This is a genomic window from Roseburia sp. OM04-10BH, from assembly GCF_003462605.1.
Taxonomy (GTDB): domain Bacteria; phylum Bacillota; class Clostridia; order Lachnospirales; family Lachnospiraceae; genus Roseburia_C; species Roseburia_C amylophila.
This window is the reverse complement of sequence record NZ_QTZI01000009.1, coordinates 1-115343: the sequence shown is the minus strand read 5'-3', so window position 1 is coordinate 115343 and position 115343 is coordinate 1. Positions and strand designations below refer to the sequence as shown.

The window sequence follows — 115343 nt, the reverse complement described above, 5'->3', positions numbered from 1 at the left end:
TGCCCTGGATACGCCGCCACCGATTACGAATACCTGTGGATTAACGACACAGGCAATATTAGATAACGCCATACCAAGTGTCTCGCCTAAGATTTCTACCGCCTCTAATGCCAGAGCATCTCCTTTTTTTGCCTCATCAAAGATATCCTTTGCTGTCAGCGGTTCAAATCCGCGTAAGGAAGACTCATCATCTTTCTCAACCAGAAGTTTCTTCGCCATGCGAACGATTCCGGTAGCTGATGCGTACTGCTCTAAGCAGCCATGTCTGCCACATCCGCAGGTATCTTTTTCCTCTGTATTGACGGTAATATGTCCAATTTCGCCGCCCGCTCCGTTTGCGCCCGGAATAATTTTGCCATTTTGAATGATTCCGCCGCCAACACCGGTTCCAAGCGTAACCATAACGACTCCGGTGTAACCTTTTCCACCGCCCTGCCACATCTCGCCAAGGGCTGCTACATTCGCATCATTTCCTACTTTAACCGGAAGACCTGTCTTACTGCTTAATTCATCGGCAACCTGAACCTGTCCCCATCCGAGGTTTACACATACGGAAACAGAGCCATCTTCTAATACAGGGCCAGGAACACCTACGCCGATTCCTTCCACATCTTCTTTTGCAATGGATGCTGATTTCATTTTCTCGTCAATGGATGCTGCCACATCATCTAAAATATGTCCGCCATTATCTGCCTTGTTGGTTGGGATTTCCCACTTATCCAGCATTTTTCCGCTGGTCTCAAATAATCCGATCTTACAGGTGGTTCCACCAATGTCTACGCCAAAACCGTACTTCTTCATCTTTATCTCCTTTATTATGTTAAATTTTCTTCTCTCCGACTTTCTTATGAAGAACCCTTATCTTTATTATATTATATTTTTTAATTTTATGCATTAAAAACCGAGCATCCTGTTTTGAATTCTCGTTGCAAACGTTACCTGAACAGCCAACTCAGTCCAGGCGACCTTACGGCACACAGGAGCTTCCGCTTAGGGCTGCTTCATTCCTGACCTGACCCGGTTCACAGATTCCTGTTGCGTAAGACCCAGACATCAACGCCACTTATTCAGGGCTGCTTTACAATTTCAAACCCGAGACAGGATATCACCCCAGCTATAGCGGATTGCTGGTACAGGGCACCGCTGCCACCCCGGCTGCTCGGAATCTAAATTATAGCCTATTTTATGCCGGATTGTCAAGGTTTTGCCTTCATTTTCTGCTGTTTCTTCTTCTCACGCAACCGTCTGAAAAATTCCGACAGCATGTCCGAACATTCTTCCTCTAATACACCCCGTTCTATCTCTACCTGATGATTAAATGCTGCCACCTGCAAAAGATTCATCACTGAACCGGCGCATCCAGCCTTGGGATTCATAGTTCCGATTACCACCTTTTTCATACGGGACTGCACAATGGCTCCCGCGCACATCTGGCATGGTTCTAAGGTCACATACATCACGCAGTCCTCAAGCCTCCAGTCCCCGGTCTTCTTTGATGCCTTTTTAATGGCAGTCAGTTCCGCATGGGAAAGTGTATTTTTATCGGTATTGCGCCGGTTATAGCCCCGGGCAATAATTTTATCATTCTGCACAATCACGCAGCCAATCGGAACTTCCTCTAATTTTTCTGCTTTCCTTGCCTCCCGCAGGGCGGCTTTCATATATTTTATCTCCGGTTCCATGTTTACTCCTGACTTTTACTCTTTTCTCTGTTATAATAATAGCATATTTTGAGCGTAACAAAAAGGTATTCTTATACCAGCTGCAGGAGTTAATAACATGAAATTTATCTATGAAACAGACCGCTTAATCCTGAAATTGTTAGGGGAAGATGATGCCCCTGCAGTTCTTCAGTTTTATAAGCAGAACCGGAATGTCTTTGAGCCATATGAAACCATACACCCGGAGCAGTTCTATACGGTGGCCTACCAGCAGACCCTGATGAACTGTGAGCTGAGTCTCACCTTAAAGCACAGCCTCATCCGCTTCTATATATTCCGCAGGGAAAATCCCGACGAAATCATAGGCACCATCTGCTTCCGCAATATCAACCGTTCTACTTACTATTCCTGTGAGACCGGCTATCGCTTTTCCCCTGCATACTGGCACAGAGGATACGCCCGCGAAGCCCTTGCTTTTGGTATTCAGCTTATGTTTGAAGAATTTCATCTGCACCGGATAGAAGCTGCCGTCATGCCGGAAAATACCGCTTCCATCCGTCTGCTAGAATCCCTTGATTTCCAACAGGAAGGTGTCGCCAGGGAATATGCCCTGATACAGGGAAAATGGGAAGACCATATCCGGTTCGCCCTTATTCGTCCATCCGGCGATACCAGTAGCCAAAACTCCCCTCTAACTGCCGGCACGGCTTTTCCGTCCGGAACTGTGGAAAACCAAAAATAGCCGCCATTACTTTTTCCGGCTTCTGATAAACCCCCGGCACCGCCAAGAACAGCTCTCGTCCTTCCGGCGTCACCTGTTCTCCGAAGAAAAGATACCGGTAATTAAAGAAACCATGCAGAAGAAAGCTGTTATTCCCAAGACACCAGTATTTCTGTGGCAGCTCCCGTAAATCCTGCAGTTCCATATGAACGCAGGTTATATTCTCTCCTTCAAAAGGATGCAGGATCGTCATTTTCTGCTTCAGATTCTCCCAGTGCTCCCAGATGGAGGCCTCTTTTTCCCCAGTGCCTTTTTCCTGCGTGCTTCTTTCCTGGATTCCTTTTTCCATGCTTATCTGTTCCGGGAAAATATGGTGCATCGGCACTTCCTCAGTCTGAAGAGACGGCTCTTCTGCAGCTTGCATTTCTATTTCTTCCTTATGTATCTCCCCATTGTCCCACTGGCTGCCATAAAAATTACCATCTGCCGGCTGAATCAGAATTCCACAGACATCCTGTATATGACAGGTTTCATCGCCCAGCTCACCATCAGAAATCCTTCCACTATAATCTGAGCTTTGGGACATCAGCCGCATATTACCCACCGGAAAAGCCAGAATTTTTCCTTCCCTACGGATAAAAAGGCTTACCTTTCCTTCCTGCCCCGCATATTCTGTTCCTTTTAAATGTATCTCTAATCTGCAGATGTCTCCGCGCATTTCTACTCTGGCAAATCCGGCAAGATATTCCTTTGTATCATTTTCATAATAATAAAGATATGCAACGAACCGTTTAAACTGCGGCATAACCTTTCCTTCCTATATCTTTTTGTTCCTTATATCATATTCCATCTTCTAAGATTCCATGCAGATTTTTAGCCTATACTTCCCATACATGCAGATTTTTACTTTACACTTCTCCTTGACAAAGTTCCTTTTAAGAATTATATTGAAATCAATAACGATTATTATTATTTGTTAAGGAGAATATATGATTAAATTTAGCCGACAACGGGAAAGTATTAAGAATAACCTGATGGGACGTACCGACCATCCGACTGCCGAAACAGTTTATTCCGATATCCGGCAGGAATATCCCAACATCAGTCTGGGAACGGTATACCGCAATCTCTCTCTCCTGGCTGATTTAGGCGAGATTCAAAAGATTTCAACGGAAAATGGGCCGGACCGCTTTGATGGTAATCCGAAACCTCATTACCACTTCTTCTGTACAAACTGTAATTCCGTCCTCGATTTAAAAATGAAAAACATTGATCTGATTAACGTTATTGCTGCAGAGGAATTTGCCGGTTTGATTGAGGGACATATTACCAGATTCTACGGACTTTGTCCGGAATGTAAAAAGTTATTGGATAAATCCGGTTCTCTGCCGGATAAATCAACCAATTTTGCAGAAAATAAAAAAGAAAAACGAAATCAGAAAATCTCAAAAAAAACAGTTGACATTTAAAAATAATTATGCTAATTTAATATCAGTAACAATTACTATTATTGATATATAAATACATTTATAAAAAGAAAAGGAGATTTTAAAATGAAAAAATTTGTTTGTACAGTATGTGGTTATGTTTATGAAGGTGAAAGTGCTCCGGAGTTCTGCCCGGTATGTAAGGCTCCGGCTGAGAAATTCAAAGAACAGACAGGTGATAAGACATGGGCTGCTGAGCATGTAGTTGGTGTAGCACAGGGTGCTCCAGAAGATATCATTGCTGATTTAAGGGCAAACTTCGAAGGAGAATGTTCTGAGGTTGGAATGTACCTTGCAATGGCAAGAGTTGCACATAGAGAAGGATATCCGGAAATCGGACTTTACTGGGAGAAAGCAGCTTTTGAAGAGGCTGAACATGCAGCAAAATTCGCAGAACTGCTTGGTGAAGTTGTAACCGACAGCACAAAGAAGAACCTGGAAATGCGTGTAGATGCAGAAAATGGTGCTACTGCTGGTAAATTTGACCTTGCAAAACGTGCCAAAGCTGCTAACCTCGACGCAATCCATGATACAGTTCATGAGATGGCTAGAGACGAGGCAAGACACGGAAAAGCTTTTGAGGGTCTGTTAAAGAGATACTTTGGTTAATCTTAAAACCGTATAGAATAAGCATTTTAAGGATAGATGGTTCATGAACTGTCTATCCTTTTTGTATTCCATAACATGCGAATAAAAATACGAATATAAAAAATATAAAGTGATTGCATAATTGCATGATTGTTGTATAACACTTGGCTTGCAAACGCCGGAATCAGATTATAATGTATTGTTCAAAAGCCCTATTTTACTACGTTTCAGCCATTTTATCATAGACTGTCATACCATTAGCTTCTCCGGATATTTTTTTCTACATCGACACACAATGGACTTCATTTCCATGCGCCCGGATGATACGGAGTAAATCCTCTGTCTTCATCCATATAGTAGCAGTATTCTCGTTGGGATGTACTCCAATCAATGCATCATTTTCCAGAAAATAAGCATCCACAAATACCTTCACGCTGCAGGTTTCATCGTTGAGTACTCCAAGCGGCGTTACCGAACCCGCCTGCAGTCCCATTTTCTCAGTTAAATCTTCTTCCGAGGCAAAACTTAACGGACGCGTTCCATTTGCCTTTCGAAATGCCTTTAAATCTACCCTCTGGTTCCCTCGCACTGTAATCAGATAATAATTCTGCTTCTTATTATCACGTACAAAAAGATTCTTGGCATCTGCCTGTGGATAAGGAATTTCCACATCTGATAAATCTTCCATATTATAAACAGCTTTATGCTCTGTCACTTCGTACCAGATATGCTGTTGACTCAGGTATTCATAAATTTCCTGCTTATTCATTGTATTTCCTCGCATTCTTCCCGCTTGCGTTCATTATATCATGTGCAAAACCAGCCCATGATCAATATTCGCCGTTCGCCAAAAGTGAGCAGGCTCCCTATGGCTCGCTTGCGCTCACTATATCATAAACTTTTTATAAAATTTTTTCCAGTTCACTTTACATTTTTTCCTTCCGGTGCTAGTATACCATCAAAATAATTATTTCATTTTTGAACTATTTCATTTTGAAGTATTTTCATCAGGAGGACTCTTACATGAATACAGGTATTGCATTTGCAAGAAAAATGTCTGCTGCCTACACTGCCGTATGTAAGCCTTTGTGCCAGTCACTGCATCTGCCGCAGACTGCTTTTGATATTTTGATGTTTTTAGGAAATAATCCGGAATATTCAACTGCCAGAGATATTGTTGAAGTGCGCCAGATTAAGGCAAATCTGGTCTCCGTCAATGTAGACCGGCTGGTGAAAGACGGTTATCTCAGCCGCAAAGAGGTTGCCGGCGACCGCCGGAAGACACAGCTTCTATGTACGAAAAAAGCTGCCCCTGTTATAAAAAAGGGACAGACTCTGCAGCAGGATTTTGCCGACCGGCTGATTGCCGATCTGGATGATGCCACGAAAGATGCCTTTTTTAAAGGAATTGCACAGATGGAGACAACGCTGGATATGATTTTAAAGGAGGTATCCTAAAATGGATTTATTAACTACGATTTTTGTTACATTTTTTGCGGGCATGGGTGCCGGACTTGGAACCGGTTTTGCCGGCATGAGTGCCGCTGCTGTCATCAGTCCGCTGCTTATTCATTTTCTAGGCATTGACCCATATATGGCAGTCGGCATTGCGCTTTCTTCCGATGTTTTGGCAAGTGCCATTTCTGCCTATACATATGGAAAGCATAAGAACCTCGATATTAAAAACGGTCTGATTATGATGGTCAGCGTATTGCTTTTCACCGTAGTAGGAAGCTATGTTTCAAGCCTTGTTCCTTCTGCCACAATGGGTAACTTTTCCGTTTTCATGACCTTCCTGTTAGGAATCAAATTTATCGTAAAACCGGTTATGACCACGAAAGAATCCATGTCCGCCGTTTCTGCAAAGAAACGTGCCGTCCAGTCCGTAATCTGCGGTGTGCTGATTGGTTTTATCTGTGGCTTTGTTGGTGCCGGAGGCGGCATGATGATGCTTTTAATCCTGACCTCTGTACTTGGATATGAACTGAAAACTGCTGTTGGAACCAGTGTATTTATTATGACCTTTACCGCACTTACCGGTGCCTTTTCCCATTTTGCCATCGGCGGACTGCCGGATGTCACCGTCTGGGTTCTGTGCATTGTATTTACCTTAATCTGGGCAAGAATTGCCGCTGTCTTTGCCAATAAGGCTACCCCAAAGACACTGAACCGGGTTACCGGTGTCATCCTGGTAATTCTTGGAATTGTGGTAATGATTTTTTAAGCTCCCCAGACCTCTTCTGCGATTTCCTTAACAAGCTTCAGTTTCGCCCACTGTTCTTCTTCCGTAAGCTTGTTACCGATTTCGCAGGAGGCAAATCCACACTGTGGACTTAAATAGAGATTTTCCAACGGAACATATTTGGACGCTTCTTTTATTCTTGCAATGACTGACTGCTTGTCTTCAAGCTTCGGTGTCTTGGTGGTAACAAGTCCTAATACCACCTTCTTATTGCCGGTTATTTTTGCCAGCGGTGCGAAACCACCGGAACGCTCATCATCATATTCCAGATAATAAGCATTGACATTCTCCTCTCCGAATAACAAATCTGCTACTCCGTCATATGCGCCGGAGCTGAAGAAAGTAGAATGATAATTTCCACGGCATACATGGGTGTTGATGGTCAGGTCAGCCGGTGCCTCTTCTACTACCTTATTATTTAATGCAAGAATAACCTTCTTATATTCTTCCAATGCTTCGCCTCTTCTTCCGGTCAGTGCAACGGCAAGCTTCGGATTTACCAGTCCACCCCATACACAGTCATCGAACTGAAGATTTCTGCAGCCTGCTGCATAGATTTCCTCAATAAATTCTCCATATGCCCTGATGACATCCTCTGCAAAAGCTTCTTCTGTTCCATAAATTTCAAGGGTTGTATCCAAAAGCTCTGCGCCGGTGAAATAAGCATAGAACTGGGCTGGAGATGGAACGGTCTGCTTTGCTATGGTATTCTCATCTTCCAGTGCTTTTACAAATTTGAAATGCTCAACGAATGGATGATTCTTTATGGAAATCTTTCCCACCATGAAAGTGTCATCTATCATTGCTGCTTCGCCGTCAAAGGTTGTATTTCCATCTACAGTCTTCTTATGCTCGATTCCATCGAATCCCCACATAAAGTCCAGATGCCAGGTGGCTCTGCGAAACTCCCCATCGGTAATCACATGGTATCCAAGCTCCTTTATCTTTGCGACCAGTTCTAAAATACAGACATCCTCTACCTCTTTTAACTGCTCTCTGGTAATTTTCCCTGCTTCAAAGTCAGCACGGGCTTTCTTTAATTTTTCCGGACGTAAAAAACTTCCTACATAATCGTATCGGAACGGTGTTGTTAAATTCTTCATTCTGATTTTCTCCATTTCCTGTGAATTGATTTCCCTCATTATAATTGGAGTTCCTCATTCTGAAAAATACATAAAAATAAATGTTGTCCATAGTTTTAACCTATGACCAGTCCATTTTTTGATTGGAAAATTACTTTTCTATTCCCCGTACATGCTTTCTTACTTTCTCTTTTATCCCATAAATATCCTGTCCGTCACTGCCGCATTCATTATAGCGTCCTCTTGATTCCAGAATTCTCTTCGGATACTGCATTTTCTCTTCTCCCTGCAGGTTTTTCCAGACAAATCTGCCCCGGTCATAAATCATATAGCTATGCCAGCTTTCTTCTTTGGGAATGGAAACAGAACCGGGATTCATATAGATAAAATCTTCATGTTCCGTGCATTTTGGGACATGGGTATGTCCGCATAACAGGATATCTCCCTTATGAAGCGGCGGCAGATTCTCTTCATTATAATGGTGGCCGTGGGTTGCATAAATCAGCCTTTCCTCATCCGCCACCACGCAATAATCAGAAAGTATCGGAAATTCCAATACCATCTGGTCTACCTCCGTATCGCAGTTTCCACGCACACAGAGAATATCCTGCTTATGCTCATTTAATAATGCAATTACTTTCTTCGGCGCATATTCTTTTGGCAGGTCATTTCTTGGTCCATGATATAAAATATCTCCCAGCAACAGCAGCCGGTCTGCCTTTTCCCTCTTATATGCCATAAGTAACTCGTTACAATAATATGCCGAGCCGTGAATATCCGATGCTATCATCCATTTCATACGCTTTGTTCTCCTGTAATATATTTCTTTAATGCCTCAAGGTAGGTTTCCCCTAACCGGCTTATCATTCCCTTCCGGTGGGTCACATATCCGATTCTCATATCACCTTCATCTGCCAGCGGCACTGCGATAATATCTTCGCCATTTAATTTCTGGTCAATGATTCCGCTGCACACCGTATAACCATTTAAACCAATCAGAAGATTAAATAAGGTTGCCCGGTCACTGACGCGGATATTTTTCTTCCGCTCAAAAGAGGAGAAAATTTCTTCCGAGAAATAAAAGGAATTGTGTTCCCCCTGCTCATAGGAAAGATACGGATAATCTGCCAGTTCTTCATTGGTTATGATTTTCTTCTTTGCCAGCGGATGATGCCTGCTGATGAAAACATGGGGTTCTGCCACAAATAACAGACGAAATTCCAAATCGGAGGATTTCAATATTTTCATAATCACTTTTTCATTGAAATCATTTAAGAAAAGGATTCCGATTTCACTTCTCATTTGCGCTACATCTTCGATTAACTTATAGGTCTGGGTCTCCCGCAGGCTGAAATCATATTCCTCCTGCCCGTATTTTTTTACCAGATCTACAAAGGCATTTACCGCAAAAGAGTAATGCTGGGTTGATACGCAAAACTGCTTTTTTCCGCCACCGTTTTTCTTATATTTATCCTCTAAGATGATGGTCTGCTCCAATACCTGCCTTGCATATCCTAAGAATTCTTCCCCTTCCCTGGAAATAAAGATTCCCTTATTCGTCCGATTAAAAATGGTAATGTCCATCTCCTTTTCCAGCTCATGGATGGCGTTGGTAAGGCTGGGCTGGGAAATGTATAATTTCTTCGCCGCCTCCGTGATGGTTCCGGTATCTGCCACGGTTGTAATATAGCGTAACTGCTGAAGTGTCATATGCTCACCTGCTTTCTAAAATGACTTTTCTTAACTGACGCGCCGCCTCATTTAAAGGATGCTGACTGTCGTATACCATACAGATATTTCTTTTTGGAATCGTCTCCGAAAGAGAAATCTGTACGATTTCATGTTTTTCGATGGCCTCTCTTGCCATCGGTTCCGGGATGAAAGCCAGACCAAGCTCACTCTTTACCAGTGGCAGTATCTGATCTGTGGTTGCTGTCTCTGTATCCGGCTCCAGTGCCAGCCCATAAGACAAAAACAGCTTATTATAAAACTGAAATGTCATGGTTTCTTTTCCCAGACAGATTAACGGATAATCTTTTAAATCCTTTAGGGAAAGCTCCTGACTGCCCAGTGCGGTAAATGTTGTTCCACCCACCAGTACCTCCCGGAATGTCCGCAGATTAACTTTTTTTAGTGGCTGCTCTACTTCTGCCGGTGCAGACACTACTGCAAAATCTATCTGTCCGCTCTTTACTGCCTCAATTGCCTGAGGTGTTGAATGATTATAAATTTTCAACCGGATTCCCGGATATTTCATATGGAAATCTTTCAGCTTATCCAAAAGAAATATGTTAAGGGCAGTCTCGCTGGCTCCAATGGAAATGCTTCCATGGGCAAGACCGCTGCTGTCTGCCAGTTCCTCTTCTGCCGCCCAAAGATGCGACATGGCTGCCGACACATGGGTATACAGCTTCTCCCCTTCCGGTGTCAGCTGTACCCCACGGTTCGTCCTGACAAAAAGCGTACAGTGAAGCTGCTGCTCCAGTCCGTTCATTGCCCTTGTGATATTAGGCTGACTGTTGCCAAGGGCATTGGCAGCCCTGGTAAAATTACTGTATTTTGCCACATAATAAAAAATCTTATAATATTCAAAATTTATATCCATACATTTTCACCATATCAATTTATTATTTCTGCTATATCAATTATAGCTTTTACTTATTCCCAATGCAATAGTATAATCAAGCCGAAATTAAGGGAAACAACCCCTTTACATTTCTCCACCCAAACCCTACAAAGAGCTGCCACCGGCAGCTCTTTACGAATGCTATAAAGCAGAAAGGAAGCGCATATTTTCTATGAAAAATTCAACATTTTTCCCTCGTGAAGAAAGAGCAGACGTTTTATTTGAAAAGATTTTGCATGACCCATGGGCCTGCGAAAAGCTTCAGGAAACTTTTTGCAATTATTTATTCTGTAATGATGAATTTGATTCTTCTCTTTCTTCACAGGATTTTTCAGAAGCTCTTTTTGATGCTTATCAAAATAAAGATTTATCGGCATTTCTTATGGCTATCTGCCAGAATACCCTATTCGATTTACTGAGGAATTCCTATTTGATTCCCTACCGTTTCAACGCAGATGGAAAAGAAAATCCGATAATTATGACCGATGATACCGGCAGACTTCTGCCAAAGTATTGTGGCGATATTCACAATAAGGATTATCAGCATTTTCTTGAGAGCTACCGCGATTTAGGGGAACCAAAGAATATGTATTTTGCCCAGGCATACCGGTACAGCCACGCTTATACCGGTGAAGATACCATTGGACAGCTTGTCTTAGAACGCAGCCATGGGGTGCTTCTCATCCGGGAGCTTCCGGATACCATAAAGCAGAAGGAGACTGAAGCGGAAGCCTACTCTGCAATCTTCGACCTTGTACTGAAATTAGAGAAAGAGCTTCCAATGGCATTTGTCTTCTACGGACAGGATTCTCTTATGGAACATGATGAAAAATATGATGAAATCGGCATTTTCCTTCCAAATTCCATTTTTTTAAAGAATCTGGAACGGCATATTGCCAAAGCTGAGGCGATTATTTATGAATAAGAGTGCATCTTCCACTACTTCATATATTGATATTATGGAAAAAAATCATATGGAAATACCCTGGCATGATTATGCCAGTGATGACAGCAACGTACTAATTGCCCAGGCGGGACTGATTGAAAAAGCCTCGGTCATCGGACGTGTGGGATTAATCATGTTATCCTGTGGAACCGGAGCCTGGCGTGTCCGTACTTCCATGAATAAGCTGTCAAAGGAACTGGGAGTTACCTGTACGGTAGATGTAGGTCTTATGTCCATCGAATTTAACTGCTTTGATGGAAAGGACTGTGTCTCCCAGTCCTTAAGCATCGCCAATACCGGCGTCAACACCTCCAAACTTTACCGCATGGAACAATTCGTAGAAAGCTTTCCAAAGGAAGAAGCCCATTTAACCGGCGAGGAAATCCATAAGCGGCTGGATGAAATCGAAAAAATCCACGCCCTTTATTCTCCCGCCAAACTGGGACTTGCGGCAGCCTTAGCCTGCTGCGCATTTACTTTTCTTCTGGGTGGAGGCCCTGTGGAAATGATTCTGGCATTTATTGCAGCCGGTATCGGAAATGTCATCCGAACCAAATTAATCAAACATCATTTTACGCTGTTTTTAAATATTGCGGTCTCTATTTCCGCCGCCTGCCTTATGTATGCCATCTGCTTAAAGGCTGCCGAAATTTTTTTCCATGTTCCGGCAGTCCATGAAGCCGGATACATCTGCTCCATGTTGTTTATTATCCCGGGCTTTCCATTTATCACAAGCGGCATTGACCTTGCGAAACTGGATCTTCGTTCCGGACTGGAGCGGCTGACCTATTCCATCATCATTGTTCTTGTGGCTACCATGTTTGCCTGGATTATGGCAATGCTGCTTAGACTTCAGCCTCAGGACTTTACCTCTGTAAATCTCAGTGATGTTTCACGGCTGGTTCTGCGGTTAATTGCAAGCTTCTGCGGCGTATTTGGATTCTCTATTATGTTTAACAGTTCCATTCCCATGGCAGCTACTGCTGCACTGATTGGCTCCGTTGCCAATACCTTACGTCTGGAACTGGTTGACTTTACCGGAATTCCAGCCGTTGCTGCTGCCTTTATCGGTTCACTGACCGCCGGTCTGCTGGCATCCTTTATTAAGAAAAACAATGGATATCCGCGAATCTCTTTAACCGTACCTTCCATTGTAATTATGGTTCCGGGACTATATCTTTACCGCGCCTTCTATAACTTTGGCATTATGTCCTTAACGGAAGCGGTTTCCTGGTTCTCCATTGCCATAATGATTATTATCGCCCTGCCGCTGGGACTTATTTTTGCAAGAATACTTACCGACCGGACTTTCCGGTACTGCACCTGATAAATTTTATACGCTTAAAATTTTTTATTTTATACATGATTACAGAAAGGAAGAATCGATATGCTTACAGCCGTAACAGGAATTAACTGGGGAGACGAAGGAAAAGGACGTGTCATTGATCTGCTTGCAGAACATGCAGATGTCGTTGTCCGTTATCAGGGTGGCAACAATGCCGGTCATACCGTTGTAACCAAACAGGAAAAATTTGTCTTAAATCTTCTGCCGTCCGGCATTCTGCATCCCAATGTGGTATGCGTACTGGGGGATGGAATGGTCATTGATTTAGAGCACCTCACCCATGAAATTGAAGATATCGAAAGCCGCGGTATTTCTATTACCCCGGAACATTTAAAACTTTCCAAACGCGCCACCATCTCCATGCCATGGCACAGGATTCAGGATGAACTGGAAGAAACACGTCTTGAGAAATCCGGTGCTGCCTTCGGCTCCACCCGCCGCGGCATTGCTTACGCATACAGCGATAAATACCGGAAGAAAACACTGCGTCTTGGTGATTTGCTTCATTTAAAAGAAGAAAATGTCCAGGTTCGGATAAAAACCATGTTGGAATCCAAAAATCTGGAACTGGCAGGCAGTTATCATCAGGAGCCGATGTCTTATCCGGCATTGCTGTCCTGGTGTGAAAAACAGGCTTCCCTTTTTGCACCTTATATCTGCGATACCGGAAGCTTCTTGGAAAATGCTCTTGCCAGCCATAAAAAGGTGGTTTTGGAAGCCCAGCTTGGAGCCATGCGTGATATCGATTATGGTATTTTCCCTTACACTTCAAGTTCCTCCACCATTTCCGCCTATGGTCCGATTGGAGCCGGTATCCCGGGTGAATCCCTAGACCATGTTGTGGGTGTCCTAAAAGCATATTCCACCTGTGTGGGAGCCGGACCTTTCGTAGCAGAAAGAGCCATGTCCGAAGACTGGTGCAACATCCTTCGTAAATTTGGAAATGAATACGGTGCTGCCACCGGCCGTCCACGTAGAGTCGGACCTTTTGATGCCGTTGCCAGCCGTTATGGATTGAAATGCCAGCATGCAGATAAAATTGCCTTAACGAAGCTTGATGTTTTAAGCTCCCTGACAGAAATCCCTGTCATTACTGCTTATGAAAGAAATCATAAGACCACAACCGCCTTCGACCCTACCGAAAATATCGATAGCTTCTCTCCGGTTGTAACAATGCTTCCGGGCTGGAAACAGGATATTTCTGCCTGCCGCAAATATGAAGATTTACCGGAAAATGCCAGATTATACATTGAAACATTAGAACGCCTTTTAGACTGCGATATCCAGTTTATTTCCACTGGTGCAGAACGAAATGAATACATGATAAAGGGGGAATGGCTTTGAGACACCTAATCAGTCCACTGGACCTTACGGAAGAAGAAACAACCCGTATTCTGGATCTTGCAGACCGGATTGGTACCCACAAAGAGGCTTATGCCCACCTTGCAGAAGGGAAACAGCTTGCTACACTCTTTTATGAGCCAAGCACCAGAACCCGACTGTCCTTTGAATCCGCCATGTTAAGTCTTGGTGGTCAGACACTGGGATTTGCCGGTGCGGAACAGTCCAGTGCTACCAAAGGAGAAACCGTTGCCGATACCGTCCGGGTAGTAAGCTGCTACGCAGATATTATTGCCATGCGTCATCCAAAAGAAGGTGCACCGCTCTGCGCCTCTATGTATGCAACCATTCCGGTCATTAATGCCGGTGACGGCGGACACTATCACCCAACCCAGACCCTGATTGACTTATTAACCATACGCCAGCGCAAGGGACGGCTTGACCACCTGACAGTAGGCTTCTGTGGTGATTTAAAATTCGGAAGAACCGTTCATTCCCTGGTAAACAGTCTGGTACGCTATCCGGGTAACGAATTCTATTTCATTTCTCCGGAAGAACTCCGCATTCCGGACTATATGATTGAAAGAACCTTAAAGACTTCCCACAGCACCTATCGGGAAGTCTCTAACTTAGAGGAAACACTTCCAAAGCTGGATGTTCTCTATATGACCCGTGTCCAAAAAGAGCGTTTCTTCAACGAGGAAGACTATATCCGGTTAAAAGATACCTACATTTTAAATAAAGAAAAATTAGAACTGGCTCCTTCCGATATGCCGGTTTTACATCCGCTTCCACGAGTCGATGAAATCTCTGTTGATGTGGATTCCGACCCGCGCGCCGCTTATTTCCAACAGGTACAGAACGGAAAATATGTCCGTATGGCACTGATTTTAGCCCTGTTAGAAATCACGGACCCGCTAACCGGAGAAAAGGTTCTCTAATGTTCCAGTAATTTAATCCGTTTTCTCTATTTTCATTCCGAAACGTTTTAAATCTACTTTTCCGTCCACTACTTCTATACCGTCTGCCATCAGGCGGCGTGCCTGTTCATTCTCGCCGCCAAAGGCAAAGGATCCGGAAAGCTCTCCTTTTGCATTTACCACCCGGTAACATGGTATGTTTTCCGGGTCTTTATTCTTATGCAGGGCATTTCCCACAGCTCTTGACATCCGCTTGTTTCCGGCAAGCTCCGCCACCTGTCCATAGGTTGCCACCTGTCCTCTCGGAATTTTCTTTACTGCTTCATAAATCCGTCTGGTAGGGCTGTCCGTTACTAAATCATAGCTTTCTGCTATCATGCGGCAGATATCTTTATCCGGGATTGTGCCATCCACGATTATGGTATTCCAGTGTTCCTTATTCTGATGATACCCCGGAATGACCGCAGGATAGGCACTCCGCCAGAAATCTCTCCACTGAGGGTCTGCTTTTACGTTCAGATTGAGAAATCCATCCCGCATATAAGTCCAGAGAAATGCCTTTTTGCTTGCCCCTATGCGCACCAGCTGCCAGTTCCGGTCATGGAACGGTGCCTCCTGATAGGTGTCCGGGAAAGACAGTCCGTATGCTAATATTTCTTCTCTTGTTTTCATGCTCCACTCTATGCTTTTGTCCATATACAATCCCTTGTAATCTCTGCCAGGCTGTGTACGCCACACATTTTCATGGTATCTTCTAATTCGGTTCCTATCCTGGCAACATAAGACGCTACGCCTTCCCTGCCGCCACCGTAAACCGCTGTCACAAACGGTCTTGCGATAATTACCGCATCTGCACCTAAGGCAATTGCCTTAAATACATCCGTTCCACAGCGGATTCCGCCGTCTACGAGAATTTTCATGGAGCCTTTCACTGCATCCGCAATCCCGCCTAAGACTTCTGCTGTTGCCGGGCACTGGTCTAATACCCTGCCACCGTGGTTCGATACCACAATTCCGGCAGCCCCGGCTTCTTTTGCCTTTAAAGCTCCTTTTACAGTCATAATTCCTTTTACAATAAACGGAACTCCGACAAACTCTGCCACTTCCCGCAGTTCTTCCACGGTCTTGCTGCCTGCCGGCGGCTCCAAATTCTTAAGAAATGGCAAGCCTGCTGCATCTACATCCATGGCTACCGCAAAGGCTTTCGCTTCGTGCACCAGTGCCATTTTTTCTTTGATGATTTCAAGATTCCATGGCTTTACCGTCGGAATTCCAAGTCCCTGTTCTTTGGCAATTGCCTTTGTAGCTGCCACCATGACATTACTGTCTGTACCATCCCCGGTAAAGGCTGCAATTCCGCATTCCGCACAGGACGATACCAGAATATCATTATAGGAAATGTCATTGAGACAGTCTCCGTAATGCAGATTCACCGCTCCTACCGGGCCTGCAAAGAACGGATATTTAAACTCTTTTCCAAATAATTTCAGCGAAGTATCCACCGGAGCATTTTCTGCAATAGTGTCCATCTGCACACGAATCTCTTTCCATTTATCATAATTACGCATGGCAGTATCGCCGATTCCCTTTGCACCGGGTCCCGGCATCTGATTCCGGCAGGCGCGTCCATTGCATTCTACACACGCCTTGCAATAATTTCCAATTCTTCCTCTTGCCTGTTCGATACATTCTGCATAATTCAATCTTCTTTCCTTCTTTCCACTCTTTTTCTTCTCTGACGTTTCCTTATCCACATATCTATCTGCTGCCAAGCACAATCTGTATCAGATTCTTATCCAGCATTATGGTACGGTTCCACGGATTTAAAATGACTCCTTCGATTCCCTCTGCCTGCAATGCTCCTTGAAAAAGCTTTTCTATATCAGCTAAGAATGTGGATTTCACACTTCCGCCGCCTTTTAATTCTTCTTCAAAGCTGCTGAAGGCTGCCCACCAGGTCTTACCATCTGTCTCAATCGCCTGTAGCAGCATCTGGCTTCCACCCTTCGGTGGTTCCACTGCCACAATCACCTGACCGCCTTCCTGCATCCGCCGGCGGATTACCGTCAGTGTATGGGCTAACTGCTCCGGTGTTGCCTCCTGCTGCAAGCCGGCAATCGCCTGTTCGATTTTTTCATTTCCTATCAGTCCCTCATCTATCTTTTCCTTTGCCATATGTGTATTCCTTTCTGCCGGGGCTATTTTTTACTGCTTAGCACATTTCCAGCAGTGCCCTCTCGAAAATCAAAGATTTTCCCTGACTGGCACTGCTCATTATAACACACTTTTGCTGGAAATAGTGGCATCTTAAAGCTATCTGTATTATAATAGCATGGTATTTCATTTTAGGATTAGGAGATTAGACAACATGACACCAGCTAAAACCAGAAGTTCCAACATTGAATTATTGCGTATTCTGGCTATGTTTATGATTATTATTTTTCATATTTCTGACCACTGCGTGAAGGTACAGTTAACAGACACTGCTTCCATGCTGCGTATGAATAACGGACTGTTCTGTGAACCTGTTTTTTATAAGAAGCTCCTGCTTCTTTCCACCTTTGCTCCAATGGGAAAAATCGGAAATGTTATTTTCATTACGATTTCCGGATACTTTATGGTTTCAAAGGGAAATGGAATTAATCTTGCCAAAATTTCCAAGAAATTGCTGTTACAGCTTGGTTTTGCCGCAGTTTCCCTGACACTGGTATCTTCCTTCTGGTACCGTATGACTGACGGTGTCTTTTTAAAACTGGTCAACATCAATAAATTTAACAGTATGTCCTGGTTTGTGGGCTACTATTTCTTCATTATGGTAATCGCTTACCTCTTTTTAAACAAGTTTCTGGCAAAACTGGACAAGCAGAAATATTTTACCTTTCTGATTGTCTTATTTGCATTTATCCAGTTCCGCTGGACCGGAAGTATGGCAAATTCCCTGGCTAACGGACTCCGGACACTGCTGACCGGTATTTTCTTATATGCCTTGGGCGGTTTTATCCACCTTTACAATCCATTTGGAAAAATCAGAACTTATTGCCTCTATCTGATTATTGCAGTTTCCTTCCTGTTTATTTACATTTCTGCTTATAATGTAACACAGACCAATATTCAGACTTACTTTTTAAATGAAAGCAAAGACATTTTTATCCAGAAGATTCCTTCCTTTTCAGACTATAGCATTATTCCGATTCTTGTGGGACTTTCTCTGTTTGAAATCTTCCGGCGCATCCATATTCCATGCAGCCGCATGATTAATTTTGTGGGAGCTTCCACTTTTATGGTTTATCTTTTACATGATAATGCCTTCGCTTACAGTCTCTGGAATACACAGGACTGGATTACCCTGCTCTATGAGCATCCATATATTTACCTGTTTAAGCATCTGCGCTGGGCAGCTGCCACTTTCCTCATCGGCATCCTTTTCTATATTATTTACCTGTGTCTCGGAAAAGCCCTCAGTAAATGCAGATGGCTGGTGATGAAAGAATAATCTTCCTTATATCTGTTGCATAATTCTTCCTCTTATGCCATGATAGAATTGGTTTAAAAAAATACACGGGAGAAAAAAGAAAATGGAAGAATTTAAAAAGGATTTATTGAAAGTCTGTGGGAAAAACACCGCTGCACTGATTATTTTCTTTGTATTAGGTGGCGTTTTCCTTGCCTTCGGTCTTCTGATGTGGATTACTGCTTATGATCCGTTTGACGCACAGACCGATGGTTACGCAACAATGGAAGTTACTTATGTAATGGGGCCATTTGCGGAGCTTACTTCTGATGGAAAAGATCACACAGAATTCTATATTGCAGAGGATTCTGAAGGTTACTGGAGTATCATTGCTACCAAGGGAGAAACTTCCCTTCCGGTCTATGGTGTAGACGTAGATGACACTGTTCTCGACAGCTTACCTGCTCACACGATCCGGGGAAAAAGCACCAGCATGCCTCCTCAGGCAGCTCATTATCTGGTGGATTATCTTTCTGATACCGGACTGGACATTACTACTTACAACTATGACGAGTACTTTGGTGACCATTATCTGGATACCACACACACAGCCGTTGAAAACAGCATTGTACTCTATGTGATTGCTGCCGTATTTACAGTTCTTGGTATTATTATTTTTTCAGCAGGCGGCAACAAGAAAAAGGCCGTTAAGAAAAAGATTGCTCTCTTAGAACAGAATGGCGGTCTGCAGCGGATTTACTCTGATTTTGCCAACAGCCCACGCATTTTTTCACCAAAGCTTGGCGTTGCTGTTTCCAATCATTTCATATTGGATTACAACAATACAAAGGAAGGCTTCTATGTCACTCCTTTAGACGATATTACGAACGTTTTCAAATGTAACATGTTAAATGGTGACCCGACAACAACCAGCTATATTGCACTGGAAACTGCAGATGGTAAACGTACTCTGGTTGCCGCTCACAGTGGAAAAAGCAAAGATTTTGATCAGGTTCTTAATCAGTTAAAAGCAAATATTCATCAGGGAGGTGTTATGACATGGTAATTATCTACGGTACAAGAACAGTTTTTAAACGGGAAGGCCCGGTTGGCACTTCTGTCTGCCCAAACTGCCGGCATAATGTCATGCATACCCTTTGCAGACAGTTAAATCAGGCAACCCTTTTCTATATTCCGATTTTCGGCCACCAGAAACAGCGTGGCATTATGTGCGAAAGCTGCGGTATGATTACACCGGTCAGTGCACAGGAATACCGGGAACGGAAACAGGTTGCAAAGATGTATTATTAAACAATGTCTTATTGATATAACGTCAGCTCTTGCGGACATCTGGCAACACAAAACCGCCACATACACAGGCAATACGCACATCTGATGATGGCTTTGTCTTATGTATGTGGCGGTATTTTAATACTTACTTCTTCTTAGAATACTACGACTAAAAGCATTTTAAACTGCTCTTTTCCATATACGGCATGTGAATGTCCTGCCGGCATTACGATGGACTGTCCTTCCGTCAATTGGAATTTTTCACCATCAATGGTTACTTCTCCAACTCCATCCAGACAGGTTACAAAGGCATCTCCGCCGGAAGCGTGTGTGCTGATTTCCTCGCCCTTTGCAAAGGAAAATAAGGTTATGCTTACTGCATCATTCTGTGCCAGTGTCTTACTTACAATCTGTCCATCCTGATATGCTACTTCTTCTTTTAAATTTAAAACTTCTTTCTTGGAAATATTTTTTAATAAATCTGCCATTTTTGTGCTCCTTATCTTTTCTTTATCTGATTTGTATAAACCTTTTCGGTGGGTTTATCCATATTGTAGCAGATAACGGAGTGACTGACTGTTGGATTTCCAACATTTATGCAAAGAATTTATTTCAATAGGAAATCTCTTATTTTTTATAGTACATTCTTGCTTCATACGGACGAAGCACGGAAGAATCCTCTGTCTCTTTATAGTTGGAAATAAGAAGCTCCATATCCTCTGTCTCTTCCGTCAAAGGCATTTTCACGGTATTGCCGTAGAAATTGCAGACAACAAGCAGTGTCTCATCCGCATTTTTACGCTCATATGCAAAGATATTTTCATCCTCTGCTAACAGTAATTTGAAGCTGCCGTCCACCAAAACAGGATACTCTTTTCTAAAGCTTACCAGCTTCCGGTAGCAGTTGAAAATGGAATCCGGGTCATCTACCTGGCTCTTGGCATTGATGGTTTTATAGTTGTCATTTACTTTTATCCAAGGTGTGCCTGTTGTAAATCCGGCATTTTCCGTATCATCCCACTGCATTGGTGTTCTGGCATTATCACGTCCCTTGGCATAAATGGAATTCATAACATCTTCCTTATCATAGCCTGCTGCGATACGCTCCTTGTATACATTCTGGATTTCAACATCCCGGTAATCTTCAATATTGTAGCGGACATTTGTCATACCAAGCTCTTCGCCCTCAAAAATGTATGGAGTTCCCTGCATTCCATGTAATAAAATTGCCAGCATTTTTGCAGACTCTACCCGGTACTCCTTATCATTCCCCCAGCGGGAAACGATACGCGGCAAATCGTGATTATCCCAGAAAAGGCTGTTCCAGCCACAGTTATAAAGCTCTGTCTGCCAGAGGTTCATAATCTGTTTTAATTTCAAGAATGGCAGCGGTGCCAGATCCCATTTATCCTTGCCTTCCTGCTGATCCAGCCCGATATGTTCAAACTGGAATACCATGGAAAATTCACTTCCATCCGGATTGCTGTAAAGCTTTGCCCGCTCCGGGTCTGCGCCCCAGGCTTCTCCTACAGTAATCAAATCTCCCTTCTGGAAAGTTTCTTTGCTCATTTCACGGAAATATTCATGAAGTCTTGGGCCGTTGATGGTAATTTTCTTATCCGGCTCTTTTGCAATCTGGTCGATTACGTCCAGTCGGAAGCCGCCAACACCTTTTTCCATCCACCATAAAATCATGTCATATATTTCTTTTCGCACCTGCGGATTTTCCCAGTTCAAATCCGGCTGTTCCGGCAAAAACTGATGGAAATAATACTGCTTTATTTCCGGTACCCATTCCCATGCACTTCCACCGAAAACGGCTTTCATATCGTTTGGCTCTACGCCTTCTTCCCCATCTCTCCACACATAGTAATCATGATATGGGTTGTCCTTACTCTTCTTTGCTTCCTCAAACCATCTGTGTTTATTGGAGGTATGATTTAAAACCAGATCCATAATGATGCGGATGTTGTATTTCTTTGCTTCTTTAATTAAAGCTTCCATATCTTCCACACTGCCGAACATCGGGTCAATATCCTGATAATCAGAAATGTCATAGCCATTGTCCGCCTGCGGGGATTTGCAGACCGGTGATAACCAGATTGCGTCAATTCCAAGCTTTCCAAGGTACTCCAGCCGCTCCATAATTCCTCTTAAATCACCGACTCCGTCTCCATTACTATCCTGAAAACTTTTTGGGTAAATCTGATATACTACTGCACTTTGCCACCATTTCTTTTCTGTTACGTTATTACTCATTTTGTCCTCCTAAACTTTCTTTACTTATTTTATCTGCTTGCTGCTTCCCTAATGCGGGCAACTAAAAACACCAAGGAGAAAACAACCCTGTGCGATTGCATTTCAGCCATTGTTTATGCATTATAAATACTCTTCTAAAATTTCCGTATTCATTACTTCAAATTTATTTTCTTTCCATTGCATTTTTATCTTAACTGCTGCAGTCTGTCTGTCTAAAAACGCTTCATATAAAAATATATCATCTCCATCCACTGCTATTTTCCATGCTTTTGAAGAACTCAATATCCTTTCTCCAACTTTTAAGTCTTTATAACAACTATCAAATTCTTCTCTTTGATTTTCAGGTAGAACATATTCCTCTTCCAATCCCAATTCAGGACAGGTAACAAGAATTGTATTTTCCTGCTCCGCCTTTTCAATATAAATATCATATCCTGCAGAATATCGCATTCTGGTTTGCTTTCCCGGCAGATTCATTCTTGTGTACTCACTGCCATCTTTTCTCCAGATTGCAATTTCACTTCCACTCTGTATCCATGTATTTCCTGTATGCTCTCCACAAAAGACGATCTCATTTTTCCCGTCTCCGGTAATATCCGCTCCCCATACTTCAAGACCGAGAAATGTATCATCAAATGCTCCCAATTCAAGGTGGTCACCATTTCCAAAGCAAATCGTATATACTTTCTTATTATCATTTCTGAAATACTGGAAAATACGATCTGTTTTTCCATCTCCATCGTAATCCTGATTTTTATAGCCTTCCTCAAATAATTTTACATTATCAAGATACCCTTCATACTCAGAAAGTGCTTCATCATAGCCGATATTTATTTTTTCATCTTTTGTATTGGCAATTTTTCTGTCAATTAACGAGTCATACTCCGTACTTATTTCATTCTTTTCCGAATCATCCAGTTCATCATCATAAGGAAACTTATCATTTTTACATGCAGTCAACATGATACACATCACTAAAAATATACCAATATTTTTCTTCATAGCAGCCCCAATTTTTCAAATGCATCATACAATCCATTCTGATCCACATCCCCGGTGACATAATCTGCCATAGCCTTTATCTCGTCTCCACCGCTTCCCATGGCAACACCATAGCCACAGTATTCTAACATAGGAATATCCACTTTGGCATCCCCAAAAGCTATGGTATCTGCCACATCTGCATGAAGATATTCTAACAGATGCGCAATGGCATTGCCCTTGGTGATATTTTTTACACCCAAATCTCCAAATAATGCAATTTCGCCGGCTCCGCCCCAGGTTCCAGCCTGCAAATCCGAAAATTCGGTCACGGCATCTTTATAATCCTGATACTGATTTAAGATAAAGCTTACTTTATTTACATCATCCCGGTACAGCTCTCCATCAAAAATCATTTCCGGAAATGCATCCCGTACCTTTATTTTATCTGCGCCCTCTTTGCCTTTCCGCCTGGAATATTCCTGAATCACAGGTTCTCCAGCCTCTTCAAATCCGGCACTTGCAAACAGTCCTGCATTACTTTCCAGATAAAATTCCAGTCCGCGCTCCTTTAACCAGTCCACAATATGGCGGCACTGCTCCGGCGTAATCATCTGGTGCATAACCACATGTCCATGATCTTCCACATAACTTCCGTTTCCGCCTATCATTCCATCCAGTCCGATTTTCCAGATATTCTCATAGACTTCTGCTTTACTTCTTCCTGTGCAGATATACACTCTGTGTCCGTTTTCTCTTGCCTTCCGCACCGCAAGAACTGCTGATTCCGGCAAATGATTTTCATAATCCACCAAGGTTCCGTCAACATCCAGAAAAATGATTTTTCCCATACTGCCCGTCCTCCTACTCCTTTTCTTCTATCCTACCTGTATTTTTTGAAGAAATCAACATTTTCTTCTAATGTATTTAAATCAATTGGTCGATAAAGTTATTACATGGATGGCATTTTATTTCAAGGGATTGATTGAGATAAAGTGTCTTTATTTTTTTCTGATGATTGCAAAAATGTATGGATTGTAAATTTATCAGGATTTCGAAGTGCATATTACTTTATCTGATGTAAAATGCCAGCAGTTCTTAGATGCATGTTTTTCTTGCTGTCAGACTGTCTTTCCGTTGCTTTGACACAATCGCAGGACTGTTCGTCGGGTACGGATGCGGATAAAGCCTGCAAGGGGCACTAAGAATTTCGGCAGGATAATCTTTCATCTGGCAACCGGCGCAAATTCACATCCGTGTTCATATGCGCCTCGCCGGCACGTCCCTGTGCCGGCGTTGCCTGTTGTCAGACGAAATTCCAAGTGCCCCTAACAGTCCTTAAGATGCATCCGCACTTCGACGAACAGTCCTGTGATTTGTCAAACATTGGAAAGACCGGCTTAATAAACAAAAGAAAAACATGCATCTTAGAACTACGGTATTTTATAGCGAAAGCAATATGCACTTCGAATATCCTGATTATTTTTACAAATATGCTTTTGCAATCACCAGACAACAACTTCTGAAAGGAGCTCTTATGGCAATTAACTCAATATGGAACAACAACTCCCCAATGGACTACCTCGGTTTTCTGTCCACTGACCCGGATAACAATACTGAGGATAACGAATGGCTGACTCATTTTCAACAGCTTGTGCAGGAAAAGCTTTCTGAAATGAATGAGGATAAGGATTCTGCAGCTACGGTAAATCCGGCTGAAGAAATTGCAAAATGGAAAGAAAATATTTATAACAAAATGAAAAATGGTGAAACCGAAGAGAGCTTTCAAATCGGTGGTCAGTCTTTCAGCATGAAGGAATGGGACAAGCTGTTAGACTCCTTTGATAAAGCGGAAGAAGCTTTACAGGAAGCTATTGAAGAGGAAGAAGAAGTTAAGGATAAGGAAATGGCAGAGACAGCAAAGAAAAGCATTGTAAATGATACACCAGCCCAGCCTCTTATCGATATGCTTTTATCCGATACCCTTAAGGTTACGTTTCCGACAGATGCCACAAATGAATCTGATGAAGATGCAGAAGATGTATTTTATATGGTTGCCATGGATGAAAAAGGTATCCGCTGCATCAAAAATGGGTCTGATACTTACGAATGGGAAATTGAATTTGAAGACGATTCCCAGTATGAGGCTGCCCGTGATTTCTTAGGCTGGGCTTCTCCACGAATGGACAATCTTTTATTTGCAGCCCATGACAATTTCTGGATGGATTATCTGAACGGTGACCTTGATGTAGATGCTTTTAAAGACTTCTTAGTGGGCACCAATAACGGCATTCCAAACTATGGCATTGGTGATGAGGAAAATATGTACATTGACGAGGCGAAGATTCAGTGGACAAAATATATGAATCCTCTGGGTGCCCACTTTGGTACCCCGGAAGAATTATTTCCAATCCCGGAATTATAGATTAAATACAATAAAACAGGCACTTTTTTCTGTCAAAACGGGCATGTCCAAAGGAAAATGAAATTGGTAAAATAAAATCGTAAACCTTGATTTTGTCGGTTTGAATCTTACTAAAAATCATTAAAGGGAAAGGACGAATTATGGGAAAAAGAAAAAAGTTACTAGGTTTGGTTTTGGTAGTCTGTATGTTGTTTACACTGACACCGATAACTTCCCGGGCAGATGTTACAACAGAGAAATGGACAGATTTTACGGCAGCTGACTTTGCTGGCGGCAGCGGTACAAAGGATGATCCATATCAGATTGCTACGGCAGGACAGCTTGCAAAGCTGGCATCAGAAGTAAATTCTGGAGTACCTGAGCAAACACATTTGGGGGAATATTTTAAGTTGACCGCTCCAATTGATTTGAGCGGAAAGAGATGGATTCCTATCGGTTATGGAAATGCAAGTTCCAAAGCTTTTTCAGAATATTTCGATGGAAATAATCAGGTCATTACAGGCTTATATGTGGATGAACGGGGAAATAACGTCTGTGCCGGCTTGTTTGGTGTCGTAGTAGCTGTATCTGATGAAACAGTACTGAAAAATTTCTGTATTAAAAATGCTACCATCTATGCCGGAAATTCCACGGATGCAAATGCCAGTCCGGATATTTACGGTGCCGGAGTGCTGGTAGGTTCGCTTACAACGATGGGTGGTTCCAGAGCTACCTTTGTTGGAGTAGAAAACTGTCAGGGAACCGGACAGGTAGACTCCAAGATGTATGCCGGAGGGCTGATTGGTGATGCAAGCCGTGCCCATGTTTCGGATTGTTCCGCGGATGTTACTGTGACAGGAAGGTGTATCAGTGGTGGATTCATCGGAAATGTTTTCCAGGGCTCCTACAAAAACTGTACCGCCAAAGGCAGCGTATCCGGAGGATGGTCAACCGGCGGGTTTGCCGGATGTGTATTTAAGTCCGACGCCAGTGTGGAAATAGAGCATTGTGCATCTTATGGCAATGTTGAGGCAAATAACTGGGATACCGGTGGTTTTGTCGGATACCTGGAAAAAGGAAAGATTCGTAACAGTGTTTCCTATGGTAATGTAAAGAGTACGGTGGCAGGCTGGGAGCCGAAAACCGGTGGCTTTTCCGGTACAAATACCGAAGGAAATATTCAGAACTGTAATGCTGCAGGTACTGTAACAGGTTCTCATCCAACAATTGCACCGGGTGGATTCATTGGATATGATAATAATGGCACCACTGCTGGCTGTGCTTTTGATAAAAAGAAGAACCCTTCACTCAATGATGTAGGTGCGGATAGTGGAACACCTGGTTCCAACCAGATTAAGGCAGCAGACACAACCTCCCTGCTCTCAAATATCTGCGGCAGTTATCTTGGCGGACATACACTGTCTAAGGTTGGCAGAAAAGAAGCAACCCATCTGACAGAGGGAAATATACAATATTGGGTCTGTGCAAATTGCGGTGGTTATTTCAGTGATGCAAGTGGAGCAAATATGATTACTTCTTTGGATGTTGTAATCGCAAAATCAGCAGAGCATACAGCAGACCGTACCGGATGGCATTCCGATGCGGATAATCATTGGAATACCTGTGAATGTGGTGAAAAAATAAATCAATCCGGACATAGCTTTACCTGGGTAATCGACAAGGAAGCTACGTCTACGGAAAAAGGTTCTAAGCATGAGCAGTGTACAGTTTGTAATTATGCTAAAACTGCAGTCGAAATTCCGCCGGTAAAAACCGGAACTGAAGAAACCAAAACTTCTTATAAAATTATAGAAGGAACTGAAAGCAGCTATGTCCTGCAGAGTGGCAACAGCCTTACCATCCGGGTGGATGCAGAGTTCTCTAAATTTGCCGGAATCAAAGTAGATGGTGTTCAGATTGGAAAAGATAATTATGATGTGAAGTCCGGTTCAACCATTGTTACTTTGAAATCCTCTTACCTGAATACACTGACTGCCGGAACACATAACCTGGAAATGTTGTGGACAGATGGTTCTGCAAGTACTACGTTTACCATCCAGGCAAGCGTAAACCAGAATCCAGACAATAAAAATCAGGAAACGGCTACAGCCTCAAATACCCAGCCTGCAACTCAAACTAATACAAAGCAGACTACGGATAAGTCTCCGAAAACAGGGGATTATAATAATCCTTTGGTATGGGCGGCATGGCTGATTGTTTCAGAAATTATTATTGCTGGTACCGTTTATTATCGTAAAAAGAAACATTTGTAAATAAATATTACCCCATAAAAATGCTCTCTATGTAACAAACTGTATCATTTTACAGGAAACGTTATATAGAGAGCATCTTTCATTCCGTCAAAAATGCTCCAATATGGAACCATTGTATTACCAGAAAATGATGGTCATGTTATCAAAAAAGGAGTACCGGGATTGTAGTGTTCATGATTGTGGTGTCAGGAAGAAAAAATGTGCTATATGCCCCACTTGTGATATACTTAAATATATCTGGAATCATTAAAGCAATCAAAAATTGGGATAGGAAAATTTTTCATTGAAAGGAACGGGGATACGATGATATTATCGGACAGAGCCGTACTTCCTTTAACCGGAAGCACATTTGAGCCAGGAAACGCTGAAAAAGTAATTAAAGAAATGGAAGATAAAGAATCAGCACAGATTGCATTAGCAGAATATTATTACTTTTCTGCCAATGCAGAACTGTGTGCAGCGACTGTGAAACCATATTTGTCACAAGAAGATATCATGCTTCGTTTATCTGCAGATATGCTCTATACCTTTGCCAATCTGACAATTGGAGATTCCAGAGCGGCACAACAGGCCAGAGAGGATATACAGCGATGCATGGTTCAGGTGGTACAGGAAAATGCAACGATGGAGCAAAAGGCGTCCTGTCTGTTTGCCTATTATGTAACTAATATTTTTCTTCATATTACGCCAGAAAAAAAGGTGCCGCCGTTTCTTGCAGTATATCCCATATCTTCCGACCGGACAGAGATTGTTTGCAATCAGCCTTCTGGCACATGAAACTTATTTAAGGCAGGAATATGCCCGGGCAAAGGGGCTTGTCCAGGGAGCTTTTTTGATGGCAGATACGACATATCCCATCCCCATAATATATCTGAAGTGTGTACAGGCAATGTGTCAGATTAATCTGAAAGAACAAAAAGAAGCCATACACTCAGTAAATTCTGCATGGGAAATGGCCAGACCGGATAGATTTTGGGAGCCATTTATTGAGTATCATGGGCTGTTACAGGGATTATTGGAGGTCTGTGTCCGAAAAAAAGAACCAGAGATTTATAAGCAGTTGGCAGGCGGGATAATCTCATTTAGTCGTAGCTGGATGAAAATCCACAATCCTAAGATGCAAAAAACAGTGACGGATCTCCTGTCTCCATTGGAGTTTTCCATTGCAATGCTGGCATGCCGGAACTGGACCAATCAGGAAATTGCAGAATATTTAGGATTTTCAATGAACACAGTTAAGCATTATATATCAGGAATTCTGGAAAAGTTAGGTATCGATAAACGGGATAAAATAAAAAATTTTGTAAATCAATGATATACGAAGGAGAAGGTTTATATAAATCCACAGACCGGTGTGAAAACCGTGGTATTTTCCATGCCGGAAAATAACGGTGCGACCTATGAACTGTTTTCCCTTGACGATATTTATAATCAGTATAACTACGGGGATATGTATCAGATTGACAAGACGGTTCTCTTAGGATTTGGTCTGGGACGACAGATTAACGGCTCTTATACCATTGACATCAACGGTCTGAACCCTTCCCATATACAGCCTTTGAACCCCCTTCTTAAGAAAATGTTTTCACGGGTATAAAAACTGCGAGGGACACGTAAATCGTGTCCCTCTTTTTTTGTTTATTTCTGGTTTGCCGGTTCCATATTGACGGCTTTCCCCTTTATTTTCGCATGCTTCATGGCATTTAAGACTTCTTTGCCATATTCTCCTGGTACTTCCACAAAGGTATATTTATCAAACATATCAATGGCTCCCACCAGTCTTCCCGGCATACCGGACTCTCCGGCGATGGCGCCAAGAATATCTCCCGGCTTAATCTTGTCTTTCTTTCCAATGTTGATAAACAGTCTTACCATTCCCTCTTCTGCACCGGTATTGGCAAAGTCGTATTCTTCTTTTTCAGAAGAACTCTCCCCTGCACCCATTGCCTGATAGAGGAAAGCTGCTGCAATATCCATGGCAGTATAATCAGCTTCATTTACCTGCTTCTCAATCAGCTCTATCATATCAGAAAGATTCTCTTCCTCAATGATAGTTCCAATCTGTTCCATGATATTTTCAGCTTTTATCTGTGCCACATCATCAGTGGATGGAATCGGCTGTGCTAAAATCTTTGTCTTGCAGTAACGCTGGATATCTTTTAATTTATAGACTTCCTTGCCTTTCACAAAAGAAAATGCCTTACCACAACGGCCTGCACGTCCGGTTCTTCCGATTCGATGTACATAATATTCATCATCCTGCGGCAGGTCATAATTAAATACCGCTTCTACATCATCTACGTCAATTCCTCTTGCTGCCACATCCGTTGCAATAAGAATATCCGTCTTTCCTTTCCGGAAATTATTCATGACCCGGTCTCTCTGGGACTGCTTCATATCTCCATGAAGTCCCTCTGCACTATAGCCTCTGCCGGATAATTCCGTTGCCAGCTCATCTACCATTTTCTTGGTATTACAGAATACCAATGAAAGCTTCGGATTATAATAATCCAAAAGTCTCGTAAGGACATCCACTTTATCCTTGCGCTTTACATCATAGTAGTACTGGTCAATGTTGGCTACGGTGAGTTCCTTTTTTACAACCTTGATATTGACTGCATCATGCTGGTATTTTCTTGTAATGTCAAGAATCGGCTTTGGCATGGTTGCAGAAAACAGTACGGTCTGATGCTCTCCCGGAATATATTCTAATACAGTTTCTATGTCCTCACGGAATCCCATATTTAACATTTCATCCGCTTCATCCAAGACGATGGTATGGACAAAATCCGGGCGGATGGTCTTTCTGCGAAGATGGTCCATCAAGCGTCCCGGTGTTCCGATAATAATCTGTACGCCACCCTTTAGGGCTTTAATCTGGCGGGAAATGTCCTGTCCACCATACACTGGCAGCACTTTTACACCGTGCATATATTTTGCCAGCTTACGGATTTCGTCTGCCACCTGAATGGCGAGCTCTCTGGTGGGAGATAAAATCAAAACCTGCGTTTTCCGTAAAGACGGGTCTACTTTCTGTAAAATCGGAATTCCAAAAGCTGCTGTCTTGCCGGTTCCGGTCTGAGCCTGTCCGATAACGTCCACACCTGATAAAACCACCGGGATTGCCTGGCTCTGAATCGGTGTTGCCTCTTCAAATCCCATGTCCGCAATTCCTCTTAAAATCTGCGGATTTAAATCTAATTCATCAAATCTGATTGTATTCATTCTTTTCCTTCCTGTTGCGGGAACTTTTTCCCATCTGTCAGTAACCTGTTCTCCAGTCACTTTATAAAAAGCCACCGCGGCTAATCATAACAGACTGTTTTTTGCTTGTCAATTTACTGCAACAGATTTTTCTTCGACAAAATCAGCGCATCCTTCTGCTTTCTGGTCAGCTTTTTATAGGCTGCTTCCTTCTGCATGGCCTCCTCCTTCGTCCCGGATTCCTCTAAATACCGCAGCTCCACCGGTCCCCGGTTTCTGGTATACTTTGCTCCTTTTCCACTGTTATGTGCTTCAATCCGCTTGTCGATATCAGTCGTCCAGCCGGTATAGAGGCTCCCATCCCGGCAGAGCACCATATAAGTGTAATTATGTTTCTCTTTCATGTAATCCTTCCTATGTAGACCGGGCACCGCCCAGTCTTATCTCTATATAAAGCAATCGACCAAAAAAGTATCTTACTCATATTCCATAAACTGGTAAAAAAGTATCGATTGCGGATTTTTGGCCGTTACATTTTATCTTATGCAGTTTTCTTATGTATGTTCCATTTACCGACAGCTTCCAATACAGATTCCTCCCCGGTTTTCTTCCTTTACCTGATAGAGTAAATCATCGGCTTTCTGCAAAAAGTTCTTCATCGTTCTGTCCTCATCCGGTATATCATAACAGACCCCCTGGGAAATGGATACATAATGCTGTGCCTCTGAAAAAGCGTGCTCCATATCAAGGTCACGGATACTACGTTTTAATTTTTCTGTAAGAATGACTACGGCTTCTCTGGAATATCCCTCATAAATTAAAATGAATTCATCCCCTCCATACCGTGCACAGAAAATATCATCCTTTTCCGCTAACTTTTGAATTTCCTTTGCTACACGGCAGATACATAAATCACCCTTCTGATGCCCATAGTTATCATTATATTGTTTAAAATAATCGATATCCAGTATTTCCACTGCCACTGGAATTTTCTCTGCTATGGCATGTTCGAATACCTTCTGCGCATGCTGTTCTAACCGATAGCGATTTGGGATTCCGGTCAGTGCATCGGTCTGGGACTGCTCTAAGAGAATCCTGTTTTCTTTTTCCATCTTCTTTCTGCTGTGGTTCGTCTCTTCCAATGCATAACGCATATCTAAGATGCAGGTCATGATATATTTATTCTCTTTTTCCAGTATCTCGGACAATTCAAAAAACAAACCGCATGCCTGCAGATATTCACGATTCTTTTCCTGCCGCTTATAATAACGGATTTTTAAAGTCAGAATCCGCTTCTGCATATAAATAATCTTAGCTTCCCTTGCCATCTTCTCTAAAAGTTCTACTAATTTCCAGAATTCCTCTTCCTTTCTGGTATCTAACAGCATCTCACAATAAGCATAAAGATCATCAAAAATATCAAGAATCGGCATTCTGGTATCTGATACCTTCTGCACAATTGCTATATTCCGGTCACATTCTTCTTTCTTTCCCATGGCATTACAGAGTCTTGCTTCAAAGCAGGCAAAGGCAATCTGCTCTAACTCTTCCAGATGTCCACTGCACACCTCTTTTGCCCGCAGTGCATATTCCTGTGCCTGCATATACTCTTCCTGATAAAAGCAGCTGTTTCCCAGTCCTATATAGATATTCAGAAGATAACTGTAATATTCCGGTATTTCCTTATTCTTCTGTAATAAATCATATGCCTGCCCTAAATATTTTTCTGCCTGTCGGTATTCCCCAAAATTATTGTAAAGCATACCGATATTAATATTGATAATAATACCAATATCATATAATTTATATTTTTCACAATACATTCTGGCATTCAGATAATAATCCATGGCAAAAGGAGCATTTCCACGATTCATGGACGTAATGGCAAGAATATTATAGGCTCTTGCCAATAAACCATGCTGTCTGGAATGCTCCAGGTATGGCAGGGAACAGGAAAGATTGCGAAACAGTTTATCCACATCATTCAGAAGATAATATGTCTCGCCACTGTAATAATAGGCATAGCCTAACAGTTTCTCATCATCCTGCTCTCTGGCATAATCTCTTATATTTTTACATAGCATCAATGTTTTTTCGGCATCTGTTCCCCGATTCTTCCGGACACCCTCTAACCATTCCAATACTTCGCTGCTGTAAGCATTAAAATCCATCTTTTTGCGCACCCTTTTTCGTATTTTTTAATGTCTTTTATTATATAGGTATGCGGCTCTTTTTTCAAGTATGGCTCTTTTACTCAAAGAAGCTTACCGGGTCTACCGGTTCGCCATCTTTCTGCAAGGCAAAATAAAGATTACTTCCTTCCACGGAATAATATTTCGTCGGTTCTGCAATATAACCTACCAGTTTTCCTTTGCCGACAATGTCGCCCACTTCATACGGCACTTCCTTAAGCTGCCCGTAAATAGCACTATAACCATCTCCTAAATCCATAGTCACGGTACATCCTGTGACAGCACTGTTGGAAATATCCGTTATCTTTCCTTCTGCGGCTGCGGATACCCTGTCATTTACTTCTCCGGCAATAATCACTGCCGGATTATATTTATACTGATCCAGCGTTGCAAAATACACGGTCTGATCCATGCTGTAATTTAAGACTACATTACCCTGTAATGGCCAGTTTAATCCATCCTCTTCCGCAAAATGCAGTGTTTTTGTGGTGGCTGCTGCCGCCTTTGTCTCTGGCTCATTTTCTGCCTCAGCCGCTGCATTTGTTACATTTTCTTCTTCCGTCTGCCCGCTGTCGGACTGTGCCTGTCCATCCGAATCCTTTGAAGCAACTGCGTTATCAGAAGGTTTTATGATACTGTCTGCTTCTGCCAGTTTCTCCGATGCTTCTTCCTCTGTCTTTGGAAGCGTTGCCACAAAATCATCCGAAGCTCCATCTTCTTTCTTATTGCCTTTGTCTTTTCCTGCATCCTTATCTGCAACATTTTCCTGCTGCTTTTTTTCTTCCTTCTGGGAATAATTATATACTGCTGTCATTGCTCCTGCTGCCAGTACCATGACAGCCAGGGCAATCATCCATGATCTTCTTCCTTTCATTTTCTCACCATCCATATCTTATTTTTTATAAGTATGAACAGTTTTTTCATATATTATTCTTTTTTATATATTATTCTTTTTTATATATTATTCTTTTTTATATTTCATTTTTTTGTAATTTCAATTCCGGAATAATAATAACTTAAAATTTCCTGATAAGTTTTTCCCTCTTTTGCCATCTCATTTGCTCCATATATGCTAAGTCCATAACCGTGTCCTAAACCTTTGGTCACAATACGTACCCTGCCATTGATTTCCCTGATATAAAAACAGGCGGAATTCAGGGAAAATGCCTTGCGGAATTCCTCCCCGCTGACACTACTGTTCCCAACCTGTATGGTTTTTACATATCCGCTTTCTTCCCGCTCTGTCACCACCAGCGTATTCACCCAGTCCTCCGCTGTAAGTCCTGCTTCCGGAAATGCCTGATTGCAGGTATCCACCAGTTCTCCTGCATCATAGAATTCCACCTTAAGAAAATCCTCTGATGTAATGTCCCATATGGATTCCACACTTTTGAGATAAGGAAGCTCTGTCCCTCTCGTTTTCTCTGCACTGACTGCAAAATAGGGAGCCTCAATTTCCTGTCCCTGATATGTTAAGACTTCCCCCTCGGTATCTATCAGGCAATTTTCTAATTTCTGATAATATCGATTATAATTTTCATTTCCAAACAATTTGGTCTGCTCTGCAACACTCAGTCCCGTCTCCGGTGCTTTTCCCTGCGACAGGGCATATTCATAATTGGTCCGCACAATAACTGCCTGCGCACGAATCGCTTCTTCTTCATAGGTAACCGGGATATCCCGTGCCAGAATAGACACAAGAGCAGCCATCTTCTCTTCTTCATCGGGATGACTGCTCTTATGTTGTATTTCATTGCTGTCTGTATCCAATAATATCTCATCTCCCTGGAACACCAGGGTCATAAGTATCGGTAATCCTGCAATAATCAGACACAGACACAGTATCATTTTTATTTTTTCTTTCATATCCTGTCCACTCCTGTTCTACATATATATGTAACAGAAATGGATGTATACCAGTAAAATATTACTGTTTCATACGCTGTCCTATCTCATTGGAAAGTTCCGCAAACTGCTCTAAGGACAGTGCCTCTCCACGAATGTTCTCCGGAACTCCAAGGCTTACGATACTTTCCTGTATTACCTCTTTCGGCAAATGTATCTCCGGGGAATTATTCAGTCCGTTTGCCAGTGTCTTTCTGCGCTGGTTAAAGGATGCCCGGATAATGCGGAACATCAGCTTCTCATCTTCCACTTCTACCGGCGGCTTCTCATGACGGGTCAACCGGATAACCGCACTGCCCACATTCGGTCTTGGCATAAAACAATTTGGTGGTACGTTTGCCACGATTTCCGGTCTGGCATAATACTGTACTGCAAGGGAAAGTGCTCCATATTCCTTGCTTCCCGGTCCCTCCTGCATACGTTCTGCCACTTCCTTCTGCACCATAATCGTAATGCTGTCGATTGGCACATGGCTCTCAAACAGTCCCATAATAATCGGTGTGGTAATATAATAAGGCAGATTCGCCACTACCTTGATTGGCTTTCCCTGGTTCTTCTCTTCTGCCAGCTTACAGATATCAAGCTTTAAAATATCTTCATTAATTACTGTTACATTGGAATAATTCTTCAGTGTGTCCGACAAAATCGGAATCAGATTCTTATCTATCTCCACCGCAACCACTTCTCTTGCCCTCTCGCAAAGATACTGTGTCATAGTTCCGATTCCCGGACCAATCTCCAATACAAAATCATCCTCCGTCACTCCGGATGCATCGATAATCTTATCCAGCACATGAGTATCTATCAAAAAATTCTGTCCGAATTTCTTCTGAAAATTAAACCGGTACTTCTGCAGTACCTCTATTGTATTCTGTGGATTTCCTAATTCTGCCATGCCTGCTCCTTTATTCAACCGCTCTTTCTATCTTTTTCGAATAAATGTTCGTTTTTTGTTGCCAACTGCATTTTTCTGTGTTACAATCATTTTAGAACAAATGTTCTGATTTGTCCAGTCCTTTTTATGATAACAGAGGAAAATAGTTCTACGCAACTATTATTGGGGATTTTCATAAAACTTACAATGGAAGATGGATGGCTGGAAGCCTGTCTTGTCTTTTTCTTATGGAAAAGCGGCACTGTTCATCGAAGGACAGATGCCTGATAAGGGCTGCTAGGGGCACTTGGAATTTCATCTGAAAGCAGGCAACGCTGGTACAAGGATGTACCAGCGAGGCACATATGAACAGGGATGTGAATTTGTGCCGGTTGCCGGATAAAACTACATACTACAAAGAAATTCCTAGTGCCCTTTGCAGGCATTATGCGGCATCTGACGTTTGATGAACAAGGCTGCTCTTATCTGATAAATCATTAAAACAGGACAGGCTTCCACCACTACTTCCTTTGCAAGTGCTTCTATATATTTGATAGAAAAAGAAAAGGTGATTGCTTTGAATATAACAGAAAACATGTCTTTATTGGAAAAACTGACCATCCTTTCGGATGCCGCCAAATATGATGTTGCCTGTACCTCCAGCGGTGTAGACCGCAAGGGAAACGGCCATGGCTTGGGTAATTCCATTTCTCCCGGAATCTGCCATACCTTCTCTGCCGATGGACGCTGTATTTCCCTGCTTAAGATTCTTTTTACCAATGAATGCATTTTCCGCTGTGCCTACTGCCAGAATAACTGCAACAATGATGTGCCGAGGGCTTCCTTTACACCGGACGAAGTCTGTACCCTTACCATGGAATTTTACCGCAGAAATTATATTGAAGGTCTTTTCTTAAGCTCCGGTATTCTCATCAGCCCGAATTATACTATGGAACTGATTTATCAGACACTTTACCAGCTCCGTGTCCGCCATCATTTTAACGGATATATTCATGTAAAAGCTATTCCCGGTGCCGACCCGGTTCTCATTGAAAAAGTAGGCTTTCTTGCTGACCGTATGAGCATTAATCTGGAGCTTCCGACCGCAGACGGACTGAAGGCTCTTGCACCAAATAAGTCCCGCAAAACCATCTTAAAGCCCATGCGTCTGATTCAAAATGGCATTATGGAAAATCAGAATGAGCTGATGGTTTACCATAAGACCCCGAAATTTGTACCGGCAGGCCAAAGCACCCAGATGATTATCGGTGCCACCCCGGAAAACGATTATCAGATTATGAAGGTAGCAGAAGGCTTATACCAGAATTTCCAGTTGAAACGAGTCTTCTACTCAGCCTTTGTCAATGTAAATCATAATTCCAATCTGCCAACCCTTCCCGGTGGTCCACCCCTTCTGCGGGAGCACCGCCTGTATCAGGCAGACTGGCTGCTTCGCTTCTATGGTTTTTCTGCCGGAGAGCTATTAAGCGAAGACCGTCCGGATTTTAATATCTTCTTAGACCCGAAATGCGATTGGGCACTCCGCCACTTAGAAGCCTTTCCGGTAGAGATTAACCGGGCAGATTACAACACCTTACTACGTGTTCCGGGCATTGGTGTGAAATCTGCCAACCGTATTGTAAAAGCCCGCCGTCACAGCCGCCTTGATTTTTCCGATTTAAAGAAAATCGGAGTTGTCTTAAAACGGGCTGCCTACTTTATTACCTGCTCCGGTCGTATGATGTATTCCATTCCACAAAATGAAGATTATATCTGCAGCTGTCTGATGCAGGATATAACTCAGATTCCGAAGGAAATACGGGATTTCAGTTATAAGCAGATTTCCTTCTTCGATGAAGATGCTTTAAGTGATTTTAAACTGACCACCAACGATTTATGCGTCGGATAAACTGCTATAACCATGATTTTTCAGTAAACAGGAAAGGACTTTTTCTTATGCATATATTTCTCTGTGAAGATTCCATCGATGGCATCTTTACCGGCATCTATGATGCCTGGGCCAGCAGATATGGGCACAAAAATATAAAGCTTTGTATCAATGATACGATAACTTACGAACTCTTTTCTGAATATATTACGGTAGCACCGGATTCCGAAAAGAGCGAAAAGGTCGGACGCACCATTATTGCCCGTCTTGGCATGGAGGTCTATCAGGATATTCTTCAGGCGGTTCTTGCCCATGATGATAAGAAAAAAAATGAGCACCCGGACAAAGCCGACTGCATTTACCGTACACTCTTATATGGATTTTCTTTAGCGGATGGTCATCGGATTTTACAGGCTCTTGGCAATCCTTATATTGCAAGAGTCTTTGAACTAAGTCGTTCCACCGGAAATGAAGCCCACCATCTGCTTGGTTTTTTACGTTTTCAGGAACTGGAAAACGGAGTCCTGTTTTCTACCATCCACCCTAAGAATCAGGTGATTTCCGTTCTGGCAGAACATTTTACTGACCGCCTTCCACAGGAACATTTTATGATTTATGACGCAACACACCAGATTGCCGCCATTCACAAAGCCGGCAGTGGATACTTCTTTACGGATGCATCCAATTTAAATCCGGACGTTATCACACGGCTTTCCCCTGCCGAGAAGGAATACCAGAAGCTCTGGTGCGGTTTCTTTGACAGCATTGCCATTGAAGCAAGAAAGAATCCGAAGCTGCAAAGTCAGAATATTCCAAAACGATTCTGGAAAGACACGGTGGAACTGGCATCCGGTAAATAAATGTTTCTATTGTTTTCTGTCAGACTTTACCTGGCAGTCTCTACCCGGCAGACATTACCCGGCAGCAGAGTACATGCAGATGAAACCATAAACTGGATAATGTCTACTTTGCGTCATATCCTGGAAAAGATTTGTGTCCTGCCGGTATGACAGAAGAAGAACGTACCGATTATGCACTGTTTGAGCTGAATAAATTATTGAAATATGTTGTCTATCCGGAAGATGTTGCCTGCATTTATATGGAACCGGTTATGGGTGAAGGCGGCTATGTCGTTCCTTCCAGGAAATTCGTACAGAGTGTCCGTGAAATTTGTGATAAACATGGTATTCTCCTGATTTTCGACGAAATCCAGTGTGGCTACGGACGTACCGGCAAAATGTGGGCAAGCCAGAACTTCGACGTTGTACCTGATATTATGACAGTTGGTAAAGCCATTGCAGGCGGTCCTCCAATGAGTGCCGTGATTTCCACCCCGGAAATTATGGATAAATGGCCGGTTGGTACCCATGGAACCACTTTTGGCGGAAATCCTTGCATCTCCGATGTCCGTGGTATCGGTCTTATGGTTGCCATTGAATTTTCCCATAAGGATGGCACCCCGGCACCAGACATCTGGGCAAAAGTAAAGAAAGGCTGCTTAGAACGCCATATGCTTACCTTAAACTGTGGCGTAAATGGAAATGGTATGCGGTTTGCCACTCCATTAAATGTCAAAAAAGAAGAAATCGATGAGGGACTGTCTGCCTTCCGAGCGTGTTCTTGCAACACAATATGGAGTCAGCCGTAATGTCATCCGGGAAGCCATCAAGATTCTTACCGAGAAAAAACTGGTTACGAATGTAATCGGCAAAGGCAATTATGTTACGCTTCCAAATGAAACGGATCTTGTAGATATGGTTGAATCTGCCCTGAACACTTCCGCTTCGTGTCTTCTATATGACACTGAATAACCTGATCAGTAAATCGATTTATTATGGTGAAGGGAATACCTCTTATGGAAGAATTACTGCACAGCAGGAGCATGAACAAATTTTATTATCCCTTAAGAACCGGGATATGGATGCTTATAAAATGGCTATCCACTTACACTTAGAATTAATCAGGCAGCTACTCCAGTAGGAGTGCTGCCCCTTTTTATTTACTTATTGCTGATATTTTTCCAATATAAGTTTCGCCTGCTCTTCATCTATCTGCAGTTCTTCCTGCAATAATGACAGAATTTCCGTATCTTCTTTTCCTAGTTTACGGCTGAGTTTTATAATGCCTTCTTCCAGTCCAGCTTTTCTTCCTTCTTCTTCGCCCTGTCTTCGAATCCTCTCTTCTCTCTCAAAACTCTTCATATATGCAAGACCTACCTCTCCATCCCGCTTGACTGCTGTTACCATCCGGTGTAACTTTTTCAGACTCTCGGTGGAAGCATTCTCTATGGATGAATGCTCCATGTAATGTAGTAGCTGTTTTAATTCCTCCGGCGGGTTTCCTTCCCTTCCTCTTGTATACAGGAATATGGTCTGTGCGCCATCCTCATACTCTAATTCCGGCACTTCGATACAACCATTCTTGATTGTATACACCATACGATTCAGTCCAAAGGGGTCATAAGTTGTAATAAAAATTACGATGACATTCCGAAGACTCCCATATGTATCACCTGCATTCAGATTGCTTGCATCAATCTTCGCATGGTAAAACCGGACTCTCCGTGGTAATGATATGATTTCTTCTTTTCCACCATTCTGGTCTGGTTCTATATCAAAGATTTCTCCGTTCTCCTCATCCAGATATACATCCAGCCGAATGCCGTGGGTTTCCAAATTTTCTCCGCAGAAGAAACGCTGCGGCACTACCGTAAGCTTTCCTATCTGCCGGTGTAGAATACACTCCAAAATATACCTCGCCGACTGTTCCCCATAAATTTTGTGACTGGTCAGGCTATTTACCAGAAAGTCATCCACCAGATTCAGCTCTTCTAAAGTTTTCATATTTCCTCCTTTTCCCATAATGCAAGGAAAAGCAGGATTACATATCCTGTTCCGATTCTGAAATTCCGCTTATTCAATGCACTATGCGTTCGTAAATTGTAATTAGAATTTAAAAGCATAGAATTCATTGAATTGATACTAGAAATTTAGATTGGCTTTTTCCACTCGAAAATCAGAATATATGCTTTGTGTTGATTGTAACAAATGCATATTTATAATACAAGTAAAATATTTATTGACAGTAAAATATTTATAAAATCCGATTCCCTTCTGACAGGAAGGCTACTTCACTTTTCCAAATAATTTTCTGGCATTTTCCCAGGTAACTGTTTCCACTTCTTCCGGTGTTGTTCCGGTCAGTTCGGCAATGGTTTTTACTACATAAATAAGATTCCTTGAATCGTTCCGGGTGCCACGATGCGGTTCCGGTGCCATATAGGGACAGTCAGTTTCCAATACAATGTGAGGCAGTCCGATTTCTGCCACGGTCTCCTTTAACTTCTTTGCATTTTTGAAGGTAACTACACCGCCGACACCAATATAATATCCCATTTTCACATATTCTTTCGCCATTTCCTTGGAATAAGAATAACAATGAATGACACCCGGAATGTCATCCTTATGGGCCTGCTGCATAATTTTCATGGTATCCTCTGCGGCATCTCTGGAATGAATGATAACCGGAAGACTCATTTCTTTTGCCAGTGCAAGCTGGCGGCAGAATATTTCCCGCTGTGCCTGCTGCACTGTTGGCTCCTTATCCCAATAATAATCAAGCCCGATTTCTCCGATGGCAACGGTTTTCTCCCAGGAAGCCTTTCCCTTTATCCATGCTAAATTTTCTTCCGTTGCATCTTCGATATTGCTTGGATGAATTCCGATTGCTGCATAAATATAATCGTATTTCTCTGCCAGTGCTACGCTATCCACGCAGCCGGCAAAGTCTGCGCCTACGTTAATTACCCGCTTTATGTTCTGCTCCGGAAGAGAAGAAACAAGCTGTTCTCTGTCCTCTTTGAATTTCTCATCATCATAATGTGCATGTGTCTCAAAAATCATAAAAATCCTCTTTCTATTTTACAAATGCTGGTAATAAAATACCGCCAGCTGCGTCCGGTCTCTTAGGGACAGCTTTTCTAATATGCTGCTGATATAGTTGCGGACAGTTCCTTCACTTAAGAATAATGCTTCCGCGATTTCCTTGTTGCTGCATCCAAGTGCCACCTGGTGAATGATTTCCTGCTCTTTTTCACTGATATCATAGCTGGCATAGTCAAAGCTTTCCTTATTCTGCATCAGAACCGGAAGCTTATTCACAATTTCCCCACCAAAAACGCTCTGTCCGCTCATGACTGCATTTAACGATGGAACAATTGCTGCAAAATCCTGCTTCAGGCAATAGCCTTTCGCACCGATTCGTAACGCCTCCACAATATATTCATCATCGGAAAATGTGGTCAGAAACAGCACCCTTGCCGTCTTGTCTTCTGCAAGAATCTGCTCTGCCGCATCCAGACCATTCATTGGCTTCATCTGGATATCCATTAATAAAATGTCCGGCTGAAGCTCTTCATATAATTTTACCGCTTCACTTCCATCGGTGCCTGTTCCAACTACCTCCACTCCCTTGGCGCAGAGAATGGTCTGCAGGGAAAATACCACATCTTCGTCATCATCTATTATCAGGACTCTCATACTGCCTCCTCTTTCTTTCGAATTGATATAAATATTTTAAAACCTTTTTCGCAGTTTACATGAATGCTTCCGCCCAGCGACTCCACACGTTCCCGCATATTCGAAAGTCCCATGCCTCCGGCTGCACTCTTAAGGTCATCCTTTTCTTCCCGCATCTGCTCCGTTGCCTTTTTCTGCTTTTCCTCATCCGTACCATTGTCCTCGATGGTCATCTGATACAGTGCCGGATGTTCCCTGAGAACAATCTCAATCCGGTCACCGTTGCTGTATTTGACAATATTTGACATTGCTTCTTTTACGGCTGCGATAAAACAATATTTAACTTTTCGTGGAACATTCTGTGACATATCGTATTCTAAATCCAGATGATAATGCTGCTTCATTTCCCGGGTTGCCTCTAATAATGCCTGCTTTAAATCCACGGAATCATCATGCAGATCATGCACACTTTCCCGGATATTATTCATGGCAAGATTTAAGGTATCATTTACCTTTAAAAGCTGACCATGCAGCGGCTCTTCCTCATATACGGTGCTCAGTGCTCCCATCTGAAGGATTGCCCGGGAGAGCATATGCCCCACATTATCATGGATTTCCCTTGCAATCCGGTTCCGCTCCTTTAGCGTTGCCATATAGATTTCCGTATCCTGTTCCTCTAAAAGCTTGCGGTTCTTCTCCCTCATCACAAGGCTTAACTCTGTGCTGGTATCCCGGAGTCGTATCAGATTCCGCTTCAACTCCGTTGCCTGCCTGGTGCAATGAGCCAACAGCACCGCCACTAATGATAAGAACAGCCAGATGGCTGTCATCCACGGCTGGTACACCGGCAGTGCATAAAAGAATAAAACTGCAAATCCCATGCCCCACCACAGACTGAACCAGAAGCTGTCAAAAAATACCAGCGGCAGCAAAAAAGTAAAGCCCGGCTCGATTAGACACAGTACTGCCATTGCTATCAGCAATGCACCAATGACTTTCCGGTTTTCAATATAAAGAGTCAACGCTGCCACAATCAGACCAATGATGAAGATTACAACTCTGCGGTAGTCTCCCTCTAAATGGAAAATAAGGCAGCTGCACATGGCAAAAAGAAGTAACTTATCCAGTATTCTTAACATTTTTCTTCCCCTTCCTTAGGGTTCTACTTCATTTACTGTATCATTTTTCCTAAGATATGACAAATGTCATTTTATTTCCTGACAGAATGCACTTACCAGTCCTCCGCTCACTCTACTATACTACATTTATAAAACCGCTATTATTTATCTCTATCTACAGGAGGCATAACATGGATGCAATACAGATTTCACACTTGAAAAAATATTATTCCGATATAAAAGCAGTAGATGATATTTCTTTTTCTGTTAAAAAAGGAGATTTATTTGGACTGCTCGGTGTAAATGGTGCCGGAAAATCCACTACAATTCATATTCTTTGTACCTTACTGAAAGCAACTGCAGGAACTGTCAAAATATGTGATTACGATGCTTTAAAAGAAGCCGATGCCATCCGCAATAAAATTGGAGTTGTTTTTCAGAATAATACTTTAGATGATTATCTGACAGTAAAAGAAAATCTTTTGATGAGAGGCTTTCTATATGAAAAAGATTTAAAGACGGTTCAAAAAAATCTCTATGAGATTGCCGAAATTCTTAACATTCAAAATTTATTATCACGACCTTTTCGTAAATTATCCGGTGGTCAGAAACGACGCTGCGAAATTGCCCGGGCACTCATGAATACTCCTGAAATATTATTTCTAGATGAGCCTTCTACCGGGCTTGACCCGCAGACCAGAAAACTTATGTGGGACTGTCTGGAAAGTCTCCGGTTAAAGCGCCATATGACAATTTTTCTCACCACACACTATATGGGAGAAGCCTCTATGGCACAACAACTTTGCATTATGGATGCCGGAAAAATCATTGCTTCCGGCTCTCCATCCCAGTTAAAAAATAAATATGCTTCCGATACTTTAAAAATCTATACTGACAAAATTACACCATTGAGCCGGGAATTGGCTGCTCTTTCACTGGCTTCTTATCGTCTCCCTAACGGAATTGCAATTCCCCTATCTACTACCAAAGATGCTTTGCATATCATGCCCCGGATAACCACTCCCTATGATGGCATTGAAATTATTCAAGGCAGTATGGATGATGCTTTTATTCAAATAACAGGAAAAAAACTGGAGGATTAACCTATGATACTAATTTCATTTATAAAACGTAATATCTTACTTTATTTCCGAGACCGAATCAGTGTATTCTTTTCTCTTCTTTCTACTCTTATTGTGTTAACCCTTATGATTGCATTTCTCGGACAGGGAAATATTGATTCCACAATTCAGGTTCTTGGAACCGGTCTGAAATACGAAGCTGTTCATGCATCTTCGCTCATCATTATCTGGACCATTGCCGGTATCCTGGTTGTCAATGCCGTAAGCATTTCCATGACTCTGGTGGGAACCATGGTAAGAGATGAGGAATCCGGTAAGATATCTGCATTTTTTGTTGCACCTGTAAAACGTGGATACTATGTTGCAGGTTATGTCATTGCTGCAATTATTGTCTCCTTTATCATGTGCCTGCTCACATTGATAATCGGAATCATCTATCTTGGTATTGCTAATGGCTCCTTTATAACTGCCCATGATACTTTAGAAATTCTCTTTGCACTTCTTGCAATTATTTTTTCCTCTGCTTCCTTTGTCTTTTTATGCGCTTCTTTTATTCATACCAATAGTGCATTCAATGGTCTGACCACGCTTTTGGGTACTCTGATTGGATTTTTTGCTGCAATTTATGTTCCATACGGCAATATGCCCCAGACTCTTAAATATATCATCCGCTTTCTTCCAGCCTTTCAGGGGGCTTCCGCCATTCGTGAAATCTGGATGAATCAGGAATTGCAATGGTTTCATTGCCCCTCCGAAATAAAGACCGGATATGCGGATTATATGGGACTTACCATTTCTTTTGGAAATGCCACTCTTTCCCCTCATATGAAAATACTATATATGTTTATCTCAGGTCTTATCTTCCTTGGTCTTGCAACGGCTATTCTTTCAAGGAAAAGACAACAGGAACGTTAAGATATGACAAATGTCATTTTATTTCCTGACAGAATGCACTTACCTTCTGTACCTCTTTTCCCTATACTTAGGTTATAAGCAATTACCCTAAAAAAGGAGGAAACCTATGAGTACCCCAGTTGTAAAAATAGAAAACCTGGTGAAACGCTACAAAGAGCTTGTAGCATTAGACCACTTTAACTTAGAGATTGAAGAAGGTGAGATTTTCGGTCTGCTCGGTCCAAACGGTTCCGGCAAGACTACGACCATCAACTGCCTTCTTTCCCTGCTTTCCTATGACAAAGGAAACATTGAAGTATTTGGGAAAAAGATGAACCCGGATAGTTATGACCTAAAGCGGCAAATCGGCGTTGTTATGCAGAACGTTGCCGTAGTGGATGAACTGACGGTATATGAAAACATTGATTATTTCTGTGGGCTTTATGTAAAAGATAAAGCACTCCGGAAACAGTATGTAGAGGAAGCCATTGCTTTTGTAGGCTTAGATGATTTCCGTAAATTCTTTCCGAAGAAATTATCCGGCGGACTTTTAAGGCGGTTAAATATTGCCTGCGGCATTGCCCATAAACCAAAGCTGATTATCATGGATGAGCCGACCGTTGCCGTTGACCCGCAGAGCCGGAATAAGATTCTTGAGGGAATCGGGGAGCTGAACCGGAACGGTGCCACCATCATTTACACCTCCCATTACATGGAAGAGGTGGAACAGATTTGTTCCCGGATTGCCATTATGGACAAAGGAAAAAATCTTGCCATCGGCACGAAGGATGAATTAAAGCAGATGATTAAGAAGAGCGAAAGCATTTCCATTGATATCTTAGACCTGCCGGATGCAGCAATCGATGAAATCCGTGCTTTAAAACATGTTTATGAAGTAACTTACGAAAATCACATGCTGACCGTTTTATGCAGCGGTGGAAGCCACAATCTCATTCATGTGCTGGATTATCTGCAGCAGCATGAGATTACCTTCGGAAAAGTGTATTCCGAGCTTCCGACCTTAAATGACGTATTCTTAGAGATTACCGGCAAAGAATTAAGAGACTAGGAGGAGAAAGATATGCTTCAAATCATGAAATATCATTTCCGGATTCTCCTTAGAAATAGGGAGCAGATGTTCTGGATACTGCTTTTTCCGATTCTGCTTGGCATTATGTTCAAGGTAGCATTTTCCAATATCAGCAGTTCCGAAATACAAAAGCCGGTTTCCATTGCTGTTGTAGAAGAAAATAATTCGGATGCATTAAAAAATATCAAGACCTTTTTAGAAAAAATGGAATTAAAAGATGGCGTTGCCCTCTTTGTTCCAACCTACTGCACAGAAGAAAAAGCCGTTTCCCTGTTAAAGGACCAGACAGTGGATGGCATTTTGTATACAGATGATTCTGCATCTGATACAGTCACACTTTCCCTTACGGTTTCTTCTTCCAGCTCTGATACCGTCCGCATGAATCAGAGTATTTTGCAGGCATTTGTAAAGCAGTACAATTCCTCGGTTTCTGCCATTGCGGATACTGCAAAAAATCACCCGGAGAACTTAGAAGCACTGCTTCAAAGTCTCTCTGAGCAGGTTACTTATACCAAAGAAGTTTCTTTAAACAAACATAATACCGATACTTATACACAGTACTTTTACAATCTGATGGCTATGGCATGCCTCTTTACCAGCCTTTCCGGACTGTATATTTCCCTCAATAACCAGGGAAATCTCTCCGCCATTGGTGCAAGACGCAATATCTCTCCGGTTCATAAAATGAAGGTCATTATAGCAGAGCTTTTTTCCAATGTGATATTCCAGTTTATCTGTAATCTGGTTTCCTTTGCATTTATTGTACTGGTGCTTAAGATTGATTTAACCTACCATCTCCCACTGGCAATCCTAACGGTATTTGTCGGCTGTCTGACCGGAACTACCATGGGCTTTTTCGTAGGTGCCATCGGAGCCTTTTCCGAGGGAACGAAACAGGGAATTCTTGTCTCCGGCAGTCTGCTGCTTTGCTTCTTAAGCGGGCTTATGGTTGGAAATATGTGGATCATTGTCGAGAATACCTGCCCGGTTATCAACCGGATTTCACCGGCTGCCCTGATTTCCCGTGCCTTCTATACACTGGGCATTCAGGATAACCTAAACCAGTATTACCAATGTATTCTGACATTGATTGGCATTTCCGCTCTCTTCTGTTTGGGTGGATTCTTACTGACAAGGAGGAAAAGATATGCAAGTATTTAAAACTTTTCTGAAAATTGCAAAGAAGAAATTTCCTTCGGTGCTTTTATACTATATTATTTTTACCGTTGTTGTAATTGCCATGAGTAAAATCGGAGCATCCGACCATGAAACTTCTTTTGCTGCCACAAAGGCAGACATTTATATTATTGACGAGGATAACAGCACTGCAAGCCACGCTTTAAGTGATTATCTTTCCTCCATGCACAATCCGGTCACTTTAAAGGATACGGATACTATGACCTTACAGGATGCCCTTTATTATCAAAAGGTTGACTATATTTTAACCATCCCGGAAGGTTTTGAAGAACAGCTTACTGATTCTGATGCCAGAGATTTCCTTCCGGTTTCCATGCGAAAGGACAACTCCAATGGCTATTTTGTAGACCAGCAGGTAACTGAGTATCTTTCCAGTGTCCGCTTATTTATGGCTGGTGGCTTCTCTCTTTCCGAAGCAGTAACAAAATCCAGTGAATCACTTTCCAAAGGAAACGATACTACGGTTCTTAAGCTTGAAGAAAAGGAAACGGATGGTGCACAGATTGGACTTACCTATTTCTTCCAGTATCTTCCTTATGTACTCATTAATATGCTGTTACTTGGTATGACTCCTATTCTGATGACCTTTAACCAGAAAGATTTAGGTGCAAGGATTTCCTGCTCCTCTCTTTCCTTAAAGTCCAGAAATGCGCAGATTACTTTAGGATGTATCGTATTCAGTCTCTTTGTATGGCTGCTCTTTATCCTGACTGCACTTTTTATCTACGGACCAGACACTCTGTTCTCGATAAACGGACTCCACTCTCTTTTAAACAGTGCCATGGTTCTGCTGTTTTCCATAGCACTTACGCTCCTTGTAAGTACTTTTGCACTCAAACAGCAGTCCCTCAGTATGATTGCAAATGTTGCCTCCCTGGGATTGAGTTTCCTCTCCGGAATCTTCGTTCCGCAATACCTTTTGGGAAAAGGTGTTCTTGCTGTGGCGCATTTTCTTCCAACCTACTGGTATATCCGCCTCAATTCCATGCTGGGCGGTATATCGGATGAAATACTTACCACTGCGAAATACTGGCGCTTTATCGGTATCCAGTTTGGCTTCTTCGTCGCAATATTCTGTATTTATCTGGTTTCCAGCAAATACCAGAAACGCAGCCGCAACGCATAATAGAACCCCCGGAAAAACCAATTTGCAATAGTTCTTCCGGGGGTTCTTTATATAGCTAATCTGAAAATCTTATAATTAGCAGATTTCTGCTCCTGCCGGCATATCCTTTTCCGGTGTCAGAAGTGCTAATTCTCCATTTTCATCCTCTGCGCAAAGTAACATTCCTTCAGATAATACACCTGCAAGTTTTGCCGGTTTTAAGTTTACTAATACCATAACTTTCTTGCCGACCATTTCTTCCGGTGTGTACTGTTTGCGGATACCGGATACAATCTGTTTTACCTGGCTTCCGATTCTTACCTGTGAACACAGTAATTTCTTGGATTTCTCTACTGCCTTACACTCGATGATTTCCCCAACCTGGAACTGCATTTTCATAAAATCATCATAGGTAATCTCTTCTTTTGGCTCGATGTCGATTACTTTTGCATTTTCATCACTTCCTGCACCTTCTACCGGTACATCTTTGCCTAATGCTTTCTGCTCTGCTTCGAATTCTGCTTTCTGGGCAGCGCGGATTGCTTCTACCTTCGGCATTACTTCCTTCGGGTCTAATCTTGCAAAAAGAATCTCTGGTTTCTCCGTTACTTTATTATCATTTGGATAAAGTCCAAACTGATTCAGCTCATCAAATCCACGCAGTCCTGTATTAAGCTGCGCTGCGATTTTCTCTGCAGTCTCCGGTAGGAAGCTTGCTAAAAGGCTTGCGCCGATAGCGATGGACTCGGTCAGATTATAAAGCACTTCGCTTAAGCGGTCTTTCTTTGCTTCATCCTTTGCCAGTACCCAAGGTGCTGTTTCATCGATATATTTGTTGCAGCGGCGGAATACGTTAAATACTTCTGTAATGGCATCTGCCACACGAAGTCCGGACATCTTATCTGCAATCTTATCTCTTGCGCCGGTTACAACTGCCTTCAAGTCATTATCTACTTCTTCTGTGACTCCGGTGCTCTTTACGACACCGTCAAAATATTTATTGCTCATGGAAATGGTACGGCTTACCAGGTTTCCAAGGATGTTGGCAAGGTCGGAATTGAAACGCTCTACAACCAGCTCCCAGGTAATGATTCCATCATTTTCAAATGGCATCTCATGCAATACGAAATAACGGGTTGCATCTACACCAAAGAGGTCTACCATATCATCAGCATAAATTACATTTCCCTTGGATTTGCTCATTTTCTCGCCACCCTGTAAGAGCCATGGATGTCCAAATACCTGCTTTGGCAGTGGCAGGTCTAATGCCATTAAGAAAATCGGCCAGTAAATGGTATGGAAACGGATGATATCTTTTCCTATTAAGTGTAAATCTGCCGGCCAGTTCTTCTTGAATAAATCGGAAGAATTGCCATCTGCATCATAGCCAATCTTTGTAATGTAGTTGGTCAGTGCATCCAGCCATACATATACTACATGCTTTGGATCAAAGTCTACCGGAATTCCCCAGGAAAATGAGGTTCTGGATACACATAAATCCTGAAGTCCCGGAAGTAAGAAGTTGTTCATCATCTCATTCTTACGGGATACCGGCTGGATAAACTCCGGATGCTCATTGATATATTCGATTAACCGGTCTGCATATTTGCTCATTTTAAAGAAGTATGCTTCTTCTTTTGCCGGCTGCACTTCACGGCCACAGTCTGGACATTTTCCATCTACTAACTGGGACTCCGTCCAGAAAGACTCACACGGAGTACAATAAAGTCCCTCATAGGAACCCTTATAAATATCACCTTTATCATAAAGTTTCTTAAAAATCTTCTTAACCTGTGTCTCATGGTCTTCATCGGTAGTACGCACGAAATTATCATAAGAAGTATTCATCAAATCCCAGATTCTCTTTACTTCTCCGGCAACTTCGTCTACGAACTGCTTCGGTGTAATTCCTTTTTCCTCTGCCTTTAATTCAATCTTCTGTCCATGTTCATCGGTACCGGTCTGGAAATATACATCATAGCCTTCCAGTCTCTTGTATCTTGCGATTGCGTCTGCCAGTACAATCTCATAAGTGTTTCCAATGTGCGGTTTACCTGATGTGTAGGCAATCGCGGTGGTCATGTAAAACTTTCCTTTGCTGCTCATCTTCATTCTCCTTTTTATACTTTTGGTGCTCCTCAAGCGTTCCTGCGAGCCGCTTCGCTACTCGCGACCTGAGAAACTTCGTTTCACAAGCATTCCTGCGAGCCGCTTTTCGCTACTCGCGACCTGAGAAACTTCGTTTCACAGGTTTTCGCGGTGCTCCTCAAATGCTCGTGCAAGCACGGCATTTTCATCGCTACTCGCGAAAAAAAATCCCGCCTTCTAATGAAAGAAGACGGGTGTTATCCGTGTTACCACTTCTATTTTACACATACCTTACAATATGTGCCTCATGAAGTATCCTGCCATACTTCCCGCTATAACAGGCGGTCCTGTCGAAGCCTTGTCTCTTAGGATTCAGCCCCGCCACTCCAAAGCCATCTTCCATCTATCACCCTTGATTCCATCTCAGCTAAACCCTGCGGTTCATTGGAACTCTCTGTACAATTCCGATAAATGTACTCTCTTCTTCCTTGCGTTTATCATCTAGGTGTAAAACTAACACAATTTATTTGAAAAGTCAACCTTTGCAACCGGACCATCCGATATCCTTAAGCTTCACAAATTGCCTTTATCATCTGGTAAATCTCATCTTTATTTTTCTGCAATACTAATTCAAGTTCAGAATACAGAAGATTTTCTGCCAGATTAAAATAACGTCCATCTACTGTAGTTGTTTTCTTTCCCTGCTCCTGGCGCGTCTTTTTCCTCTGATAGATTAGCTTTATAATACAATTTGTTGGAATCTGCTACAAAATCCGGATTTACAATGTCCTTTATTTTGCATACTCCATTTGTTGATTTTACAATATATGCTCCAATTGGATACATTTTCTCACCTCTGACACCGCATATTTTCGCTTTTTATGATAAACTTTTCAGTCTGCGATTTCAAAGGCACTTTTTCACAATTTTAGAATTGCTATGGTTGTATATTTATTCCACATGGAAATACTGTACGCTTCCTGCCAGCTGGTCAGCAATCTCACGAAGCTGCTCTGCGCTCATGTATACCTGCTTAAAGGTATCTACAACCTCTTCCGTATCTTCGTAAGTCTTTTTCGTTCCGGATACACTGTCCTGCGCTATATTAGAAAGAGTCTCAACTGCCTGCAGAACCTCATTTCTCACATTCGCAAGATGCTCTGTGGTCTCTTTAATCTGCTGGATACTCTGCATGGAATTGGCTATCTGTGCCACAACCTCTTCCACCACCTTCTGGGTATCCTGCATGCTCTCACTCTGGCTCATAATGATTTCCTGCATCTTCTGCATAATCTCTACAGCCTTCTGGGAATCCTCACTTAACATCATGGCAGTCTCTTCAATCTCACTGCTGGACTGGTTAGACTGCTCAGATAATTTCTTAATCTGTTCTGCAACTACGGCAAATCCTTTTCCGTTCTCTCCTGCTCTGGCTGCCTCTATGGATGCATTCAGACTAAGTAAATCTGTCTCTTCTGCAATCGATGCGATAAATGCGGTTGCTTTGTAAATCTGCTGGACAGAATCGTTGGTACGGTTGGTCTGTTCCTGTACTTCGCCAATAATCCGCTCTACTTCGCCATTGATGCGCTGGAGATTTGCCAGTGTCTCCGCTGCTTTTTCACTGGATTCATGCATAAATGCCGCATTGCTGTTTAATGCCTCCACCTCAGCAGAAGTCTCTGTTATATTATCTCCCATCAGCCGCATATGTTCTGAGGTACTCTTTGAATTCTCTGCCTGCTCCGTAGAATTTTCTACAATACGGTTTACGGCTGTGCGCACCTTATTCATGGTTCCATTGGTATTATCGGCCGCTGTTCCAAGCAGAGAAGATGCCTCTAACAACTTCTGCACATTCTGATTGATTTCAAGTGTTGTCCGCTGCATCGCATCACGCAGGGTAATCGTAACTCTGGAAAGGTCTCCGATTTCATCCTTACTCTTAAGCAGCTTATTATTCACCTGTACATTCAAATCGCCTGCTGCAATCTTCTCCACCGTTTTAATACTGGTTCTGATATTCCTGCTGATAGTGCTTGCCAGCTTCGTGCTGACAATCAGGCAGACCAGCATAATTGCCACCACCGCTGCCACAATCGATCCTAAAAGCCGCATTACAACAGCATCTTTATCCTGCTTATTGGTTCCTACGAATACCATTCCCACAATATCTGTATCGGAGCCATTCTGATATACCGGCATAAAATAACCATAATTTAAAGTTCCTTCTATAGATACTGCTTCACTAAAATATTCTTCTCCACCATTTAATACTTTTTCTACAATGACATCTCCTGCTTTGGATTTTAAGATACGATTTCCATTCTCATCCGTTGCTGAAGTCATGATTCGTTTATCTCCATAGAAAAAAGTTACATCCATTCCGGTATTATCTTTAATCCGGTCTACCAGATTCTCTGATTTGGAAATATTGTAACTTCCCTTCCAGATGTCCCCATTGCTGGTCTCAAGATAATCTCCGGTATTCTGGTCATATGCTGCCAACGTTGCGGCAGCGGTTCCCTTTAATGCATCCTTTGTCTCATCCATCATGGAATTCTTTACCATGGTTACGGTAAATAGTATGGTGATAATTCCTAATATCAATACCGGTCCAATTGTAATTGCCAGAATTTTTTTCTTTAGATTCATTTGCATCCCCCTACTCTACCACTTCAACCGTCTTAAAATACCAGTCTATTCCTCCGGTAATTGTCGCATCATCTAATGTTTTTCCTTCTTTTCCTACGGTTTCTCCGGTATTGGTCTCAATTACACCATCAAACACGCCATTTTCCCCGGAAAGGATTGCTGCCTTTGCCTCTTCAACTTTCTCCGTAGTTCCATCTGCGCAGAAATCAGCAAGCGACGTAAGTCCTACCAGGTTCTCATTCATTCCTCCATAATAATTGCTGCCATCCCAGGTTCCGTCGATAACACTCTGCACTGCTGATGTATAATAGGCACTCCAGTTCCAGATAACACTGCAAAGACAAGCCTCCGGTGCATTTTTACTCATATCAGAATTATAACCGATACTATAAACACCTTTTTCCTGTGCCAATGTCTGCGGATATTCTGTATCACAATGCTGTGCAATTACATCACAGCCCATGTTAAGAAGCGTCTCTGCTGCCGCCTTCTCTCCGTCCGGATCAAACCAGCTGTTTGTAACTTTTACATAGACCTTTGCATTCTGATTGACAGAATAAATTCCCATTGCAAATGCATCAATTCCGCCGGTTACCTCTGAATTAGTTGAATCCATCGCTGCCACATAACCGATTTTATCGGACTTTGTATTCATGCCCGCCACGATTCCGCTCAAGTAACGTGCCTGATAAATTCTTCCAAAATAATTATTGAAATTCTTTCCATTGCTCATATATCCGGTTCCATGGGAAAAATAAATATCCGGATATTCTTCTGCCATCTCTGCGGTGGTCTCCATATAACCCCAGCTTGTGGTGAAAATAATATTACAGCCTTCGTCAATGCATTCCTGTATTGCTGCTCTGGTTGCATCTGCATCAGTATCCGAAATATTAATTTTACGCACAATCTGGTCATCGGAAAGATTTAAGTTCTGCTGCATTCCCTGAATACCAAGATCATGGGTATATGTATAACCACTTCCCTCTGCCGGATCGGATAGATGAATGACACCTACCTTAATCTCATCCTTCGGTATCCCCCCGGTATCACCCGATGTGTTATCCGCCACTGCTTCCGTGCCTTCTTCTACGCTGTCACTGCCTTCATTGGTAGCATAATCGTCTAACTGCGTGCTTTTCCCGCACCCGGAAAAAACCAAGCTGGCTACCAGTAATAAAGCACCGGTCAGCTTTATCATTCGTTTCTCCATAAATTACTGCACCTCCCTATACCTTTCTCTTCCCTATTGGTATACCATTTATTATATCTTATGTTTTTTCATAAAACAACCTACCCATTGGTATGATTTTCTCAAAACAAATGGGTAGGTTGTCCACTAATCTTCAAAGATATTCAGTTTTGCTCCACATTTTCCACAGAACTCTGTGTCCTCCGGCACAGTAGCGCCACACTGCGGGCACTGACGCGCTCCTTTAATCTTTAATACTTCCTCTTTCATATGGTCAATTGCTGCAAATGCCTCTGCAATTGCCTGCATCTGCTGTCCATATGCACCATCTGCTTCTTCCTTGTGGTCTTCATAATAAAGCTTTCCAATCTGTGCATACTGCTTTTCAATAAAATCCTCTTTTGCCTTGATGTCAAAGTTTAACTTTGCAGTTCCGGATAAATCCTTTGCCTTCTGTGTGACATCCTTTCCTGCAGTTACCAGTTTCTCTCCCATGCGGTCAAAAAAATCCATTGTGTATCCTCCTTTTCTTACTATATTCCCCTGTGCGTCCGCACTTTACCTGATTATATACCTCTTGATATTGCTTTTCAATTGGGCGAATTTTAAAAAAGAATAAAGTTTTCTCGATGGTTTGTGGAATAAAAGAATGCTGGATTTCCACACTGTTTATCGAGTCCAAATGCGAAATAAGGGCTACAAGGGGCACTAAGAATTTCGAATAAAATTAGTCTGTTCCGGCAACCGGCGCAAATTCACATCCATGTTCATCTGCGCCTCGGCGGCACGTCCCTGTGCCACCGTTGCCAGATGCTATCCGAAATTCCAAGTGCCCCTAGCAGCCCTTATCATGCATCCGCACTTCGATAAACCGTGCAGATATCTATTTTTCCTAATACTCGTACCTCTTCCCCGGAAAACTTCATTCTTTTTTAAAGATTTTTCCAGATAAAATGTGCTATACTCTAGGTACGAATGCGAACCACAAGGAGATATCTATGAAGCAAAGATTTATTGCCCTGATTTGTATTGCCACCCTGGTCTTTTGCGGATGTGGTGGGAAGAAACAGTCTTCTGTACAGACGGATTCCGGCAGTGAACAGCCGGACGCTACAGAAGAGTCAACAGAACAGTCCCGGAATGACCCGGTAACAATAACATTTAATTCCAAAACAGAGACTTATCATGCCGATGATTTATCTACTGTTTTATTATATACCTCCTATCAGAAACCAACGGTGACCATAGACGGTCATCTGAAGATTTCCAAAACCATTACACAATCTTTAAACGAAGAACTGGATGCTTTCCAGGATGCCCGATTAGAAAGTCTGCTTTCCGCAAGAATTTCTTTTGCTGAGTCACCGGATTCCTTTTCCGCCTATCACTTAGATGAGGATTTTTCCTGTACCAGACAGGACAGCCGGATTATCTCTTTTGAGAGTACCAGAAAAGAATTTACCAGTGAGGAGACCCACAGTGCTGCTTATGGTGGGTTTAATTATGATCTGGAGAATGGCAAAACACTTTCTCTTTCTGATATTGCTACAGATTCCAATGCCCTGATAAACAGTGCACTTTCTTTTATTAACCAGCAGCTTTTGTTACCGAACTACGGCAAAGTAAGCCAGCTTGCCAAACATGACGGCTCCGATGTATCTTCGAACCTTTTGGAACATGTACTAAGGGATGGCAACTGGTATTTTACCAGAGGCGGTATTACCTTTATCGCCAATCATGGTGCTATTACACCGTCTTATTCCGATACACTTTTATTTTCCGTTCCTTATCAGCAGCTGAATGCCCTGAAGGCTGAATATCATTACACCGGTAATTTTCAGTTGAACGCTTTAATGGGGTCTGCTGTTTCTGCAGATATGGATGGAAACGGAGAAATGGATGCCGTCTACTATGACACCACTTACAACGAAGAAACGGGAATGCTTTCTTCTACCCTGACGGTAGATGGAACCGATTATTCTGAAATGCTTTATAATGGCGACTTTACACTGTCCCGCAGTGCTGCCTCCGATATAACAAATGAATATTATCTCATTGACCTTGATACAACAGATGAATATATCGAGCTTGCCATCCCGGATGATGGATTAAGAACAACCTATTTCTTCCGCTATGCCGGCTTTCATCTGGAATACTTAGGTTCCATTCCGGACCTGATAGACAGCTCCACCTTCCAGCTTAACAATGTACTTTCCCAGTTAGAAGAATCGGAAAATTAGTCAGCATCCTGCAGAATCTGCCACCGGCAGCTTCTTACAGATATTTTTGCTGCGCACATAATACAATAAGAAGCCCACAAAAACGGGCTTCTTATTTCTTATCAAATATATTATCTCATACAGATATAGACCATATATCCCGCATAGGAAAGCAGCATAATTGCTCCTTCAATGCGGTTTATTTTCTGCCTGCTCCAAGCAAACAGCAGTACCATTATGCTCATGGCAATTAAGATTACAATATCAATCACATTTTCCATGATAAATGCGACCGGACTTATGGCTGCGGCAATACCAAGAACAAAAAGGATATTGAAAATATTAGAACCAATGACATTTCCAAGAGCCATATCTACTTCATTTTTACGGGCTGCCACAATAGAGGTTACCAGCTCCGGTAATGACGTTCCCATTGCTACTATCGTAAGCCCGATTAAATTCTGGCTCAAACCAAATGCTGCTGCAATAGCAGACGCACTGTCTACTACCATGTCGCCACCAAATGCAATGGCTGCTGCTCCACCCACAATGTATACAAGACAGAGCCATACCGGGATTGGCTTTGCGCGTTCAATCTCATCTGCTTCCTCGGAAGCATCTGTTGTAATTCCTGCTGTTCTTGCCTTTAATGCAGAACGCACCATCCAGAACATGAAGAGAGCAAAGAAAATCAATAAAATCACACCATCTATTCTGCCAACACTCATTCCAATGTAACCCAGCACTAAAAGCAGGGCTGCCATAAGCACAGAAAACGGAAATTCCTGCTTTAAGGTCTTTTTTCCTACTGCAAGCGGTGTAATTACGGCACAGAAGCCACAAACCACCATCAGGTTAAAGATATTTGAGCCAACTACATTACTGACTGCCAGGGCATTGTTTCCGGAAATAGATGCTGCCACACTGACGGCACATTCCGGCAGGGATGTTCCCATTGCCACTATCGTAAGTCCGATAATCAACGATGGCACCTTTAATTTCTTTGCAATTCCCGAACTTCCTTCTACAAAGAAATCTGCTCCTTTAATTAACAGTACAAAACCAACTACCAGTAATACATATGTCCAGATTGTTGTCATATTATATTCCTCCTTCTTTTAAAATGCCAAAATTCCAAGATGCTCCAGCAAAATCTTAAGTCCGATTAAGATAAGAATTATACCGCCAGCCAATTCCGCCTTCTTCTTATATCTGTTTCCAAAGAAGTTTCCTACATACACACCAATGACAGAAATCACAAAGGTCGTAATCCCGATGATGGAAACTGCCTCAACGATTGGCACCTGCAGAAATGCAAATGTGATTCCAACGGCAAGGGCATCAATGCTGGTTGCGATTGCCAGAATAAACATCTCTTTGAAATCCAGTGGCGGGTCCATTTTCCCGACTTCTACTGCTTCATCCTTTTCCCGGATTGCTTCCACTACCATTTTTCCACCGATAAATCCTAACAGGATAAATGCAATCCAGTGGTCAATGCTTGTAATATACTGTTCAAACCGGCTTCCCAGTAGCCAGCCGATAAATGGCATCAGTGCCTGGAATCCTCCGAAGAATAAGCCAATTACAAGAGATTGCTTTTTGTTTACCTTCCGCATGGAAAGTCCCTTACAAATAGACACTGCAAAAGCATCCATCGAAAGACCTGCTCCCATCAGTAAGAGTGTAAAGAACATTACCATAAACACAAATTCCTCCGATAGTATAATTTAAAATGAGACTGCATGTATGCAGTTATCCTGTGCTGCATACATGAGTCTCATTCATTAAGATTTGCCAGGCCTTCATCAGACCGAGGTTGTTGACAAATCACGTATTCACGCGAACTACTCCCTCACGGATTGTTATTCAAATATACGCTAAATGATAATTTATGTCAATTCTTTCCATTCTTGTTCTTCCTAAAATACAATTTCTATGGTGGTTCCCTCATCCAGCTCACTGTCCAAGTGAAGGGCAGCATTATGCTGTGCCACAATATGCTTTACAATGGCAAGTCCAAGTCCTGTTCCGCCGGTGGATTTCGAACGGCTCTTATCTACCCGGTAAAACCGCTCAAATACACGTTCCTGGCATTCCTTTGGAATTCCGATTCCGGTATCCGCTACACTTAAGAACGGACGCTCATCCTTTGTTCCTACCGTTACTGTGACACTTCCGCCTGGCTTATTATAGCGGATGGCATTGCTGCAAAGATTATAAAAGACTTCACCCATCAGTCCCTTGTTTGCCATGGCCATGGTGCTTTCTCCCTGCAACGTCAGCCTGATTCCCTGCTTCTCTGCTGTCACCTGCATCATCTGCACACAGTTCTCTGCCAGTTTATAAAGGTCGATTCTTTCCATTTCCATCTGGTGGTCTGCTTCATCCAGTTCTGAAAGCTTTATAATATCATTAATCAGGCTTAACAGCCGGTTGGCATTGGAATGTATCTCATTAGAGAAACGGATGGTATCCTCTTTACCGGTCATTCCGTTTCCGATTAACTCCGCATAACCGGAAATTGCCGTCAGTGGTGTCTTTAATTCATGGGATACGTTCGCGGTAAATTCCTGGCGAAGCTGCGCATTATTGATAATATTGACGTGCTGCTCCTTAATGGTATTCACAAAAGGCCGGATTTCTTCATATACATTATTTTCATCCACCAGCATAATATTCGTTGCCAGCTTCTCGATAGGCTCTACCAGCTTCTTCGTCAGATAATGGGAAATTCCCATACAGACAAAGAGGATACAAAGTGCAATTACCAGTACAATCACTAAAGTATTTACCATAATACGGTTTACACTGACGGAATCCCTTCCGATTCGAAGCACATTTCCATTCTGTAAACGCTCCGCATAGTAAAAGGTATGGGTTCCGGAAGTGGCCGAGTAACGGATGGCTTCGCCTTCGCCTTTTTCCCTTGCTTCAATAATTTCCGGGCGTTCATTATGATTGTCCATCTCATCCTTATTTAACAGACTTTCATATAATACTTCCCCATCTGCTCCAATCAATGTGATTCGAAGGTCATCATCGATGGGATTATACGGGTCTTTTTCTATTCCTGCTGCAAGGTCATCTATATTCAAAAGCTCTATCACATGGGCGTAGGCTTTCAAATCTCCAAATACCTGCTCTTTTAAAATATTATAATACACCAACATAGCAGACAGCGCTGTGACCACAATGGCAAGCGCTGCTATCATAATAAATCGTATATTTATTTTTTTCTTCATGAATGCTCCTACGGCTCCATCACATAGCCCACATTACGGACGGTTTTAATCTGTTGCCCGCCATCGCCAAGCTTATGCCGGAGCGTCTTTATGTGCATATCTACAGTACGGCTTTCTCCTTCGTATTCAAATCCCCAGACCTGATTCATCAGCTTGTCACGGGATAATACAATGCCCTGGTTTATCATAAGGTATTTTAATAGTTCAAATTCTTTAAAAGTAAGCTCACAGGTTTCTCCCTGAACGGTTACGCTGTGACGCTTATTATCAATCTCTATGCTTCCACAGGCTAATGTATCACCATCATCTTCCTTTTCGGTGCGGCGGAGTAATGCTTTCACTCTGGAAATCAGCTCCATAACGCCAAAAGGCTTACTGATATAATCATCTGCACCCATATCCAGTCCACGGACTTTATCAATCTCTGTGGTCTTTGCCGTTACCATAATCACAGGAGTCTTTTCTGTTGCCGGATTTTTCCGGACACGGCCTAAAATTTCCAGTCCATCCTCTCCCGGCAGCATAATATCTAACAGCATCAGGGATGGTGCCTGCTCTGACACTCTCTGGAAGAAATCTTTTCCGTTATCAAATTCCTCTACTTCAAAACCACTGTTTTTTAGTGCATAACGTTCGATTTCCCGTATGTTTATATCATCTTCTACGATATAAATAAGTGCCATTGCATTTTCCTCCCGGCTTTTTTATTTTTCCGGCAAAGCGTATTTTTCTGTATATTCTTTTATCTGCTCTGCAAATTTTCTGTTGTCTTCTTCATCCATATGTGCCGTCAGGTCATGCTCTTCTACCTCTTTATCCTGTTCCTGGATCAGGCAGACTGCAATATTGGAACAATGGTCGGATACACGCTCATAGTTGGTAACGATATCTGCCAGCACCAGTCCTAACTCGATAGAACATTTTCCTTTCCGGAGACGTTTGATATGTCGTTTCTTAATTGCTTTATTTAATTCATCAATAACCTGCTCTAACGGTTCTACGGTCTTAGCCAGTTCTTCATCATCGGCAGTGTATGCAGTCATGGTACGGCAGAGAATGTCTTCTACTGCTTTTCCAAATACATGCATTTCTTCCTCTGCTTTCTTAGAGAAAACCAGCTCCTTCTTTGTCATCTCAATAATGGAATCTACGATATTCGCTGCATGGTCCGAAATACGCTCAAAATCTGTAATACAATGTAACAGCGTAGATACATTCTGGCTGTCTGCATAAGTCAGATTCTGACTGCTTAATTTCGTCAGATAAGCCCTCAGCTTGTCCTCGTATTTATCTACAAGATTTTCCTTTGCAATAATGTCGTCCGCTACTTCCTGTGTATAATTCTCCAAAAGTCCGATTGCTTCTAAGAAGGAATCCTTGGAAAGGTTTGCCATCTCAATGGACATGCTGTGGCACTGCTCAATGGCAAAAGATGGTGTTGCAAGGAAACGGTCGTCTAATAACGGGAACTCCTGTACCTCTTTCTTGCTCTTTTCCTCTTCGGTAATCGGAAGTGTCAGATATGCCAACTTCTCCAGTCCCTTTGTAAACGGGAATAAAACTACAGTTGCAAATATATTAAAGATACTGTGAATCAGTGCAATTCCTGCTACACCAACTGTATCATTTGCAAACGGGAAATGAATAACTGCATTCAAAATACTATATAATGTCAGGAACAATACGGTACCAATAATATTAAAATACAGATGCACAAAAGCAGTACGCTTTGCATTCCGGTTTGCTCCAACAGAAGAAATCATAGCTGTAACACAGGTTCCGATATTCTGTCCTAAAATAATCGGAATAACTGAACCATAAGTAAATGCTCCTGTTACAGACAGTGCCTGCAGTATACCTACAGATGCGGACGAGCTCTGAATCACCGCTGTCAGAAGTGCTCCTACCAGAATTCCTAAAATTGGATTATGGAACATAGTCAGTATATTGGTAAATTCAGGAACATCAGCCAACGGTTTTACTGCTCCGCTCATACTTTCCATTCCGGTCATCAATACTGCAAAGCCTAATAAAATCTCCCCTACATCAGCTTTCTTGCTTTTCTTTCCGGTCATCATTAAAACAATACCTATCATCGCAAGAACCGGTGTAAAAGAAGATGGTTTTAAGAGATTAATCCATACATTTCCACTATCTATTCCGGTCAGACTTAAGAGCCAGGATGTTACCGTTGTACCGATATTGGCACCCATGATAATACCAATTGCCTGGGAAAGTTTCATAATTCCGGAGTTTACAAAACCAACTACCATTACGGTAGTTGCTGAAGATGACTGAATAACAGCAGTTACTCCGGCTCCTAACAGCACTCCTTTGAGCGGATTGGAAGTTAATTTCTCCAGTATCCGCTCTAACTTGCCTCCTGATACTTTCTCCAGCCCAGCTCCCATAACATCCATTCCATACAGGAACAGAGCCAATCCTCCAATCAGTGTCAGTATTCCAAAAATGTCCATTTTGTCCTCCTTATGCATCGTATATGCATAGACTTTTCAATTTTTTACATATTTTTCGTCTTACATATACACCATATACACTTTAGAGACTTTTTGCAAGGATATTTTATCAGTTTGTAAGAATTATGTATAAGCAGTGTAAAAAATGTACTTATTTTTTCTCTTTTGTCTAAGAATTTTTAGTCAATATGGCTTCCCGTAATAGAATAGATGACCCACTCCGCAATATTGGTAGCATGGTCGCCGATACGTTCAAAATATTTGGCTACCATAAGGATATCTGCTGCCTGCTCGCCATTTTTTGCACTCTTATTAATCATCTGGATTAAATCCTGTTTTACTTTCATAAAAAGGTCATCCACAACATCATCCTGTGCGATTACTTTCTTTGCCAGCTCCATATCGCGTTTTACAAAGGCATCAATGCTCTTGATAACCATGTCTGTGGTTTCCTTTGCCATACCCTGAATCTCTTCCGGGCTGATGATATACGGTTCATCAGACATCAGCAGTGTCATCTCGGAAATATCACCGGCATGGTCACCGATTCGCTCCATATCGGTAATCATTTTTAATGCTGCAGAAATCAGGCGCAAATCTCTTGCCACCGGCTGTTGCTGCAATAAAAGCTTCATGCATAAGGATTCAATATCACGCTCCTGATGGTCGATTTCCACATCATATGCCATTGCTTCCTTGGCTTTTTCCGTATCCTGGTTTACCAGGGCAGAAACTGCCATTTCAATGGCATGCTCTATCATGCTTCCCATCTGGATTAATTCATTGTTTAACTGTTCTAGCTGTCTGTCAAAACGATTACGCATTTAACCGAACCTCCCTGTAATATAATCTTCTGTCCGTTTGTCTGTTGGAACGGAGAATAATTTTTCGGTATCTCCACTCTCAATAATCTCTCCCAATAAGAAAAATACTGTTTTATCCGATACTCGGGTTGCCTGCTGCATATTGTGGGTTACCATAATAATGGTATAATCTTTTTTTAATTCGATTACCAGATCCTCAATTTTGGAAGTGGAAATCGGATCCAGTGCAGAAGTCGGCTCATCCATCAGGATTACTTCCGGCTGTACTGCCAGTGCTCTTGCAATACAAAGTCTCTGCTGCTGTCCACCGGACATTCCCAATGCACTCTTATTCAGACGATCCTTTACTTCATCCCAGATAGCTGCCTGACGCAGGGATGTCTCCACGATTTCATTTAATTTGGCTTTGTTGTGGATACCGTGGGTTCTCGGACCGTATGCAATGTTGTCATAGATACTCATCGGAAATGGATTTGGCTTCTGGAATACCATTCCCACACGTTTTCTAAGCTGGCTGACATCCATGCCGCTGTATATATTTTCACCGTCTAATCTTACGTCTCCGGTAATCTTACAGCCCTCTACCAAATCATTCATTCTGTTTAATGTTTTTAAAAATGTTGACTTTCCACAACCGGATGGTCCGATAAATGCAGTTATCTCTTTTGCATTGATATCAAGATTCACATCTTTTAATGCGTGGAAGTCTCCGTAATATAAGTCAAGTCCTTTGACAGAAAATTTTGCCTGCTCACTCATTTTACTTCTCCATCTCCTTTCGTGAATTTCCCGGCTATCAACGTTGATACACCATTTATCAGTAATACAATGACCAGAAGGACTACGCCGGTTGCATAAGCTTCATTGGTATGTAAGCCCTCTCTGGAAAGGGAATACATATGAACGGCCAAGGTTCGTCCGGATGCCATCAGGTTTGGTGCAAGGTCTGCGACCGTTCCTGCAGTATAAATCAGTGCTGCGGTCTCTCCTACAATTCGTCCTACTGCCAGAATGATTCCGGACAAGATTCCAGGCATCGCAGATGGGAGTACGATACGGAATACGGTACGAAGTCTTCCGGCTCCCAATCCAAAGCTTCCTTCCCGGTAGGTATCCGGTACACAGAGTAATGCTTCTTCTGTGGTTCGCATGATAACCGGCAATACCATAATGGCAAGGGTTGCCGCACCGGCTAACATGGAATAACCCCAGTGCAGGTATGTTACGAAAAATAACATACCAAACAGACCATATATAATAGAGGGGATGCCGGTTAAAGTCTCTGCCGTAATTCTGACTACTTTAACCAGTTTACTTCCCTTCGGTGCATATTCCACCAGATAAACTGCGGCCCCGATTCCAAGTGGTACTGCAAAAAGCAGGGAAAACAGCGTCATTTCCAGTGTATTTATCATTGCCGGAAGCATAGATACGTTATCCGAATTATATTCCAGTGCGAAAAGACCTGGTTTTAAATATGGCACACCGTGAATCAATATGTACGCCACCAGATAAAGTAATACTGCTACTGTTATAATTGCCGCTGCTACTACCAGCAGTAATAAAAGAAAAGAACCCGGATGCTTTTTATAAGAATTCATTTTATCTTTGAATTTTGTCATTATTCTTTATCCGCCTTTCCTTTTACAATTGAAAATACCAGATTGATAATAAGGATAAATACAAACAGTACAACGCCGGTTGCAATCAATGCCTCACGGTGTAAGTCTGTAGCATAACCCATTTCAATTACGATATTTGTTGTCAGGGTACGTACACCCTTAAATATACTGTTCGGAATACGCGCCTGGTTACCTACTACCATCATAACCGCCATGGTCTCACCAATGGCACGGCCGATTCCCAAGATGACTGCTGCCATAATTCCTGATTTGGCTGCCGGAACCACGGTTTTAAAAACACTCCGCTCATGGGTTGCGCCAAGTGCCAGTGCACCTTCATAATAATGCTCCGGCACTGCACGGATTGCAGCTTCCGATACACTGATAATCGTTGGAAGTATCATGATTCCAAGAAGAATCGATGCGGTAAATATACTGTTTCCGTTTCCTTTAAAATGTTCTCTTACAAATGGTACTATGACTACCAGGCCAAAGAATCCATATACGATGGACGGGATTCCTGCTAACAGATCTATCATCGGCTTTAAGAAGCTGTGAAGCTTCTTCGGGCAAAATCTCGCCATAAAGATTGCCATTAAGATTCCAATTGGTACTCCCACCACAATTGCTCCGGCGGTTACATAGATACTGCCTAAAATCATCGGGAAGATCCCGTAGAGGTTATTTCCCGGTTTCCATTTTGTACCTAGCAGAAAATCCGGCAATCCAATTTCTTTGATTGCCGGTATTCCATTTGCAAAAAGGAAAACACAGATTAAGGCAACAGCCAGTATGGAGAAACTGGCTGTAAGTAAGAATACTATTTTCATTGCTTTTTCTTTGAAATTATTCATACTGTTCTTACCTTATCCTACTTGCAGATTTATTTTGCAACTTCATCCCAGGTTGTTACTGCACCTGTGAAGATATCCTTTACATTATCTGAACTCATCTCATCCATTGGGTTGCTGTTGTTTACTACTACTGCGATACCATCCATTGCGATTACCTGTGCGGTAAGTCCACCTTCTGTTTCGCTTTCTTTTAATTCTCTGGAAGCCATTCCGATATCACAGGTTCCTTCCATTGCTGCTGTCATACCTGTTGTAGAATCAGATTCCTGAAGTTCGATTTCTGCATCTTTGTTGATTGCTTTGTATGCTTCAATTAATTTCTCCATTACAGGTGTTACAGAAGAAGAACCAGCTACTACGATTTTTCCGGTAGAACCATCCGATGTAAATGCTCCGTTGCTTCCCTGTGAAATATAACCATTGTCTTCGATTACTTTCTGTCCTTCATCACTCATGATGTAGTTGATGAAATCTGCTGCAAGTCCTGTTGCATCACCTTTCGTTGCGATATTAAATGGTCTTGCGATTTTGTATGTACCGGCTTTGATATTTTCTGCTGTTGCTTCTGCTCCGTCAATCTTTAATGCCTTTACGGTATCATTTAAAGAACCAAGTGATACATAACCGATTGCATATTCATCACCTGCTACAGATGTAAGCATTACTTCTGTACTGTTTGTGATGTTTGCTTCCTCTGTTGTGTTGTCAATTTTATTTCCATCTGCATCTTTCTCTTCGATACCAAACAGCTCGATGAATGCTCCTCTTGTACCGGAACCATCTTCTCTGGACTGTACATTGATCATTTCACTGGTATCAAAATCTGATGTATCTGCTGCATCACTGCTGCTGTCTGCCTCTGTTGTTGTGCCTGTCTTCTGGCTGTCATCTGATGCGGTTTCTTTGCTTCCACATCCTGTTAATGCGCTGATTGCTAATGCTCCTACAAGCATTACGGATAATAATTTCTTCTTCATTTTCTTTCCTCCAAAATGATTTGTTCTTTTTTTTCTCGTCTTCGTGACAATTGTTATCATAACGGGGGAACGTAAAATACAAAGCTATGGTTTTGTAAATTGTATGTAAAAAAGCAGGTATATCAAAACTATGATATGCCTGCTTTCAATATTTTAATGTAGTTCTTCTTTATTTATCATACATTTCTAAAATTTCCAGTGCATTTTCTTCTTTTACGCCTAATTCTTCCTTTAATAATTCCACTATCTCATCTTTGGATTTTTCAAATCGGCGACCAAGACGTATGATTTCCTCTGCTTTTCCTTCTGCTTCGCCCTGTTTCCGAATCCGCTCTTCTCTCTCAAAACTCTTCATATATGCAAGACCTACCTCTCCATCCCGCTTAACTGCCGTTACCATCCGATGTAACTTTTTCAAGTTTTCATGTTTCCTCCTTTTCCCATAATGCAAGGAAAAGCAGGACTGCATATCTCATTTTCGATTCTGAAATTCCGCCTATCCAATGCACTATGCGTTCATTAATTGTAATTAGAATTTAAAAGCATAGAATTCATTGAATTGATACCAGAAATTTAGATTGGCTTTTGCCATTCGAAAATTAGAATATATGCTTTGTGTTGATTGTAACAAATGCCCTTAAAGAAAACAAGTAAAACATTTATAAAATTATTAATAAGAAGAAGGCAGGCAACTGCTTTTGCAATTACCTGCCTTCTTCTTATTAATAATGATTTCTGATTTTAATTACTCTGTTGCTACATCTAACAATGCTTCATCAAGTTCTGTCATGCTTCCATCAGAAATGCTGTATACGTTGTCTTCTCCAATCACTTCTACAACAACTTCCTGTGGATCATTATATGTGATGCTGTCTACTCTTGCACTCATAAGATCATACATCATCTGATACATCTGTTCATACATTTCATCCTCTGTTGGATAAGCATCTGCATCAAAGGAATTTGCCCACTCTGTGAACTCTGTCATAAGTTCTTCCTGGATTCCGTTGAAAAGACCTGTCATCTGCTCAATTTCAACAGTTACATAATATCCGTCTTTGTCGTCCATCTTCTCAGCATCTTTTACGGTGTATTTTGCTTTTGCATATACATCTTTAAAAAGCTGACGATAGCTGTTGCTTAACTCATCGGATAAGTTGAACTGATCCATCTCTGTCATCATAGCATCGATGTTAGATTCGTAATCAGATTCTGCCTGCTCTTTGCTTCGGCCGGTCATTTTCATGTACTGCTCTGTCTCTCCTTTTGTTAAAAGATCAAGGCATGACTCTACATAAGCTGCTGCATCAAATTTTCCACAGCCAGCCAGGTTTACTACCATCATTACGGCAACTAAACCAGTTACTAATGCTTTCTTCATTGTTTTCATGATAATTTCTCCCTTACATTCATTGTTCTTTAGCGCATTAACGCAGTTACATGGAATACTATACCATACCTTATTCTATTTCGCAACCGATTTTACTTCTCTGGTTTTAAATCTGTATGCAAGCATGCGATTTTCTCGCTACATGGAACAAAGAATGTGCCAAGGTACATCCTCGCGGAGCGTTTTTTACTTTACAGGAAAACAATTTCCTGTAAAGCAAAAAAAGACGATTCTTTCGAATCGTCCTTTTGTATACGTTGTGTACCTGCCGGTTTCAGAATTAATCCTGAACGTAAGGCATAATTGCGATATGACGTGCTCTCTTGATAGCAACTGTCAAAGCTCTCTGATGTTTTGCACAGTTTCCTGTGATTCTTCTTGGAAGAATTTTTCCTCTCTCAGAGATATATCTTTTTAACTTATTTACATCTTTATAATCGATGGTGTTGTCTTTTCCACAGAAAACACAAACTTTCTTTCTTCTGTGCATTCCGCCTCTTCTTCTCATTGGCGCACCATCTCTGTCTGTCTTATTGAAAGCCATGGCTATTACCTCCTATTGATTTAGTTAAATGGTAATTCCTCATCAATTCCGTCAGGGATATTCATAAATCCATCGCCTGCACTGCTTGGTGAAGGTCTGTCAGCCGGTGCAAAACCGCCTGCATTGTCGGATGCTGATTTACTCTCAGCAAATTCCTGCTCTTCTATTATGACATCAGTGGTATATACTTTCTGACCGTCTTTGTTGGTGTAACTTCCGGTCTGGATACGACCTGTTACAAGTACCTTAATTCCTTTATGGAAATATTTCTCAGCAAACTCTCCTGCTCTTCCAAATGCCACGCAGTTGATAAAATCAGCGGTCTGCCCATCATTCCCTTCACGTCTGCCTCTGCGGTCTACAGCCAGTGAATATCTTGCGATTGCCATCTGGTTATCTCCGCTGGAGTAACGAACCTCCGGGTCTCTTGTTAAACGTCCCATAAGTATAACTTTATTCATACCACTTTCTCCTTCTCTTCTATTTATGCCTCGTCTTTTCTAACGCATAAGAAACGAAGTACGTTGTCCATAATACGAACATTCTGCTCTACTTCTGCCGGAACAGATGATTCTGCCTCGAACTGGATGAAATAGTAGAAGCCGTCGCTCATTTTCTGAATGTCGTAAGCTAATTTCTTCTTACCCCACTCTTCTACTTCTGTTACAGTTCCACCTGCACGAGTGATATACTCTTTTGCTCTCTCAACTGTAGCAGTTCTGACATCGTCTTCGATCTTGGCATTCACAACAAGTGCTAATTCATATTTGTTCATGCTAGATTTACCTCCTTTTGGTCTCTGGCCTCCTGTCTATGCGGGAAGCAAGGAATTTTTACATATCACGAGCCTATATGATAGCATAATCCGACCCGTTTCGCAAGTGTTTTTCTTATTATTCTTACGATTCTGTTTCATTTTTTTGCTCATTTTTTTTTCGAAGCCCTTTGGTATTCTTCTCCACCAGTTTTCTGGCAATCATAATCTGATGGTCACAACCCATGCATTTCAACCGGAAATCCGCTCCTACCCGAAGAATTTCCCACTCCTGGCTTCCACAGGGATGCTGTTTTTTTAATTTTACAATATCGCCTACTTCGTATTGATAATTATTCATGTCGTCCCTTTCTTCTATGATTATCTTCTATATTATTAGGTAATTTCTTCTGCCTCTTTCAGACCTCTGACAATACGGCTCCGATGCTGCCCTGTATCAGTAAGTCTGCCCGGTTGTCCAATGGCGTGGTTGACTTATTAATCAGCACCAGCTTATTGCCCCGGTAATAATCGATAAGTCCTGCTGCGGGATATACTGCCAGTGAAGTACCGCCGATAATGAGCATATCTGCATGGCTGATATAATACACCGCATCCTCTAAGGTCTGCTGGTCTAAGCCTTCCTCATATAAAACCACATCCGGCTTGATGCTGCCGCCGCATTCATCACAGGCTGGAATTCCACTACTCTTTAAAATATATTCGGCATCAAATAGCTTTCCGCAGCTCTGGCAGTAGTTCCGGTGGACACTGCCATGAAGCTCTAATACCTTTTTGCTGCCGGCCGCCTGGTGCAGTCCATCAATATTCTGCGTCACAACCGCCTTTAACTTACCGGCTGCCTCAAGCTCTGCCAATTTCTTATGCGCTGCATTAGGCTTTGCATCCAGGCACAGCATTTTATCCCGGTAGAATCGGTAAAATTCTTCTTTTTTACGCATATAAAAGCTGTGGCTTAAGATGGTTTCCGGCGGATAATCGTATTTCTGGTTATAAAGTCCGTCCACACTCCTGAAATCCGGAATGCCGCTCTCCGTAGATACACCTGCACCTCCAAAGAATACAATATTATCTGAGTCCATGACCCATTGCTTTAATGTCTCGATACCATCCATTCTGCTGCCTCCTGTTCCATTAAAAGTAGTCTTTCTCTTTTATTCCGCTTCGCTTTCTGTGCCTGCATTCTCCTCTGCCGGTGCCACGTCACCGTTTGGAACTGCCTCTGTCTGTACCGCATGTACCAAGAAACGGTAATCATAGCCTGCTTTGTTGCAGGTCATCAATGTAATTACTTTATCCTCTGGTGTTACCTCTACGCCGGTATCATACGCTGACTGCGCCTTTACACCATCTAAGAATTCCTGAAACTGCTCATCGGATGCAAACTGGGTATAGAAATCCACTTCATTATCCACTCTTGCCAGATAACAGGAAAAAATATCATAACGGTAGGTATAATCCGGTGTATAAATATAAAAATACGGATTTTCTTTATAAAATTCCTCATCCTTATAGTTATTTAATTTACCAAACATGGTCTTGTCCTTCATATTATGACCATAGATGAAGGTATTCTGGTCAGAAAAATCAGCATGATTGTTGGCATCCATGAAAATACTTGCCGCTGTTACAGCCTGTCCCTCAAAGGTATGCTTCAGATAATATTCATTATCCTCTCCCTGCATAATCGGATAGCTGATATCAATATTTTCAAACCGGATCCAGCCGATGCAGTCCGGGTTCAACTCCTTTAATCCTGAAAAATCTACGGTAAATTCTCCGTTTTCTTCCGTACTGCTTTCATCCTTTGGCTGCTCCCTGACATATTTCTGCAGTCCCTTATATTCATGGCTTCCTTTCCAGTAAGTAATTCCATACAGAATCAATCTTACTGCCGCATACAAAAATACTGCCAGTGCCAGCAGAAATAAAATCCGAAACAGGATATTCTGCTGCTTTTTCTTCTTTCGCTCATTTTTAATCTTTCCTGTCATTGTCACACCCCTTATTTTTCTCTATTTGCTGCAATAGACCTACAGAATCTGCCACTGGCAGCTTCTTACGGATGCGTTGGTAACTGCGAGCAACTCGCGTAAAAAAGAATGTGCCTTGGCACATTCTCGCGCCTGCGGCGGTCGCTTGCGACATCTACCTTATGCGCCGCAGTGCGCATCCCCGCGGAGCGGTTTTTACTTTACAGGAAAGCAATTTCCTGTAAAGTAAAAAACCACCGCCCATAAGACAGTGGTTAAAGAGTTGCGGGAACAGGATTTGAACCTGTGACCTTCGGGTTATGAGCCCGACGAGCTTCCAGACTGCTCCATCCCGCGCTATTTATTTGCAAAAACTATTATAGTCCTTCCTTCTGCAAATGTCAAATTTCTATGTCCCTGCCTTACATAATATACAGTTACAAGCACTTTTATTCCTGATTATTGAAGAATTGTATCTTCATCATCTGAAGTCCTGTACAGTCCTCGTCAACCCAGAAAAAGTGTAGCACACTATTTATGGAAAGTCTACACTCGTCCCGCCAAAAAGATACTTGCCGCAATTCCTGCCAGCGTAGCAAACAATGCCCCCGGAAGCGTAAAGCCGGTCTTTCGTACTTTTACCGACATAAAATAAATTGACATGGTATAAAAAATAGTCTCGGTGCAGCTTAACATGACAGAGGCTGCCATTCCCACGAAGGAATCACATCCGGCTTCCTTGTATAAATCCACCAGCAGTCCGGTTGCCGCCGAGGAGGAAAACATTTTGACAATGGCAATGGGGATAAGCTCGGAAGGAATTCCGATATGTTTCGTCCAACCCATGCAGGTAGTAGAAATGAAGTCCAACAGCCCGGAGGCTCTTAGGATCCCGACTGCTACCATAAGCCCCACCAGCGTTGGCAGGATTCCAACTACTGTCTGTATGCCTTCTTTTGCGCCCTTTAAAAAATCGTCATATACATTTTTCTTCATCAGAATGCCGAATCCTACGATGTAAAAGACCAGTATCGGAATCAGGGCATCTGACAGAAACATAAGAAAGCGCATCCTTATTCTCCTGCTAAGAGCTTCTTTTTCATTCTATGCAGACAGGAGAACTATCATGCCGCTTTTTACTGCTTCCGCAGGCGCAGCCCCACGCCCTTGCGGGTTTCGATGTAATCCCTGCCGCTTAATTCCCGCAGTTTCCGTCGTAAGTTGCTGGCATGGACTTTGATGGAATTTTCCACACAGTCCGGTGTATCTTCTGCAATTTCGTCTAACAGCGTGGTCTTTGTCACTGTCCGTCCGTTCCGCTGTATCAGGCATTTTAAAATAGCAGCTTCTGTTCTGGTAAGCTTCGTAGTCTGCCCGCCAATGGTCGCCAGCCGCTTCTCGATATCCAGCTTTATCTCTTCGTAATAGAAAAATCTTACTTTCTCTTTTTCTGCCGGAATTTTACTCAGACGTACTTCCACGCGGATGCGGAATTCCTGTATATCAAAGGGCTTTCTGATATAATCGTCTGCCCGTTCTATGCATTTTTTACACCGTTCAAAAACAGAGCCGGTTTTCTCCGGCCGAATCAATAGCAGTGGCTTTGCCTGCACCAGAGCGAGGAAGGTATTCTCCCATATTGCTGCTACATCCTCTTTTCCGGCAAATTCCTTCTGCTCAAGGTCTAATACCACCATATCCACAATAACCTGCTGAAATAACTCCCCGGCATCTGTGAGGGAATCCGCCCGCACTGTAAAATAGCCTTTTTCGTCCAGTACCTGCTCCATGGCATCCCCCAATGCTTTATCCTGTTCGATGATTCCTATGGTATACATTAATCCGTTCTCCTTCGACTTACAATCCGGCAGAAAATGACTGCCGTTGCTGTGCTGATAATGGTCGCTGCAAGTCCCGGTCCCACCACCGCAGCCGGATGCACCGAGCCATACTGACTGCGGTACGCCACAATGTTCATGGGAATCAGTTGCAGAGACGATATATTGATAATCAAAAAGGTACACATTTCCTTTGTGGCATTTCCGGAATACTTCTGTATATTTTTTCCGGCTGCCTTAAGTCTGGCAATATGTAACTCCTGTAATTGCTGCATTGCCTTTAAGCCTGCCGGCGTTGCCGCCCAGCCAAGGCCTAACATATTGGCTATCATGTTGACTGCTATGTAATGATTGGCAGGATGGTCATCTGGTATATCCGGAAAAAGAAATGTCAACACCGGCCGCATTTTCTTTACTGCCGCTTTTACAATGCCGCTACATTCCGCAATTTTCATCATTCCCATCCAGAACGCCATGACTCCTGTCATGGTAATGGCTAATGCCACTGCTTCTTTGGCAGAGTTTACTGCTGCCTCGGTCACTTCCGGCAGTGTTCCGTTGATTGCACCGTAGAGCACTCCCGCAAGAATCATAAATCCCCACAGATAATTCATTTCGAACCTCTTTTGCTTTCCCGTTACTCTACTATATGCAGTTTTCCCGGAAGGAACTACTTTCTCTGGTGATTATAGCACACCCTCTTCTGCCATATCACGTTCTTTTGTCATATCGATACGATTTTTTTCATATTCTTTGTTGAACACTCTTCATCCGAGGCCGTCTATGCTGCACAAATATATTTCTCCTTTTCTGATAACCATTTGCTTTGCTTTATCCTTATTTCTTCTAAGCGGGTGCAGCAAAGACCAGTCGGCTTCTGATTCCGGTTATATTGCGCCGGATTCCATTTCCTTTGAGGAATATACCAGTCTTTTATTTCAAAGCGAAGTAACCTCCGATACCCTGACCCTTCACTATACCTTAAGCCAGCCGGAAGTCTATGGCATTACCGATTATAAAATTGCTTTGCCGGACTATTCTGCCGATGCCAGAAAGCAATCTGCCTTAAATATCGAAAATATCTCCTGTGGGTTACAGTCCTATGACTATGAGGTACTGACCACCGAGCAGAAGCTGACTTATGATATTTTAAATGACTATGTCTCTTCTAACCGCAGTCAGTCGGACTATACCTATTACCCGGAAATCCTGCGTCCTTCCACCGGATTTCCTGCCCAGCTTCCGGTTCTGCTATCAGAATACCATTTCTATGACCGTAAAGATGTGGAGGATTATCTGACTCTGCTTTCACTGATCCCAGCCTGCTTTGATTCTGTCTTAGATTATGAAACGAATAAAATCAATGAGGGACTTTTTCTTTCGGATACCCAGGCGGATACGCTGATTGCAGACTTAAATACCTTCTGTGATAACAGTTCTGAGCATTATCTGATTACTACTTTTCGTAATAAAGTAGCGGAACTTCCTGATTTAACAGCAGAGGAACAGACTTCCTACTGTATCGAAAATGAAGGTGCTTTTAGGGAATATATTCTGCCAGCCTATGAAGCTTTGCGGAATTTTCTGGTGGAGCACAAGGGCAGTGGCAGCAACTCCGCCGGACTTTGCTATTTTCCGGATGGCTCAGACTATTATGCTGCTTTGGTTTATGATGCCACCGGCTCTTCCCATTCCATAGATGAACTTTTAGAAATGACGGAAAAGCAACGGAAATCCGACCTTCTTGCCATCAACGGGATTGCTGCCAGTCATCCCGGTATCTCTCTTACTACCGATGATTTTCCAATGAAGGATGCCACCCCGGAGGAGATGCTTACCTGTCTTTCTTCCGCTATTACAAAGGATTTCCTGCCGCCGGTCTCTACGGATTTTTCCGTCCGCTCCGTGGACCCTTGTATGCAGGATTCCATGGCTCCCGCCTTTTATCTGACGGCCCCTATCGATAACATTTCCCATAATGTCATCTATATCAATCCCCGCAGCCACTACGAAGGCTTCGAGCTTTTCACCACACTGGCGCACGAAGGATTCCCGGGACATCTCTATCAGACTACCACTACGTCTGCCTCCGGCTGTGCACCCATCCGGAGTATTCTCAACTATCCCGGCTATGTAGAGGGCTGGGCAACTTATGTGGAAATGCTCTCTTACTCTTATGCCGGTCTGCCGGAGGAAAAGGCTTCGCTCCTTATGCACAACCAGTCCGCTCTTTTGAGCCTCTATGCCACCGCAGATTTATCCATTCATGGAAAAGGCTGGACGCTCAGCGACCTTAAGGACTTCTTAAGTGATTATGGCATCGACAATAAAGAAGCCGCTTCCGAAATCTACGACTATATCGTAGCGGAGCCGGCTCATTATCTCAAATATTATATTGGCTGCCTGGAATTTCTTCAGCTGAAGGACTATGCCAAAGAAACCTTTGGGGATTCCTATTCCGATAAACAGTTTCACCAGGCAGTGTTGTCCATCGGTCCTGCACCTTTTGATATTGTAAAAAAATATTTAAAGGACTACTACCGGCAGACTATTTAACTTCTACTTTAACAGTGCCTGATATACATCACGTTTACTGATGCCACGATCCTTTGCCACCTGCTTCATGGCTTCCTTCCGTTCCATGCCGGAAGCCTCATAATGTGCCATATGTTCCTCGACGGAAAGGCTCTCCCAGGCTTCTCTGGCTTCCCGTTCCTTTGTCTCAAATGTCTTTCCGGAAATAACTAAAACGTACTCTCCTTTTGGTTCGTTGTCCTCATAGAATCTTATGACATCTTCGAATGTCGTTTTTGTCGTGTTCTCATATCGCTTGGTCAGCTCCTTGCAGACCGTTAATTCACGGTTTCCAAGAACTTCATAAAGCTCCTTTAAGGTCTTTAGAAGATGGTGTGGTGCCTCATATACAATCATGGTTCGGCTCTCCTGCGCCAGCTCCTCCAAGACTCTGGCACGTTCTTTTTTATCCCTCGGAAGAAATGCCTCGAAAGCAAATCGTCTGGTTGGAAGTCCCGATATGGTCAGTGCGGTAATGCAGGCTGCCGGTCCCGGAAGGGAAGTTACTTCGATGCCATTCTCATAACAGATTCGAACCAGTTCTTCTCCCGGATCTGAAATACCCGGTGTTCCGGCATCTGTTATCAGGGCAATATTTTTGCCTTCCTGTAATTTCTCTACCAGCTTGTATGCCTTTTCAATTTTGTTATATTCATGGTAGCTGGTCATCGGTGTCTTAATCTCAAAATGATTTAAGAGCTTAATGGAATTTCTCGTATCCTCTGCCGCTATTAAATCTACTTCCTTTAAGGTACGCAATACCCGGAACGTGATGTCCTCTAAATTTCCAATGGGTGTTGCACACAGATACAGTTTTCCTGCCATAATCTATCCTCTTTTATTTAAGTGGTATTATATATCTTCTTACTCCGCTTTCTTCGCATCTTCATAAATGCGCGGCAACATCTGATAGAGTATGATGCCTGCTGCCACAATACCAATGGAAATAAACTGGGAAGTAGAAAGGAATCCCACGCTTCCGCGGTAATCACTTCTTAAAAATTCCACACCAAATCTTCCGATTCCATAGAACATTAAGTATAAGGATGCCACTCTGCCTTTTTTCGGCTTGCGCTTTGCATAAGCAAGCAGCATCAGGCAAATCATGAAGTCTCCTGCAGATGAAATAAGCTGTGTTGGTATCAGCTTGACTCCATTTGGAGCATAGTCGGAATGAGTAAAGGTAATTCCAAACCAGCTGTCCGTTGCTTTTCCGTAACAACAGCCTGCAAAGAAGCATCCGATTCTTCCAAAGCCCTGTGCCAGTGCTACTGCCGGCATAACAAGGTCAAAGTATTCGATGAAAGATACCTTCTTTATCCTGCAGTAAAGCCAGGATACTAAGATTCCTCCGATAATTCCTCCATATACTACATAACCGTTTTTAAAGTTCCAGAGAATGGATGGGTCTTTGATAATCTCCGGAATCTCTACAATATAATAAAGCAATCTGGTTCCCACCAGTCCGCCGATGATGGCACACCAGAAGATTCCATAAAGAATATCTCCGCTTTTTTCCATTTTCATCTTTTTCCCACGGTAATAACACATCGCATATGCGGCTAAAAATCCAAGTCCAATCATCAGTCCATACGTATGAAGTGTCAACGGTCCAATTGTTATCTCATTAAACATATGTCTTTCCTTTCTTTCATTACAAATCATAAATCTCATATATTTCATCGGTGTATACATTCGGTTCCTTGTATACAATCAGCGGCTTCTCCACCGTCATACGGGAACGCCCGCCTCTGCAGCCTTCGATAAGTACCATGTTCGGCTCCCGGTCTGCATATGGATATACCAGCCGCATCCGCTTTGGCTCGATGCGATGCTCATGCATACAGCAGATGATTTCTGTCAGACGAAACGGGCGGTGTACCATAAAAAAATGTCCCCCCGGCTTTAGTATTCTCGCACTCTCCCTCACAATATCCGTAAGATTGCACAATATTTCATGGCGGGCAATTGCCTTTGCTTCCTCCGGATTCGTAAGACCGTGCTGTCCTATCATATAAGGCGGATTTGTGGTTATAATATCAAAAGAAGATGCCCCAAAGATCTTCGAGGCATCTTTTATATCTCCTGTTACGATATCGATTTTATCCGTCAATCCATTTAACGCAACACTTCGTCTTGCCATGTCGGCACTGTCCGGCTGAATCTCAAGCCCGGTAAAATGCTCTCCGGGAGTCTTCGCCTCTAATAGGATGGGAATCACTCCCGTTCCGGTTCCAAGGTCTAACACTCTCTGTTTCGGCTTTACCTTTACAAAAGCACTTAAGAGTACCGCATCCATTCCAAAGCAGAACTGCTTCGTATCCTGAATGATACGATAACCCTTGCGATTCAGCTCGTCCACACGCTCATCCGGTTTTAATTGAATCTCATTACTTGACGTCATTAATCTTAGACTTTCCTCCCTTATCCTCTAAGGCTTCCAGCTCTTTCATCTCTTCCGGAGAAAGTTTGATATTGTCTCTGCGTCTTCTTGGCTTGAACTTCAGCTCTTTTACCTTATATTCCCGAAGTTCTTTCTCATCATTTACTTCGATTAAGACCTTCACCAGCTGACGCAATACGTTAATGCTCTGTACTTCACCTTTACATCCATCAATTGTGGTAACGGTATCACCCACATTCGGAAGACGGCTGTTTAAATATTCGTATGTTTCAGCCTCATTTTTCAGGCAGCACATCAGTCTGCCACATACACCGGAAATCTTAGTCGGATTTAAGGACAGGTTCTGCTCCTTTGCCATCTTAATGGATACCGGAGCAAAATCAGCCAGATAGGATTTACAGCATAATTCTCTTCCGCAGATTCCAATTCCGCCTAAAATCTTGGTCTCGTCTCTCACTCCAATCTGGCGCAGCTCAATTCTGGTGCGGAATACTGCTGCCAGATCCTTTACCAGTTCACGGAAATCAATTCGTCCGTCTGCGGTAAAGTAAAACAGAAGCTTATTGTTATCAAAGGTATACTCTGCTTCTACCAGCTTCATTTCAAGCTTATGCTTTGCAATTTTCTCAAGACAGATTTTGTATGCTTCTTTTTCTTTCTCTTTATTTCTCTGCTCAGTCTTATCGTCCTCCGGTGTTGCCACGCGGATGACCGGCTTCAATGGCTGAACCACTGCTTTATCGTCTACCTCTTTCGGGGCAATCAGCACAGTTCCGTACTCTATGCCACGGGCAGTCTCCACGATAACATGGCTGCCTGCCGCCATCTTTGCTTTACCCGGGTCAAAATAATATATCTTTCCGGCTCTGCGGAATCTGACTCCAACTACTTTTGTCATTCTAATTCTCCTTTATTGTCAGCAGCAACAATTCCATCACAAGGTCAAAGTTGACATTTGCCGTAAGGCGCACCTTTGCCTTTTCCAACGCTTCTAATATTGCTTCAATTCCACTGTAGGAACTCTTGCTTGCCTGCTTCTTTATGTCATAGACTTCATCCTTAAATATCAGTCCATTTACATCTGTTGTTGCTTTATATAATAAAATGTCACGAAACCAGATCATCATGATATCAAGATAATCGTTGATTTCCATTTTATATTCGTTAATCTGTTTGATGGCTTCCTTAAATTCATAAAGCTCAATCTCATGGATTCGCTTTAATAACTGCACGGCTGCAGCTTTCAGCTCCTGAAAATCATCCGAAGATGCCAACGCCATTGCCTTTCCCACATTTCCCTGGGCAAATGCCACACACACATCCGCCTGATAATCCGGCACTTTACAGTGCTCCATCAGATATTTTTTGATTTTATCATCGGAAACTACCTTAAGGTTCAATACCACACACCGGGAAAGAATCGTCGGTAAAAATGCATCCGCATTGGTAGTCAGCAGAATGATAACCGCATATGCCGGCGGCTCTTCGATGGTTTTTAACAGTGCATTCTGCGCCTGCTGGTTCATTTTCTCTGCTTCATCTACAATATAAATCTTATATCTGCTGCTGTATGGCTTCACATCTACATCATTTACAAGCTGGCTGCGGATATCTGCCACGGAAAGCGTATTCGGCTTCTCATGTGTGACATAAATGATGTCCGGCTGGTTGTGGTTCACTGCCTGCTTACAGGAATGGCACTCCATGCAGGGCTCAATGCCGTGCTGTTCACACTGCAGGGTCTGGGCAAATGCCTCCGCCAGCATTTTCTTGCCGGATTTGTCCGGTCCGTTCAATATATATGCATGGGATATTTTATCCATTTTTATTGCATTCTGTAAATGCTCTATAATCTGTTCATGTCCAATGATTTCTGCAAATCCTGCCATGTGCGCTCCTTTCTCCTGAAGCTTCCTGCTGTCTTAGGCTGCCCTGTTTTTACGTGAAAATATCCAGCAATAATCCTGCAATTTCCCCGATTTTATCCAATATGGTAATGTGGTCCGACTCATCCTTCACCAGCTCTTCTGCCAGTTCGTCTAAGTTCTTATCCACCAACTTGACGATTCCATAGACACGATGACGGCCTTTCCGGTCGAGAAAGTTCTCTCTGGAAAATTTATGGGAACGGGTTACGACTTCATTTAAGAAATCCTTCACCAGTCCGCGGTATTTCTTCATGTCCCGGATGTCCATATGCTGTGCAATAAGATTACCCTGCTTGGTAATGTCATCTAAGAGGCTGTTCAACCGCTGCTGAAGCTCCTGCTCTTCGATTGCACTGGTCAATGTAAATTTAAAGCTGCCGTCTCCGGTGTCTACCGGCGTGGTTCCGGTGGTCTGATTCACCGGTGCAGTGTCGTTTACTCTAATCTCCATTTTATCACCTATCCATTATATGATAGCACAAAAGCTGCAATTTCCTCTACTGTCTTTTGCAGATTATCATTCTCAAAATGTCTGGTAATTCCTGCCTTTTCCAATGCTTCTTCTGCAAAATCCGCATCATCTGCAAGAAATCTCCTGCAAAGCTCTGTATACTTTGGCTTATCCTGCATCCGCTCCCGGTCCAATGCCCGCTGCAGACGTAAACCATCTTCTACTTCTATATATATCGGTACGATTGCGTCTTTTCCATAATAGGCACAAAGCTGTGTATACACGGCAAGGGTGCCAATCAGAAGATAACTGTGCTCCGACAGATTAACCTGCCCGTCTGCAATTGTGGCATAGCGCCAGATTCCGTATATAGTATCATATGCGCGCTGCTCTATGACTTTTCCTTCTTTTTCGAGCTTCAAAAGCCTTTGTTCATCAATAAAATGATACTCTACGCCCTCCGTCTCGCCTGCACGGATCGGCCGGGTAGTATATGGTACAATCGTCTGAAGCTGCAATGCTTTCTCATCCCGCAGCATCTTATATATGGTATCTTTTCCTGTTGAGCTCTTGCCCATCAGACAGAAAATCTTTCCCATGTGTAAATCTCCTGTTTCTACGGTTTTGCCGTCTGTTTTCTAGTATAAAATAATTTTCAGGAAATGACAACTTTTATCTTTCCGCCCTCAGTCACGCCATGAATATGAAATGCATTCTCCCGGCAGGTTTTTATCACTGCCACTGCTTCTTTGGAAATCTCTTCTCCCGGCACCAGCATCGGGATACCCGGCGGATAAAGATAGACAAATGCTCCTGCCGTCTTGCCAACACTCTCCTTCAGCCCCATTTCCACTGTCTTTGCATCCAGCGCTTCTGCAATGGATATGCGGACCGTCCGCTTTGCATAGGCTTCGGTCAGAAACTGCGGCGTTATTGTTCTTCTTGCTGCGGCTTCTTTTTTATCAATTTCTTCCAGTGCCGCATACAGCCGGTCAAATCCTTCTTCACGGTCAAAGATACTGGTCATTGCCAGCGCATAGTCTCCCTGACACATCTCTAACTGCAAATGGTATTTCTCCCTGAGCAGCTGATACAGCTCTTCCCCGGAAAGTCCGGCTTTCGTGGCACGGAGTACCAGCTTCGACGGGTCTTTGGCAAAGCCTTCTGTCTCTTTTAAATCCACTTCTCCCATGACTTCCACATTAGAAAAATGGGATGCTTTTTCATAAAAGTCTTTCAGACGCTTCTCATATGCATCAAAATACTTCTCTTTCTCTTCCGTCAGCAGACGCACACATTCATCCATGCTGGCCAAGAATAAATAGGATGGAGAACTGGTTTCATAGATATTTAAGAACCACTCCAGCCGTTCCTTCTTTATATAAGAAGAATTCCAATGCAGAATTGCAGTCTGTGTAGGTGCCGGAAGCGTCTTATGCAGGCTCTGGATTACCACATCTGCTCCCAGCGTAATAGCTGATTTTGGGAAATACGGATGAAAGCCAAGATGCGCACCATGAGCTTCGTCCACAATCAGCGGAATCCCATGCTGATGGGCAATTTCTGCTATTTTTTCTATATCTGATACGATTCCATCATAGGTTGGTGATGTAAGAAACACAGCCTCAATACTTTCATCCGCTTCTAATGCAGCTTCCACCTGCTCCGGCAGTATTCCACCCTGTATCCCGAATTCTGTAAATACCGGATAGAGATATGTCACCTGTAACTCTCTTAAATATGCTGCATGATATGCTGCCTTATGGCTGTTTCGTGCCATCAGAAGATGTCCCTTTTTCGGTAATGCGGCACTGAGTGCTGCTAAAATACCGCAGGTACTTCCATTTACCAGAAAGAAAGAACTCTTTGCGCCCCATAATGCGGCTGCCCGCTCCTCGGCTTCCTTTATGATTCCTTCTGCGGCATGCAGATTATCAAATCCATCTATTTCTGTAATATCATATGTATAAGGATTGATGTCACAATCCAGTCTCCGCTTATGTCCCGGCATATGAAGGGGATACATATCAGAGGATGCAAGTTTACATAATTCATCTTTTATATATGTCATGGTTCACCTTTCGGTCTGTACTTCCTGTAAGTTGCGTTTTTTTCCATTGTTCTACTCTTCATAATGATATTTGCAAGTATAAATAATTAAATTTAAATTTACATCAAAATTGTATGTAAGGCGGTGTTCATCCGTAATCCGCCTGCTCCAGACTTTCCTGTATTTCAATGGTTCCGGCTTTCCTATTCCCTGTGCCAATCCCTCTCTGTCTATACTTTTTATCAATTCATTAATGCGTTTTACTATTTTCTTATCTTCCCGCTGCCACTCTGTATACTGCTCCCAGGCAGTCGGTGTAAAAATGATATTCACCTATAAATTCTCCAATTCCCCAATTGTTTTTACAATAACTCCACCAGATTCCGCTTCGGACATAGATTTGTCCAGCATAGCCAGATAATCTGCATTTCTCTGAGCTTTCTTCATATCGTTATATTCTGCTTCAGACATCATAACAATATTTTCATTCTTTGGTCTTGATACAATAATCGTCTCTCCATTTATTACCTTATTACACCACTCTTTAAAATGGTCTCTTACATTCATTGATTTTACTGCTATCATATTCTCACCTCTTTTCGTATTAAAATCCGTATGTTTTTTCGTACTTTTATTATATTCTACTATTTTGTCCAAGTCAACGGCTTCTATTCAGACTCTCCAGAAACGACTTTCGGGTGACTGCTTTGAAAGCAGCCACCCGAATCTATATGATAACTTTACACAACTCAAATTCTTTATCGATACTCCTTACTGGGTAGTTTACCACTTTTTTCCAACACAAACTTTACGCTTTTGTTGTTGGTTTTCGTTGGTTTGTATTGTTTTTTGTTGTTTTAAAGGGGTTTTTGAGATATAATAAGCTTAATTTTAAAGATGCCTTGTGAAATGTTATTTTATTGAAACGATATATGAGTAAATCAGGAGGACTTGTACATGGAAAAAACGCTCCACATTTTATTGATCGAAGATGATATGAACACCTGCAATCGTATTTCAAACTATATTGCAACTAAAGATAATATGGATTTAGCCGGCGTCACCAATAATTCTTATGTTGGCATTCAATATGTACAGAATACGCTTCCTGACGCTGTTATTCTTGATCTGGAATTGCATCATGGTGGTGGAAACGGACTGTTTTTCCTCTCTGACTTAAATAAACTGGGCTTAGAGAAAAAGCCTTATATTCTTGTCACTACTTACAACTCCAGCAAAATCACGCTGGAATCTGCCAGAAGACTTGGTGCTGATTTCATTATCGGCAAATATGAAGATTCTTATTCTCCGGAATCTGCTGTTGATTTTCTCGAACAGCTTCTTCCTATGATTGAAATGACAGAATCCACATCCAATACTTCTTATATGAAAGATAATCAAAAAGATTTAGAGCAGGGACTTATCCGCAGAATCCACCGGGAACTGGAGCTCATTGGTATCAGTCCAAAGGTTGTTGGTTACAAATATCTGACCGATGCCATTATGATAACAATTGATGGACCGACCACAAACATTTCCCAGATTCTTGGTAACAAGTATAAGAAGAGTAATTCCAGTGTGGAACGTGCCATGCAGAATGCCATTAACCGCGCATGGAATTCCAATGACACCGAAACTCTTCTTAACTGCTACACTGCCCACATTAATCCTGACCGCGGAATGCCTACCATTAAGGAGTTCATCTACTTTTACGCGGAAAAGATTACGGATGGACGTTAACCAAAATATTTTTTTATAAAATCTAAAAACCAAGCCATTTTTTCTTCCTCCTTCTCAAAATGTAAGAAGAGTATAGAAAAAACCGACTGGTTAACGGAGTTGCATTACAGATTGCATTTTATATGCTTTTTTCTTTCTTTATATGAGGTTATGTATGATTCAAGATAGCATTCGTTGGTTTTTTAACTTTTTATGTAGCTTTTATCTTTTTTATAAGCTCCTTAATTTGAAAAATCCTAAAATTCTTCAGAAAATATCCTTTTTCATTATCTTTCTTATAGATAGTTTTCTTTTTTGTTTTTTAGAAGCTAATAGTTTCATTTTCATTTTTCCAACAATTATACTTTTTAATACTTTTATATTGTCTCGTTTTACCCAGAAAACAATTTCATTAAGTCTCGTAACACTGGTTATTTCTGAAGGGATTCATTATATCCTCTTTCTTCTTGCAGCCTTGCTTACCGCCCTGGTAATTGCACCCTTTTTCTATGGACGCTATGATTTACCCTATGTAGCAATACAATTTACTGGTGGACTTCTTGAATTGCTCTTAATATTCCTTCTTTTCAAAATCAAAAGGCTCCGCCGTGGCATGCCATTTCTCTATCAAATCGGCTCTTCTGCCACAGGTTTTATCTTAAGCTGTTTTATTCTGCTCATTGTTACCATAATCAGCTTTTATGATTCCATTCCTGACATGCAGTTCCTCTTTCTCCTCATCGCCCTTTTCCTGATTGGACTTCTGCTTTATTGCTGGTGGCGGTTCCGGATTACCCGTGACTACCGGGAGAAGCTGCGGCAGGCGGAACTTAAGGCTTTACAAAATGAACTCATTGAGAAAGATAACCGCATCCGGAAATTAGAGGAAAATAATGATGCCCTGGCTAAGATTATTCATAAAGATAACAAGCTGATTCCGGCAATGGAACTTGCTGTCTGCGAATATTTAGAGGATGGGATCACAGACGGTGATACCAGAAAGAAGGGCGAACAGCTTTCCAATGAGTTAAAGACCATGGCACAGGATCGGAAAGGTACGCTGAACTCCTACCGCCATGATGAACACTCTCTTCCGGTGACCGGAGTCTGTGTCTTAGATGCGCTTTTTACCTATATGCAGCAGCGTGCCCTGGCACAAAATATCAACTTTTCCCTGCATATCACAGGCAATATTGTAAAAATGACGGAAGATGTCATTTCCGGGGAAGACCTTTCCCACCTTCTGGCGGATTTGCTGGAAAATGCTATGATTGCCATTGGTGATAACGAGGTGCGCAGCCTTTCTGCTTACCTTTGCCATAATGAGGACAGTTGTACCATAGAGATTTCCGATAGCGGAAATGCCTTTGATGTGCAGCTCTTTGAGGACTTTGGTCAGACCCGGCACACCACCCACAAGGACAGTGGCGGCAGCGGAATCGGTCTTATGGACATCTGGAAGATAAAGAAACAGTACTGTGCATCCCTGCACATCATCGAATATGCGCCGGGAACTTCCACATTTACGAAAAAAATTTCCCTGGTCTTTGACCGGAAAAATCACTATCTGATTCAGACCTACCGCCGTAATGAAATTGAACGGGTACATATACGAAATGATATGTTTGTTTTACAGTCAGACTGATTTATGTTATGATGGAAGAACTTTTGAGAAGGTAAAATGTTACATGAGGTAAATGTTATGAGTCATGCACTGGTTATACTATGTGGTGGAAAAAGTACAAGAATTGGAACGGACAAGGCTTTGCTCCCTTTTGGGGACTGCTGCCTGATTGAATATCTGGTCCGGAAATTTCAGCCGGATTTTCCGAAAATCTACCTTTCTGTCCAGCAGAAAAATGATTATGCGCATCTGAATCTTCCGGTGACAACCATTGGAGACATCTATGGAAATGCCGGTCCGCTGTCCGGTATCTTCAGCGCACTTTCCATGATCTCTGAGGAACGTGCCTTCTTCATTTCCGTAGATACACCTTTTGTAGAACCGGCACTGGGGCTTTACCTGCTGTCACAGCCACAGGAGCATCCTATCTGGGCGATTGAGCGTGCCAATGACCAGCTGGAGACACTTTCTGCAGTCTATTCTAAAAGCTGCATTCCGCAGGTGGGAAAAGCCATGCTCTTTCACCAATATTCCTTTAACCGGCTTCATGAGAAATGCAATGCCGGCTATATCCCGGAAAACGAGCTGGCAAATATATGTCCGGTTCCACTGAATGAACAATTTTTTAACATCAATACCCGCACCCATTATTATCATGCCTTAAAGCTGCTTTCCGAACGGGGAGAGCTTTTTGATGAAGACAGCAATCTGGAGCTTCCGGCAACAGGCAATATTATTTCTTTTATTCCCGTGGTATCGCTGGTGGGGGATTCCATTATTGATAAAAAGACCTTCTGCATCCAGCTATTGGAGGCATTAAAAAAAGATGGCATTAAGGCTGCCATCTTTGATTCAGAAAAAGATTTTTCCAATATTACAAATGTAGACCTCATCCTCACCTGCGATTTAGAAGATGAAGACTGCTTTAAAATCGAGCTTTTGAGCAGTGAGTTAAATGAGACTCCGCTGCATCCCCTTTCCGGTCTTGTTGCCATCGCCAGTGATTTCGGTTACAAATGCGAAGAAGTTCCTTGCTTTGACTTCCGCAAGCCAAAGTCACTTCTTGGCTTCTTAAAGACGCTGATCCGCGACTATAGCCATTAAGTATCTACAGGAAACGGCACAGCTCCGGCATCCAGTCTCCGATAAAAATTTCATCTTTGATAATTGCACGCCAGACTGGTGGAAAGAAGGCTTCCAAAAGAGTCATCACTTCCGCCCAGTCCGGCTCTTTTTTTCGCTCCCGCTTTAAGTATGCCGCCCATTTCCGCTTCATATAAGTATAATCCTTATAGTGAAGGACGGTATCCAGCCGGTCTTTTCCAAAGGCCAGCTCTCTCTTTGTTCCAATTTCAATAATCTGCTGCTCAACCTTTCTGCCATCTAACGCCTCTTTCTTTAAGATTCCATAAATTTCTTCATAGCAGGACAGGTCGTTGATTAATTCCATTTTCTCTAAAATTTCCACAAAATTCTCTGCCACAACCTGCTCATAAGGATATTGCAGAAACCGGATTACCGTATTCTCCTGTAAGAAAAATGGCAATTCTCCATGGGCAGGCTGCATCTGCTCGTCCCGAAGCTCCTGAAAACGCAGGGTAATGGGAACTTCATGCTCCTTTGATTTTGCCAGCACCTCTATCTGATAGCTTCCCGCCCTTTCTTTCTCTATCTGATAGACATACTCCGGCTTCCGGCTTAACACCTCTTTCATGAGCTGCCCTAACTGCATTTCCGTTAAATGCTCATCCTTTACCACCTGATAATAATAGGAAAGGGAAAAGACTCTCTTCCGGCGGTAATTCTCCACACCGAGGCTGCTGCCATTTCTAAAATAAAGCTTCTCTGCAAATGTTGATTTACTTATCTGATATAGAAAATACTCGGTTACCGCAGAAGGAAGCAGGTCCACAAAAGGGATTTGCAAGTCCTCACTTCTCTGCCGGATCAATGATTCTCTCAGTATGCACTCTGCCACTACAGCCACACTCCAATTCTGCTCTGAATCTTTGCCACAACCTTGCGGGCTCTGGCATATTCCATTAATTTTGCAATATCTTTCTTTGGCTCATTGATAAATGCCAGCAGCGCCTTCTTTAAATCCTCCCGCTCCAGACGTTCCTCGTACTTGAGGCAGTCACAGATAAGGCGCTCCTTTTCGTAAATCTTCATCTCGCCACCGGCAAAAGGAATGGCCGTTACACCAAGCTCCATGACTTCCGGCTCTGTATAATATGGTTTCACCACCGGATATTCCATGCGGAACCTTGACTTCGAAGTATTCTTGCTGATGGCAATACTCCATTCATAAGGACGCTTCTCAATATAACCGTAATAGTAAAGGGCGCTGTCCATACATAAGATTCCATCCGGGAACAGTCCCAGAATAATTTCTTCCTGCGGTTTCTCTTCATACCCCATGGAATAATATCCACTCTTTACATGGTCAAGTATGCCGGCTTTCACCAGTCCCTGAATACTTTTATAGGTCAATCCCAAAGGATATAATTTTTCAGCTTTCACAATGCCATTATTTTCTTCTAAAAGCTTCTTTATCTCTTCAATGGTCTGCTCTTTCTGCTTCGCATTCATAGATATCGCTCCTTCGCATTTTTCTTCTAGTATAAGTTAATTTTTGCCGCTTGTCAATTTCTGTTGCAATTTGTCTTATATTTTTCAGTTTGTCGTTGTAAAAATCATTTTCTTGTCGTATAATTTATTTGGAACAATATTTAATGTCGCATATGTCTATTCGAATATACGCTTGTTTTTGATAAATGAGGTATTTATGGAAACAGAAAATACTACCCGAAAAAACCCTTCCCGGGAAACCTGCCAGAAGATTATCAAACGTATTCTGGTCACAGAAGTATTAGAAAAGGGCTGCAATGAACATTTCCGTCAGGCTTCAGATTTTATGGGATATTTCCAGTCCCTGTACCCCGCTTCCGATGCACTGACCAAACAGGTGCAGCGTGCCATCAAGGCAATGGATATGCCCCGGGATGAGAGAGGTTACTTTATTGTAAATAAAACATCCGAGCAATTTGAGCAGGACAAAGAAATCAGCCGCCTGCTGCAATCCAGTGAAGCTTCTTTAAAAAGTCTGGAGGAATCCGAACCGGTACTGCTTGAAGTACCAACCGAGCTTGCCGATTATCTGATGTATACTTTAAGTTCTTCCATCAGCTTAAAGGGACATTATGATACTATGGTAAAGGCTTATAATGGCATCATTATCTACACCAGGGAGCGCAGCCGTATCCTTTCCTACCTCCAGACTCTGTTATCCACAAATTGATGATAATTATCCAAATAGTGTGGATAACTCTGCTACGATAACAGAATAATAATGGATTTATCCACAAATTATCAGAATATAACTCGTCCTAACTTTAATGTCCAAGATAACATAAAACGACAATATTTAAATTTAAATATTGTCGTTTCTTTTTATTCTTGTCTTTTTCAGTTGTTCTATAGCAATTTTCGAGACTATTTTCTTCTTCTGTGCCGTCTTCTCTTGCTGCGATAGTTTCTCTTTATAGTTTTGTAACGCTTATCCGGTCTGCTCTTTGAGAAATATTTGTGTCTGATAATATAGAAATTATCCGCAAATCTCCGAATCAGAAATACTATGACCACAAGGGCTGCGACACCAAGAATTCCCAATAACACTTTCCAGATGTTTATCTGGAACTTATGCTTCGTAGTGGTCCTGGTTCCTGCTTCCGTAGAAATCTCTTCTGATTTTACATTATCAAAAGAGAACGTATCTGCTTTTACTCCGGTGGAAACAATATCCGCACCGCCTACATCATGTCCTGCAAATGTATATCTGATATTTGCCAACACATCATCCGAAGTATTATCATAGCTTACTGTTGGCGCAGCTTCGCTGAATTCTGCACTCTTTGGCAGAACGATATTTCCCGCCGGGTCTATTTTTACAAAAGAGGAATTGGTATTGAGCATTCCTGTATCCATTTCTCCATTTTCAAGCCTTGTCTCATTCTGTGCTACATTATATAGCGAAAAGTTCTCAAAATAATAATTATACAATGCAATACTGTCTGTCCACTGCGCCGGCGACTGGGCATTCATAATGACACAGATAAGTGTCATATCGTCCTTTTCTGCAAAGGTAACCAGCGTACTGTTTGCCGCTGTGGTGTATCCGGTCTTACCACCTACACAGTATTCATAGAGATACTGTCCTCTGGTTTTAAAGGCATGAATCATTTCATTATGATTCTGCAGATAGGTGATCTCATCATGCTTGTTGGTTGGTGGAATCTGATAGGTCTTTGTTGCCGTAATCGCACGGAAAGTCTCATTCTGGTAAGCCGCCTTTGCAATCAGTGCCATATCATAACAGCAGGTGTAGTGAAGGGTTGCATCCTCTCCCTCAGATAGTCCGTGTGGATTGTTAAAATGTGTATTCACACAACCTAACTCTGCCGCTTTGTCATTCATCATCTGAACAAAATTCTCAACGGTTCCGCCTACATGCTCCGCTACCGCATAGGCACATTCATTGGCAGACTCCAGCATGACTGCATAAAGGCATTCCTCCATGGTCATCTGCTCTCCCACATCCCTGGAGATTCCGGAACCATGGGTGTTATAAACCGCCTCTTTGGAAAATGTTACTGTCTCATCCAGCGAACAGTTTTCCAGTGCCAGAAGCGTGGTCATAATCTTCGTGATACTTGCCGGACAATGCTGCTCCGTGGAATTCTTATCATAAAGAACCGTTCCTGTGCTCTCTTCCATCACAATCGCATTGGGTGATTCGGTTTCCGGGTCCTGGGGCCAGTACTCTGCCGCCTTTACCTTTTGTGTGTTTATACCCAATAAGCCAACCAGACAACACACTGCCAGTCCGACGCTTAATATTTTCTTTTTCTTTTTCATTTTCTGCTGCTCCTAAATCATTCTTACCTTTAAGTATATATCAATCCATTTCCATGGTGCAATACCTTTCCATTAATATTCACAATTCTCTTTCTTTTAAACCATAAATATGATAAATTGTTTTCGAAAGATATATATAAGTAGAAAGGATTTCATATTATGAGACTTCGCAATATCCCGGCGGCTGCGCCGGCTGTAGAAGCCAGTGACCTCTGTATCAAGGATGCCGCTTCCCATAAAGGACACTGGAATGAAATATTTGGAAATGACCACCCGATCCGCATTGAAATCGGCATGGGCAAGGGACGCTTTATCATGGACTTAGCTGCCCGGAATCCGGATATCAACTATCTTGGCATGGAACGTTACGAAAGCGTATTGTATCGCGGACTCCAGAAATTGGAAGAAAATCCACTGCCAAACTTACGCCTTCTGTGTGAAGATGCGGCACTTCTGCCGGACTTCTTCGAAAAGGGCGAGTTAGACCGCATTTATCTTAATTTCTCCGACCCATGGCCAAAGGACCGCCATGCCAAAAGAAGACTGACCTCCCGCCAGTTCTTAGAGCGCTATGACAAAGTCTTAAAAGATGACGGACAGATTGAGTTTAAGACCGATAACGTAGGACTTTTTGACTTCTCCTTAGAAGAAATCGATGCTGCAGGCTGGAATCTGGACGCATTTACAAGGGATTTACACCATGATACTGCCATGAACGAAGGCAATATCATGACCGAATACGAAGAGAAATTCTCTTCCAGGGGAAATCCTATCTGCAAGCTGATTACTTCCAGAAATATTCCTTTATGACCTTTCCGATAGTGCCAGTGCACGGACACTGCCAGATGGCATGACCCATGAGATGAACCATTTGCCTGAGCATCCGGAGTTGGTTTATCAGTGAAATTTTTATAAATTTTTCTTTTTTTATTGTGGCTTATCTTCTGAGGGTTTATAATACGTCGTAGCATAAATCATTGATACAATGTAAGGAGATGTATACCATGTACGAATTTACAGAAGATTGTTTGATTCATATTCCACAAATTGATGAGGAACACCGCAAATTATTCCAGATGATAAATGATGCTCTTTCCCTTGTTAAAACAACCGAGGATATTTCCGGAACTGCCCAGAGCCTGCTTCTTCATCTGAAGGATTATGCGAATACACATTTCGCCCATGAAGAGGCTTATATGGAAGAGATTCATGACCCGGAGCTTCCTCTTCAGAAAAAGGAACATGCTGAATTTGCTGAGAAAATCAATTCCTTTATTTTAGATAAGTCCTCAAAAGAGGCTGCCAGAGCATCTTTCGAAGAACTGCTTTCCTATCTGGTACGCTGGCTGTACCACCATATCTTAAGCAGTGATATGATGATTGGAAAAATGTCCGCAGTTGAAGGGACTTCCGAAGACCCATTTGCCTTTACGGACAAATACAAGACCGGAATTGACCTTGTGGATAAAGAGCACCGCCGTCTCTTTGAGATTATAAAAGAGACCAATGACCTGATTCAAAACGATCTGCTGCATGACAAATATGATGAAATTATGCGGCTTTTAGTGGAATTAAAGGATTATACACAATTTCATTTTGCTGATGAGGAAATGCTGATGGAGAAGATGCACTATCCGGAACTGGCTGCCCAGAAGCGTGCCCACACTGTTTTCGTTGAACGCCTGGTAGAAATTGACTTCTCAGAACTTGACGATATGGACAATAACCAGCAGACTTATCTTCTGGAACTGATCCAGTTCCTGCTGGGCTGGTTATCCAACCATATTATTGGTATGGATAAAAAAATTGCTGTCTATATGGACGAAATGAAAAAATAATAAACTGCAGAGCATACATCATAAAACCGGCTTCCTGATATTAGATTTTATTCTAAGTCAGGGAGCCGGTTTTCTTATATAAAGTGTCTTTCTGTGACACGCTCTCCTTTTTCAAGATGAACGAAATTACAATCCCATTTTCCAGATAAAAGCTTTCTTATAATATTGCAGTCGGATGGCTCCACCGCCAGCTTCTTATTTAGAAGTTCTGCAGGTCTTTTCAGTCCATCTTTGGTTTTCTTTATATCATAGCTTTGCGTATCTATTAAAGTAATCTTCTCATAACCGCCATAGATTGTATCTAAAACTTCCATCCCCCGTTCTCTGCCATAAGCAGCAAGAACGGTACTGCACTGGCCTCCAATGGACTCCTTGTCAATTATCCACGCTCTTGTCGCATAAAGAGAATTCTTATCCACATGATTCTCCAAAAGCTGGTAGATGCAGTCATGGAAACGTGGCATTACAAGTTCGGTATTCCAGCTCACAATCCCTTCCGTGCCCCGCCCGCACAATCCATAGGTGAGCAGGATTATATCCACATCCTGGTGCCTGTCAATCTCCTGCTGCAGCAGATTTCTTAATACAGACGGGTTTCTATGCAATCCACGTTGCAGATATACAACAGGATATGTTATATTTAATTGTTTTCTGTACTTTTCAATTTCATCCTGCTGCATTGCACAGGCAATCAGAATTTTCTTTTCCAAATGATTTCCTCTATATTTATATATTTTTCTATATCCTTTTGCATATAATATCTAAAAAAGGGTATGCCTCATGAAATTCAAATCAAACTGCTTTTCCAGAAAGGCTTTGCTTTTTTCCTACCGTAAGCCTGCCCTGCACACTAAATTTACTACAATTCAAAGGTCTTTTAAAGAAGTAAAAAATATACTGAACAAATAAACGATATCTTCATCATTCCTTATTTACATCTACAGAACCTGCCACGGGCAGCTTCTTACGGATTTTTTATAACAAAAAAAAGCACCAACCCCATGGCTCCACGTCCACAAAATCGGTACTTTACATGCGCCACCAGGGGTTCGAACCCTGGACACCCTGATTAAGAGTCAGGTGCTCTGCCAGCTGAGCTAGTGGCGCATTGCTTAACGCAAGGACTATTATATAATAGAATTTATCGAATTGCAAGTAATTTTTTATTTTTTTTAAAAATTTTGTAAATTACATATTAGCAAATAATGCCGCAATTTCTTCCGGTGTCATCATATGATTCGGGTCAGAATTTGCCTCGATAACAGGCTCTGCTGCCGGTTCTTCCACAACCGGTTCTGACACAGGTTCCTCTTCCGTTATCGGCTCAGATTCTTCTGAAATAGCATCTTCTGTTACAACTGGTGCTTCTTCAGCTGCTGAATCTGCATTTGCAATCAAAGCTGCAATCTCTTCCGGTGTCATCATATGATTCGGGTCGGAATTCATTTCCTTAACCGGTTCATCAATGGTATTTACCATTTCTTCTGTAAATGCAGGTTCTTCCGGTTCCTCATCTGCAAATCCAAGTGTATCATCAAAACCAACTGGTTCTTCTGGTTCCGGTTCATTGTTTTCTTCTGCTACTTCTTTTGTAGTTTCAGCTGCTTCGTCATTTCCGAATAAAGCATCTATATTTAATAAATCATCTTCTGCTAAATCCGGCATATCCTCTGCAACTGTCTCCGGTTCTGTTGCCGGTTCCTCCGACATCACTTCATTGATTGGTGTTGCCGGTTCCTCCGACATCACTTCATTGATTGGTGCTTTCGGTTCTTCCGGCATCACTTCGTCGATTGGTGCTTCCGGTTCTTCCGGTGTTACTTCCTCAACTGGTGCGGCTGATGATGGCTGTACCGGCGCTGCTGTATAAGCAACAGCTGGCGCACCATTTATTTTTCCAACTTCAGCTAATATGGTATTGTGGATGGATAATTCCATTTCTTTCACGAAAGCTGCCATTTCCTGCTGTTTTAGCAGAAGGTCTTTATTGGCATTCTCAACTACGATACGCTGCTGCTCTAACATGTTCTTCTCAAGATTATCCAGACGGTCGGAAAGATTAAATATCTGCTCTAATAATTTGTCGTTGGAATTCATCAATGCATCGGAATTTTCTTTGTTACGGCTTATGGTAACTTTGGCAATGGATTTCTGTGCATCTATGATGTCCTTTGTCGGTGAACCGGCTGCCTCTTCGATACGATCAAGCTGATCCGCAATATCTTCAAAAGATTTGCGGGTTACAAGATAAGAAGCTTTTTCTGACTTAAACAGATTATCATACTGTTCGTACTGGTCAATCTCTTTCTTATAATTTTTCTGGATTGCACTGGCAATCAGAATATAAATATCAGCTAGTGCTACAACTGTAAGTACAATCAATGCCACATAATTGGACGGATAGTTAATCATCACATATAATTCCCCTAAAACCAGCACTGTTAATACCAGTACAGCCGTCACAATTCTCAGATTGTAAGAATCCTTCTTTTGTTTGATGTTCTGCTTTGCTTCTTCCATTGTAAAAATCCTCCGTGATTTTTTATTTTTCACTAAATAGCAGGAGCAAACCGTAAAAACCTGCCACTATACTGGCAGTTCCCTGGATATGTCCTGCAGCCGGGTACTTACTTTCCCTGTAAGTATAATTAATTTTATTTTATCACAGGTAGAATTTTCCTTCAAGAAGCCTTTTCCAAAATAGAAATGAAAATTAAGAAAGTATGCTAATTTAACATATGAATTGGTTTAAAAACTGATTTTTATCACATGGTCTGCCAAAAAGATAGCCCTGCAGATAATCAGCATGTATTTCTTTCAGCTTTTGATACCACTCTTCTTTTTCTATACCTTCTATACATATTTTGATATCTATACTATGTACCAGTTCAACTATTTTTTTTAACAGCTCAAAATCCCTTGTTTGACTCATAGCTTTTGCTGTAAAATGATTATCCAGTTTCACATAATTAGGATTCATGTTTACAATACAATGTAGATTCGAAAAACCTGTACCAAAATCATCCAGAATAAACTGTATTTTTTTCTCTTCGAATTTCTTCCGAAGCGTATAAAAATACGGTGTCATATCCGTATATCCGCTTTCTGTCAGTTCCGCACACAGGCTCTCCGGCGGAAGATTATATTGTTCTATAGACGAAAGTATGTCCTTCCAGATATCACTTTTCATCATCTGAATATAAGATATATTTACATTAACCTTAAATCCCGGTATATACTGCCGCATTTCATGGCACATTGCCGCAGCTTCATTTAATACAAATCTTCCAGCCGGAATAATAAGCCCGGTTTCTTCCAGTAATGGTATAAATTCCACAGGCGAGATACTTTCTTTTTTTCCACCTGAATACATGGAAAACCTCATAAGCGCTTCCGCACCAATTATATTTCCCGAGGAACAATCTATAATCGGCTGATAGTATACTTCAAATCCTTCAAATTCATTTGTCACGGCACCTCGAAGTGCACTTTTTATTTTCTCTTTTTTTAAAAATAACTTATAATCTTCTTTTTCAAAAAAATATACTCCGTTTCCTCCCATGGATTTTGCCTGTTTTAAAGAGAAAACCGCTATTTTACGATACTCGTCATAATATTTTAAGAGCTTCGTTGCATGAATAATTCCGGTAGATACTGTAAAAACCACCTTATATTTTTCAGAAATAATAAAATCTTCTATTTTTTTACATATTTCCTTCTGCAATAGCATAACATCATCTCTTGTATGGCTTTCCAGATCAACAATCATATACTCATCTGCAACAAGATGGTACAGCTGCTGGTTATCAGAAAGACATTCCTTGATACCGTCAGCAACACTTTTCAACACATAATTTCCATAATCTACGCCTAATGTACCATTAATCGCATTAAATCCATCAATCCCTATATGTATTAAAAATACTGACGAGCTGTCTTTTATATGGGAAGAAACAAAGGAATGCATTTCTCTTTCACCCAAAAGTCCGCTGACATTATCTGCCCACTGTATATTTCCAATTTCGTTTACACAGCCTATAAGATAATGAGGTTTTCCATCGTTATCATTGATTACCTTTCCACGGCAGTTAATCCATACCGGCATCCCTTCTTTATCAAGCCATCTGTAATGCAGATTGTGATTTTTTTCGTTTCCATCCGCAATCCGCTGTAAATGTTCCCTAATCATCGGGCGGTCTTCTTCATATACAAAATAGCGGACACTGTCGGCAGCATTATCAAATGAATTGCCCGGCATCTTAAAACGCTTCACCGCTGCCTGTGAAATGATAAGGGTATTTTTCTGTAAATCTATAATATAAAGATAGTCATCCATACATGGTGCAAATACTTCTATTAAATCTTCTGCTCCTATTTCCTTGAGCAGTCTGCGTATGTTTGTATCCATAGTATAAGTGCCTTTCTTATAAAATTTTTATACTGATAAACTTTCTATTCTGTGGTAGAAATTATAGCTGGAAATCATTATCGTATTATACTGTTTTTTCTGATTCTGCCAATTTAAATTTACGAATCATTTCACGCAGATTTTCTGATTCGCTGCTCATCTCCTGGCTGGCAGCTGCACATTCCTCAGATGTTGCAGAATTGGTCTGTACAACATCATTAATTTGTTCAATTCCTTCATTAATTTGCTGGATTTCTGTTGTCTGTGTTTCTAACGTTTCCGCAATATTTGTAACTTCTTCTGTAATTATTTTAGAGTTCTCTGCAACATCTTCCAATTGCGCCGCAGTCTGTCCTGCAATCACCATACCCTTTTCTACTGCCTTCACAGAGGTTTCAATCAACATTGCAGATTCTTTCGCTGCCTGGGCACTCTGGTCCGCTAACGAATTTACCTGATTTGCTACAACTGCAAATCCTTTTCCGGCTTCTCCTGCCCTTGCTGCTTCGATAGAAGCATTCAATGCAAGTAGATTTGTCTGGGAAGCAATTTCATTAATTGTTGCAATAATTTTGTCAATTTCTTTTGATGCTTCACTAATTTCATTCATGGAATCAACCATTTCATGCATCTTACCATTACTTTCTAAAATGGCATTTCCAAGCTCATCCACCCTTCCACTAATTTCTTTTGCAGATTTTGAATTATTTTCTACCTGTTCAGATACACCTGCAACTGTTGCTGTCAGTTCCTCTACTACTGCCGCCTGATTTGTAGCTCCATCTGCAAGATCATTAGAACTTGATGCTACCTGGTCTGCTGCACTTGAAACTTCATTGGAAACATTTTGAATTCCTTTAATCGTTTCTCCTATACTTTTTTCAAATTGCATAAAAGAATTTAAAATTCCGACAAAATCTCCCCGCCACTCTACTTCCGGTTTAACATCAAAATTTCCTTCTGCAAACAATTTCATTGCACGGTCAATATCGTCTACATAGCTTCCCAGGATACGGATTGATTTACGCATACTGTGTGCCAGTCTTCCAATCTCATCTTCTGAACGATAATCCAGTGTACTGTGTAAATTTCCTTCTGTCAGTTCCTTTGCGACATCCTCAACTGCCCGTAAAGGTTCAAGAATTGTATCCAGGACTTTTTTACCTGTTTTCTTTGTCAGTATCCATGCCAAAAATAAACACACTATAATACATACAATTCCTGCTATAGCAAAAGTAAATGTAGTTCTGGAAGCCCTGCTGCTCTCCTGGTCTGTCACATCATCTAATCTTATTGCGATTTCCACCGCTTTATTTAATGCAGGTGTGCAATCATTCATGATTTCATCAACTGCTTTTTCCTTATCACCACTTTTAATTTTTTCTATAATAGAATAACCAATGTTTCCCCAATCCGAAAGGGCTGATGAATATTCCTCATAATCTGAGTCAGGAATAATTCCGGTTCCCTTTAAATTTTTCAGTTCAGAATCAACTTCTTTCAGCAGCTTTTCTACTGTTTTCTCATAACCGGCATATGAAGAAGTATCATCATTTAATGCCATTTCCCTGATATTTCTTGCTGCCGCATTCACATTAATTCTACATATTTTTACTGCCTGATCTGCTACAGTAACATTTTCTATATAATGTACCATATTAGCAAATAAAACACCTATGACCACTATAGAAAGCAAGCCTGAAATTAACATCATAATAATGACTTTTCTGTAGCCATAGTTTATCCTTTCCTGCAGATGCATGTTTTCTAATTTACTTTTCATTTTATCTTTTTGTGAAAACATTGATTCTTATTTCCTTTCTCTTTATTTTAATTTTTTCTAGACCTTGTTATATCAGAATTTTTTCAAAAGTCAACGACTTTTCAGCTTTAATTTTCAAATTCTATTTTTTTGATAAAATTTAACACTTCCTGCTTTGGTTTTTCGTCATTTTTAAAGACAGCTATTTACAGTATTTTTCTATAAAAACGGCCGCACCATCTTCTATAGCAGCAAAAGCCATCTTATCGTCTGGCCATGATTTTCTGAGTGCCACATAAGAAATCAGAAAATTTGCAAGCCAGCCGGCCGGTACAGCAAGCCAGACAAATGCAATGCCAAAACGCGGTGCGAGTATCAAAGCAACTGACAGACGAATTGCAAGATTTACCATATTTGCAATGAGAAATGGACGCATGATTCCAAGTCCCCGAAGAACTCCGTCTGTTGCCATCTTGATACCCATGAAAATGAAAAAGAAGCCGAGCCATCTCATATAATCTCCAGACACCTGATATGCCAGCGCTGTTCCATCTTTACCCAGAAATAATGAGGAAATCTGTGTATGCAGTGTTTCAATGACTATAAAAGCAAGGACTGCAAAACATAAATCTAACACCAGTGCAGCGTGGTATCCTTTTTTTATACGCCCGATTTTCTTTGCGCCAAGATTCTGGGAAACATACGGAGAGACTGCATTGCCTATGGACACAAATATCAGTGAAAAAACATTCTCTACCCTCATCGTTGCCGCATAACCTGCAAGAGCCTGTGTACCAAACGGATTTACAACCGCCTGTACAATCATCATACCAATTGACACTGTTGACTGCTGGAGGACCGACGGTACAGCAATGCGGAGTATGGAATGTAATTCCCTCCCGTCAAACCAGCGAGCCGGACTCTTATACTGGCGTATCCGGTATAAAAAGATTAAAAACGAAAATACTGCCGAAATGCCTTGTGCAATAAGCGTGGCTAGGGCTGCACCGAATACGCCCAGACCAAGGCCTGCTACCATCCAAAGATCCATTATAATATTCAGAACAGAAGAAAAAATCAAAAGGCATAATGGAATCTTTGATTCACCGATTGAAGTAAACATCGTTGAAAGAATGTTGTACATAAACAGAAACGGAAATCCCACAAAATAAACACGAAGATATAGTACTGCTTCCTCCAGTATATCAGCGGGTGTCTGTAATAAGTCCATCATGGAACGTGAAAAACAAAAGCCAGTAACTCCCAGAAGTATACTAAGAACCAGAAAACTAATCAATGATGTTGATACGATTGTTTTCATTTTACTATAATCTCTGGCACCAAAATAACGGCTCACAAGTACACCTGCACCTACACCTGCACCAAGTGCTATACAAATGAATACATTCGTAAGGGCAGCACAGGCACCAACAGCCGCAAGGGCAGAAGATCCAACAAACTGACCCACAATGATTGAATCAGCCATATTGTAGACCTGTTGAAAAAAGCTTCCGAAAATCATTGGCATTGCAAAAACAGTCAGTGCTTTAAGGGGTGCATCTGTAATTAAATATTCATCTTTTGACATGATTTTCTTCCTCTGTAACTATTTTAAAGCACTATTACTACGGCATCAAGTCCCTCAACTTTTCCGTCAAACAGTTCTTCTCCAAGCAAATTATATTTTCCCTCATACTCATTAAATCTCTTCTCACTGCTGCTGCAGTTAAAAATCAATGCCATGGTCTCTTCACTATTTTTTCTAATCAGAACAATGGTTTCTTCCTCATCCCTTGTGATTGCCTCAATCAATTCACCTTCTACGATACATTTATATTTTTTTCGAACCTGTAACAGCTGTTTATACCATTCAAACATCTCTTTATCCTGGTATTCTTCATCCCAGTACATGCCACGTCTGCAATCCGGATCGTTTGCTCCCGGCATCGCATACTCATCTCCATAATAAATCATCGGCATTCCCGGCAATAACAATTGAAAAGCTGCTGCCAAATGCTGCTTTTTCTTATTATTCTTACATAAATGTAAAAATCTTGCTGTATCATGGCTGTCTATCAGATTCCACATAAGAGGATAACATTTCTTATTTAAGCGTCCTTTCAAATATCCAAGATTCTGTATAAACTGGCTGACCGTAATCTTTTCATCTGCAAGCAGATCTATCATATTCAGATAAAACGGATAATTCATGACCGTATCCCATTCATCTCCTTCAAGAAAATCTCCTGCATAATGCCAGATTTCTCCAATTATCAGCATATCTTTCTTTACTGCCTTAACTGCTTTTCTAAAATTCTTCCAGAAAAAATGACTGATTTCATCTCCTACATCCATTCTCCATCCGTCTATATCGCATTCCCTGATCCAATAGCATGCAACATCTGTAATAAATTTTTCAACTTCAGGATTTTTCAGATTTAATTTTGGCATTCCACCATAATAACCAAAGCATTTGAAGTTTGGAATCTCTCCCCTTTCACTTTTAAGTGGAAATTCATCAATAAAATACCAGTCCAGATATTTAGATTTATTTCCTTTTTCTAAAATATCTTCGAATGCAAAAAATTCCTTTCCTGTATGGTTAAACACCGCATCCATAACCACTTTCATTCCATATTCATGTGCTTTTTGTACCAGCTCTTTAAGATCCTCTGCTGTTCCGAATGAGGGATCTATCTGATAATAATCAATGGTATCGTATTTATGGCTTGAATTTGATTTAAAGATTGGTGTCATATATAAAACATCAATTCCAAGACTATGGACATAATCCAGATGTTCTATAATTCCTCTGAGATCACCATGCAGATTATCCATAGACGTAACCGGTGCTTTATACCATACTTCCTTGTCTACCGGCTGTGATGATGCAAAACGGGACGGAAAAATCTGATATACGACCTTATTTTCTGCCCACTTTGGCACCACAAACATTTCTTCCTCCCGTAGATTCTGCGGGCAGTCAAACATTCTGTCCCTGTTTGTAATACATTCCTTACTAAACTCATAATTGCCGTAATATACTTTTTCCCCCTGCATGTCCGTAAATTCAAAAAAATAACGGAGACATATCAAATGCATCTGTATCTGCGCTTCATAATAATCCTGAAACTGTGAGGTCGCAACCTTCTTCATTGGAATTGTCTTTCGCGTATCCTTCCATTCCATTGGTATATACTTATCCTCATAATGAAGAATTATTTCCTTTATATCATCTCTTTTTACCTGGATGCGTATCACAAATAAATCCTTATCTATTGCATAGCAGAATCTTTTGTCCATATCATGAATAATTGCAGAGTATTCCATTCATTTTCTCCTTTACATATTCTGTTTTCTTCTTTCGTATTACTTACTTTTTCTATATCTTAACGTGATAATCCTGGCTTGTCTATAGATAACTTCCTCTGCAGCTTGCCGATTGACAAAAATATCCGAATCTCTGTTATCCGTCTTTTATGTCAATGACATTTTCTCCTTTTCCCTGAACGAAAAAAATCACCCAGACTAGAATTTTTAATCTAATCTGAGTGATGCTTCGTCAGGCCTGTTTTCATCTCTGTAAAGCACCTTTCAGTGCTCGTCCGGTGCTCGGAGCACCCGGAGGATGTAACCATTCCGTTCCATCGAGTTCACACAGTTGGCCACCATTACGATTCAGCTTGTAACAATGATCACTTGGTTTTCTTATTAGATTAACTATATTATAACGTGCTGTAGGTCGGATGTCGATGATTTTTTGACCATATTTATTGTTTTATATGTTACTTCTCTATTAGTTCTGCAAACTAGAATTGAGATTTCATATATTCCAAAGGATTTAATAACTGTTATATTTTATTATCAAATATCTCTCAATCCCTTGAAAACACAAAGTTTATCGCAGGTGAGCTTTCCCTTATTGTTTCCCTTGCGTTATATCGTCCCACCAGTGTTTACGAACTCTGATAAGGGCAAAAACAAGGGCAAGAAAATTATATAAAACAGTATAACACAAAATAAAAGTGACATTGTGAACTGATTGAAATGCTTCTGATTTTTGCAACAAATGATTGATTTAACGATAAGGAGATTTAATACGATGAGAACAATATTTGCAGAATACAATCCCAAGCGCAACAGTATTGATGTTTACACCTCTGTTGGCTATATGCTCCGCATTGACTGTTCTCCCACCGCAAAGGATTGTATCAAGTGCCGCCCTAAATGTGTGCCGCGATCTCCGGCAGCTTCCCGCGTCCATGCAAACTCAATATCGGCGGTTTCCAGCCCGCAGCCGAAAGAGGACGCAAGCAGCTTCCCGTCTGTCTTTTCGGGATTTAAGATATAGTCTATCGCAGCCTTTAAGGTTGATTTAATAGGGTGCGTCTTTGTAACCGCCATATCTCGTCCACCGCCTTTTTAATGTCCTCTATATCCTGCCTGTAAACCGTCCCCGTCGCATTGGCGCGTTTTGCAATTTGGTTGATGTTCCGGCTCACCGCTTGCAGTTCCCGGATATATGCTTTTGTGTCGCTTCGGTCAACGACAAGAATATACCCGTCTATCGCCATTTTACGGAAGTATGCCCCATACTGCTTTATGGGAAGCTGCTTCATCTTCTCGTCGATCAGCCGCTTTTCTTCTTCCGTAACGTAAAACTTCATCTGTATATTTCTCTTTCGGTTTTCCATTTCCGCACCGCCTTTCGGTATAAGGGTTTGGGATTATCCCAACAAGCATTTTCCGCAAACGGGTACTCGTTTGCTGTGCTTGCTATCTACTCCATACCCCCACCGAAAGGCGGTATTTGTTGCGCGTTCCTTTGATTTTGGACGCAAAAAAAGATTGCAGCCGCCATGCGCTGCAATCTCCCGATTTCTCATATTGTGAGGTTAATCCTCTGCTTTTTCGACTTCCGTTATCTCCCTTGCTGTTGCGGTTACAATCCGTATGCCTTTATCGCTCATACCGTCCAGCAGCGCGTCAAGCTGCCGCCGCCCGGTGGATTTCTCCGCATTGCTGTTCGGGAAGAAAAATTGATCTACCGAAATATGATACCGGGTTACAAGGTCATAGAATACCTGTAAACTCGGCTGTTGTCCCTTGTTCTCGATATTCGCAAGGTAGCGCGGGGAAATATATAACTCGTCGCTTACCTTTTTGCGGCTCTCGCCGTATTCATTTCTCGCGGCTTTTATAGCTGCCCCGAAAGCCTTAAAGTCGTACAATGGTACGGGTCTTTTTGCCATTTTCATTCACCCTGTTACATTTTACAGTTCACCTTTCTTTTTGGATATGTCCACACAATTCATATCATTAGGTTAAATACTTCCTGTTGTGTATTGACAGTAGACTGATTTTCTGATAAAATAAAATTTATGTAAAAGGAGGTGGCGTTTATGTTGCATAGCATGCGTATTAGATAAGCATTGAAAAAAAGGATTTTCCCATTTTCAACATGGGCTTTTTTGTCATGCTTATTTTGCGGATGCTATACAAAAAACTAACGACGTATAGATATAGTATAGACATAGTGCAAGCTATGCCTTAGTTTTGTTGTACTGCTCTGTGCATTATAAATGCAGGTCAATGCTCATGTTGAGGATTGACCTGCATTTTTTTGTGTAAAAAGGACGAGTGAAATATAATGCTTAAAAAATATTGGATAAAATGTCCGATTTGTAACGGAAAGACGAGAGTTCAAGTATTTCATAATACTGTATTAAAAGATTTTCCTCTTTTCTGCCCTAAATGCAAATTGACGCATATCATTGATGTAGAAAAATTAGAGATTGTAATCAAAAATACAGAAAAACAAACTTTTATTATTTAGAAGAAAGGATATAAAAATGAAACGTTTACCTAAATATACGCCTGCGGAAGTACGGAATGATCCATACGGATTTACTTACAAAGAAATGTCGGAAGTTATTGGCGAGAATGAAGCAAAAGCCTTATATGAAGAATTATATAAGCAATTACCACGCAAAAAAAATCTATCAATGTTGGTAAAAAATATTTGCAAAAGCAGTGATACTGAAAAGTATGTTTACGAACTGAAAGACAACAAATACATTGAAACGGTTTTTATCAAGCGGCGAGATGGTGGAACTGTTTGCGTGAGCACACAAGTCGGTTGTCCTGTTGGTTGTATTTTTTGTGAGTCCGGGCGAAATGGCTTTGTTCGTAATCTAACATCGTCAGAAATCGTACAACAGATTATATTGTTGCGTCGAAAAGTAAACCGTATCGTTTTTATGGGTATGGGAGAGCCTTTATTCAATTATGACAACTTGATAAAAGCAATCCATATTCTCCGAGATAGATATGGGCTCAACTTTCCAACCGACGGCATTACCATATCAACAGTTGGTCCGGTCGATCAATTAAAAAAATTGCGCGAGGAACATCTTAAAATTCAGTTGACAATATCTTTACACGCAGCAACACAATCTGCAAGAAATCGTATTATTCCTCACATGCGCATATATGCTATTGAAGATGTTGTTAAGCAAGCCTTATCCTATTCTGAAAGGCATAATCGCAAAATTGTCTTTGCGTATTTGCTTTTACCGGGTATAAATGACCGGCCCTCAGATGTAAGACAACTTGCAAAATGGTTTCGGGGCAAAAAAGTTATGATTAACGTGTTACAATACAACCCAACAAGCAATTCAAGAATTAAAGCACCACAGAAACGGGAAATAGTTGCATTCAAACATCAATTAGAGCAAGCAGGACTTGAAGTTACTATGAGAGTTTCTCATGGCAGAGAGATTAACGCGGCTTGTGGACAGTTAGCTAACACATATAATAAATTCAAAAAAAAATGATTAAAAGTGCCAGACGCATAGACGCAGAGCCGATAACGCATTAGGTCAAAAAACCTATGTGTTATCGGCTTTTTTATTTAATATTGCGCAAAAGCCGCTGTTCCCTATTATAGAATGGATTGCGGGTAGTGTATTAAAGTCGCCCTTTTTTAAGGATACGGCGGTATCGGGGAGGTATCGCCGTGTCCATTTTTATTTACTGTAACCCGCCTAATGCTTTGCGGTCAAAAAAAGCTATGCTCCGCAAGCGGGATATTCCGGCTATGAATGTGAACTGTCAATACATTTAGCTACTGCTTACATTTCCTTTGCGCCCGTCCGCGTCTTGCGGACGGGCGCATTTTGCTTTTTTCAACTTTTTTCTGAAAAGCGCACTCAAGAGCCATCTCCCGAACGGGTACGGAGCGAAAGGGGCAGAGAGGACAAGCCCTTAACTCCCGTCCTCTACTCCACGCGGGAAGGAGGTGAACTCTATGGAGCTATCTTCTTCCGACAAGGAAAGAATACAACATCAGTACGACGCATTAGCAAAGAAAACTTTGGTCGGCGAAGCGAAAAGCCACCGCCGCACTCTTGCGAAACGCGCAGCACGCGAAGTTACTTTTTCGGATTTGAGCGAAAGCGAACTCGCGCAGCTTTTCACAACGGACGAATACGAAAGCGATTATTTCCGTTTTCAAGTGTCCGGCTTTGATGTACTCGTCAAAAATGAACTGCTTGCCGAAGCCCTTAACGCTTTGCCCGAAAGGAAACGCGACATTATCCTTTTGTCCTACTTCTTGGATATGAGCGACGCGGAAATTGGCGAACTGCTGAATGTTGTACGCACGACGGTTTTCCGGCACAGGAAATCCGCGCTTGCGAAAATCAAACAGTATTTGGAGGGAAAAGCAGATGATGAATACCGTTAGGAAGTCTGAAAATCTGTTGCCGTTCCCTGTCATTTCCGCAGCGGCAAACGGCGACACAACCGCCATGTGCGCGATCTTGAAGCACTACGAGGGTTACATAGCGAAACTTTGTACCCGCACGCTGAAAGACGACGCGGGCAATACCTATTCCTATGTGGACGAGGAAATGCGTAACAGGCTGCAAGTGCGCCTTATTACCCGCACCCTTGCTTTTCATGTAGGATAATCTTTTAGCCCATGCGGGGAGCGTGTCCCCTTTCCACGCTTCCCGTTATGGGCTATTTGTCGTTCCGCAAAAGCATATCCGCTGTTGATGTGCTTTTGCAGGCCGACAAAGCCTATTGTTCTTTGACAAAGAAAGCGGCCTTTGGTGCGCAGCATAACAGGCAAACGGGTACATTCCGTCTGTACCGAGCCAGTCGGCGGGTACGCCATGACAGCTTTTCCCCATAGGGGAAAAGCCGAGCGAGAACTACCGCGCCGTAAAACAGGTTTAGCAGCTTGTGGGCGACGACATACAAGGCGGCACAATGATACTCCCGCGTTGAACACCCTCAAAGTATTGCGCGGCGCACCCATAAGCATGGGCCGGGGTGAAACTCCCGTGAGGTTGCAGCTAACAACCGCCCGTTTTTGCCTTTTGACGAATATAGTTTATCCATACAGGAAAAGGAGGTTTTTCTAATGGATAAAAAACAGACAATTACAACCGAACGCAAAATAGGGAAAATCACCTATCTTGTTCAAGCGTTGCCGAGTGAAAAGGCAACCGATACAATCCATAAAAAGATTGAGAAACTCATTGTAAAGGATTTGCAGAAAAAGCCCGGAAATCCGGGATTTTTAGCGTCCGAGTAGTGCATTAGGCGGCGGGATATGGTATAATGATAGCAACACATTATACCTGTTTATTCGGCTGTCGGAAAGGAGGACTAATGTTACAGTCGAATAAAATCACCGCCCTTTACTGCCGTTTAAGTCAAGAGGATATGCAAGCCGGAGAAAGCGGAAGCATACAGCACCAAAAAATGATACTTCAACGCTATGCGGACGAACACCATTTTTTGAACACAAAGTTTTTTGTGGACGACGGATTTTCCGGCGTGAGTTTTGAGCGCGAGGGGCTGCAAGCGATGTTGCAGGAAGTGGAAGCCGGACGAGTGGCGACGGTCATTACCAAAGACCTTTCCCGTCTTGGCAGAAACTATCTGAAAACGGGCGAACTCATAGAGATTGTATTTCCCGAAAACGGAGTACGCTATATCGCGATCAACGACGGAGTTGACACAGCGCGGGAGGATAACGAGTTTACCCCCTTGCGGAACTGGTTTAACGAGTTTTACGCCCGCGACACAAGCAAGAAAATCCGCGCAGTTAAACAGGCACAGGCGCAAAAAGGCGAGCGCGTCAACGGGGAATATCCATACGGCTATATCCCAGACCCGAACAACCGCCACCACCTTATACCCGACCCGGAAACCGCGCCGATTGTCAAACAGGTTTTCGCTATGTTTGTTAGCGGCGTGCGTATGTGCGAAATCCAAAAATGGCTTGCGGAAAACAAAGTCTTGACGATTGGAGCGTTGCGCTATCAGCGTACAGGACAGGCGCGGTATCAGCGGGCAATGATCGCCCCCTATACTTGGCCGGACAAAACGCTCTATGACATATTAGCAAGGCAGGAATATTTAGGGCATACCATAACCGCGAAAACTCACAAGGTATCCTACAAGTCGAAAAAGACCCGGAAGAACGAAGAAGAACAACGCTATTTCTTCCCAAACACCCATGAGCCGCTTGTTGACGAGGAAACCTTTGAACTTGCGCAAAAGCGGATTGCTACCCGCCACCGCCCGACAAAAGCAGCGGAGATTGATATTTTTTCCGGCTTGCTGTTTTGCGCTGGTTGCAGACATAAGATGTATTACCAACAGGGCGTAAATATCGAGCCGCGCAAGTTTTCCTATTCTTGCGGCGCATGGCGCAACAGGGCAAGGACAGGCAGCGAGTGTACCTCTCATTATATCCGCAAAAACGTACTTCTTGATTTAGTGCTGGAAGATATGCGGCGGGTTTTGCGGTATGTTAAGGAACACGAACAGGACTTTATCTGTAAAGCTACCGAGTACGGCGACATGGAAGCGAGAAAGGCATTAGCGCAGCAGCAAAAGGAACTTTTCAAAGCACAGGCGCGTATGACCGAACTTGACACGCTTTTCCGCAAGCTGTATGAGGACAACGCATTAGGCAGACTGACAGATGAACGGTTTGTGTTTCTAACTTCCGGCTATGAGGACGAAAAGAAATCCCTTGCCGCAAGGATAGACGAGTTACAACAGCAGATCGCAACCGTTACCGAGCGAAAAAGGGATATATCAAGGTTTATTCAGATTGTCGGGAAATACAGCGACATACAGGAATTGACCTATGAAAACGTCCATGAGTTTATCGACCGTATTTTGATACATGAATTAGACCGGGAAACCAACACCCGGAAAATCGAAATCCATTATAGCTTTGTCGGACAGGTTGATACCGAGCAGGAGCCGACGCAAGTTGTCAACCATGACCGCCGCAACATGGTAGATGTAAAAAGTATCGCTATCTAACCCCAGCAAATGTCAGCCCCGTTATTTTATCCGTTTCCTCAATTTTAGCCGTTAGCATTATGATTGGATAAGTGTATTTCTTTCGGATAAGCTGGCAAAGTGAAAAGCCGTTCATATCCGGGAGCATAATATCCAGAATGGCAAGATCAATGTCGCCGCTTTCAATACACGACATGGCATCCGTTGCGCAGTAAAATTTATAAACGACGTAATTTTCGTTTTTCAAGTAGACCTCCAACAGATCCGCTATATCTTGCTCGTCATCTATAATCAATATCTTTTCAGACATATTTTCAACTCCTTTGCTCATATTTCCAATTAAGTATAGCAAATACAACATCTAAATTCACAATGGATTGCCTGAGAAATTATTAAGATTTTCCTAACTTTCGAATTTAGGCAACTCAAAATGCTAACGTAATTTACATATCAGTTTTTTATGTGTCATACATATTCTCCAATATACTTCCATATAATGCACAGATTGACTTCACAATTGCATGCCATGAAATATCAGCAGCATAAGAATAATTTTTTTGATATGTTTTCCATAAGGTCTCCATAACCGGACTTGATTCAATTTCATCAAATATTTCTCTTATATCCTCAGCTTCTATCAGGTCTAATGTTCCCCTTTTTTTGGCTGTAGCCACAAGTGCAGTCCATAAAACTTGTTTTTGGAGTTGTTCTCCATACAACTTTTGTAAAATATAAATATCATAAAAATCTCTCATTCGTGTATTTGTAACGTTTCGACTAACAACAGTTTCCAATTTTTCAGCCAATACCGTTTCCAGATTATATGCCCATACCTCAATAGTGCGGTCTTCAAGCATAAGATTAAATTTGTACTTGATTTCTCTTGGTGTAATTACATCCCCTGTAGAAATATCAATCTTTAATGGTGTGATTACACCATCAAATTTCGTTTCCATGCTTACACGAACACCAGGATAATCTGCTTCTTCCATGATTTCCGATATCCGTTTGACCCGAAATGAAACACCATCGTCCAGTGGAATTGATATAATTTGGGATATAATCATTTCTACATCCTCCACACTAACATTAGTGCCTTTTATGGTAGCATCCAGATCCATAGTAGCTCTGGCATCCAGACCAACCATTGCCGCCACAAGCATTCCACCTTTTAATATAAACTGGTTTTTATACTCTGATAAAGAAATTCGTTCTAAAAAACGTTCCATCATATAATTCCGCATCAAAATCTGTGCATCTGCGGATTTTTTCTTTGACATATTACGAATTAAATCCTTTAATTGTCTTGCCGTTGTTATCATCTAAAGTAACACCTCCAAATATGGTCTAAGTATGTTTTCAACATGAAACATAGCTGCGTATTTCATAAGCATCCGTAAGTTTTTATCCTTACGTTTTGCATATTGTTTCAATGCGTCTTGAAAGACCTGCATTTCAACATTTTTTCTGCTACGAAGCAGATCACAAATTGTTCTCTCCATGTCATAAACGGGAACGGAATGTCCGAATGATGTCTGCATAGCTATGATTCCTATTTCATGTAAATCCTTTTTTACTGTGTACACTTGAAAACCGTCTTCCTGCAAACGACTTGGATTATATCCAGTTCTTACTGTTATGGTGTATTTCAAAGGCTCTCTGTCCGTTAAATCATGAAAAAACAATGCAGTTTCATGAGAAAATACAGCTTGACCACAACGTAAATGCAAAAGGTACATTGCATCTGTCCACGTATCCGGCGATACATACACACCATGAGCAGCTTGTTCTAATCCTCGTTCCTTCACATATGCATAAAACACAGACTTACTAATTCCATTATTTAGAACTTGAAATGTCTGAATTGTCCCTCCACATTCACGCAACAACAAATCTAATTTTTCAAACTGAGTCATATGCTTTCTCCTTTCGTGCTAATATGATAATATATATTAGCACAAAAGTAAAGACATATAGTACCAATAAAATATCGGTATTTTTGTTTTAATGATATCCCCTTGTTTCTCGCCATCCCTTTACATACCACCTGATTCCAACATATACCAGTTGCACGAATAATAAGAGAAATAGCAGATTGATTGGCAATGTTGTCTTTATCCACTTCCCAAAGTAGATAGCTGTTGCCATGCTTATAAGTATTACCATTATGGTAATCATATCCCAACAGCACTTCTTATATAACTCTGCAATCTTTATCTCTATAAATGCTACAAGTATTCCAGCACCCACCAAACATCCACCGCAGATCAGTATTCTTATCAGCCAATATACAATTCCGGCAACGACAGGATTGGATATTCCATTACTAATCTGTGCCATGTTCTTTCCTATCAGTATAATCCACCCTGCAATGGTCTGTATAAAAGTGGCGATTGTATCAAAGAATACCACGCAATCAGAAATAAATATTTTTGACCGTATCATCTGAAAAAGAGTAGTTGATACGGAATACCATATCAGCAGAAACATCAATGCTTCATACATGGCTGTTTTTGTTTTATATCTGCCTGCCAGTTTTTCTCTCTGCGTATCATACTTTTCCTTGGCTTTCAGATAAGCTGTCAGGTTACAGTTCCCACACTTTTGATAGAGTACCGGCTTTTCAACCGGTATCTCTACTTTTTTCTGATGAGAGAGTGCATAGTCCCGTTCCTGTTCTACCTGCCTTAGCTTATCTTGACATTCCTCTGTCATGATTTCGGCAGCGTGCGTTTTCTCTTTCTCGCTCTGCAACAATTCTTTTGTTTTCCTCAAGTCGTTCTTTAAGGCTTGAATGTTCCCTGCTCTGTTCTCGCTGTTTAACCTCTCGTTCAAGGTCAGCGATTCGTCGAGCTGCATTTTCAGTTCCCGGATAGTCCTGTCTTTCTGGTCGAGTTCTTCCTGCATCTGCTCTGTCAGCAGAAGCAACTCTTCCAGTTGATCGTCGCTCTTTGAGTTTCTTAATTCGTTCATCAATCGACCTTCCTTTCTCTAATTGCTGTTCAAGTTCAACAATTCGCTGTTCTGTTTCTGCAATAGCCGGTTCTCGCTGTTTAATTTCTGTGCCAATTCCTGCCATTGCTGATTTTCGTCTGTGAGTTTCTGTATCTGGTCTGTCTTTTCTTCCAGAAGCATCAACAGTTCTTCTGTATTCGGCAAGATTTGTAGCAGCTCTGATAATTCGCTCTCTAATTGCTGCAATCGTTCTTCCTGCTCCTGAAAACACATCAGCTTCTCGTCCTTTTCCTGTATCTCCTGAAGCATCTCTGCCATGATATTCTGCTGTTCCTCTATCTGTGTAATCATTGCTTCCATCATGGGAATTACTTCTTTGCTTTCTTCTAATGTCATTCAACCACTCCCTCCACATCGACAATGCACCGGATACCTTACCAAAGGTTTCAATTACCTTTTGCAATAGTGCATTTTGTTTTTTAATCATCTGGTTTTCCTCTACCTTCCATGAACCATTCCATATCTGTCCGGTGAGATATTTTTCCTCAATCTTTCTTGCATCCGCACCCTCATGAATCGTAGGGATTTTTAATTTGCCCTGTCTTTCATAAGAGCGGTGGTCAATATGATTGTCTATGGATAAATGTCGGTTACACGTCTTAGCCCATTCGCTTCGCCATAACTCACAATTCTTTGGATTACTCCAGTCGGTAGCATCGGTCAGAACACGTTTCCATTGTTTTCTGTTTCTTGCCCCGACTTTCTGTACTCCGTTTTCATCAAGTACCGGAATACGGATTCCATGCCGGTCAGGATTTTTCTTATCCTGCCACCAGTCCGGGTGGGATTCATCAACCACGATATTTCCGTCAGTATCTCTGACAAAATCCCAGTCCTTGACTTCTTTGTTGCCCCATGAGTGATCTGGATTGAATGGTCGCATGGTTACAAGTAAATGCACATGTGGGTTCCCGTCGCCCTTATCGTGTATGCTCCAGTCGGCACACATTCCCTCGTCCACGAAAGTCTTTTGAATATATTCGGTTGTATAATCAATCTGTTCCTGTCTGCTCCATTCTTTCGGCAGGGAAAATTCAAATGAGCGTCCAAGCTGTGCATCTGCATTTTTTTCTATCTTCAATACCTCATTCCATAGACGCTGTTTCTGAAATGTGATTTTAAACTTTTCCAGTGCGGCATCTTTATCATCCGCTCTTTTATAACGGATAGACTGTTGAAACCTTTTTATATTTTCTTCCGGTACATGCAGCCATTCAGGAGGTGCATTTTCGCACATCATCAGACTGGTGTAGACGACTTCCTTTTTGGAAGTATAGTAACTGATTCTGCCTGTTTCCTCATTCTTCATCACATCTCCATTAAGATATGCCGATGCGGATATGACAGATTTTCCTTTACTGCGCCCGACAATCTTTACTGTAAAGTGAAATATCGCCATGATACGATTCCCCCTTTCTGCCGTATCCGGCATTGATTTCCGACAGCATCTTCTTCTGGTTTGGCAGAAGTGAAGCTGTCGGAACGCCCTCTGCGCAAGAGTGCCCCCTGCGGCATGAGCAGGTCTGGCTGAAAGCCCCGCCGACGGAACGAGCCCGGCAAGCGTAAGCGCAGACCGGTTGCCACTTGTGGCAAACTTATAAGGACGACCTCTGGTTGTCCATAAGTGCGCCCTTCATTCAAAGGCAATGAAGGGAATGGAAAAACCACTCCCTCCGCCATTACACTTCCTCCATATCTGTAAGTGGCTCTTTCTGCATCGCCTTTGAGAAAAACTTTCCGTTTGTTTCCTGCCTTTTTAAGAAGCCTATCAACTTTGGTAAATCTTCCTCCTCAATCGGACAGCCAAGAACCGATTCCACTGCGCCACCAATCTGACAGAGCCTATGGGTTCGTTTTTTACTTTCTTCCGCTTTCTTTCGCTTTTCCAGTTCCTTCCGCTGTGCAATGAGCTTTTTTGTAGCTTCAATGCTTTCCTGTTCCTTTTTCTCTAATGCACGTATTCTTTCTTCATAAGTCTTTGTTGATTTCGCCATATCGTCTTCATCCTTTCTTTTTCCGATAAACAACAGTTCCCGGTTGCATATCAGGAGAAGCACATGGTATAATCCTCTTGCGTGTAGGTATATCATGGCTTCGGTCTGATAGAACCTTTGGCGGTTTCTTAGGAAGCCGCCTTTTTAAGTTGCCACATTTCTTGTGACAGCTTTTACATTTCCTTTATCCCTCAGATCACGCCCCTCGTTGGCTTCCATGAACTTTTCCAGAATGTCAGTTTTAATAAGGACTTTTCTTCCGACTTTTAATACCGGAAGCTTCTTCCATTCAACCAGCTTTCTCAAAGTGTTTCTGCCAATTCCTGTATAGTCGGCTGCTTCCTCGATGGATAATGCAATCTTTCTTTCCGTCATCTTGTCACCTCCTATTAAATTGCATTATGCAATTTTTGTTGTGCTGTTAGTATAGCGGTTTTATATTGCGTTGTCAAGCGTTATGAAATTTTAAAATTAATCATTAGATTGCATATTGCAATTACGTGAGGTACATGATATAATTCATACATACCGAAAAAGGAGGCAATCAGCATGAAAGATAAAGAATTACGCAAGCTGATAGGTAGCAGGGCAAAACAACGTCGTCTGGAATTAAATCTGACACAGCCTTATGTTGCAGAGAAGATGGGAGTTACAGCTTCCACAATCCTGCGTTATGAGAATGGTTCGATTGACAATACCAAAAAGATGGTGCTGGAAGGTCTTTCGGAAGCACTTCATGTATCTATTGAATGGCTCAGAGGTGAAACCGATGAATACGAAACCGATATTACGGATAAGAAAGAATTACAGATTCGTGATGCAATGGGCGATATTCTCAAACAGCTACCTCTCGACCTTAGTAAAAAGGAAGATGCTTTTTCAAAAGATTTACTGCTGTTAATGTTAAAACAATATAACCTGTTTCTGGAATCATTCCAGTTTGCCTGCAAGAATTACAAGGGCAGCAC

Annotated in this window: 119 protein-coding genes, 2 tRNA genes, 1 other RNA gene and 4 pseudogenes (1 of these 126 running past the window's edge); 42 read left to right on the top strand and 84 right to left on the bottom strand. The window is 42.0% G+C overall.

What is annotated here, in order from left to right; all coding sequences use genetic code 11:
- The 3 genes from DXB43_RS10480 to tadA form a co-directional block, all read right to left on the bottom strand.
- Window positions 1-801 carry the 5' portion of an ROK family glucokinase gene (locus tag DXB43_RS10480; RefSeq protein WP_117947523.1) on the bottom strand. It extends 138 nt beyond the left edge of the window, so only the first 801 of its 939 coding nucleotides appear in the window; the start codon lies at window positions 799-801; the stop codon falls past the left edge of the window.
- 100 nt (window positions 802-901) lie between these two features.
- Window positions 902-1163: signal recognition particle sRNA large type (gene ffs / locus DXB43_RS10475), an RNA gene on the bottom strand.
- 33 nt (window positions 1164-1196) lie between these two features.
- The gene (tadA, locus tag DXB43_RS10470; protein WP_022244326.1) at window positions 1197-1682 is read right to left on the bottom strand and encodes a tRNA adenosine(34) deaminase TadA; all 486 of its coding nucleotides are present in this window, start codon (window positions 1680-1682) and stop codon (window positions 1197-1199) included.
- Between the two features lie 97 nt (window positions 1683-1779).
- Here tadA and DXB43_RS10465 point away from each other — a divergent pair, with 97 nt between their 5' ends.
- Window positions 1780-2403: a GNAT family N-acetyltransferase gene (locus tag DXB43_RS10465; protein ID WP_117947522.1), complete on the top strand. Its 624-nt coding sequence runs from the start codon at window positions 1780-1782 to the stop codon at window positions 2401-2403.
- Here DXB43_RS10465 and DXB43_RS10460 read toward each other — a convergent pair.
- Window positions 2312-3187 carry a DUF6128 domain-containing protein gene (locus tag DXB43_RS10460; protein WP_117947521.1) on the bottom strand — a complete coding sequence of 292 codons (876 nt, stop codon included), beginning with the start codon at window positions 3185-3187 and terminating at the stop codon, window positions 2312-2314. The two genes, DXB43_RS10465 and DXB43_RS10460, sit on opposite strands and share 92 nt — an antisense overlap.
- Window positions 3188-3371: 184 nt before the next feature.
- Between DXB43_RS10460 and DXB43_RS10455 the strand changes: the two are divergent.
- Both DXB43_RS10455 and DXB43_RS10450 read left to right on the top strand, forming a co-directional pair.
- Window positions 3372-3743: pseudogene (locus DXB43_RS10455) on the top strand (Fur family transcriptional regulator); the annotation flags it as partial.
- Between the two features lie 192 nt (window positions 3744-3935).
- Complete coding sequence (locus DXB43_RS10450; RefSeq protein ID WP_022244330.1) at window positions 3936-4478, top strand: NADH peroxidase; 543 nt, start codon at window positions 3936-3938, stop codon at window positions 4476-4478.
- A 259-nt stretch (window positions 4479-4737) separates the two neighbouring features.
- On the opposite strand, the gene DXB43_RS10445 is transcribed toward DXB43_RS10450, so the two are convergent.
- Window positions 4738-5226, bottom strand: a complete 489-nt coding sequence (locus DXB43_RS10445) for a prolyl-tRNA synthetase associated domain-containing protein (RefSeq protein ID WP_117947519.1) — start codon at window positions 5224-5226, stop codon at window positions 4738-4740.
- A gap of 254 nt (window positions 5227-5480) precedes the next feature.
- Between DXB43_RS10445 and DXB43_RS10440 the strand changes: the two genes are divergently transcribed.
- Together DXB43_RS10440 and DXB43_RS10435 are read left to right on the top strand one after the other, a co-directional pair.
- The gene (locus tag DXB43_RS10440) at window positions 5481-5915 is read left to right on the top strand and encodes a MarR family winged helix-turn-helix transcriptional regulator (RefSeq protein ID WP_117947518.1); all 435 of its coding nucleotides are present in this window, start codon (window positions 5481-5483) and stop codon (window positions 5913-5915) included.
- 1 nt (window position 5916) lies between these two features.
- Window positions 5917-6681 carry a sulfite exporter TauE/SafE family protein gene (locus DXB43_RS10435; protein WP_117947517.1) on the top strand — a complete coding sequence of 255 codons (765 nt, stop codon included), beginning with the start codon at window positions 5917-5919 and terminating at the stop codon, window positions 6679-6681.
- On the opposite strand, the gene DXB43_RS10430 is transcribed toward DXB43_RS10435, so the two are convergent.
- The 4 genes and pseudogenes from DXB43_RS10430 to DXB43_RS10415 all read right to left on the bottom strand — a co-directional run bounded on the left by DXB43_RS10430 (window position 6678) and on the right by DXB43_RS10415 (window position 10386).
- The gene (locus tag DXB43_RS10430; RefSeq protein WP_117947537.1) at window positions 6678-7802 is read right to left on the bottom strand and encodes a 5-methyltetrahydropteroyltriglutamate--homocysteine S-methyltransferase; all 1125 of its coding nucleotides are present in this window, start codon (window positions 7800-7802) and stop codon (window positions 6678-6680) included. The two genes, DXB43_RS10435 and DXB43_RS10430, sit on opposite strands and share 4 nt — an antisense overlap.
- Before the next feature lie 259 nt (window positions 7803-8061).
- Window positions 8062-8580 (bottom strand): annotated as a pseudogene (gene yfcE / locus DXB43_RS10425) (phosphodiesterase); the annotation flags it as partial.
- Entirely contained in the window at window positions 8577-9491 is a 915-nt protein-coding gene (locus DXB43_RS10420; RefSeq protein ID WP_117947515.1) for a LysR family transcriptional regulator, read from the bottom strand. The pseudogene yfcE and the gene DXB43_RS10420, both read right to left, overlap by 4 nt.
- A 4-nt stretch (window positions 9492-9495) precedes the next feature.
- A complete protein-coding gene (locus tag DXB43_RS10415; protein WP_117697877.1) occupies window positions 9496-10386 on the bottom strand; it encodes a LysR family transcriptional regulator in 891 nt (296 codons plus the stop codon).
- A 193-nt stretch (window positions 10387-10579) separates the two neighbouring features.
- On the opposite strand from DXB43_RS10415, the gene DXB43_RS10410 reads away from it, so the two are divergent.
- From DXB43_RS10410 to pyrB, 4 genes are read left to right on the top strand one after another with little or no spacing between them, the layout of a single operon-like run.
- Window positions 10580-11332 carry a DUF4866 domain-containing protein gene (locus tag DXB43_RS10410; protein WP_117947514.1) on the top strand — a complete coding sequence of 251 codons (753 nt, stop codon included), beginning with the start codon at window positions 10580-10582 and terminating at the stop codon, window positions 11330-11332.
- The gene (locus DXB43_RS10405) at window positions 11325-12680 is read left to right on the top strand and encodes a threonine/serine ThrE exporter family protein (protein WP_117947513.1); all 1356 of its coding nucleotides are present in this window, start codon (window positions 11325-11327) and stop codon (window positions 12678-12680) included. Before DXB43_RS10410 ends, DXB43_RS10405 begins: the two co-directional genes overlap by 8 nt.
- 60 nt (window positions 12681-12740) lie before the next feature.
- Window positions 12741-14042 carry an adenylosuccinate synthase gene (locus DXB43_RS10400; RefSeq protein ID WP_117947512.1) on the top strand — a complete coding sequence of 434 codons (1302 nt, stop codon included), beginning with the start codon at window positions 12741-12743 and terminating at the stop codon, window positions 14040-14042.
- Window positions 14039-14980, top strand: a complete 942-nt coding sequence (gene pyrB, locus DXB43_RS10395; RefSeq protein WP_330416187.1) for an aspartate carbamoyltransferase — start codon at window positions 14039-14041, stop codon at window positions 14978-14980. The genes DXB43_RS10400 and pyrB overlap by 4 nt, the downstream gene beginning before the upstream one ends.
- Window positions 14981-14992: 12 nt before the next feature.
- Here pyrB and DXB43_RS10390 read toward each other — a convergent pair whose 3' ends face one another.
- The 3 genes from DXB43_RS10390 to DXB43_RS10380 are packed head-to-tail and all read right to left on the bottom strand — an operon-like array spanning window position 14993 to window position 17134.
- The gene (locus tag DXB43_RS10390) at window positions 14993-15631 is read right to left on the bottom strand and encodes a methylated-DNA--[protein]-cysteine S-methyltransferase (protein ID WP_117947536.1); all 639 of its coding nucleotides are present in this window, start codon (window positions 15629-15631) and stop codon (window positions 14993-14995) included.
- Window positions 15632-15639: 8 nt separating this feature from the next.
- Window positions 15640-16662 (bottom strand): alpha-hydroxy-acid oxidizing protein, encoded by a 1023-nt coding sequence (locus tag DXB43_RS10385; RefSeq protein WP_117947535.1) that lies wholly within the window; start codon window positions 16660-16662, stop codon window positions 15640-15642.
- Between the two features lie 55 nt (window positions 16663-16717).
- Window positions 16718-17134, bottom strand: a complete 417-nt coding sequence (locus DXB43_RS10380) for an SseB family protein (RefSeq protein ID WP_022242721.1) — start codon at window positions 17132-17134, stop codon at window positions 16718-16720.
- Between the two features lie 193 nt (window positions 17135-17327).
- Here DXB43_RS10380 and DXB43_RS10375 point away from each other — a divergent pair, with 193 nt between their 5' ends.
- From DXB43_RS10375 to DXB43_RS10365, 3 genes are all read left to right on the top strand, one after another.
- A complete protein-coding gene (locus tag DXB43_RS10375) occupies window positions 17328-18452 on the top strand; it encodes an acyltransferase family protein (RefSeq protein WP_158561577.1) in 1125 nt (374 codons plus the stop codon).
- A gap of 82 nt (window positions 18453-18534) precedes the next feature.
- Window positions 18535-19476: a DUF6709 family protein gene (locus DXB43_RS10370; protein ID WP_022242723.1), complete on the top strand. Its 942-nt coding sequence runs from the start codon at window positions 18535-18537 to the stop codon at window positions 19474-19476.
- On the top strand, window positions 19470-19721 hold the full coding sequence (locus DXB43_RS10365; RefSeq protein WP_117947510.1) for a zinc-ribbon domain-containing protein: 252 nt from the start codon (window positions 19470-19472) through the stop codon (window positions 19719-19721). Before DXB43_RS10370 ends, DXB43_RS10365 begins: the two co-directional genes overlap by 7 nt.
- A 134-nt stretch (window positions 19722-19855) precedes the next feature.
- Here DXB43_RS10365 and DXB43_RS10360 read toward each other — a convergent pair whose 3' ends face one another.
- From DXB43_RS10360 to DXB43_RS10345, 4 genes are all read right to left on the bottom strand, one after another.
- Window positions 19856-20188: a cupin domain-containing protein gene (locus DXB43_RS10360; protein WP_117947509.1), complete on the bottom strand. Its 333-nt coding sequence runs from the start codon at window positions 20186-20188 to the stop codon at window positions 19856-19858.
- A 139-nt stretch (window positions 20189-20327) separates the two neighbouring features.
- A complete protein-coding gene (locus tag DXB43_RS10355) occupies window positions 20328-21959 on the bottom strand; it encodes a glycoside hydrolase family 13 protein (RefSeq protein ID WP_117947508.1) in 1632 nt (543 codons plus the stop codon).
- 120 nt (window positions 21960-22079) lie between these two features.
- Complete coding sequence (locus DXB43_RS10350) at window positions 22080-22961, bottom strand: hypothetical protein (protein ID WP_117947507.1); 882 nt, start codon at window positions 22959-22961, stop codon at window positions 22080-22082.
- Window positions 22958-23791, bottom strand: a complete 834-nt coding sequence (locus DXB43_RS10345; RefSeq protein ID WP_117697887.1) for an HAD family hydrolase — start codon at window positions 23789-23791, stop codon at window positions 22958-22960. Before DXB43_RS10345 ends, DXB43_RS10350 begins: the two co-directional genes overlap by 4 nt.
- 686 nt (window positions 23792-24477) lie before the next feature.
- Here DXB43_RS10345 and DXB43_RS10340 point away from each other — a divergent pair.
- The 5 genes from DXB43_RS10340 (at window position 24478) to DXB43_RS10325 (ending at window position 29214) form a co-directional block, all read left to right on the top strand.
- On the top strand, window positions 24478-25365 hold the full coding sequence (locus DXB43_RS10340) for a hypothetical protein (RefSeq protein WP_117947506.1): 888 nt from the start codon (window positions 24478-24480) through the stop codon (window positions 25363-25365).
- A 140-nt stretch (window positions 25366-25505) separates the two neighbouring features.
- Window positions 25506-27617, top strand: coding sequence for a hypothetical protein (locus DXB43_RS10335; RefSeq protein ID WP_117947505.1), 2112 nt, complete (start codon window positions 25506-25508; stop codon window positions 27615-27617).
- 303 nt (window positions 27618-27920) lie between these two features.
- On the top strand, window positions 27921-28394 hold the full coding sequence (locus DXB43_RS15485) for a hypothetical protein (protein WP_243006673.1): 474 nt from the start codon (window positions 27921-27923) through the stop codon (window positions 28392-28394).
- Window positions 28330-28932: a response regulator transcription factor gene (locus DXB43_RS15480; RefSeq protein WP_243006672.1), complete on the top strand. Its 603-nt coding sequence runs from the start codon at window positions 28330-28332 to the stop codon at window positions 28930-28932. The genes DXB43_RS15485 and DXB43_RS15480 overlap by 65 nt, the downstream gene beginning before the upstream one ends.
- A 60-nt stretch (window positions 28933-28992) precedes the next feature.
- Window positions 28993-29214: a hypothetical protein gene (locus DXB43_RS10325; RefSeq protein WP_147422403.1), complete on the top strand. Its 222-nt coding sequence runs from the start codon at window positions 28993-28995 to the stop codon at window positions 29212-29214.
- Between the two features lie 41 nt (window positions 29215-29255).
- Here the strand turns inward: DXB43_RS10325 and DXB43_RS10320 are convergent, their stop codons facing one another.
- The 6 genes from DXB43_RS10320 to rsmA all read right to left on the bottom strand — a co-directional run bounded on the left by DXB43_RS10320 (window position 29256) and on the right by rsmA (window position 35813).
- Window positions 29256-30842 (bottom strand): DEAD/DEAH box helicase, encoded by a 1587-nt coding sequence (locus DXB43_RS10320; RefSeq protein WP_117947503.1) that lies wholly within the window; start codon window positions 30840-30842, stop codon window positions 29256-29258.
- A gap of 113 nt (window positions 30843-30955) precedes the next feature.
- Window positions 30956-31225, bottom strand: a complete 270-nt coding sequence (locus tag DXB43_RS10315) for a GIY-YIG nuclease family protein (protein ID WP_117697895.1) — start codon at window positions 31223-31225, stop codon at window positions 30956-30958.
- 165 nt (window positions 31226-31390) lie between these two features.
- Window positions 31391-32992: a GGDEF domain-containing protein gene (locus DXB43_RS10310; protein ID WP_117947502.1), complete on the bottom strand. Its 1602-nt coding sequence runs from the start codon at window positions 32990-32992 to the stop codon at window positions 31391-31393.
- Window positions 32993-33071: 79 nt separating this feature from the next.
- Entirely contained in the window at window positions 33072-33887 is an 816-nt protein-coding gene (locus DXB43_RS10305; RefSeq protein WP_243006671.1) for a M23 family metallopeptidase, read from the bottom strand.
- Between the two features lie 104 nt (window positions 33888-33991).
- Window positions 33992-34879: a SpoIID/LytB domain-containing protein gene (locus DXB43_RS10300; protein ID WP_117947500.1), complete on the bottom strand. Its 888-nt coding sequence runs from the start codon at window positions 34877-34879 to the stop codon at window positions 33992-33994.
- Between the two features lie 61 nt (window positions 34880-34940).
- On the bottom strand, window positions 34941-35813 hold the full coding sequence (gene rsmA / locus DXB43_RS10295; protein WP_117842120.1) for a 16S rRNA (adenine(1518)-N(6)/adenine(1519)-N(6))-dimethyltransferase RsmA: 873 nt from the start codon (window positions 35811-35813) through the stop codon (window positions 34941-34943).
- Window positions 35814-36369: 556 nt separating this feature from the next.
- Here rsmA and DXB43_RS10290 point away from each other — a divergent pair.
- From DXB43_RS10290 to DXB43_RS15930, 4 genes are all read left to right on the top strand, one after another.
- Window positions 36370-37701, top strand: coding sequence for a putative DNA modification/repair radical SAM protein (locus tag DXB43_RS10290; protein WP_199535051.1), 1332 nt, complete (start codon window positions 36370-36372; stop codon window positions 37699-37701).
- 47 nt (window positions 37702-37748) lie between these two features.
- Window positions 37749-38540: a TIGR03915 family putative DNA repair protein gene (locus DXB43_RS10285; RefSeq protein ID WP_117947498.1), complete on the top strand. Its 792-nt coding sequence runs from the start codon at window positions 37749-37751 to the stop codon at window positions 38538-38540.
- Window positions 38541-38632: 92 nt separating this feature from the next.
- Window positions 38633-39328 carry an aminotransferase class III-fold pyridoxal phosphate-dependent enzyme gene (locus DXB43_RS10280; protein WP_158564742.1) on the top strand — a complete coding sequence of 232 codons (696 nt, stop codon included), beginning with the start codon at window positions 38633-38635 and terminating at the stop codon, window positions 39326-39328.
- Entirely contained in the window at window positions 39249-39491 is a 243-nt protein-coding gene (locus DXB43_RS15930; RefSeq protein WP_117947497.1) for a FadR/GntR family transcriptional regulator, read from the top strand. Before DXB43_RS10280 ends, DXB43_RS15930 begins: the two co-directional genes overlap by 80 nt.
- A gap of 192 nt (window positions 39492-39683) precedes the next feature.
- Here the strand turns inward: DXB43_RS15930 and DXB43_RS10265 are convergent, their stop codons facing one another.
- From DXB43_RS10265 to DXB43_RS10250, 4 genes are all read right to left on the bottom strand, one after another.
- Window positions 39684-40523, bottom strand: a complete 840-nt coding sequence (locus DXB43_RS10265; protein WP_117947495.1) for an Rpn family recombination-promoting nuclease/putative transposase — start codon at window positions 40521-40523, stop codon at window positions 39684-39686.
- A 282-nt stretch (window positions 40524-40805) separates the two neighbouring features.
- On the bottom strand, window positions 40806-41582 hold the full coding sequence (locus DXB43_RS10260) for a TatD family hydrolase (RefSeq protein WP_117947494.1): 777 nt from the start codon (window positions 41580-41582) through the stop codon (window positions 40806-40808).
- An 18-nt stretch (window positions 41583-41600) separates the two neighbouring features.
- Window positions 41601-42218: a response regulator transcription factor gene (locus tag DXB43_RS10255; protein WP_117947493.1), complete on the bottom strand. Its 618-nt coding sequence runs from the start codon at window positions 42216-42218 to the stop codon at window positions 41601-41603.
- A complete protein-coding gene (locus DXB43_RS10250) occupies window positions 42215-43336 on the bottom strand; it encodes a sensor histidine kinase (protein WP_117947492.1) in 1122 nt (373 codons plus the stop codon). Before DXB43_RS10250 ends, DXB43_RS10255 begins: the two co-directional genes overlap by 4 nt.
- A 170-nt stretch (window positions 43337-43506) precedes the next feature.
- Between DXB43_RS10250 and DXB43_RS10245 the strand changes: the two genes are divergently transcribed.
- The 5 genes from DXB43_RS10245 to DXB43_RS10225 all read left to right on the top strand — a co-directional run bounded on the left by DXB43_RS10245 (window position 43507) and on the right by DXB43_RS10225 (window position 48704).
- Window positions 43507-44418, top strand: a complete 912-nt coding sequence (locus DXB43_RS10245) for an ABC transporter ATP-binding protein (RefSeq protein WP_117947491.1) — start codon at window positions 43507-43509, stop codon at window positions 44416-44418.
- Window positions 44419-44421: 3 nt separating this feature from the next.
- Window positions 44422-45312, top strand: a complete 891-nt coding sequence (locus DXB43_RS10240; protein ID WP_117947490.1) for an ABC transporter permease — start codon at window positions 44422-44424, stop codon at window positions 45310-45312.
- A 106-nt stretch (window positions 45313-45418) separates the two neighbouring features.
- Window positions 45419-46360 carry an ABC transporter ATP-binding protein gene (locus tag DXB43_RS10235; protein WP_117947489.1) on the top strand — a complete coding sequence of 314 codons (942 nt, stop codon included), beginning with the start codon at window positions 45419-45421 and terminating at the stop codon, window positions 46358-46360.
- Between the two features lie 12 nt (window positions 46361-46372).
- The gene (locus DXB43_RS10230) at window positions 46373-47542 is read left to right on the top strand and encodes an ABC transporter permease (protein ID WP_117947488.1); all 1170 of its coding nucleotides are present in this window, start codon (window positions 46373-46375) and stop codon (window positions 47540-47542) included.
- Window positions 47529-48704 (top strand): ABC transporter permease, encoded by a 1176-nt coding sequence (locus DXB43_RS10225; RefSeq protein WP_117947487.1) that lies wholly within the window; start codon window positions 47529-47531, stop codon window positions 48702-48704. The genes DXB43_RS10230 and DXB43_RS10225 overlap by 14 nt, the downstream gene beginning before the upstream one ends.
- 75 nt (window positions 48705-48779) lie before the next feature.
- Here DXB43_RS10225 and metG read toward each other — a convergent pair whose 3' ends face one another.
- From metG to DXB43_RS10200, 5 genes are all read right to left on the bottom strand, one after another.
- Window positions 48780-50789: a methionine--tRNA ligase gene (metG, locus tag DXB43_RS10220; RefSeq protein WP_117842250.1), complete on the bottom strand. Its 2010-nt coding sequence runs from the start codon at window positions 50787-50789 to the stop codon at window positions 48780-48782.
- A 645-nt stretch (window positions 50790-51434) separates the two neighbouring features.
- On the bottom strand, window positions 51435-51617 hold the full coding sequence (locus DXB43_RS10215; RefSeq protein ID WP_227701260.1) for a hypothetical protein: 183 nt from the start codon (window positions 51615-51617) through the stop codon (window positions 51435-51437).
- Window positions 51618-51722: 105 nt separating this feature from the next.
- A complete protein-coding gene (locus tag DXB43_RS10210) occupies window positions 51723-53426 on the bottom strand; it encodes a methyl-accepting chemotaxis protein (protein WP_117947486.1) in 1704 nt (567 codons plus the stop codon).
- A gap of 10 nt (window positions 53427-53436) precedes the next feature.
- Complete coding sequence (locus DXB43_RS10205) at window positions 53437-54639, bottom strand: BMP family ABC transporter substrate-binding protein (protein ID WP_117947485.1); 1203 nt, start codon at window positions 54637-54639, stop codon at window positions 53437-53439.
- Between the two features lie 126 nt (window positions 54640-54765).
- On the bottom strand, window positions 54766-55131 hold the full coding sequence (locus DXB43_RS10200; protein ID WP_022244247.1) for a zinc ribbon domain-containing protein: 366 nt from the start codon (window positions 55129-55131) through the stop codon (window positions 54766-54768).
- Between the two features lie 485 nt (window positions 55132-55616).
- On the opposite strand from DXB43_RS10200, the gene DXB43_RS10195 reads away from it, so the two are divergent.
- Complete coding sequence (locus tag DXB43_RS10195; protein WP_117947484.1) at window positions 55617-56858, top strand: hypothetical protein; 1242 nt, start codon at window positions 55617-55619, stop codon at window positions 56856-56858.
- Window positions 56859-56968: 110 nt separating this feature from the next.
- Here the strand turns inward: DXB43_RS10195 and DXB43_RS10190 are convergent, their stop codons facing one another.
- From DXB43_RS10190 to DXB43_RS10085, 22 genes are all read right to left on the bottom strand, one after another.
- Window positions 56969-57937 carry a calcium/sodium antiporter gene (locus tag DXB43_RS10190; RefSeq protein ID WP_117697919.1) on the bottom strand — a complete coding sequence of 323 codons (969 nt, stop codon included), beginning with the start codon at window positions 57935-57937 and terminating at the stop codon, window positions 56969-56971.
- 18 nt (window positions 57938-57955) lie between these two features.
- Window positions 57956-58540 carry a manganese efflux pump MntP gene (locus tag DXB43_RS10185; protein ID WP_117947483.1) on the bottom strand — a complete coding sequence of 195 codons (585 nt, stop codon included), beginning with the start codon at window positions 58538-58540 and terminating at the stop codon, window positions 57956-57958.
- Between the two features lie 219 nt (window positions 58541-58759).
- Entirely contained in the window at window positions 58760-60082 is a 1323-nt protein-coding gene (locus DXB43_RS10180) for a sensor histidine kinase (protein ID WP_117947482.1), read from the bottom strand.
- A gap of 8 nt (window positions 60083-60090) precedes the next feature.
- On the bottom strand, window positions 60091-60765 hold the full coding sequence (locus DXB43_RS10175; RefSeq protein WP_022244252.1) for a response regulator transcription factor: 675 nt from the start codon (window positions 60763-60765) through the stop codon (window positions 60091-60093).
- Between the two features lie 21 nt (window positions 60766-60786).
- Window positions 60787-62559, bottom strand: a complete 1773-nt coding sequence (locus tag DXB43_RS10170) for a Na/Pi cotransporter family protein (RefSeq protein WP_022244253.1) — start codon at window positions 62557-62559, stop codon at window positions 60787-60789.
- A 179-nt stretch (window positions 62560-62738) separates the two neighbouring features.
- Window positions 62739-63383 (bottom strand): phosphate signaling complex protein PhoU, encoded by a 645-nt coding sequence (gene phoU / locus DXB43_RS10165; protein ID WP_117947481.1) that lies wholly within the window; start codon window positions 63381-63383, stop codon window positions 62739-62741.
- Window positions 63384-64142 carry a phosphate ABC transporter ATP-binding protein PstB gene (gene pstB, locus DXB43_RS10160; RefSeq protein ID WP_117697924.1) on the bottom strand — a complete coding sequence of 253 codons (759 nt, stop codon included), beginning with the start codon at window positions 64140-64142 and terminating at the stop codon, window positions 63384-63386.
- A complete protein-coding gene (gene pstA, locus DXB43_RS10155) occupies window positions 64139-65005 on the bottom strand; it encodes a phosphate ABC transporter permease PstA (protein ID WP_117947480.1) in 867 nt (288 codons plus the stop codon). The genes pstB and pstA overlap by 4 nt, the downstream gene beginning before the upstream one ends.
- Window positions 65005-65859 carry a phosphate ABC transporter permease subunit PstC gene (gene pstC / locus DXB43_RS10150; protein WP_117947479.1) on the bottom strand — a complete coding sequence of 285 codons (855 nt, stop codon included), beginning with the start codon at window positions 65857-65859 and terminating at the stop codon, window positions 65005-65007. The genes pstA and pstC overlap by 1 nt, the downstream gene beginning before the upstream one ends.
- Before the next feature lie 29 nt (window positions 65860-65888).
- Entirely contained in the window at window positions 65889-66836 is a 948-nt protein-coding gene (locus tag DXB43_RS10145; protein WP_117947478.1) for a substrate-binding domain-containing protein, read from the bottom strand.
- A 169-nt stretch (window positions 66837-67005) separates the two neighbouring features.
- Entirely contained in the window at window positions 67006-67254 is a 249-nt protein-coding gene (locus DXB43_RS10140) for a hypothetical protein (RefSeq protein ID WP_147343689.1), read from the bottom strand.
- A 327-nt stretch (window positions 67255-67581) separates the two neighbouring features.
- A complete protein-coding gene (locus tag DXB43_RS10135; protein WP_117947477.1) occupies window positions 67582-68226 on the bottom strand; it encodes a hypothetical protein in 645 nt (214 codons plus the stop codon).
- Between the two features lie 280 nt (window positions 68227-68506).
- Window positions 68507-68770, bottom strand: a complete 264-nt coding sequence (rpsR, locus tag DXB43_RS10130; RefSeq protein WP_022244266.1) for a 30S ribosomal protein S18 — start codon at window positions 68768-68770, stop codon at window positions 68507-68509.
- A 20-nt stretch (window positions 68771-68790) separates the two neighbouring features.
- Window positions 68791-69231 carry a single-stranded DNA-binding protein gene (locus tag DXB43_RS10125; RefSeq protein WP_022244267.1) on the bottom strand — a complete coding sequence of 147 codons (441 nt, stop codon included), beginning with the start codon at window positions 69229-69231 and terminating at the stop codon, window positions 68791-68793.
- 23 nt (window positions 69232-69254) lie between these two features.
- A complete protein-coding gene (rpsF, locus tag DXB43_RS10120) occupies window positions 69255-69545 on the bottom strand; it encodes a 30S ribosomal protein S6 (protein WP_022244268.1) in 291 nt (96 codons plus the stop codon).
- Between the two features lie 124 nt (window positions 69546-69669).
- Entirely contained in the window at window positions 69670-69885 is a 216-nt protein-coding gene (locus DXB43_RS10115; RefSeq protein WP_117947476.1) for a DUF951 domain-containing protein, read from the bottom strand.
- 58 nt (window positions 69886-69943) lie between these two features.
- Complete coding sequence (locus DXB43_RS10110; RefSeq protein ID WP_117947475.1) at window positions 69944-70660, bottom strand: NAD-dependent protein deacylase; 717 nt, start codon at window positions 70658-70660, stop codon at window positions 69944-69946.
- A gap of 39 nt (window positions 70661-70699) precedes the next feature.
- Window positions 70700-71539 carry a class B sortase gene (srtB, locus tag DXB43_RS10105; RefSeq protein ID WP_117947474.1) on the bottom strand — a complete coding sequence of 280 codons (840 nt, stop codon included), beginning with the start codon at window positions 71537-71539 and terminating at the stop codon, window positions 70700-70702.
- 262 nt (window positions 71540-71801) lie between these two features.
- Window positions 71802-71875 (bottom strand) — tRNA-Met (locus DXB43_RS10100).
- Between the two features lie 189 nt (window positions 71876-72064).
- Window positions 72065-72589 (bottom strand): spore maturation protein, encoded by a 525-nt coding sequence (locus DXB43_RS10095; RefSeq protein WP_022244272.1) that lies wholly within the window; start codon window positions 72587-72589, stop codon window positions 72065-72067.
- Between the two features lie 65 nt (window positions 72590-72654).
- Window positions 72655-73356, bottom strand: coding sequence for a response regulator transcription factor (locus DXB43_RS10090; protein WP_117947473.1), 702 nt, complete (start codon window positions 73354-73356; stop codon window positions 72655-72657).
- A complete protein-coding gene (locus DXB43_RS10085; protein WP_022244274.1) occupies window positions 73356-73970 on the bottom strand; it encodes a nucleoside recognition domain-containing protein in 615 nt (204 codons plus the stop codon). The genes DXB43_RS10090 and DXB43_RS10085 overlap by 1 nt, the downstream gene beginning before the upstream one ends.
- 169 nt (window positions 73971-74139) lie before the next feature.
- On the opposite strand from DXB43_RS10085, the gene DXB43_RS10080 reads away from it, so the two are divergent.
- Window positions 74140-75912, top strand: coding sequence for a DUF885 domain-containing protein (locus DXB43_RS10080; protein ID WP_117947472.1), 1773 nt, complete (start codon window positions 74140-74142; stop codon window positions 75910-75912).
- Between the two features lie 3 nt (window positions 75913-75915).
- Here the strand turns inward: DXB43_RS10080 and rsmI are convergent, their stop codons facing one another.
- The 10 genes from rsmI to DXB43_RS10030 are packed head-to-tail and all read right to left on the bottom strand — an operon-like array spanning window position 75916 to window position 83348.
- On the bottom strand, window positions 75916-76755 hold the full coding sequence (rsmI, locus tag DXB43_RS10075) for a 16S rRNA (cytidine(1402)-2'-O)-methyltransferase (RefSeq protein WP_117947471.1): 840 nt from the start codon (window positions 76753-76755) through the stop codon (window positions 75916-75918).
- A 39-nt stretch (window positions 76756-76794) separates the two neighbouring features.
- On the bottom strand, window positions 76795-77565 hold the full coding sequence (locus DXB43_RS10070; protein WP_117947534.1) for a prolipoprotein diacylglyceryl transferase: 771 nt from the start codon (window positions 77563-77565) through the stop codon (window positions 76795-76797).
- Window positions 77566-77584: 19 nt separating this feature from the next.
- The gene (locus DXB43_RS10065; RefSeq protein WP_117947470.1) at window positions 77585-78334 is read right to left on the bottom strand and encodes a tRNA1(Val) (adenine(37)-N6)-methyltransferase; all 750 of its coding nucleotides are present in this window, start codon (window positions 78332-78334) and stop codon (window positions 77585-77587) included.
- On the bottom strand, window positions 78321-79232 hold the full coding sequence (locus DXB43_RS10060; protein WP_022244279.1) for a PSP1 domain-containing protein: 912 nt from the start codon (window positions 79230-79232) through the stop codon (window positions 78321-78323). The genes DXB43_RS10065 and DXB43_RS10060 overlap by 14 nt, the downstream gene beginning before the upstream one ends.
- Before the next feature lies 1 nt (window position 79233).
- Window positions 79234-80223: a DNA polymerase III subunit gene (locus DXB43_RS10055; RefSeq protein WP_022244280.1), complete on the bottom strand. Its 990-nt coding sequence runs from the start codon at window positions 80221-80223 to the stop codon at window positions 79234-79236.
- 49 nt (window positions 80224-80272) lie between these two features.
- A complete protein-coding gene (locus DXB43_RS10050; protein ID WP_022244281.1) occupies window positions 80273-80713 on the bottom strand; it encodes a YaaR family protein in 441 nt (146 codons plus the stop codon).
- An 8-nt stretch (window positions 80714-80721) separates the two neighbouring features.
- Complete coding sequence (locus DXB43_RS10045; protein WP_117947469.1) at window positions 80722-81312, bottom strand: guanylate kinase; 591 nt, start codon at window positions 81310-81312, stop codon at window positions 80722-80724.
- A 56-nt stretch (window positions 81313-81368) separates the two neighbouring features.
- Window positions 81369-82784 carry an aminotransferase class I/II-fold pyridoxal phosphate-dependent enzyme gene (locus DXB43_RS10040; RefSeq protein ID WP_117947468.1) on the bottom strand — a complete coding sequence of 472 codons (1416 nt, stop codon included), beginning with the start codon at window positions 82782-82784 and terminating at the stop codon, window positions 81369-81371.
- Between the two features lie 51 nt (window positions 82785-82835).
- Window positions 82836-83096, bottom strand: a complete 261-nt coding sequence (locus tag DXB43_RS10035; protein WP_022244284.1) for a Txe/YoeB family addiction module toxin — start codon at window positions 83094-83096, stop codon at window positions 82836-82838.
- Complete coding sequence (locus DXB43_RS10030; protein WP_022244285.1) at window positions 83097-83348, bottom strand: type II toxin-antitoxin system Phd/YefM family antitoxin; 252 nt, start codon at window positions 83346-83348, stop codon at window positions 83097-83099. It abuts the gene before it with no gap.
- Between the two features lie 372 nt (window positions 83349-83720).
- Between DXB43_RS10030 and DXB43_RS10025 the strand changes: the two genes are divergently transcribed.
- From DXB43_RS10025 to mobA, 3 genes are all read left to right on the top strand, one after another.
- Window positions 83721-84503 carry a sporulation initiation factor Spo0A C-terminal domain-containing protein gene (locus tag DXB43_RS10025; RefSeq protein WP_022244286.1) on the top strand — a complete coding sequence of 261 codons (783 nt, stop codon included), beginning with the start codon at window positions 83721-83723 and terminating at the stop codon, window positions 84501-84503.
- Between the two features lie 592 nt (window positions 84504-85095).
- Entirely contained in the window at window positions 85096-86127 is a 1032-nt protein-coding gene (locus tag DXB43_RS10020) for an ATP-binding protein (RefSeq protein WP_118704976.1), read from the top strand.
- Between the two features lie 36 nt (window positions 86128-86163).
- Window positions 86164-87210 carry a molybdenum cofactor guanylyltransferase gene (gene mobA / locus DXB43_RS10015; RefSeq protein ID WP_243006670.1) on the top strand — a complete coding sequence of 349 codons (1047 nt, stop codon included), beginning with the start codon at window positions 86164-86166 and terminating at the stop codon, window positions 87208-87210.
- A 4-nt stretch (window positions 87211-87214) separates the two neighbouring features.
- Here the strand turns inward: mobA and DXB43_RS10010 are convergent, their stop codons facing one another.
- Window positions 87215-88084, bottom strand: a complete 870-nt coding sequence (locus tag DXB43_RS10010; protein WP_147343688.1) for a hypothetical protein — start codon at window positions 88082-88084, stop codon at window positions 87215-87217.
- Complete coding sequence (locus DXB43_RS10005) at window positions 88084-88698, bottom strand: type IV toxin-antitoxin system AbiEi family antitoxin domain-containing protein (RefSeq protein ID WP_117699118.1); 615 nt, start codon at window positions 88696-88698, stop codon at window positions 88084-88086. Before DXB43_RS10005 ends, DXB43_RS10010 begins: the two co-directional genes overlap by 1 nt.
- A 196-nt stretch (window positions 88699-88894) precedes the next feature.
- On the opposite strand from DXB43_RS10005, the gene DXB43_RS10000 reads away from it, so the two are divergent.
- Window positions 88895-89407 carry a hypothetical protein gene (locus tag DXB43_RS10000; RefSeq protein ID WP_117947465.1) on the top strand — a complete coding sequence of 171 codons (513 nt, stop codon included), beginning with the start codon at window positions 88895-88897 and terminating at the stop codon, window positions 89405-89407.
- 194 nt (window positions 89408-89601) lie between these two features.
- Here the strand turns inward: DXB43_RS10000 and DXB43_RS09995 are convergent, their stop codons facing one another.
- Complete coding sequence (locus DXB43_RS09995; RefSeq protein ID WP_117947464.1) at window positions 89602-91023, bottom strand: D-alanyl-D-alanine carboxypeptidase family protein; 1422 nt, start codon at window positions 91021-91023, stop codon at window positions 89602-89604.
- 159 nt (window positions 91024-91182) lie between these two features.
- Here DXB43_RS09995 and trmB point away from each other — a divergent pair, with 159 nt between their 5' ends.
- Entirely contained in the window at window positions 91183-91833 is a 651-nt protein-coding gene (gene trmB / locus DXB43_RS09990; RefSeq protein ID WP_117699115.1) for a tRNA (guanosine(46)-N7)-methyltransferase TrmB, read from the top strand.
- Between the two features lie 194 nt (window positions 91834-92027).
- A complete protein-coding gene (locus DXB43_RS09985; RefSeq protein ID WP_117699114.1) occupies window positions 92028-92861 on the top strand; it encodes a bacteriohemerythrin in 834 nt (277 codons plus the stop codon).
- A gap of 74 nt (window positions 92862-92935) precedes the next feature.
- On the opposite strand, the gene DXB43_RS09980 is transcribed toward DXB43_RS09985, so the two are convergent.
- The 7 genes from DXB43_RS09980 to DXB43_RS09950 all read right to left on the bottom strand — a co-directional run bounded on the left by DXB43_RS09980 (window position 92936) and on the right by DXB43_RS09950 (window position 102361).
- Window positions 92936-93571: a DUF1638 domain-containing protein gene (locus tag DXB43_RS09980; protein WP_117947463.1), complete on the bottom strand. Its 636-nt coding sequence runs from the start codon at window positions 93569-93571 to the stop codon at window positions 92936-92938.
- Between the two features lie 324 nt (window positions 93572-93895).
- A tRNA-Lys gene (locus DXB43_RS09975) sits at window positions 93896-93968 on the bottom strand.
- Between the two features lie 81 nt (window positions 93969-94049).
- The gene (locus DXB43_RS09970; RefSeq protein WP_117947462.1) at window positions 94050-95381 is read right to left on the bottom strand and encodes a hypothetical protein; all 1332 of its coding nucleotides are present in this window, start codon (window positions 95379-95381) and stop codon (window positions 94050-94052) included.
- A gap of 211 nt (window positions 95382-95592) precedes the next feature.
- Window positions 95593-97269 carry an EAL domain-containing protein gene (locus DXB43_RS09965; protein ID WP_117947461.1) on the bottom strand — a complete coding sequence of 559 codons (1677 nt, stop codon included), beginning with the start codon at window positions 97267-97269 and terminating at the stop codon, window positions 95593-95595.
- 85 nt (window positions 97270-97354) lie between these two features.
- Window positions 97355-99073 (bottom strand): methyl-accepting chemotaxis protein, encoded by a 1719-nt coding sequence (locus DXB43_RS09960; protein ID WP_117947460.1) that lies wholly within the window; start codon window positions 99071-99073, stop codon window positions 97355-97357.
- A 160-nt stretch (window positions 99074-99233) separates the two neighbouring features.
- A complete protein-coding gene (locus DXB43_RS09955) occupies window positions 99234-100619 on the bottom strand; it encodes an MATE family efflux transporter (protein ID WP_117947459.1) in 1386 nt (461 codons plus the stop codon).
- Between the two features lie 23 nt (window positions 100620-100642).
- Window positions 100643-102361, bottom strand: a complete 1719-nt coding sequence (locus DXB43_RS09950; RefSeq protein ID WP_117947458.1) for a glycoside hydrolase family 13 protein — start codon at window positions 102359-102361, stop codon at window positions 100643-100645.
- Window positions 102362-103133: 772 nt separating this feature from the next.
- Between DXB43_RS09950 and DXB43_RS15925 the strand changes: the two are divergent.
- A pseudogene (locus DXB43_RS15925) lies at window positions 103134-103238 on the top strand (DUF6061 family protein); the annotation flags it as partial.
- Here the strand turns inward: DXB43_RS15925 and DXB43_RS15920 are convergent.
- From DXB43_RS15920 to DXB43_RS09930, 3 genes are all read right to left on the bottom strand, one after another.
- The gene (locus DXB43_RS15920) at window positions 103199-103435 is read right to left on the bottom strand and encodes a relaxase/mobilization nuclease domain-containing protein (protein WP_416386143.1); all 237 of its coding nucleotides are present in this window, start codon (window positions 103433-103435) and stop codon (window positions 103199-103201) included. The pseudogene DXB43_RS15925 and the gene DXB43_RS15920 sit on opposite strands and share 40 nt — an antisense overlap.
- Window positions 103396-103725, bottom strand: a complete 330-nt coding sequence (locus DXB43_RS09935; protein ID WP_002584958.1) for a plasmid mobilization protein — start codon at window positions 103723-103725, stop codon at window positions 103396-103398. The genes DXB43_RS15920 and DXB43_RS09935 overlap by 40 nt, the downstream gene beginning before the upstream one ends.
- Window positions 103726-103926: 201 nt before the next feature.
- Window positions 103927-104283, bottom strand: coding sequence for a helix-turn-helix transcriptional regulator (locus DXB43_RS09930; protein ID WP_002584957.1), 357 nt, complete (start codon window positions 104281-104283; stop codon window positions 103927-103929).
- A gap of 398 nt (window positions 104284-104681) precedes the next feature.
- Here DXB43_RS09930 and DXB43_RS09925 point away from each other — a divergent pair, with 398 nt between their 5' ends.
- The 6 genes from DXB43_RS09925 (at window position 104682) to DXB43_RS09895 (ending at window position 109387) form a co-directional block, all read left to right on the top strand.
- Window positions 104682-104867 carry a cysteine-rich KTR domain-containing protein gene (locus DXB43_RS09925; protein ID WP_003431289.1) on the top strand — a complete coding sequence of 62 codons (186 nt, stop codon included), beginning with the start codon at window positions 104682-104684 and terminating at the stop codon, window positions 104865-104867.
- 16 nt (window positions 104868-104883) lie between these two features.
- On the top strand, window positions 104884-105867 hold the full coding sequence (rlmN, locus tag DXB43_RS09920) for a 23S rRNA (adenine(2503)-C(2))-methyltransferase RlmN (protein WP_002584956.1): 984 nt from the start codon (window positions 104884-104886) through the stop codon (window positions 105865-105867).
- A gap of 473 nt (window positions 105868-106340) precedes the next feature.
- Window positions 106341-106778, top strand: coding sequence for a sigma-70 family RNA polymerase sigma factor (locus tag DXB43_RS09915; protein ID WP_002604474.1), 438 nt, complete (start codon window positions 106341-106343; stop codon window positions 106776-106778).
- Window positions 106762-107004 (top strand): helix-turn-helix domain-containing protein, encoded by a 243-nt coding sequence (locus tag DXB43_RS09910; protein WP_002604473.1) that lies wholly within the window; start codon window positions 106762-106764, stop codon window positions 107002-107004. The genes DXB43_RS09915 and DXB43_RS09910 overlap by 17 nt, the downstream gene beginning before the upstream one ends.
- Before the next feature lie 458 nt (window positions 107005-107462).
- Window positions 107463-107636 carry a transposon-encoded TnpW family protein gene (locus DXB43_RS09900; protein ID WP_002604472.1) on the top strand — a complete coding sequence of 58 codons (174 nt, stop codon included), beginning with the start codon at window positions 107463-107465 and terminating at the stop codon, window positions 107634-107636.
- Window positions 107637-107713: 77 nt separating this feature from the next.
- Window positions 107714-109387, top strand: coding sequence for a recombinase family protein (locus DXB43_RS09895; protein WP_002604471.1), 1674 nt, complete (start codon window positions 107714-107716; stop codon window positions 109385-109387).
- 10 nt (window positions 109388-109397) lie between these two features.
- On the opposite strand, the pseudogene DXB43_RS09890 reads toward DXB43_RS09895, so the two are convergent.
- The 8 genes and pseudogenes from DXB43_RS09890 to DXB43_RS09855 form a co-directional block, all read right to left on the bottom strand.
- Window positions 109398-109676 (bottom strand): annotated as a pseudogene (locus DXB43_RS09890) (response regulator); the annotation flags it as partial.
- A 148-nt stretch (window positions 109677-109824) separates the two neighbouring features.
- A complete protein-coding gene (locus DXB43_RS09885) occupies window positions 109825-110688 on the bottom strand; it encodes a nucleotidyl transferase AbiEii/AbiGii toxin family protein (RefSeq protein WP_003505363.1) in 864 nt (287 codons plus the stop codon).
- Window positions 110689-111282: a type IV toxin-antitoxin system AbiEi family antitoxin domain-containing protein gene (locus tag DXB43_RS09880; RefSeq protein WP_003505367.1), complete on the bottom strand. Its 594-nt coding sequence runs from the start codon at window positions 111280-111282 to the stop codon at window positions 110689-110691. It abuts the gene before it with no gap.
- An 88-nt stretch (window positions 111283-111370) separates the two neighbouring features.
- Window positions 111371-112081 (bottom strand): DUF6040 family protein, encoded by a 711-nt coding sequence (locus DXB43_RS09875; RefSeq protein ID WP_117947457.1) that lies wholly within the window; start codon window positions 112079-112081, stop codon window positions 111371-111373.
- Window positions 112059-113780 (bottom strand): MobA/MobL family protein, encoded by a 1722-nt coding sequence (locus DXB43_RS09870; RefSeq protein ID WP_117947456.1) that lies wholly within the window; start codon window positions 113778-113780, stop codon window positions 112059-112061. Before DXB43_RS09870 ends, DXB43_RS09875 begins: the two co-directional genes overlap by 23 nt.
- A complete protein-coding gene (locus DXB43_RS09865) occupies window positions 113756-114061 on the bottom strand; it encodes a hypothetical protein (protein ID WP_005345966.1) in 306 nt (101 codons plus the stop codon). The genes DXB43_RS09870 and DXB43_RS09865 overlap by 25 nt, the downstream gene beginning before the upstream one ends.
- The gene (locus DXB43_RS09860; protein WP_014080633.1) at window positions 114061-114375 is read right to left on the bottom strand and encodes a hypothetical protein; all 315 of its coding nucleotides are present in this window, start codon (window positions 114373-114375) and stop codon (window positions 114061-114063) included. Before DXB43_RS09860 ends, DXB43_RS09865 begins: the two co-directional genes overlap by 1 nt.
- Window positions 114376-114519: 144 nt before the next feature.
- Entirely contained in the window at window positions 114520-114750 is a 231-nt protein-coding gene (locus tag DXB43_RS09855; RefSeq protein WP_003505382.1) for a helix-turn-helix domain-containing protein, read from the bottom strand.
- Between the two features lie 174 nt (window positions 114751-114924).
- Between DXB43_RS09855 and DXB43_RS09850 the strand changes: the two genes are divergently transcribed.
- On the top strand, window positions 114925-115343 hold a 419-nt coding region (locus DXB43_RS09850), incomplete at its 3' end, for a helix-turn-helix domain-containing protein (RefSeq protein ID WP_147343687.1).

Coding starts and splice junctions, on each gene's coding strand:
- tadA (WP_022244326.1), bottom strand. CDS start 1,682: ATGGAACCGGAGATAAAATATATGAAAGCCGCCCTGCGGGAGGCAAGG.
- DXB43_RS10465 (WP_117947522.1), top strand. CDS start 1,780: ATGAAATTTATCTATGAAACAGACCGCTTAATCCTGAAATTGTTAGGG.
- DXB43_RS10460 (WP_117947521.1), bottom strand. CDS start 3,187: ATGCCGCAGTTTAAACGGTTCGTTGCATATCTTTATTATTATGAAAAT.
- DXB43_RS10450 (WP_022244330.1), top strand. CDS start 3,936: ATGAAAAAATTTGTTTGTACAGTATGTGGTTATGTTTATGAAGGTGAA.
- DXB43_RS10445 (WP_117947519.1), bottom strand. CDS start 5,226: ATGAATAAGCAGGAAATTTATGAATACCTGAGTCAACAGCATATCTGG.
- DXB43_RS10440 (WP_117947518.1), top strand. CDS start 5,481: ATGAATACAGGTATTGCATTTGCAAGAAAAATGTCTGCTGCCTACACT.
- DXB43_RS10435 (WP_117947517.1), top strand. CDS start 5,917: ATGGATTTATTAACTACGATTTTTGTTACATTTTTTGCGGGCATGGGT.
- DXB43_RS10430 (WP_117947537.1), bottom strand. CDS start 7,802: ATGAAGAATTTAACAACACCGTTCCGATACGATTATGTAGGAAGTTTT.
- DXB43_RS10420 (WP_117947515.1), bottom strand. CDS start 9,491: ATGACACTTCAGCAGTTACGCTATATTACAACCGTGGCAGATACCGGA.
- DXB43_RS10415 (WP_117697877.1), bottom strand. CDS start 10,386: ATGGATATAAATTTTGAATATTATAAGATTTTTTATTATGTGGCAAAA.
- DXB43_RS10410 (WP_117947514.1), top strand. CDS start 10,580: ATGAAAAATTCAACATTTTTCCCTCGTGAAGAAAGAGCAGACGTTTTA.
- DXB43_RS10405 (WP_117947513.1), top strand. CDS start 11,325: ATGAATAAGAGTGCATCTTCCACTACTTCATATATTGATATTATGGAA.
- DXB43_RS10400 (WP_117947512.1), top strand. CDS start 12,741: ATGCTTACAGCCGTAACAGGAATTAACTGGGGAGACGAAGGAAAAGGA.
- DXB43_RS10390 (WP_117947536.1), bottom strand. CDS start 15,631: ATGAAAACAAGAGAAGAAATATTAGCATACGGACTGTCTTTCCCGGAC.
- DXB43_RS10380 (WP_022242721.1), bottom strand. CDS start 17,134: ATGGCAAAGGAAAAGATAGATGAGGGACTGATAGGAAATGAAAAAATC.
- DXB43_RS10375 (WP_158561577.1), top strand. CDS start 17,328: ATGACACCAGCTAAAACCAGAAGTTCCAACATTGAATTATTGCGTATT.
- DXB43_RS10370 (WP_022242723.1), top strand. CDS start 18,535: ATGGAAGAATTTAAAAAGGATTTATTGAAAGTCTGTGGGAAAAACACC.
- DXB43_RS10365 (WP_117947510.1), top strand. CDS start 19,470: ATGGTAATTATCTACGGTACAAGAACAGTTTTTAAACGGGAAGGCCCG.
- DXB43_RS10360 (WP_117947509.1), bottom strand. CDS start 20,188: ATGGCAGATTTATTAAAAAATATTTCCAAGAAAGAAGTTTTAAATTTA.
- DXB43_RS10355 (WP_117947508.1), bottom strand. CDS start 21,959: ATGAGTAATAACGTAACAGAAAAGAAATGGTGGCAAAGTGCAGTAGTA.
- DXB43_RS10350 (WP_117947507.1), bottom strand. CDS start 22,961: ATGAAGAAAAATATTGGTATATTTTTAGTGATGTGTATCATGTTGACT.
- DXB43_RS10345 (WP_117697887.1), bottom strand. CDS start 23,791: ATGGGAAAAATCATTTTTCTGGATGTTGACGGAACCTTGGTGGATTAT.
- DXB43_RS10340 (WP_117947506.1), top strand. CDS start 24,478: ATGGCAATTAACTCAATATGGAACAACAACTCCCCAATGGACTACCTC.
- DXB43_RS10335 (WP_117947505.1), top strand. CDS start 25,506: ATGGGAAAAAGAAAAAAGTTACTAGGTTTGGTTTTGGTAGTCTGTATG.
- DXB43_RS15485 (WP_243006673.1), top strand. CDS start 27,921: ATGATATTATCGGACAGAGCCGTACTTCCTTTAACCGGAAGCACATTT.
- DXB43_RS10325 (WP_147422403.1), top strand. CDS start 28,993: ATGCCGGAAAATAACGGTGCGACCTATGAACTGTTTTCCCTTGACGAT.
- DXB43_RS10320 (WP_117947503.1), bottom strand. CDS start 30,842: ATGAATACAATCAGATTTGATGAATTAGATTTAAATCCGCAGATTTTA.
- DXB43_RS10315 (WP_117697895.1), bottom strand. CDS start 31,225: ATGAAAGAGAAACATAATTACACTTATATGGTGCTCTGCCGGGATGGG.
- DXB43_RS10310 (WP_117947502.1), bottom strand. CDS start 32,992: ATGGATTTTAATGCTTACAGCAGCGAAGTATTGGAATGGTTAGAGGGT.
- DXB43_RS10305 (WP_243006671.1), bottom strand. CDS start 33,887: ATGAAAGGAAGAAGATCATGGATGATTGCCCTGGCTGTCATGGTACTG.
- DXB43_RS10300 (WP_117947500.1), bottom strand. CDS start 34,879: ATGAAAGAAAAAATAAAAATGATACTGTGTCTGTGTCTGATTATTGCA.
- rsmA (WP_117842120.1), bottom strand. CDS start 35,813: ATGGCAGAATTAGGAAATCCACAGAATACAATAGAGGTACTGCAGAAG.
- DXB43_RS10285 (WP_117947498.1), top strand. CDS start 37,749: ATGCATATATTTCTCTGTGAAGATTCCATCGATGGCATCTTTACCGGC.
- DXB43_RS15930 (WP_117947497.1), top strand. CDS start 39,249: ATGTCAAAAAAGAAGAAATCGATGAGGGACTGTCTGCCTTCCGAGCGT.
- DXB43_RS10265 (WP_117947495.1), bottom strand. CDS start 40,523: ATGAAAACTTTAGAAGAGCTGAATCTGGTGGATGACTTTCTGGTAAAT.
- DXB43_RS10260 (WP_117947494.1), bottom strand. CDS start 41,582: ATGATTTTTGAGACACATGCACATTATGATGATGAGAAATTCAAAGAG.
- DXB43_RS10255 (WP_117947493.1), bottom strand. CDS start 42,218: ATGAGAGTCCTGATAATAGATGATGACGAAGATGTGGTATTTTCCCTG.
- DXB43_RS10250 (WP_117947492.1), bottom strand. CDS start 43,336: ATGTTAAGAATACTGGATAAGTTACTTCTTTTTGCCATGTGCAGCTGC.
- DXB43_RS10245 (WP_117947491.1), top strand. CDS start 43,507: ATGGATGCAATACAGATTTCACACTTGAAAAAATATTATTCCGATATA.
- DXB43_RS10240 (WP_117947490.1), top strand. CDS start 44,422: ATGATACTAATTTCATTTATAAAACGTAATATCTTACTTTATTTCCGA.
- DXB43_RS10235 (WP_117947489.1), top strand. CDS start 45,419: ATGAGTACCCCAGTTGTAAAAATAGAAAACCTGGTGAAACGCTACAAA.
- DXB43_RS10230 (WP_117947488.1), top strand. CDS start 46,373: ATGCTTCAAATCATGAAATATCATTTCCGGATTCTCCTTAGAAATAGG.
- DXB43_RS10225 (WP_117947487.1), top strand. CDS start 47,529: ATGCAAGTATTTAAAACTTTTCTGAAAATTGCAAAGAAGAAATTTCCT.
- metG (WP_117842250.1), bottom strand. CDS start 50,789: ATGAGCAGCAAAGGAAAGTTTTACATGACCACCGCGATTGCCTACACA.
- DXB43_RS10215 (WP_227701260.1), bottom strand. CDS start 51,617: ATGTATCCAATTGGAGCATATATTGTAAAATCAACAAATGGAGTATGC.
- DXB43_RS10210 (WP_117947486.1), bottom strand. CDS start 53,426: ATGAATCTAAAGAAAAAAATTCTGGCAATTACAATTGGACCGGTATTG.
- DXB43_RS10205 (WP_117947485.1), bottom strand. CDS start 54,639: ATGGAGAAACGAATGATAAAGCTGACCGGTGCTTTATTACTGGTAGCC.
- DXB43_RS10200 (WP_022244247.1), bottom strand. CDS start 55,131: ATGGATTTTTTTGACCGCATGGGAGAGAAACTGGTAACTGCAGGAAAG.
- DXB43_RS10195 (WP_117947484.1), top strand. CDS start 55,617: ATGAAGCAAAGATTTATTGCCCTGATTTGTATTGCCACCCTGGTCTTT.
- DXB43_RS10190 (WP_117697919.1), bottom strand. CDS start 57,937: ATGACAACAATCTGGACATATGTATTACTGGTAGTTGGTTTTGTACTG.
- DXB43_RS10185 (WP_117947483.1), bottom strand. CDS start 58,540: ATGGTAATGTTCTTTACACTCTTACTGATGGGAGCAGGTCTTTCGATG.
- DXB43_RS10180 (WP_117947482.1), bottom strand. CDS start 60,082: ATGAAGAAAAAAATAAATATACGATTTATTATGATAGCAGCGCTTGCC.
- DXB43_RS10175 (WP_022244252.1), bottom strand. CDS start 60,765: ATGGCACTTATTTATATCGTAGAAGATGATATAAACATACGGGAAATC.
- DXB43_RS10170 (WP_022244253.1), bottom strand. CDS start 62,559: ATGGACATTTTTGGAATACTGACACTGATTGGAGGATTGGCTCTGTTC.
- phoU (WP_117947481.1), bottom strand. CDS start 63,383: ATGCGTAATCGTTTTGACAGACAGCTAGAACAGTTAAACAATGAATTA.
- pstB (WP_117697924.1), bottom strand. CDS start 64,142: ATGAGTGAGCAGGCAAAATTTTCTGTCAAAGGACTTGACTTATATTAC.
- pstA (WP_117947480.1), bottom strand. CDS start 65,005: ATGACAAAATTCAAAGATAAAATGAATTCTTATAAAAAGCATCCGGGT.
- pstC (WP_117947479.1), bottom strand. CDS start 65,859: ATGAATAATTTCAAAGAAAAAGCAATGAAAATAGTATTCTTACTTACA.
- DXB43_RS10145 (WP_117947478.1), bottom strand. CDS start 66,836: ATGAAGAAGAAATTATTATCCGTAATGCTTGTAGGAGCATTAGCAATC.
- DXB43_RS10135 (WP_117947477.1), bottom strand. CDS start 68,226: ATGAAAACAATGAAGAAAGCATTAGTAACTGGTTTAGTTGCCGTAATG.
- rpsR (WP_022244266.1), bottom strand. CDS start 68,770: ATGGCTTTCAATAAGACAGACAGAGATGGTGCGCCAATGAGAAGAAGA.
- DXB43_RS10125 (WP_022244267.1), bottom strand. CDS start 69,231: ATGAATAAAGTTATACTTATGGGACGTTTAACAAGAGACCCGGAGGTT.
- rpsF (WP_022244268.1), bottom strand. CDS start 69,545: ATGAACAAATATGAATTAGCACTTGTTGTGAATGCCAAGATCGAAGAC.
- DXB43_RS10115 (WP_117947476.1), bottom strand. CDS start 69,885: ATGAATAATTATCAATACGAAGTAGGCGATATTGTAAAATTAAAAAAA.
- DXB43_RS10110 (WP_117947475.1), bottom strand. CDS start 70,660: ATGGATGGTATCGAGACATTAAAGCAATGGGTCATGGACTCAGATAAT.
- srtB (WP_117947474.1), bottom strand. CDS start 71,539: ATGACAGGAAAGATTAAAAATGAGCGAAAGAAGAAAAAGCAGCAGAAT.
- DXB43_RS10095 (WP_022244272.1), bottom strand. CDS start 72,589: ATGCGCTTTCTTATGTTTCTGTCAGATGCCCTGATTCCGATACTGGTC.
- DXB43_RS10090 (WP_117947473.1), bottom strand. CDS start 73,356: ATGTATACCATAGGAATCATCGAACAGGATAAAGCATTGGGGGATGCC.
- DXB43_RS10085 (WP_022244274.1), bottom strand. CDS start 73,970: ATGAATTATCTGTGGGGATTTATGATTCTTGCGGGAGTGCTCTACGGT.
- DXB43_RS10080 (WP_117947472.1), top strand. CDS start 74,140: ATGCTGCACAAATATATTTCTCCTTTTCTGATAACCATTTGCTTTGCT.
- rsmI (WP_117947471.1), bottom strand. CDS start 76,755: ATGGCAGGAAAACTGTATCTGTGTGCAACACCCATTGGAAATTTAGAG.
- DXB43_RS10070 (WP_117947534.1), bottom strand. CDS start 77,565: ATGTTTAATGAGATAACAATTGGACCGTTGACACTTCATACGTATGGA.
- DXB43_RS10065 (WP_117947470.1), bottom strand. CDS start 78,334: ATGACGTCAAGTAATGAGATTCAATTAAAACCGGATGAGCGTGTGGAC.
- DXB43_RS10060 (WP_022244279.1), bottom strand. CDS start 79,232: ATGACAAAAGTAGTTGGAGTCAGATTCCGCAGAGCCGGAAAGATATAT.
- DXB43_RS10055 (WP_022244280.1), bottom strand. CDS start 80,223: ATGGCAGGATTTGCAGAAATCATTGGACATGAACAGATTATAGAGCAT.
- DXB43_RS10050 (WP_022244281.1), bottom strand. CDS start 80,713: ATGGAGATTAGAGTAAACGACACTGCACCGGTGAATCAGACCACCGGA.
- DXB43_RS10045 (WP_117947469.1), bottom strand. CDS start 81,312: ATGGGAAAGATTTTCTGTCTGATGGGCAAGAGCTCAACAGGAAAAGAT.
- DXB43_RS10040 (WP_117947468.1), bottom strand. CDS start 82,784: ATGACATATATAAAAGATGAATTATGTAAACTTGCATCCTCTGATATG.
- DXB43_RS10030 (WP_022244285.1), bottom strand. CDS start 83,348: ATGATAGCAGTAAAATCAATGAATGTAAGAGACCATTTTAAAGAGTGG.
- DXB43_RS10025 (WP_022244286.1), top strand. CDS start 83,721: ATGGAAAAAACGCTCCACATTTTATTGATCGAAGATGATATGAACACC.
- DXB43_RS10020 (WP_118704976.1), top strand. CDS start 85,096: ATGCCATTTCTCTATCAAATCGGCTCTTCTGCCACAGGTTTTATCTTA.
- mobA (WP_243006670.1), top strand. CDS start 86,164: ATGTTACATGAGGTAAATGTTATGAGTCATGCACTGGTTATACTATGT.
- DXB43_RS10005 (WP_117699118.1), bottom strand. CDS start 88,698: ATGAATGCGAAGCAGAAAGAGCAGACCATTGAAGAGATAAAGAAGCTT.
- DXB43_RS10000 (WP_117947465.1), top strand. CDS start 88,895: ATGGAAACAGAAAATACTACCCGAAAAAACCCTTCCCGGGAAACCTGC.
- DXB43_RS09995 (WP_117947464.1), bottom strand. CDS start 91,023: ATGAAAAAGAAAAAGAAAATATTAAGCGTCGGACTGGCAGTGTGTTGT.
- trmB (WP_117699115.1), top strand. CDS start 91,183: ATGAGACTTCGCAATATCCCGGCGGCTGCGCCGGCTGTAGAAGCCAGT.
- DXB43_RS09985 (WP_117699114.1), top strand. CDS start 92,028: ATGTACGAATTTACAGAAGATTGTTTGATTCATATTCCACAAATTGAT.
- DXB43_RS09970 (WP_117947462.1), bottom strand. CDS start 95,381: ATGGAAGAAGCAAAGCAGAACATCAAACAAAAGAAGGATTCTTACAAT.
- DXB43_RS09965 (WP_117947461.1), bottom strand. CDS start 97,269: ATGGATACAAACATACGCAGACTGCTCAAGGAAATAGGAGCAGAAGAT.
- DXB43_RS09960 (WP_117947460.1), bottom strand. CDS start 99,073: ATGTTTTCACAAAAAGATAAAATGAAAAGTAAATTAGAAAACATGCAT.
- DXB43_RS09955 (WP_117947459.1), bottom strand. CDS start 100,619: ATGTCAAAAGATGAATATTTAATTACAGATGCACCCCTTAAAGCACTG.
- DXB43_RS09950 (WP_117947458.1), bottom strand. CDS start 102,361: ATGGAATACTCTGCAATTATTCATGATATGGACAAAAGATTCTGCTAT.
- DXB43_RS15920 (WP_416386143.1), bottom strand. CDS start 103,435: ATGGCGGTTACAAAGACGCACCCTATTAAATCAACCTTAAAGGCTGCG.
- DXB43_RS09935 (WP_002584958.1), bottom strand. CDS start 103,725: ATGGAAAACCGAAAGAGAAATATACAGATGAAGTTTTACGTTACGGAA.
- DXB43_RS09930 (WP_002584957.1), bottom strand. CDS start 104,283: ATGGCAAAAAGACCCGTACCATTGTACGACTTTAAGGCTTTCGGGGCA.
- DXB43_RS09925 (WP_003431289.1), top strand. CDS start 104,682: ATGCTTAAAAAATATTGGATAAAATGTCCGATTTGTAACGGAAAGACG.
- rlmN (WP_002584956.1), top strand. CDS start 104,884: ATGAAACGTTTACCTAAATATACGCCTGCGGAAGTACGGAATGATCCA.
- DXB43_RS09915 (WP_002604474.1), top strand. CDS start 106,341: ATGGAGCTATCTTCTTCCGACAAGGAAAGAATACAACATCAGTACGAC.
- DXB43_RS09910 (WP_002604473.1), top strand. CDS start 106,762: ATGATGAATACCGTTAGGAAGTCTGAAAATCTGTTGCCGTTCCCTGTC.
- DXB43_RS09900 (WP_002604472.1), top strand. CDS start 107,463: ATGGATAAAAAACAGACAATTACAACCGAACGCAAAATAGGGAAAATC.
- DXB43_RS09895 (WP_002604471.1), top strand. CDS start 107,714: ATGTTACAGTCGAATAAAATCACCGCCCTTTACTGCCGTTTAAGTCAA.
- DXB43_RS09885 (WP_003505363.1), bottom strand. CDS start 110,688: ATGATAACAACGGCAAGACAATTAAAGGATTTAATTCGTAATATGTCA.
- DXB43_RS09880 (WP_003505367.1), bottom strand. CDS start 111,282: ATGACTCAGTTTGAAAAATTAGATTTGTTGTTGCGTGAATGTGGAGGG.
- DXB43_RS09875 (WP_117947457.1), bottom strand. CDS start 112,081: ATGACAGAGGAATGTCAAGATAAGCTAAGGCAGGTAGAACAGGAACGG.
- DXB43_RS09870 (WP_117947456.1), bottom strand. CDS start 113,780: ATGGCGATATTTCACTTTACAGTAAAGATTGTCGGGCGCAGTAAAGGA.
- DXB43_RS09865 (WP_005345966.1), bottom strand. CDS start 114,061: ATGGCGGAGGGAGTGGTTTTTCCATTCCCTTCATTGCCTTTGAATGAA.
- DXB43_RS09860 (WP_014080633.1), bottom strand. CDS start 114,375: ATGGCGAAATCAACAAAGACTTATGAAGAAAGAATACGTGCATTAGAG.
- DXB43_RS09855 (WP_003505382.1), bottom strand. CDS start 114,750: ATGACGGAAAGAAAGATTGCATTATCCATCGAGGAAGCAGCCGACTAT.